93 protein-coding genes, 2 tRNA genes, 2 pseudogenes and 1 riboswitch (2 of these 98 only partly in view) are annotated in these 115,343 nt (G+C 62.6%); of the genes and pseudogenes, 67 read left to right on the top strand and 30 right to left on the bottom strand.

Annotation, left to right across the window (positions count from 1 at the left end):
• Nucleotides 1-906 carry the 5' portion of an ArsR/SmtB family transcription factor gene (locus NY023_RS25205; RefSeq protein ID WP_013974504.1) on the bottom strand. It extends 87 nt beyond the left edge of the window, so the window shows 906 of its 993 coding nt (coding positions 1-906); it begins with the start codon at nucleotides 904-906; its stop codon lies off the left edge, out of view.
• A gap of 229 nt (nucleotides 907-1,135) precedes the next feature.
• Here NY023_RS25205 and tkt point away from each other — a divergent pair, with 229 nt between their 5' ends.
• The 9 genes from tkt to NY023_RS25160 all read left to right on the top strand — a co-directional run bounded on the left by tkt (nucleotide 1,136) and on the right by NY023_RS25160 (nucleotide 10,664).
• A complete protein-coding gene (tkt, locus tag NY023_RS25200) occupies nucleotides 1,136-3,133 on the top strand; it encodes a transketolase (RefSeq protein ID WP_013974503.1) in 1,998 nt (665 codons plus the stop codon).
• A gap of 150 nt (nucleotides 3,134-3,283) precedes the next feature.
• Nucleotides 3,284-4,345 carry an erythrose-4-phosphate dehydrogenase gene (gene epd / locus NY023_RS25195; RefSeq protein WP_013974502.1) on the top strand — a complete coding sequence of 354 codons (1,062 nt, stop codon included), beginning with the start codon at nucleotides 3,284-3,286 and terminating at the stop codon, nucleotides 4,343-4,345.
• Nucleotides 4,346-4,357: 12 nt separating this feature from the next.
• On the top strand, nucleotides 4,358-5,521 hold the full coding sequence (locus NY023_RS25190) for a phosphoglycerate kinase (protein ID WP_013974501.1): 1,164 nt from the start codon (nucleotides 4,358-4,360) through the stop codon (nucleotides 5,519-5,521).
• Complete coding sequence (locus tag NY023_RS25185; protein ID WP_013974500.1) at nucleotides 5,521-5,772, top strand: hypothetical protein; 252 nt, start codon at nucleotides 5,521-5,523, stop codon at nucleotides 5,770-5,772. Before NY023_RS25190 ends, NY023_RS25185 begins: the two co-directional genes overlap by 1 nt.
• A gap of 160 nt (nucleotides 5,773-5,932) precedes the next feature.
• Nucleotides 5,933-6,262 (top strand): MliC family protein, encoded by a 330-nt coding sequence (locus NY023_RS25180; RefSeq protein ID WP_013974499.1) that lies wholly within the window; start codon nucleotides 5,933-5,935, stop codon nucleotides 6,260-6,262.
• 100 nt (nucleotides 6,263-6,362) lie between these two features.
• Nucleotides 6,363-7,427: a class II fructose-bisphosphate aldolase gene (fba, locus tag NY023_RS25175; RefSeq protein WP_015272054.1), complete on the top strand. Its 1,065-nt coding sequence runs from the start codon at nucleotides 6,363-6,365 to the stop codon at nucleotides 7,425-7,427.
• Nucleotides 7,428-7,688: 261 nt separating this feature from the next.
• Nucleotides 7,689-9,815 carry a putative bifunctional diguanylate cyclase/phosphodiesterase gene (locus NY023_RS25170; RefSeq protein WP_013974497.1) on the top strand — a complete coding sequence of 709 codons (2,127 nt, stop codon included), beginning with the start codon at nucleotides 7,689-7,691 and terminating at the stop codon, nucleotides 9,813-9,815.
• Between the two features lie 39 nt (nucleotides 9,816-9,854).
• Nucleotides 9,855-10,355: a M48 family metallopeptidase gene (locus NY023_RS25165; protein WP_003259625.1), complete on the top strand. Its 501-nt coding sequence runs from the start codon at nucleotides 9,855-9,857 to the stop codon at nucleotides 10,353-10,355.
• Between the two features lie 12 nt (nucleotides 10,356-10,367).
• Nucleotides 10,368-10,664, top strand: coding sequence for a helix-turn-helix domain-containing protein (locus tag NY023_RS25160; protein WP_013974495.1), 297 nt, complete (start codon nucleotides 10,368-10,370; stop codon nucleotides 10,662-10,664).
• Nucleotides 10,665-10,696: 32 nt separating this feature from the next.
• On the opposite strand, the gene NY023_RS25155 is transcribed toward NY023_RS25160, so the two are convergent.
• On the bottom strand, nucleotides 10,697-11,149 hold the full coding sequence (locus tag NY023_RS25155; protein ID WP_024087828.1) for a GNAT family N-acetyltransferase: 453 nt from the start codon (nucleotides 11,147-11,149) through the stop codon (nucleotides 10,697-10,699).
• A gap of 155 nt (nucleotides 11,150-11,304) precedes the next feature.
• Between NY023_RS25155 and NY023_RS25150 the strand changes: the two genes are divergently transcribed.
• Nucleotides 11,305-12,042, top strand: coding sequence for a substrate-binding periplasmic protein (locus NY023_RS25150; RefSeq protein ID WP_023661311.1), 738 nt, complete (start codon nucleotides 11,305-11,307; stop codon nucleotides 12,040-12,042).
• 130 nt (nucleotides 12,043-12,172) lie between these two features.
• Here the strand turns inward: NY023_RS25150 and yccS are convergent, their stop codons facing one another.
• The 11 genes from yccS to NY023_RS25095 form a co-directional block, all read right to left on the bottom strand.
• Complete coding sequence (gene yccS, locus NY023_RS25145) at nucleotides 12,173-14,356, bottom strand: YccS family putative transporter (RefSeq protein WP_013974492.1); 2,184 nt, start codon at nucleotides 14,354-14,356, stop codon at nucleotides 12,173-12,175.
• Nucleotides 14,357-14,484: 128 nt separating this feature from the next.
• Nucleotides 14,485-15,666: an NAD(P)/FAD-dependent oxidoreductase gene (locus NY023_RS25140; RefSeq protein WP_013974491.1), complete on the bottom strand. Its 1,182-nt coding sequence runs from the start codon at nucleotides 15,664-15,666 to the stop codon at nucleotides 14,485-14,487.
• 137 nt (nucleotides 15,667-15,803) lie between these two features.
• Nucleotides 15,804-17,141, bottom strand: coding sequence for an ATP-dependent RNA helicase DbpA (dbpA, locus tag NY023_RS25135; RefSeq protein WP_230396947.1), 1,338 nt, complete (start codon nucleotides 17,139-17,141; stop codon nucleotides 15,804-15,806).
• A gap of 112 nt (nucleotides 17,142-17,253) precedes the next feature.
• On the bottom strand, nucleotides 17,254-18,681 hold the full coding sequence (gene mdtD, locus NY023_RS25130; RefSeq protein WP_015272048.1) for a multidrug transporter subunit MdtD: 1,428 nt from the start codon (nucleotides 18,679-18,681) through the stop codon (nucleotides 17,254-17,256).
• 126 nt (nucleotides 18,682-18,807) lie between these two features.
• Nucleotides 18,808-20,127, bottom strand: coding sequence for a TldD/PmbA family protein (locus NY023_RS25125; protein WP_013974488.1), 1,320 nt, complete (start codon nucleotides 20,125-20,127; stop codon nucleotides 18,808-18,810).
• Nucleotides 20,127-21,569 (bottom strand): TldD/PmbA family protein, encoded by a 1,443-nt coding sequence (locus tag NY023_RS25120; protein WP_013974487.1) that lies wholly within the window; start codon nucleotides 21,567-21,569, stop codon nucleotides 20,127-20,129. The genes NY023_RS25125 and NY023_RS25120 overlap by 1 nt, the downstream gene beginning before the upstream one ends.
• Nucleotides 21,570-21,601: 32 nt before the next feature.
• Complete coding sequence (locus NY023_RS25115) at nucleotides 21,602-23,404, bottom strand: acyl-CoA dehydrogenase (RefSeq protein WP_038410180.1); 1,803 nt, start codon at nucleotides 23,402-23,404, stop codon at nucleotides 21,602-21,604.
• A gap of 182 nt (nucleotides 23,405-23,586) precedes the next feature.
• Nucleotides 23,587-23,829, bottom strand: a complete 243-nt coding sequence (locus NY023_RS25110; protein ID WP_023661764.1) for a hypothetical protein — start codon at nucleotides 23,827-23,829, stop codon at nucleotides 23,587-23,589.
• A 97-nt stretch (nucleotides 23,830-23,926) separates the two neighbouring features.
• Nucleotides 23,927-24,184, bottom strand: coding sequence for a hypothetical protein (locus NY023_RS25105; RefSeq protein ID WP_023661765.1), 258 nt, complete (start codon nucleotides 24,182-24,184; stop codon nucleotides 23,927-23,929).
• Nucleotides 24,185-24,396: 212 nt separating this feature from the next.
• Nucleotides 24,397-28,350, bottom strand: a complete 3,954-nt coding sequence (putA, locus tag NY023_RS25100) for a trifunctional transcriptional regulator/proline dehydrogenase/L-glutamate gamma-semialdehyde dehydrogenase (RefSeq protein WP_044047166.1) — start codon at nucleotides 28,348-28,350, stop codon at nucleotides 24,397-24,399.
• 64 nt (nucleotides 28,351-28,414) lie between these two features.
• Nucleotides 28,415-28,633, bottom strand: coding sequence for a hypothetical protein (locus tag NY023_RS25095; protein ID WP_128637173.1), 219 nt, complete (start codon nucleotides 28,631-28,633; stop codon nucleotides 28,415-28,417).
• Between the two features lie 74 nt (nucleotides 28,634-28,707).
• Here NY023_RS25095 and putP point away from each other — a divergent pair, with 74 nt between their 5' ends.
• The 9 genes from putP (at nucleotide 28,708) to NY023_RS25050 (ending at nucleotide 39,561) form a co-directional block, all read left to right on the top strand.
• Entirely contained in the window at nucleotides 28,708-30,186 is a 1,479-nt protein-coding gene (putP, locus tag NY023_RS25090) for a sodium/proline symporter PutP (protein WP_013974484.1), read from the top strand.
• Between the two features lie 185 nt (nucleotides 30,187-30,371).
• Nucleotides 30,372-31,208 (top strand): 23S rRNA (adenine(2030)-N(6))-methyltransferase RlmJ, encoded by an 837-nt coding sequence (locus tag NY023_RS25085; RefSeq protein ID WP_013974483.1) that lies wholly within the window; start codon nucleotides 30,372-30,374, stop codon nucleotides 31,206-31,208.
• A 211-nt stretch (nucleotides 31,209-31,419) separates the two neighbouring features.
• Nucleotides 31,420-33,177, top strand: coding sequence for a carbamoyltransferase (locus NY023_RS25080; RefSeq protein WP_013974482.1), 1,758 nt, complete (start codon nucleotides 31,420-31,422; stop codon nucleotides 33,175-33,177).
• On the top strand, nucleotides 33,161-34,291 hold the full coding sequence (locus NY023_RS25075) for a glycosyltransferase (protein WP_013974481.1): 1,131 nt from the start codon (nucleotides 33,161-33,163) through the stop codon (nucleotides 34,289-34,291). The genes NY023_RS25080 and NY023_RS25075 overlap by 17 nt, the downstream gene beginning before the upstream one ends.
• On the top strand, nucleotides 34,291-35,187 hold the full coding sequence (locus NY023_RS25070) for an antimicrobial resistance protein Mig-14 (RefSeq protein WP_013974480.1): 897 nt from the start codon (nucleotides 34,291-34,293) through the stop codon (nucleotides 35,185-35,187). The genes NY023_RS25075 and NY023_RS25070 overlap by 1 nt, the downstream gene beginning before the upstream one ends.
• A complete protein-coding gene (locus NY023_RS25065; RefSeq protein WP_013974479.1) occupies nucleotides 35,184-36,587 on the top strand; it encodes a PIG-L deacetylase family protein in 1,404 nt (467 codons plus the stop codon). Before NY023_RS25070 ends, NY023_RS25065 begins: the two co-directional genes overlap by 4 nt.
• Nucleotides 36,588-36,635: 48 nt before the next feature.
• A complete protein-coding gene (locus NY023_RS25060) occupies nucleotides 36,636-37,592 on the top strand; it encodes a glycosyltransferase (RefSeq protein WP_015272035.1) in 957 nt (318 codons plus the stop codon).
• 66 nt (nucleotides 37,593-37,658) lie between these two features.
• Entirely contained in the window at nucleotides 37,659-38,432 is a 774-nt protein-coding gene (locus NY023_RS25055) for a glycosyltransferase family 2 protein (RefSeq protein WP_024087823.1), read from the top strand.
• Nucleotides 38,433-38,469: 37 nt separating this feature from the next.
• Nucleotides 38,470-39,561, top strand: a complete 1,092-nt coding sequence (locus NY023_RS25050) for a glycosyltransferase (RefSeq protein ID WP_013974476.1) — start codon at nucleotides 38,470-38,472, stop codon at nucleotides 39,559-39,561.
• Nucleotides 39,562-39,564: 3 nt separating this feature from the next.
• Here the strand turns inward: NY023_RS25050 and NY023_RS25045 are convergent, their stop codons facing one another.
• Complete coding sequence (locus NY023_RS25045; protein WP_013974475.1) at nucleotides 39,565-40,170, bottom strand: hypothetical protein; 606 nt, start codon at nucleotides 40,168-40,170, stop codon at nucleotides 39,565-39,567.
• 100 nt (nucleotides 40,171-40,270) lie between these two features.
• On the opposite strand from NY023_RS25045, the gene NY023_RS25040 reads away from it, so the two are divergent.
• From NY023_RS25040 to hldE, 3 genes are all read left to right on the top strand, one after another.
• On the top strand, nucleotides 40,271-41,446 hold the full coding sequence (locus NY023_RS25040) for an O-antigen ligase family protein (protein ID WP_013974474.1): 1,176 nt from the start codon (nucleotides 40,271-40,273) through the stop codon (nucleotides 41,444-41,446).
• A gap of 15 nt (nucleotides 41,447-41,461) precedes the next feature.
• Nucleotides 41,462-43,270 (top strand): lipid A export permease/ATP-binding protein MsbA, encoded by a 1,809-nt coding sequence (msbA, locus tag NY023_RS25035; protein WP_013974473.1) that lies wholly within the window; start codon nucleotides 41,462-41,464, stop codon nucleotides 43,268-43,270.
• 130 nt (nucleotides 43,271-43,400) lie between these two features.
• A complete protein-coding gene (gene hldE / locus NY023_RS25030; protein WP_013974472.1) occupies nucleotides 43,401-44,822 on the top strand; it encodes a bifunctional D-glycero-beta-D-manno-heptose-7-phosphate kinase/D-glycero-beta-D-manno-heptose 1-phosphate adenylyltransferase HldE in 1,422 nt (473 codons plus the stop codon).
• 128 nt (nucleotides 44,823-44,950) lie between these two features.
• Here hldE and NY023_RS25025 read toward each other — a convergent pair whose 3' ends face one another.
• Genes NY023_RS25025 through NY023_RS25015 form a run of 3 tightly spaced genes read right to left on the bottom strand, consistent with a single transcriptional unit; the run spans nucleotide 44,951 to nucleotide 47,954 of the window.
• Entirely contained in the window at nucleotides 44,951-45,919 is a 969-nt protein-coding gene (locus NY023_RS25025) for a hypothetical protein (protein ID WP_013974471.1), read from the bottom strand.
• 50 nt (nucleotides 45,920-45,969) lie between these two features.
• Nucleotides 45,970-46,782, bottom strand: a complete 813-nt coding sequence (locus NY023_RS25020) for an aldo/keto reductase (RefSeq protein ID WP_013974470.1) — start codon at nucleotides 46,780-46,782, stop codon at nucleotides 45,970-45,972.
• Nucleotides 46,779-47,954: an NAD(P)/FAD-dependent oxidoreductase gene (locus tag NY023_RS25015; protein WP_013974469.1), complete on the bottom strand. Its 1,176-nt coding sequence runs from the start codon at nucleotides 47,952-47,954 to the stop codon at nucleotides 46,779-46,781. The genes NY023_RS25020 and NY023_RS25015 overlap by 4 nt, the downstream gene beginning before the upstream one ends.
• Before the next feature lie 283 nt (nucleotides 47,955-48,237).
• Between NY023_RS25015 and NY023_RS25010 the strand changes: the two genes are divergently transcribed.
• Nucleotides 48,238-49,185, top strand: coding sequence for an IS110 family transposase (locus NY023_RS25010; protein ID WP_038408539.1), 948 nt, complete (start codon nucleotides 48,238-48,240; stop codon nucleotides 49,183-49,185).
• A 108-nt stretch (nucleotides 49,186-49,293) separates the two neighbouring features.
• On the opposite strand, the gene NY023_RS25005 is transcribed toward NY023_RS25010, so the two are convergent.
• On the bottom strand, nucleotides 49,294-49,626 hold the full coding sequence (locus NY023_RS25005; protein WP_013974468.1) for a DMT family transporter: 333 nt from the start codon (nucleotides 49,624-49,626) through the stop codon (nucleotides 49,294-49,296).
• Nucleotides 49,627-49,713: 87 nt separating this feature from the next.
• Here NY023_RS25005 and NY023_RS25000 point away from each other — a divergent pair, with 87 nt between their 5' ends.
• The 7 genes from NY023_RS25000 (at nucleotide 49,714) to NY023_RS24970 (ending at nucleotide 62,451) form a co-directional block, all read left to right on the top strand.
• Nucleotides 49,714-50,604 carry a LysR family transcriptional regulator gene (locus NY023_RS25000; protein ID WP_013974467.1) on the top strand — a complete coding sequence of 297 codons (891 nt, stop codon included), beginning with the start codon at nucleotides 49,714-49,716 and terminating at the stop codon, nucleotides 50,602-50,604.
• 11 nt (nucleotides 50,605-50,615) lie between these two features.
• Nucleotides 50,616-51,887, top strand: coding sequence for a lipid IV(A) 3-deoxy-D-manno-octulosonic acid transferase (gene waaA, locus NY023_RS24995; protein WP_013974466.1), 1,272 nt, complete (start codon nucleotides 50,616-50,618; stop codon nucleotides 51,885-51,887).
• Between the two features lie 238 nt (nucleotides 51,888-52,125).
• Nucleotides 52,126-54,273: a type I secretion system permease/ATPase gene (locus NY023_RS24990; protein ID WP_049798477.1), complete on the top strand. Its 2,148-nt coding sequence runs from the start codon at nucleotides 52,126-52,128 to the stop codon at nucleotides 54,271-54,273.
• Nucleotides 54,270-55,688, top strand: a complete 1,419-nt coding sequence (locus NY023_RS24985; RefSeq protein WP_013974464.1) for an HlyD family type I secretion periplasmic adaptor subunit — start codon at nucleotides 54,270-54,272, stop codon at nucleotides 55,686-55,688. Before NY023_RS24990 ends, NY023_RS24985 begins: the two co-directional genes overlap by 4 nt.
• Before the next feature lie 2 nt (nucleotides 55,689-55,690).
• Entirely contained in the window at nucleotides 55,691-55,969 is a 279-nt protein-coding gene (locus tag NY023_RS24980; protein WP_128637306.1) for a hypothetical protein, read from the top strand.
• A 264-nt stretch (nucleotides 55,970-56,233) separates the two neighbouring features.
• The gene (locus tag NY023_RS24975) at nucleotides 56,234-57,037 is read left to right on the top strand and encodes a hypothetical protein (RefSeq protein ID WP_128637304.1); all 804 of its coding nucleotides are present in this window, start codon (nucleotides 56,234-56,236) and stop codon (nucleotides 57,035-57,037) included.
• Nucleotides 57,038-57,681: 644 nt separating this feature from the next.
• A complete protein-coding gene (locus NY023_RS24970; RefSeq protein ID WP_013974463.1) occupies nucleotides 57,682-62,451 on the top strand; it encodes a S8 family serine peptidase in 4,770 nt (1,589 codons plus the stop codon).
• 115 nt (nucleotides 62,452-62,566) lie between these two features.
• Here NY023_RS24970 and NY023_RS24965 read toward each other — a convergent pair whose 3' ends face one another.
• Nucleotides 62,567-64,003, bottom strand: a complete 1,437-nt coding sequence (locus NY023_RS24965) for a TolC family outer membrane protein (protein ID WP_003258125.1) — start codon at nucleotides 64,001-64,003, stop codon at nucleotides 62,567-62,569.
• Between the two features lie 160 nt (nucleotides 64,004-64,163).
• A riboswitch (TPP riboswitch) is annotated at nucleotides 64,164-64,270 on the top strand.
• A gap of 153 nt (nucleotides 64,271-64,423) precedes the next feature.
• On the opposite strand from NY023_RS24965, the gene thiC reads away from it, so the two are divergent.
• Together thiC and cytX are read left to right on the top strand one after the other, a co-directional pair.
• The gene (gene thiC, locus NY023_RS24960; RefSeq protein WP_015272025.1) at nucleotides 64,424-66,304 is read left to right on the top strand and encodes a phosphomethylpyrimidine synthase ThiC; all 1,881 of its coding nucleotides are present in this window, start codon (nucleotides 64,424-64,426) and stop codon (nucleotides 66,302-66,304) included.
• Nucleotides 66,305-66,469: 165 nt separating this feature from the next.
• Nucleotides 66,470-67,753 carry a putative hydroxymethylpyrimidine transporter CytX gene (gene cytX / locus NY023_RS24955; protein WP_013974460.1) on the top strand — a complete coding sequence of 428 codons (1,284 nt, stop codon included), beginning with the start codon at nucleotides 66,470-66,472 and terminating at the stop codon, nucleotides 67,751-67,753.
• Here the strand turns inward: cytX and NY023_RS24950 are convergent.
• Nucleotides 67,722-68,468 carry an RsiV family protein gene (locus NY023_RS24950; protein WP_023660486.1) on the bottom strand — a complete coding sequence of 249 codons (747 nt, stop codon included), beginning with the start codon at nucleotides 68,466-68,468 and terminating at the stop codon, nucleotides 67,722-67,724. The two genes, cytX and NY023_RS24950, sit on opposite strands and share 32 nt — an antisense overlap.
• A 185-nt stretch (nucleotides 68,469-68,653) precedes the next feature.
• On the opposite strand from NY023_RS24950, the gene NY023_RS24945 reads away from it, so the two are divergent.
• From NY023_RS24945 to NY023_RS24905, 9 genes are all read left to right on the top strand, one after another.
• A complete protein-coding gene (locus tag NY023_RS24945; protein WP_024087817.1) occupies nucleotides 68,654-69,271 on the top strand; it encodes an NUDIX domain-containing protein in 618 nt (205 codons plus the stop codon).
• Nucleotides 69,262-69,714, top strand: a complete 453-nt coding sequence (locus NY023_RS24940; protein WP_016501905.1) for a DUF1249 domain-containing protein — start codon at nucleotides 69,262-69,264, stop codon at nucleotides 69,712-69,714. The genes NY023_RS24945 and NY023_RS24940 overlap by 10 nt, the downstream gene beginning before the upstream one ends.
• 85 nt (nucleotides 69,715-69,799) lie before the next feature.
• Nucleotides 69,800-70,600, top strand: coding sequence for a 3',5'-cyclic-AMP phosphodiesterase (gene cpdA / locus NY023_RS24935; RefSeq protein ID WP_023660488.1), 801 nt, complete (start codon nucleotides 69,800-69,802; stop codon nucleotides 70,598-70,600).
• Between the two features lie 241 nt (nucleotides 70,601-70,841).
• The gene (locus NY023_RS24930; RefSeq protein ID WP_003258136.1) at nucleotides 70,842-71,450 is read left to right on the top strand and encodes a YqiA/YcfP family alpha/beta fold hydrolase; all 609 of its coding nucleotides are present in this window, start codon (nucleotides 70,842-70,844) and stop codon (nucleotides 71,448-71,450) included.
• 35 nt (nucleotides 71,451-71,485) lie between these two features.
• Nucleotides 71,486-73,390, top strand: a complete 1,905-nt coding sequence (gene parE / locus NY023_RS24925; RefSeq protein ID WP_044047165.1) for a DNA topoisomerase IV subunit B — start codon at nucleotides 71,486-71,488, stop codon at nucleotides 73,388-73,390.
• Nucleotides 73,387-74,373 carry an esterase-like activity of phytase family protein gene (locus NY023_RS24920; RefSeq protein WP_013974455.1) on the top strand — a complete coding sequence of 329 codons (987 nt, stop codon included), beginning with the start codon at nucleotides 73,387-73,389 and terminating at the stop codon, nucleotides 74,371-74,373. Before parE ends, NY023_RS24920 begins: the two co-directional genes overlap by 4 nt.
• Nucleotides 74,370-74,888 carry a TIGR02281 family clan AA aspartic protease gene (locus NY023_RS24915; protein WP_015272019.1) on the top strand — a complete coding sequence of 173 codons (519 nt, stop codon included), beginning with the start codon at nucleotides 74,370-74,372 and terminating at the stop codon, nucleotides 74,886-74,888. Before NY023_RS24920 ends, NY023_RS24915 begins: the two co-directional genes overlap by 4 nt.
• A 10-nt stretch (nucleotides 74,889-74,898) precedes the next feature.
• Complete coding sequence (gene parC, locus NY023_RS24910; RefSeq protein WP_013974453.1) at nucleotides 74,899-77,157, top strand: DNA topoisomerase IV subunit A; 2,259 nt, start codon at nucleotides 74,899-74,901, stop codon at nucleotides 77,155-77,157.
• Between the two features lie 172 nt (nucleotides 77,158-77,329).
• On the top strand, nucleotides 77,330-78,040 hold the full coding sequence (locus tag NY023_RS24905; protein ID WP_031324184.1) for a membrane integrity-associated transporter subunit PqiC: 711 nt from the start codon (nucleotides 77,330-77,332) through the stop codon (nucleotides 78,038-78,040).
• 159 nt (nucleotides 78,041-78,199) lie between these two features.
• Here NY023_RS24905 and NY023_RS24900 read toward each other — a convergent pair whose 3' ends face one another.
• The gene (locus NY023_RS24900; RefSeq protein ID WP_013974451.1) at nucleotides 78,200-79,660 is read right to left on the bottom strand and encodes an AhpA/YtjB family protein; all 1,461 of its coding nucleotides are present in this window, start codon (nucleotides 79,658-79,660) and stop codon (nucleotides 78,200-78,202) included.
• 135 nt (nucleotides 79,661-79,795) lie between these two features.
• Between NY023_RS24900 and serB the strand changes: the two genes are divergently transcribed.
• Nucleotides 79,796-81,010 carry a phosphoserine phosphatase SerB gene (gene serB, locus NY023_RS24895; RefSeq protein ID WP_013974450.1) on the top strand — a complete coding sequence of 405 codons (1,215 nt, stop codon included), beginning with the start codon at nucleotides 79,796-79,798 and terminating at the stop codon, nucleotides 81,008-81,010.
• A gap of 131 nt (nucleotides 81,011-81,141) precedes the next feature.
• Here serB and asd read toward each other — a convergent pair whose 3' ends face one another.
• From asd to NY023_RS24880, 3 genes are read right to left on the bottom strand one after another with little or no spacing between them, the layout of a single operon-like run.
• Complete coding sequence (gene asd, locus NY023_RS24890) at nucleotides 81,142-82,005, bottom strand: archaetidylserine decarboxylase (protein ID WP_013974449.1); 864 nt, start codon at nucleotides 82,003-82,005, stop codon at nucleotides 81,142-81,144.
• Nucleotides 82,006-82,014: 9 nt separating this feature from the next.
• Nucleotides 82,015-82,824 carry a rhodanese-like domain-containing protein gene (locus tag NY023_RS24885; protein ID WP_013974448.1) on the bottom strand — a complete coding sequence of 270 codons (810 nt, stop codon included), beginning with the start codon at nucleotides 82,822-82,824 and terminating at the stop codon, nucleotides 82,015-82,017.
• A 44-nt stretch (nucleotides 82,825-82,868) separates the two neighbouring features.
• Nucleotides 82,869-84,404: an HDOD domain-containing protein gene (locus tag NY023_RS24880; protein WP_024087814.1), complete on the bottom strand. Its 1,536-nt coding sequence runs from the start codon at nucleotides 84,402-84,404 to the stop codon at nucleotides 82,869-82,871.
• A 130-nt stretch (nucleotides 84,405-84,534) separates the two neighbouring features.
• On the opposite strand from NY023_RS24880, the gene motA reads away from it, so the two are divergent.
• Both motA and motB read left to right on the top strand, forming a co-directional pair.
• The gene (motA, locus tag NY023_RS24875) at nucleotides 84,535-85,386 is read left to right on the top strand and encodes a flagellar motor stator protein MotA (RefSeq protein WP_015272014.1); all 852 of its coding nucleotides are present in this window, start codon (nucleotides 84,535-84,537) and stop codon (nucleotides 85,384-85,386) included.
• A gap of 3 nt (nucleotides 85,387-85,389) precedes the next feature.
• Entirely contained in the window at nucleotides 85,390-86,403 is a 1,014-nt protein-coding gene (motB, locus tag NY023_RS24870; RefSeq protein WP_013974445.1) for a flagellar motor protein MotB, read from the top strand.
• A 189-nt stretch (nucleotides 86,404-86,592) separates the two neighbouring features.
• Here motB and rsgA read toward each other — a convergent pair whose 3' ends face one another.
• Nucleotides 86,593-87,624 carry a small ribosomal subunit biogenesis GTPase RsgA gene (gene rsgA / locus NY023_RS24865; RefSeq protein ID WP_013974444.1) on the bottom strand — a complete coding sequence of 344 codons (1,032 nt, stop codon included), beginning with the start codon at nucleotides 87,622-87,624 and terminating at the stop codon, nucleotides 86,593-86,595.
• A gap of 143 nt (nucleotides 87,625-87,767) precedes the next feature.
• Between rsgA and orn the strand changes: the two genes are divergently transcribed.
• Both orn and NY023_RS24855 read left to right on the top strand, forming a co-directional pair.
• Nucleotides 87,768-88,310, top strand: coding sequence for an oligoribonuclease (orn, locus tag NY023_RS24860; protein ID WP_013974443.1), 543 nt, complete (start codon nucleotides 87,768-87,770; stop codon nucleotides 88,308-88,310).
• A gap of 100 nt (nucleotides 88,311-88,410) precedes the next feature.
• Complete coding sequence (locus NY023_RS24855; RefSeq protein WP_013974442.1) at nucleotides 88,411-89,022, top strand: trimeric intracellular cation channel family protein; 612 nt, start codon at nucleotides 88,411-88,413, stop codon at nucleotides 89,020-89,022.
• A gap of 107 nt (nucleotides 89,023-89,129) precedes the next feature.
• Here the strand turns inward: NY023_RS24855 and queG are convergent, their stop codons facing one another.
• Nucleotides 89,130-90,194, bottom strand: a complete 1,065-nt coding sequence (gene queG / locus NY023_RS24850; protein ID WP_013974441.1) for a tRNA epoxyqueuosine(34) reductase QueG — start codon at nucleotides 90,192-90,194, stop codon at nucleotides 89,130-89,132.
• A 65-nt stretch (nucleotides 90,195-90,259) separates the two neighbouring features.
• Between queG and NY023_RS24845 the strand changes: the two genes are divergently transcribed.
• From NY023_RS24845 to NY023_RS24760, 19 genes and pseudogenes are all read left to right on the top strand, one after another.
• Nucleotides 90,260-91,120, top strand: coding sequence for an NAD(P)H-hydrate dehydratase (locus NY023_RS24845; protein WP_024087813.1), 861 nt, complete (start codon nucleotides 90,260-90,262; stop codon nucleotides 91,118-91,120).
• 2 nt (nucleotides 91,121-91,122) lie between these two features.
• Nucleotides 91,123-91,581 (top strand): tRNA (adenosine(37)-N6)-threonylcarbamoyltransferase complex ATPase subunit type 1 TsaE, encoded by a 459-nt coding sequence (gene tsaE, locus NY023_RS24840; RefSeq protein WP_206695211.1) that lies wholly within the window; start codon nucleotides 91,123-91,125, stop codon nucleotides 91,579-91,581.
• A gap of 11 nt (nucleotides 91,582-91,592) precedes the next feature.
• On the top strand, nucleotides 91,593-93,023 hold the full coding sequence (locus tag NY023_RS24835; protein ID WP_013974438.1) for an N-acetylmuramoyl-L-alanine amidase: 1,431 nt from the start codon (nucleotides 91,593-91,595) through the stop codon (nucleotides 93,021-93,023).
• The gene (gene mutL, locus NY023_RS24830) at nucleotides 93,020-94,915 is read left to right on the top strand and encodes a DNA mismatch repair endonuclease MutL (protein WP_013974437.1); all 1,896 of its coding nucleotides are present in this window, start codon (nucleotides 93,020-93,022) and stop codon (nucleotides 94,913-94,915) included. Before NY023_RS24835 ends, mutL begins: the two co-directional genes overlap by 4 nt.
• Nucleotide 94,916: 1 nt before the next feature.
• Entirely contained in the window at nucleotides 94,917-95,888 is a 972-nt protein-coding gene (gene miaA / locus NY023_RS24825) for a tRNA (adenosine(37)-N6)-dimethylallyltransferase MiaA (protein ID WP_013974436.1), read from the top strand.
• 94 nt (nucleotides 95,889-95,982) lie between these two features.
• Nucleotides 95,983-96,243, top strand: coding sequence for an RNA chaperone Hfq (hfq, locus tag NY023_RS24820; protein WP_003258160.1), 261 nt, complete (start codon nucleotides 95,983-95,985; stop codon nucleotides 96,241-96,243).
• Nucleotides 96,244-96,255: 12 nt separating this feature from the next.
• Nucleotides 96,256-97,557, top strand: a complete 1,302-nt coding sequence (hflX, locus tag NY023_RS24815) for a ribosome rescue GTPase HflX (protein ID WP_023663497.1) — start codon at nucleotides 96,256-96,258, stop codon at nucleotides 97,555-97,557.
• Nucleotides 97,558-97,653: 96 nt separating this feature from the next.
• Nucleotides 97,654-98,835: an FtsH protease activity modulator HflK gene (gene hflK, locus NY023_RS24810; RefSeq protein ID WP_024087812.1), complete on the top strand. Its 1,182-nt coding sequence runs from the start codon at nucleotides 97,654-97,656 to the stop codon at nucleotides 98,833-98,835.
• Nucleotides 98,835-99,704 (top strand): protease modulator HflC, encoded by an 870-nt coding sequence (gene hflC / locus NY023_RS24805; protein WP_013974432.1) that lies wholly within the window; start codon nucleotides 98,835-98,837, stop codon nucleotides 99,702-99,704. The genes hflK and hflC overlap by 1 nt, the downstream gene beginning before the upstream one ends.
• Nucleotides 99,705-100,005: 301 nt before the next feature.
• A complete protein-coding gene (locus NY023_RS24800) occupies nucleotides 100,006-101,193 on the top strand; it encodes an ATP phosphoribosyltransferase regulatory subunit (RefSeq protein WP_013974431.1) in 1,188 nt (395 codons plus the stop codon).
• 56 nt (nucleotides 101,194-101,249) lie between these two features.
• Nucleotides 101,250-102,542, top strand: coding sequence for an adenylosuccinate synthase (locus tag NY023_RS24795; RefSeq protein ID WP_013974430.1), 1,293 nt, complete (start codon nucleotides 101,250-101,252; stop codon nucleotides 102,540-102,542).
• Between the two features lie 632 nt (nucleotides 102,543-103,174).
• A pseudogene (locus tag NY023_RS27855) lies at nucleotides 103,175-103,867 on the top strand (methyl-accepting chemotaxis protein); the annotation flags it as partial.
• Between the two features lie 21 nt (nucleotides 103,868-103,888).
• A complete protein-coding gene (locus NY023_RS27850; RefSeq protein WP_374709148.1) occupies nucleotides 103,889-104,773 on the top strand; it encodes a methyl-accepting chemotaxis protein in 885 nt (294 codons plus the stop codon).
• Nucleotides 104,774-105,264: 491 nt separating this feature from the next.
• Nucleotides 105,265-105,753 (top strand): Hcp family type VI secretion system effector, encoded by a 489-nt coding sequence (locus NY023_RS24785; protein WP_031324578.1) that lies wholly within the window; start codon nucleotides 105,265-105,267, stop codon nucleotides 105,751-105,753.
• Between the two features lie 9 nt (nucleotides 105,754-105,762).
• Nucleotides 105,763-106,737 (top strand): hypothetical protein, encoded by a 975-nt coding sequence (locus NY023_RS24780; protein ID WP_013974427.1) that lies wholly within the window; start codon nucleotides 105,763-105,765, stop codon nucleotides 106,735-106,737.
• On the top strand, nucleotides 106,734-107,111 hold the full coding sequence (locus NY023_RS24775; protein WP_015271999.1) for a hypothetical protein: 378 nt from the start codon (nucleotides 106,734-106,736) through the stop codon (nucleotides 107,109-107,111). The genes NY023_RS24780 and NY023_RS24775 overlap by 4 nt, the downstream gene beginning before the upstream one ends.
• Before the next feature lie 97 nt (nucleotides 107,112-107,208).
• Nucleotides 107,209-107,556: pseudogene (locus tag NY023_RS24770) on the top strand (hypothetical protein); the annotation flags it as partial.
• A gap of 123 nt (nucleotides 107,557-107,679) precedes the next feature.
• On the top strand, nucleotides 107,680-108,054 hold the full coding sequence (locus tag NY023_RS24765; RefSeq protein ID WP_013974425.1) for a hypothetical protein: 375 nt from the start codon (nucleotides 107,680-107,682) through the stop codon (nucleotides 108,052-108,054).
• A 227-nt stretch (nucleotides 108,055-108,281) separates the two neighbouring features.
• On the top strand, nucleotides 108,282-108,938 hold the full coding sequence (locus NY023_RS24760; protein WP_013974424.1) for a Bax inhibitor-1 family protein: 657 nt from the start codon (nucleotides 108,282-108,284) through the stop codon (nucleotides 108,936-108,938).
• A 50-nt stretch (nucleotides 108,939-108,988) separates the two neighbouring features.
• On the opposite strand, the gene NY023_RS24755 is transcribed toward NY023_RS24760, so the two are convergent.
• The 4 genes from NY023_RS24755 to NY023_RS24740 form a co-directional block, all read right to left on the bottom strand.
• Complete coding sequence (locus NY023_RS24755) at nucleotides 108,989-110,554, bottom strand: ABC transporter permease (protein WP_013974423.1); 1,566 nt, start codon at nucleotides 110,552-110,554, stop codon at nucleotides 108,989-108,991.
• The gene (locus NY023_RS24750; protein WP_013974422.1) at nucleotides 110,554-111,567 is read right to left on the bottom strand and encodes an extracellular solute-binding protein; all 1,014 of its coding nucleotides are present in this window, start codon (nucleotides 111,565-111,567) and stop codon (nucleotides 110,554-110,556) included. Before NY023_RS24750 ends, NY023_RS24755 begins: the two co-directional genes overlap by 1 nt.
• A 275-nt stretch (nucleotides 111,568-111,842) precedes the next feature.
• A tRNA-Leu gene (locus NY023_RS24745) sits at nucleotides 111,843-111,929 on the bottom strand.
• 88 nt (nucleotides 111,930-112,017) lie between these two features.
• Nucleotides 112,018-112,104 (bottom strand) — tRNA-Leu (locus NY023_RS24740).
• A gap of 271 nt (nucleotides 112,105-112,375) precedes the next feature.
• On the opposite strand from NY023_RS24740, the gene rnr reads away from it, so the two are divergent.
• Nucleotides 112,376-114,952, top strand: coding sequence for a ribonuclease R (gene rnr, locus NY023_RS24735; RefSeq protein ID WP_013974421.1), 2,577 nt, complete (start codon nucleotides 112,376-112,378; stop codon nucleotides 114,950-114,952).
• On the top strand, nucleotides 114,949-115,343 hold the 5' portion of the coding sequence (gene rlmB, locus NY023_RS24730; protein WP_003259007.1) for a 23S rRNA (guanosine(2251)-2'-O)-methyltransferase RlmB. Its footprint extends 352 nt past the window's final position; the window shows 395 of its 747 coding nt (coding positions 1-395); its start codon is at nucleotides 114,949-114,951; its stop codon lies off the right edge, out of view. The genes rnr and rlmB overlap by 4 nt, the downstream gene beginning before the upstream one ends.

Raw genomic sequence — 115,343 nt, 5'->3', positions numbered from 1 at the left:
CCCGGGGGCCAGCCCGGCGGCGTTGGCCCAACGGGCCAGGTCGTCCTGTTCGAAGCCAAGCCACAGGTCGCCGCAGGCTTCGCGCGCCCACCCCTGGTCATGGCTGCACAGTTCGGTTACCAGCAGGCTGCCGCCTGCCTTCACCCGTTTGGCCAGCTGGCGCAAGGCCAGGGCCGGGTCGCTGAAATGGTGCAGCACCATGTTCAGCACAACGCAGTCGGCGGCCACATCCGTTGCACCCAGTGCATCGGCCAACTGCAGGTTCACATTGTCGAGCCCTTCGCGCTTGCACACCTGGCGCGCCAGTTCAAGCATGGTCGGGCTGTTGTCCAGGGCGGTGACCTGGGCGAAGCGCCGGGCCAGGTCGGGCAGGAAGCCACCGTCGCCGGGGCCGACCTCCAGGGCGCTGGCGGCCGGGTCGAAATTCAGTTTGTCGAGCAGCGCCAGCAGGCTTTCGCGGTACTGCGGCAGGCCGGCGATCAGGTCTTGCTGGGCGCGGAACTTCTCTTCCACGCGCAGGAAGAAGTCCTGGCTGGTGGCTGCGCGGCGTTGCTGCACCTGGGCGATACGCGCCTGCACGTCAGGCGGAAGAGTCAGGTCGTCCACCTCTTCGAGCAGCGCCGCGTGCAGCCGACCGCCCAGGCGCAGGCTGTCGGGCAAGGCGCGGCGGTAGAAGATGGCATTGCCCTCGCGGCGGGTCGCCACCAGCTCGGCCTGGGCCAGTACCTTCAGGTGGTGGCTCATGCCCGATTGGCCCACATCGAAGATCTGCGCCAGCTCCAGCACGCCGAACGAGTCGTTGGCCAGGGCGCGCAATACGTTCAGGCGCAACTCGTCGCCACTGGCTTTGCACAGGGCAGCCAATGCTTCGCATTGCTCGGGGATCGATTGCGCGCGGAGGTTCATGGTGCGGCAGTCTAGACAGGCATCGTTGCCCTAGCAAGGGCAATATCAAAAAGTTTTGATATTGAGTGATGAGCGGGATGGTTCGCCCGGTTTTACTCCCGAATTGAATGCCAATCGCAGGAAAATCCCCCGACTGTGACCATACGTCATTGCCCCAAGCCCCCCCAGTGGGCGAAAATGGCCGCCTTTTTTGTGACACCACCTATTCAAGCCCCCTAGGAGATCAGCGATGCCCAGCCGTCGTGAACGTGCCAACGCCATTCGTGCCCTCAGCATGGATGCCGTGCAAAAGGCCAACAGCGGCCACCCAGGTGCCCCCATGGGCATGGCGGATATCGCCGAAGTGCTTTGGCGCGACTATCTGAAGCACAACCCGAGCAACCCGAGTTTCGCCGACCGTGACCGCTTCGTGCTGTCCAACGGCCACGGTTCGATGCTGATCTACTCGCTGCTGCACCTGACCGGCTACGACGTCACCATCGATGACATCAAAGGCTTCCGCCAGCTGCACAGCCGCACCCCGGGCCACCCGGAATACGGCTACACCCCAGGCGTCGAGACCACCACCGGCCCGCTCGGCCAGGGTATCGCCAACGCCGTGGGCTTCGCCCTGGCCGAAAAGGTGCTCGCCGCCCAGTTCAACCGTGATGGCCATAACATCGTCGACCACCACACCTACGTGTTCCTCGGCGACGGCTGCATGATGGAAGGCATTTCCCATGAAGTCGCCTCGCTGGCCGGCACCCTGGGCCTGAACAAGCTGATCGCCTTCTATGACGACAACGGCATTTCCATCGACGGCGAAGTGCACGGCTGGTTCACCGACAACACCCCGGCGCGCTTCGAAGCGTATAACTGGCAGGTGATCCGCAACGTCGACGGCCATGACGCCGACGAGATCAAGACCGCCATCGAGACCGCCCGCAAGAGCGATCGCCCGACCCTGATCTGCTGCAAGACCATCATTGGTTTCGGCTCGCCAAACAAGCAGGGCAAGGAAGACTGCCACGGCGCACCGCTGGGCAACGACGAAATTGCCCTGGCTCGCAAGGAACTGAACTGGAACCACGGCCCGTTCGAAATCCCGGCCGAGATCTACGCCGAGTGGGACGCCAAGGCTGCCGGTGCCAAGGCCGAAGCCGAATGGAACCAGCGCTTCGACGCCTACGCCAAGGCCTACCCGGAGCTGGCTGCCGAGTTCAAGCGCCGAGCCGCCGGTGACCTGCCTGCCGATTTCAGCGAGAAAGCCCAGGCCTACATCAACGAAGTGGCCGCCAAGGGCGAGACCATCGCCAGCCGCAAGGCCAGCCAGAACGCCCTGAATGCCTTCGGCCCGCTGCTGCCGGAGTTCCTCGGCGGTTCGGCAGACCTGGCCGGTTCCAACCTGACCCTGTGGAAGGGTTGCAAGGGTGTCGAAGCCAACGACGCCAGCGGCAACTACGTGTTCTACGGCGTTCGCGAGTTCGGCATGACCGCCATCATGAACGGTGTTGCCCTGCACGGTGGCCTGGTGCCTTACGGCGCGACCTTCCTGATGTTCATGGAATACGCCCGCAACGCCGTGCGCATGTCGGCACTGATGAAGCAGCGCGTGATCCACGTCTATACCCACGACTCCATCGGCCTGGGCGAAGACGGTCCGACTCACCAGCCGATCGAGCAGCTGACCAGCCTGCGCAGCACGCCGAACCTGGACACCTGGCGCCCAGCCGACGCGGTGGAATCCGCCGTGTCCTGGAAAAACGCCCTGGAGCGCAAGGACGGCCCTTCGGCGCTGATCTTCTCGCGCCAGAACCTGCAGCACCAGGACCGCGACGCCCAGCAGATCGCCGACATCAGCCGCGGCGGCTACGTGCTCAAGGACTGCGCCGGCGAGCCTGAGCTGATCCTGATCGCCACCGGTTCCGAAGTGGGCCTGGCTGTTCAGGCGCACGCCAAGCTGACCGAACAAGGCCGCAAGGTGCGCGTGGTTTCCATGCCGTGCACCAGCGTGTTCGATGCCCAGGACGCTGCCTACAAGCAGTCCGTGCTGCCGCTGGAAGTAGGTGCGCGTATCGCCATCGAAGCCGCTCACGCCGACTTCTGGTACAAGTACGTCGGCCTGGAAGGTCGTATTATCGGCATGACCACCTACGGTGAGTCGGCGCCGGCCTCGGCACTGTTCGAAGAGTTCGGTTTCACCCTGGAGAACATCCTCGGTACTGCCGAAGAGCTGCTGGAAGACTGATACAAGGAAGGCGAGGGCCTCTGGCCCTCGTTCGCGGCACAAGGCCGCTCCTACAGGGTATTGCGTACGCCGTCCCCTGTAGGAGCGGCCTTGTGCCGCGAATGGGCTGCGCAGCGGCCCCGTTCAACTGCCGGAGTTCAAGAGCTACCTATGCCCCACCTGCGTCCCTACAAAGTTGCACTCAACGGTTATGGCCGTATCGGCCGCTGTGTCCTGCGCGCGCTGTTCGAGCGGGGGGCAAAGGCCGGTTTCGAGATCGTCGCGCTGAACGACCTGGCCGACCAGGCCAGCCTGGAATACCTGACACGCTTCGACTCCACCCACGGGCGTTTCCCCGGTGAGGTGAAGGTCGATGGCGACTGTCTGCATATCAATGGCGACTGCGTGAAGGTGATGCGCAGTGCCACCCCCGAAGGCATCGACTGGGCCGCCCTGGATATCGACCTGGTGCTGGAGTGCTCCGGCGCCTACCACACCCGCGCCGATGGCCAGCGCTTCCTCGACGCCGGCGCGCCTCGGGTGCTGTTCTCGCAGCCGATGGCCAGCGAGGCCGATGTCGATGCCACGGTGGTCTACGGCGTCAACCAGGCCTGCCTGACCGGCAACGAGCGCCTGGTGTCCAACGCCTCTTGCACTACCAACTGCGGCGTGCCGCTGCTGCGTGTGCTGGACCAGGCATTCGGCATCGAGTATGTGCAGATCACCACCATCCACTCGGCGATGAACGACCAGCCGGTGATCGACGCCTACCACCACGAAGACCTGCGCCGCACGCGTTCGGCCTTCCAGTCGGTGATCCCGGTATCCACTGGTCTGGCGCGTGGCATCGAGCGCCTGCTTCCGGAACTTGCCGGGCGAATCCAGGCCAAAGCGGTACGCGTACCGACCGTCAACGTCTCGTGCCTGGATATCACCCTGCAGACCGCCCGCGATACCAGTGCGGCCGAAGTCAACCGGGTGCTGCGCGAGGCGGCGCTGGAAGGCCCGCTCAAAGGCTTGCTGGCCTACACCGAGTTGCCCCACGCCAGCTGTGATTTCAACCATGACCCGCATTCGGCGATCGTCGATGCCAGCCAGACCCGTGTTTCCGGCCCCCGCCTGGTGAACCTGCTGGCCTGGTTCGACAACGAATGGGGGTTCGCCAACCGTATGCTCGACGTTGCCGAACACTATCTGCACGTCGTCCACCCAACCCGCAACAAACAGCCCTGAAGGACTGCATTCATGACCGTGTTGAAGATGACCGACCTCGACCTGCAAGGTAAGCGCGTACTGATCCGCGAAGACCTCAACGTGCCTGTGAAGGACGGTGTGGTAGCCAGCGACGCGCGTATCCTGGCAGCGCTGCCGACCATCAAGCTGGCCCTGGAGAAGGGTGCAGCGGTAATGGTCTGCTCGCACCTGGGCCGCCCGACCGAGGGTGAGTTCTCTGCCGAGAACAGCCTCAAGCCGGTCGCCGACTACCTGAGCAAGGCCCTGGGCCGCGACGTGCCGCTGGTAGCCGACTACCTGGACGGTGTCGAGGTCAAGGCTGGTGACCTGGTGCTGTTCGAGAACGTGCGTTTCAACAAGGGCGAGAAGAAGAACGCCGACGAGCTGGCGCAGAAGTACGCCGCCCTGTGCGACGTGTTCGTCATGGACGCTTTCGGTACTGCCCACCGTGCCGAAGGTTCGACCCATGGTGTTGCCAAGTTCGCCAAAGTCGCTGCTGCCGGCCCGCTGCTGGCAGCCGAACTGGATGCCCTGGGCAAGGCCCTGAAGGCCCCGGCCAAGCCGATGGCAGCCATCGTTGCCGGCTCCAAGGTCTCCACCAAGCTGGACGTGCTGAACAGCCTGAGCTCGGTGTGCGACCAGCTGATCGTTGGTGGCGGCATCGCCAACACCTTCCTGGCCGCAGCCGGCCACCCGGTAGGCAAGTCGCTGTACGAGCCTGACCTGGTCGATACCGCCAAGGCCATCGCCGCCAAGGTCAGCGTGCCTCTGCCGGTCGATGTCGTGGTTGCCAAGGAGTTCGCCGAGAGCGCCGAAGCCACCGTCAAGGCCATTGCCGACGTTGCCGCTGACGACATGATCCTGGACATCGGCCCGCAAACCGCAGCCCACTTCGCGGAGCTGCTGAAGTCGTCGAAGACCATCCTGTGGAACGGCCCGGTCGGCGTGTTCGAGTTCGACCAGTTCGGCAACGGCACCAAGGTGCTGGCCAAGGCCATCGCCGACAGCGCCGCGTTCTCTATCGCCGGTGGCGGTGACACCCTGGCTGCCATCGACAAATATGGCGTTGGCGCCGATATCTCCTACATTTCTACCGGTGGTGGCGCCTTCCTCGAGTTCGTCGAGGGCAAGGTACTGCCGGCCGTGGCGATCCTGGAAGAGCGGGCCAAGGCCTGATGACGTCGGCGCTTGGCAAAGGGAGCGGCCTGATGGTCAAGCAATTGCCTGTGATGATGCTGGCTGGCCTGCTGAGCGCATGCGCCGGCAGCCCGGCCTCGGATACCGACCCGGCGCATCCGCCCAAGGGCGGTTGCTACCAGTCCGAGTGGCAGGCCGAGACCGTGCCGGTCATCAGCAAGCGCGTGGGCCCGGAAGGCCTGGAAAAGTACGACGAAGACCACCAGCGCAAGGCGCCTGGTTGCCCTTGATCGGGTAACAGGCAACCCGAAGGCTGATTTGTGGTCTTGAGGTAGGGGCCGCTGTGCGGCCCTTCGCGGGCTTGCCCGCTCCCACAGGTACAGCGCTTGACCTGTGGGAGCGGGCAAGCCCGCGAAGGGCTGCACAGCAGCCCCAAATCGAGGAAACTGAATGAAAGCGCTTTTGGCCGTGACGGCCCTGGCGACACTGGCAGGATGCTCGCTGCTGAAGCCGGCGCAACCCGCTCCGGCAGACGACTGGACCCGCTGGGTCTGCGACACTCAGGCTGAAGTGCTGTGGCGCTTCGCCGATGCGCAGCGCGATCAGGTCGATGTGCGCCTTGGTGGCGGCGACCAGGTCTACCGGCTCAAGGCCGAGCCGGGTGCCTCGGGCGCGCTGTACAGCGATGGCATGCTGGCCTTCCATACCAAGGGCGAAGAAGGCCTGGTGTACTGGGTGGCAACCAACGATCTGATTGGGCGGGGCTGCAAGGCACCGTGACTGGCCGGGCCGCGAGGGTGGCCCACACTACTTGAACAGCAACCGCCCCTGCGGCAGGCTTGCACGAAACAAACGACGCTTGTCGGGAGAGAGATACACAATGGCACTCATTAGCATGCGCCAGATGCTGGACCACGCCGCCGAGTTCGGTTACGGCGTACCAGCTTTCAACGTCAACAACCTCGAGCAGATGCGCGCCATCATGGAAGCGGCCGACAAGACCGACTCCCCGGTGATCGTCCAGGCTTCGGCCGGTGCCCGCAAATACGCCGGTGCCCCGTTCCTGCGTCACCTGATCCTGGCGGCCATCGAAGAATTCCCGCATATCCCGGTGTGCATGCACCAGGACCACGGCACCAGCCCTGACGTCTGCCAGCGCTCGATCCAGCTGGGCTTCAGCTCGGTGATGATGGACGGCTCGCTGGGTGAAGATGGCAAGACCCCGACCGACTACGAGTACAACGTTCGCGTTACCCAGCAGACCGTTGCCATGGCGCACGCCTGCGGTGTTTCGGTAGAAGGCGAGCTGGGCTGCCTGGGTTCGCTGGAAACCGGCATGGCCGGTGAGGAAGACGGCATCGGCGCCGAAGGCGTGCTGGACCACAGCCAGATGCTGACCGACCCGGAAGAGGCTGCCGACTTCGTCAAGAAGACCCAGGTCGACGCCCTGGCCATCGCCATCGGTACCAGCCACGGTGCCTACAAGTTCACCAAGCCACCAACCGGTGACGTGCTGGCCATCGACCGCATCAAGGAAATCCACAAGCGCATCCCCAACACCCACCTGGTGATGCACGGTTCGTCCTCGGTGCCGCAAGAGTGGCTGGCGATCATCAACCAGTACGGCGGCGACATCAAGGAAACCTACGGTGTACCGGTCGAGGAAATCGTCGAAGGTATCAAGTACGGCGTGCGCAAGGTCAACATCGACACCGACCTGCGTCTGGCTTCCACTGGTGCCATGCGCCGCCTGATGGCGCAGAACCCGAGCGAGTTCGACCCGCGCAAGTTCTTCGGTGAAACCATCAAGGCCATGCGTGACGTGTGCATCGCCCGTTACGAAGCCTTCGGCACCGCTGGCAATGCCTCGAAGATCAAGCCGATCTCCCTGGAAGGCATGTACCAGCGCTACCTGAAAGGTGAGCTGGCCGCCAAGGTCAACTAATCTTCTGGTATTAATGAAAAAGCCCGCAGCGATGCGGGTTTTTTCATTTTTGGGTGTTAGAACTTTGCCTCGGTGTAGGCCTCTTTGCCGGCATGCTTGCGAAGAGGGCGGTACATATTCCCGGCAGAGCGACCGTTAGTCGGCTACCGTAGAATTGAGGCACTGATAGCGTTCTGATTGCATTGCGTGTTATCCGCTCAGGTCTAGAGTACTAGTGGATCCAACCGTATTTTGAAGTCGGTCACATAATAGAGAAGCAGCATGGATGGCGCTCAACCTCACCCTCAGCCACTGGATGGCAACTCGGTTCTTCTGGTGGTAGACGATTACCCCGAAAACCTCATCAGCATGCGGGCATTGCTGGCCCGTCAGGATTGGCAGGTGTTGACGGCAAACTCGGGGATGGAAGCCCTGGGTGCTTTGCTCGAGCACGATGTCGACCTGGTGCTGCTGGATGTACAGATGCCGGAGATGGACGGCTTCGAAGTCGCCCGACTGATGCGCGGCAGCCAGCGCACCCGGCTGACCCCGATCATTTTCCTCACCGCCAACGAACAGTCCGAAGCGGCCGTGCTCAAGGGCTACGCCAGCGGCGCCGTGGACTACATGTTCAAACCGTTCGACCCGCAAATCCTCAAGCCCAAGGTCCAGGCCCTGCTCGACCAGCAGCGCAACCGGCGCATGCTGCAGCGGCTGACCCGCGAGCTGGAAGCGGCCAGGGCGTTCAACGCATCGATCCTGGAGAACGCCGCCGAGGGCATTCTGGTGGTGGATGCCCAAGGCATCATCAGCTTTGCCAACCCGGCCATTTCCCGTTTGTTGTCAGCGCCGGTGCAGGAGTTGCAGGGCGCCCATCTGCTCGACCTGGTGCAACTGACCAGTGCCAGCCTGTGGAACGAATCGGACTTCTACCAGGCCTACCTGGGGCGGCGCATCTTCCGCGTGCATGATGCCCAGCTGCGCACCCTGGGCGGCGAGCTGGTGCCGGTGGCGTTGTCCTGTGCTCCACTGCCGTCCGAGCAACAGGCCATGGTGGTCACCGTGCTGGACATGTCGGTGGTGCGCAACCTGCACCAGCAGCTGGAGTACCAGGCCGTCACCGACCCGCTTACCGGCCTGCTCAACCGCCGCGGGTTCTACCAGGCCGCCGAAGGTGCGCTGCTGCGCAACGAGCGCTCGGACAAGGCGCAGGCGCTGATGTACATGGATCTGGACGGCTTCAAACGTATCAACGACTCGCTCGGCCACGACGCGGGCGACCGGGTGCTGCACTGGGTGGCCGAACAGCTCAAGGATTGCCTGGGCAGTGAAGCGCTGCTGGCGCGCATGGGCGGGGACGAGTTCACTGCACTGTTCGACAGCCTGCCTTACCCGGAGCAGGCCGGGCGCTATGCCGAGCGGTTGCTGGAACGCATTTCCATCAGCCACCAGGTGGAAGGGCTGGATGTGAGCCTTGGGGTGAGCATTGGCATCGCCACTTATCCGGATTGCGGGGCCAATGTCGAAGGCCTGCTGCGCGCGGCCGATGCGGCGATGTACGCAGCGAAGCAGGCCGGGCGCCAGCAATATCGCTTCTACGATCAGGAACTCAATGGCAGGGCACGTTCGCGGCTGATGCTCGAGGACAGCGTACGCATGGCCGTGGAGCAGCAAGACTTCACTCTGGTTTATCAACCGCAGGTCGGCTTCATCGATGGCCGCCTGCGTGGCTTCGAGGCCTTGTTGCGCTGGCAGCATCCCAGTGTCGGCGACGTACCGCCGGGGCTGTTCATCCCGTTGCTGGAAGAGGCGCGCTTGATCAACCGCCTGGCCAGCTGGATCTACCGCCAGGGCGCGGCACAGCGCCAGGCCTGGTGCCAGCGTTTCTCGGCGGACCTGGTGCTGGGTATCAGCCTGAGCCGCGCGCAGTTCGCCATGCCCAGCCTGGTCGACGAACTGCACCGGGTCATCCAGCTTTACCAGTTGGACCCGGCGCAGCTGGAAGTGGAAGTGGCGGAAACCTCGCTGATGTACAACATCGATGCGGCAGTGAAACAGATACACCGCTTGCGCGAGCTGGGTGTGCGGGTGGCGCTGGATGACTTTGGTGCCGGCGACTGTTCGTTGCGCATGTTGCGCGACCTGCCGATCGATACCCTCAAGCTCGACCGCCACCTGGTGGCGCGCTTGCCCGACTCGGTGGTGGATGCCGCGCTGGTGCGCAGCGTCATCGGCCTGTGCCTCGACTACAGCATCACGGTGATCGCCGAGGGGGTGGAAACCCCGGCTCAGGCAGCCTGGCTCAAAGCCAATGGCTGTGAGTACGTGCAGGGGTTCCTGGTGGCTTACCCGATGACCGCCACGGATGCCAGCAGCTTCCCGGCGATTTTCTCCTGGCCGGGGCCATGATTGGCTAGAATCGGCATTCGTTACACCGAATGCAGCGCCATGACCGTATTACGATATTTGCAAGCCTATCCGCCGCACCTGCAGCAGCAAGTGCGGCAGATGATCGACAGCGACCGCCTGGGCGAGTACCTGCAGCGCCGCTACCCCGACCGCCATGACGTGCAGAACGACAAGGCGTTGTACGGCTATGCCCAGGATTTGCGCCAGCAATACCTGCGCAGCGCGCCCAACCTGGACAAGGTGCTGTTCGACAATCGTCTCGACCTGACCCATCGGGCCCTGGGCCTGAATACGGCGATATCAAGGGTGCAGGGCGGCAAGCTCAAGGCGAAGAAGGAAATCCGCATTGCCTCGCTGTTCAAGGAGGCCGCGCCGCAGTTCTTGCGCATGATCGTGGTGCACGAACTGGCACACCTGCGCGAGCGCGACCACAACAAGGCGTTCTACCAGCTCTGCCAGCACATGGAGCCGGACTACCACCAACTGGAATTCGACCTGCGCGTCTACCTGACCTATCGGGAGCTGCCGGGCAACTGTTAAGGACCACGCAGCATGGAAGTGAGCAAGACCAAGAGCAGCTTCTACCGCCGTCTGTACGTGGCCTGGCTGATCGACAGCCAGACCGCGACCAGCGTTCCGGCCCTGATGGAAGCCACCGGCATGCCCCGGCGCACCGCCCAGGACACCATTGCGGCACTAGCCGACCTGGATATCGTCTGCGAGTTCGAACAGCAGGAAGGCGCGCGCAACCACGCCGGGCATTACCGCATTCATGACTGGGGGGCGATTGACAAACAGTGGATCATCCAGCACCTGCGGCAGGTTCGCGAAGTGCTGGGGTATCCCTGATCCACTGCGGGCTGCTTTGCAGCCCGGCGATCTCATCCCTTGCGCATCCCGATATGCGGAATGTCGTCCTCAAGATATTCCTCGCCCACCACAGCGAACCCATGCCGGGCATAGAATGCCTGCAAATGCGCCTGCGCCGACAGATAAACCGGCACCCCCGGCCAGCAATGCTCCGCTGCCTCCAACCCCTTGAGCAGCAAGGTATGCCCAAGCTTCAGCTCGCGCGCCGCAGGTGCAGTCACTACCCGCCCGATCACCACATCCCCTCCTTGGGATTGCGGGTCGAGCAGGCGCAGGTAGGCCACCAGCTTGTCATCCCGCCAGCCCATCAGGTGCAGGGTATCGCCGGTCAGGTCTTGGCCATCGACTTCCTGGTAGGCGCAGCGTTGCTCGACCACGAACACTTCCGTGCGTAACTGCAGAATGGCGTAGAGCTGGTCCTTGCTGAGGTCGGTGTGGTGCTTGCAAAGCCAGTCGATGGACATTGGTGCGAACTCCTTGAGTGGACCGTCGATCATCGCATGATGCACGTGCCACGGCCAAAATAGAGGCTAAATGACACTATTGGCCGCTGCCCTCGAAGACGCCTTTGTGTAATCTCATCGGCAGTGTGTGCCCTCCATTGCGAAAGGACGTGAGCATGCGGCCACTGTTTTGTGTGTTGGGATTGCTGGCAATGATGCTTGCAACACCCGCCCTGGGGCGCGAAAAGCTGCGTCTGGTGGCCGACAATTGGCCGCCGTTCACCGATGCCAGCATGCCGGGCGGTGGCCTGGCGACCAGCATCGTCACCACGGCGCTGGCCCGGGCCGGCTACACCAGTGGGGTCGAAGAGGCACCTTGGGCGCGGGCTCTGCTGGGGGTGAGCGAGGGGCGTTACGACGTGCTGATCAACGCCTGGTACAACGACTCGCGCGCCAGCATCGGGCAGTTTTCCGAAGCCTACCTGGTCAACCGCATTCGCCTGTTGCAACGCAAGGGCGAGGCGTTTCGCTACAAGCGCCAGTCAGATTTGTATCCCTACAGCATCGCTGTGGTGCGTGATTATGCCTATTCCCCCGAGTTCGACCGCGACACCCGCCTGCACAAGGTGGCGGTGCGCAACTTTCCCTCTGCGGTACGCATGCTGGCGGCGGGGCGGGTGGACCTGGCGGTGGAAGACGAGTACGTGGCCCGTTACAACTTGCAGCGCGAGCTGCCAGAGGTACGCGATGGGGTGATGCTGGTGGAGCCGCCGTTGGGAGAGAACACCCTGCATATCCTGGTCAGCCTGAAGCACCCGGAGCATGCGCGGATCGTCGAGCGGTTCGAGCAGGCGATTGCGGCGATGAAGGCGGATGGCAGCTATGCACGGCTCATGCGCCAGCATGGCTTTTGATCTATATCGCCTGTGCCGGCCTCTTCGCGGGTAAACCCGCTCCCACAGGTATCTCACAGGACTCGATATTTGTGATGTTCCTGTGGGAGCGGGTTTACCCGCGAAGAGGCCCGCACAGGCGATATGAAACTCAGGCCGGTGCACCTTCCTTGATCAAATGCGCTGCCAAGGTCCGCAGCGGCCCCAACTGCCGGCAGATCAACGCCAACTGCGTCTGTACCAGCCGCTGGTGCTCGTCCAGCTCTTCCGGCATCTGCTCCAGGGCATTGGCCAGCGCTTCTTCGGCATCACTGTGAATCGCCACCGGCAGCCGCGCGGCCAGGCCGTTGGCAATCTCGTCCAGGCTGCTGGCCAGGCTTTGCCCGGCACCTTCGATCAACTGTTCCTGCACCTCCGCCGGCAAGGCGGTGTCGCGGTGCGCACCCAGCCCCGACAGGTAGCTAAGCAAGGTATGCGACAGCACCAGGAAGCGGAAGCCGACGTCGGCCTCCTTCCGGAAATGCCCCGGCTCCATCAGCATGTTGGCCAAGGTGGTGGACAGCGCCGCGTCGGCGTTGTGGGCGTTGCGCCGGGCCAGGCGGTAGGCCAGGTCATCGCGCTTGCCGTGGGCATACTGCTGCATGATCTGCCGCAGGTACACGCTGGCGCAGGCCAGGGTATTGGCCAGCGCCTTGTTCAGCCGCCGCCCCTGCCAGTCGGGGAGGAACAGGAACACCGCAAGGATGGCGATCAGGCTACCGACCAGGGTATCGAACAGGCGCGGCAGGAACAGGCCATAGCCATCGCCGATCTGGTTGAAGCAGAACAGCACCATCAGGGTGATCGCGGCCGTGGCCAAGGTGTAGCGGGTGGTGCGGTTGACGAAGAACACCACCCCGGCGACCACGGCGAACAATGACTGGATGACCGGGTTGGGGAACAGGTCGAACAATGCCCAGCCCACCGTCAGGCCGACGGCGGTGCCGGCTATCCGCTGCACCAGCTTGCGCCGGGTCGCACCGTAGTTGGGCTGGCACACGAACAGCGTGGTGAGGATGATCCAGTAGCCCTGGGTGGGGTGGATCAGGTGCACCATGCCATAGCCGATCGACAACGCCAGGGGTAGGCGCAGGGCATGGCGGAACAGCAGCGAGGTCGGCGTCAATTGGGTGCGCAGGCGGGTCCACACGTCCTTCAGCGAGCGTGGAGAGCGGTCGAGCAGGCTGCTATCGCTGGTGTCGGCCAGGCTGTCCGGGTTGCTGGCGGCGCTGAGCAGGCGGTCGAGCGTCGCCAGGTTGGCCGCCAGCGCCCGCAGCGAGCGAAGCAGGCTACGCCAGGCCGGGTTGTTCTGCATACGCAGGTGTTCCAGCGAGGCGTTTAGGTCTTCGAGGGCCTCGGGATAACCGCTGGCCAGCACGAACGGCTGGCGCAGGCGGATCGAGCGGGCCAGTTCCTGGCAGGACGAGCCCTGCTTGCGCAGCAGGCGCTGGCAGCGGAACATCACGTCGCTGTGGAAAAAAGCCTCGGTCAGGGCGTTGTAGGGATAGTGCGAAGCACTGACCCGTTCATGGATGTCCTGGGCCAGGAAGTACAGCTTGAGGTAGCGGCTGACCTTGGAATTCGGCTGGCTGTTGCCCACCCGGTGCAGGATGATTTCCTTGGCCGCGTTGAGCGCCGCCACCACCTTGCCGTTCTGCTGGGCCAGCTCCAGGCGCCGGGCTTCGACGTCAAGGGTGCGGACGGGTTCGAACAGGCTGGCCTTGAGCTTGAGGTAGCTGCCCAGCTCGAAGAACAGCTTGGCCAGGCTCTGCTGCACCGGCTGGTTGGAAAACAGCGCCTGCCACAGCACCGACAGCAGCCCGTACCAGGCTGCGCCCGCCACCAGCAGCAGCGGTTCGTGCCAGAAATCGGTGACTTGGCCGCCGCGCTGGTCCACGCCGATCATGGTGTACACCGCAGTGATCAGGGTCGCTGAAGCGATGGCGCCATAGCGTTCGCCCAAGGCACCGAGCATCGTCAGGCCAAAGGCCGCCAAGGCCAGGGCAATGACGAATACCCACGGGTAGGGGAACAGCAGTTCGACTGCCAGTGCGGCGATGGCAAAACACACAAGGGTGACGGCCAGGGCGCTGAGGCGGCCCTGCCAGCTGTCATCGGTTTCGGCCAGGGCGCTGGCGATGATGCCGAGGAACAGCGGAATCAGCAGGGCCATTTCGTTCTGGTACCAGCACAGGGCCAGGCTGCCGGTGAGGGCGATGGTGACCCGGATGCTGTAGCTGAACTTGTCTTGACCCCACAGGCGACGCAGTGACTGACGGAACGAGCTCGATGACATGATGGCCTGCTAGGCAGTGATCAGAGAAATACCTTTCAGAGACGGTTACCGGGGCGCGAAGCGGCCCGGATTCCGACACTGAGCACGGGCCAGCAAGAAGCATTCCGTGCTGCTGAATGGATTCTACTCTACACGAACTGCGCCGCGGCGTTGGCGGAGGCCCAGGCCCACTGGAAATTGAAACCGCCCAAATGGCCAGTCACATCCAGCACTTCACCAATGAAATACAACCCAGGGCTTTTCAGCGATTCCATGGTCTTGGACGACACCTCTCGGGTATCCACGCCGCCCAGGGTCACTTCGGCAGTGCGATAGCCCTCGGTGCCGGCCGGTACCACCTGCCAGTTCGCCAGCTTCTCGGCGATCTGTGCCAGTTCCGCCGGTGTGTACTGCTTCATGGGCCGGGACTCGAACCACTGCTCGGCCAGCAGGTTGGCCAGCTTGCGGGTAAATACCTCGCCCAGCACGGTTTTCAGCTCGGTGTTGGCGCGTTCGGCCTGCATCTGTTGCAGCCAGGTCAGTGCATCACGGTCGGGCAGCAGGTTGATCTCGACCGTGTCGCCTGCTTCCCAGAACGAGGAAATCTGCAAAATCGCCGGGCCGCTGAGGCCGCGGTGGGTAAACAGCAGGTTCTCGCGGAAGCTGGTGCCGTTGCAGCTGGCGGTGCAATCCAGCGATGTACCGGACAACTCGGTGCACAGTGCCTTCAGTTGGGGCTCGGTGATGGTGAACGGCACCAGCCCGGCGCGGGTTGGCAGCAGGGTATGGCCGAACTGGCGGGCCACCTGGTAGCCGAAGCCGGTGGCACCCAGGGTCGGGATCGACAGGCCGCCGGTGGCGATCACCAGCGACTGGCAGGCGAACTGGCCGCCGCTGGTCTGCAGCAGGTAGCCCCCTTCGGTCTTCTCGATCTGCTCGATGCTGGTGTGCATGCGGATCTCGGCGCCGGCCTCATCGCATTCGGCCAGCAGCATGTCGAGGATGTCACTGGCCTTGTTGTCGCAAAACAGCTGGCCGAGTTTCTTCTCGTGGTAGGCCACGCCGTGCCTGCACACCAGCTCGATGAAGTCCCACTGGGTGTAGCGAGCCAGGGCCGACTTGCAGAAATGCGCATTCTGCGAGAGGAAGTTGCCCGGCTCGGTATACATGTTGGTGAAGTTGCAGCGGCCGCCGCCGGACATGAGGATTTTCTTGCCCGGTTTGTTGGCGTGGTCGAGCACCAGTACCCGGCGGCCACGGCGGGCGCTGAGCTGTGCGCACATCAGGCCGGCGGCGCCGGCGCCGAGGATGATCACGTCGGTGGAGTGCACGGTGTTACCTCTTCAGGATTGCTGGGGGCTGCTTTGCAGCCCTCTCGCGACACAAGGCCGCTCCTACAGGAGTTTGCGATCCCCTGTAGGAGCGGCCTTGTGTCGCGAAAGGGCCGCAAAGCGGCCCCAAAATTAGGTCAGACGATGCGGACTTTCAGGGAACGCCCCTTGATCTTGCCGCTGTTCAAGCGCTGCATGGCCTGCTTGGCGAGCGGCCGCTCAACGGCCACGAACGCCTGGAAATCGAAGATCGCAATCTTGCCCACCTGTTTGCCGGGGATGCCGGCGTCACCGGTCAGCGCCCCGAGGATGTCACCCGGGCGCAGCTTGTCCTTGCGCCCGGCGGCGATGCACAGGGTGCTCATCAGCGGCAGCAGCGGTTCGCCACCCTTGTGCTTCAGGCTGTCCAGCTGGTCCCAGCGCAGCGGGCTCTTCTGCAGGTCTTCGATGGCCTGGGCGCGGTGGCCTTCGGCCGGTGCCACCAGGCTGACCGCAATGCCTTTCTCGCCAGCACGGCCGGTGCGGCCGACACGGTGCACATGGATTTCCGCATCACGTGCCAGCTCGACGTTGATGACCATATCCAGGCCATCGATGTCCAGGCCGCGGGCGGCCACATCGGTAGCCACCAGCACCGAGCTGCTGCGGTTGGCGAACATGGTCAGCACCTGGTCGCGGTCGCGCTGCTCCAGGTCGCCATGCAGGGCCTGGGCAACGATGCCCTTGGCGGTCAGGTGGGCGACCACATCCTCGCACTGCTGCTTGGTGAAGCAGAACGCCACGCAGGACTGCGGGCGGTAGTGGCCGAGCACGCGGGTGACCGCCTCGAGGCGCTGTTGCGGGTCGATCTCGATGAAGCGCTGCTCGATCTGATTGTCGGCATGCAGGCTCTCGACCTTGACCTGTTGCGGGTTGCGCATGAAGTCGGCGGCCAGTTGCTTGATGCCGGCCGGGTAGGTGGCCGAGAACAGCAGGGTCTGGCGGCGCGACGGGGTCTTGCCGATGATGCTGGCGATGGCATCGAAGAAGCCCATGTCGAGCATGCGGTCGGCCTCGTCCAGCACCAGGGTGTTCAGCCCGTCGAGCACCAGGGTGCCCTTGTCCAGGTGCTGCTGGATGCGCCCTGGGGTGCCGACGATGATGTGTGCGCCGTGCTCCAGCGAAGCGATCTGCGGGCCCAGCGAAACGCCGCCGCACAGGGTCAGGATCTTGATGTTGTCCTCGGCGCGGGCCAGGCGGCGCAGCTCCTTGGCCACTTGGTCGGCGAGCTCGCGGGTAGGGCACAGCACCAGCGCCTGGCAACCGAAGTAGCGCGGGTTGATCGGGTTGAGCAGGCCGATGCCGAAGGCGGCGGTCTTGCCGCTGCCGGTCTTGGCCTGGGCGATCAGGTCCTGCCCCTTGAGGATGACCGGCAGGCTCTGGGCCTGGATCGGTGTCATCGAGGCATAGCCGAGGGCGTCCAGGTTGGCCAGCATGGCAGTGGACAGCGGCAAGGTGGCAAAGGCGGTGGATTCGGTGGTCACGAGGCGGGCCTGCGGTGCGAAGCGAAAAATGCCGCATAGTCTACCAGCCTCATGGCCATTCGCCCTACGACTCCATGTGTTGTTCCGGACGACGGGCACGCCTTCCGTCCGTCGGCGACAGCTGCAGGAATATCGCCGCCGCCAGCATGGCCATCACGCCGATGGTGACGAAGGTCAGCTGGAATGCACCCAAGGTGGTTTCCACACCGTCGGCGTTTCCGGCTGCGGTAAAGCCGCCGAGCAATGCCCCCGCACATGCCACGCCCAGGCTCAGGGCCAGCTGCGCGACCACCGACAGCAGGCTGTTGCCGCTGCTGGCGCTGGCGTCGTCGAGGTCGATCAGGGTCACCGTGTTCATCGCGGTGAACTGCATCGAGTTGACTGCCCCGAGCAGGCCCAGCTGAATCAGCAGCACGGCATAGGGCGTCTGCTCGTCGACCAGCCCGAGGCTGGCCAGCAGCAGGCCCAGCAGCAGGGTGTTGCCGGTGAGGATGATGCGGTAGCCAAAGCGTTCGATCAGTGGTCGGGCAATGGACTTGGCCAGCATCGCCGCAGCCGCCAGCGGGATCATGCTCATGCCGGCCTGGGCCGGCGAGTAGCCCAGCGCCACTTGCAGCAGCAACGGCACAAGGAACGGCAGCGCGCCGCTGCCCAGGCGGGCGAACAGGTTACCGAGAATACCGATGGCAAAGGTGCGCACGCGGAACAGGCTGGGTGAGAACAACGGTTCCGGGTCGCGCCCGGCGCGCAGCCAGTAGGCCGCCAGGCAGGCCATGCCGGCGAACAGCAGCAACATCACCCGCAGGTGCGGCAGGTGCAGTTCGCCCAGGCCTTCCATGGCGATGGTGATCAATACCATCGCTGCGCCAAACAGCAGGAACCCGGGGCCGTCGAACGTGGTGCGCTCGGCGCCGCGCAGGTCGGGGATGAACTTCCAAACGGCGTAGCAGCCGATCAGGCCGACCGGCAGGTTGAGCAGGAAGATCCAGTGCCAGCTCAGTATTTCCACCAACCAGCCGCCAACCGTAGGGCCCAGTAGCGGCCCGAGCAGGCCGGGGATGGTGATGAAGCTCATGATGCGCACCAGCTCGGTGCGCGGGTAGGCACGTAGGACTACCAAGCGCCCGACCGGCAGCATCAGCGCACCGCCCAGCCCTTGCACGACACGGGCAAAGATCAGGAAACCGAGGCTGTTGGCGGCGGCGCACAGCAGCGAGCCGAAGCTGAACAGCAGGATTGCGCTGAAGAAGATGCGCTTGGTGCCGAAGCGGTCGGCGATCCAGCCTGAGGCGGGGATCAGCAGGGCCACGGTGAGCATGTAGGCGATGATCACGCCCTGCATGCGCAGCGGGTCTTCTGCCAGCGACCGGGCCATGGCTGGCAGTGCGGTGTTGAGGATGGTGCCGTCCAGGGACTGCATGAAAAAGGCGATGGCCACCACCCAAGGGATCCAGCGGGCGGTGACGGGGTCCAGCGGGGTGCGTTCGGGCATGACTTCCTCGTTTGTCAGTGCCGGCCTCTTCGCGGGTGAACCCGCTCCCACAGGGATATCACCACATTAAGGGCCGTGGAGATCCTGTGGGGCCGGCTTTAGCCGCGAAAGGGCCGGTAAGTCCAGTCACAATGTCAGGGTCAGGCCTTTGACCAGTGCCCCCGGCAAATGACTCGACCCGGTACTGCGCTGTCCATAGGTACTGGTCGACAGGATCATCTCGCGCTCGCTTGTCAGGTCCTCCAGCTGGCTGCCGAGCAAGCTGTACAGGCTGTCATCGAAGCGCATGGTGCTCACCGGGCCCTGGATCTGCCCGTTCTCCACCCAGAAGGTGGCGAAGCGGGTCAGCCCGGTCATGCGTGCCGCCGGCAGGTCGGAATAGTTCAGGTACCACAGGTTGCTGATGTACAGCCCGGTATCGAGCCGCTCCAGAATCTGCTCGCTCGGCAGGCTACCTGCTGCCAGGCTCAGCGCACACGGTGACTCGTAACTATCGGCGCCATTGGCCAGCAGCTCGAATTCGGCCGCACTGCGCGCACTGATCAATCGCTGCCGGGCCTCGCCTTGCTGGATCAACGGCACATCCAGGCGCGGCGAGCCTTCATCGGAAAATGCAGGGCTCAGCGAACCGCTGACCTGCTCGGTGAAACTCACCAGCGGGCTCAGCCGCGCATCGCCGTTGTATAGGCGCTGCAGGGCACTGTTGCCAGTGGCCAGGGCCTGTGCGGAAAAACCGCCCCAGCACAGCATGCCGGCTATTTCGTCCATGGCCGCCGGGGCCAGGTAGGCGCGGTAGCTGCCAGGCTTCAGCGTGACGGCAGGGCGGCCAAGGAAACCCAGCTGTTCCCGCGCCTGGCGCAGGCGTGCGGTGAAGTCGTCGGCGCTCCACACTTGCCCGGCATAATTGGCCTTTACCGCCTCGCCGTTTTCGTGGAACAGGCTCCAGTCGAAGTTGAAGCTGTTGGCCTGGTGCCAGCCGAAGGCCCCGAACGAGCTGGCGAAGCCCCGGCAGATGGGGCCGGCGGCGTAGATGCCGACAAGGTCCAGGTCGCCGGCTTCACGCTCGAGCAAGGTCAGCACATCGCTCAGTTCGGGCAGCGGCTGCTCCTGCTGGCTGTGGCTGTGCCAGGCGCTTTCGTCCAGGCGCAAGTACGGATCGACCGCCAGCAATGGCAAGGTCTGGCGCAGTTGCTCCAGGGCCGTGAACAGACGCTGGCTATCCAGTTGCGTGTCACCACTCAAGGTCACCTGTTGCTCTGCCTGGCGGCCATCGCGGATCAACCGCAGTTGCGCGCCGGCCTGGTTCACGGTGCCGGCCTGGCGCACCTTGGCATGGTTGAAACGCACGAATTGCGACTGTTCGGTGCTGTAGCCGAGGGTGAACTGTTCGCCCGTCTGCAGGGCTTTGCGCACATCCCCGACCAGGGTTTCGAAAGCTTGTTTCATCAGGCGTCTCCTCCGAATACGTCGATCTGGCGGAACACGCAGGCCGGCGAGGCATGCCCCACCCGTACCACCTGGTTGGGTTCGCCCTTGCCGCAGTTGGGCGTGCCCAGCACCTGGAAGGTACTGCTGTCGCCGACCGCCGCCAGGTTGCGCCAGAACTGCGCGGAGATGCCACGGTAGTTGGGGTTCTTGACGATGCCCTTGAGCTCGCCGTTTTCGATCAGTTGGCCCCATTCACAGCCGAACTGGAACTTGTTGCGAGCATCATCAATGGACCAGGAACGGTTGGTGCGCATCAGGATGCCGTGCTCGATGCCCTTCACCAGCTGATCCAGGCTCTGGTCGCCCGGCTCGATGTTGAGGTTGGCCATGCGGTCGATCGGCGCACGGTTCCAGCCGCAGGCGCGGCTGTTGGCCACGCCGTCGAGGCCGGAGCGGAACTGCGACAGCGCACCACCCAGCGGGCGCAGCAGCAGGCCATCGCGGATCAGGAACTGCTTGTTGGCCTGGGTGCCGTCATCATCGAAACTGTAGCTGGCCAGCTCTTCGCCGATGGTTGGGTCGAAGGTCACGTTGAGCAGCGCGGAGCCGTACTGCAGGTGGCCGAAGTCATCGGCTTTGACGAAGCTGGTGCCTGCGTAGTTGCGTTCGTCGCCGAGAATGCGGTCCATCTCCAGCGGGTGGCCGATGGATTCGTGAATCTGCAGCATCATCTGGTCCGGCATCAACAGCAGGTCGCGCGGGCCGCTGGGGGTATTCGGTGCCTGCAGCAGCTGCAGCGCCTCGTCGGCCACCCGGCGGGCAGCGCCGATCAGGCCGCAGCGCTCGATGACCTCGAAGCCGCCCTGCTGGCCGAAGTTGTCGCGGCCCAGGCTGCGGCTCTGGCTGTCCTGGCCATCGCTGGCGGTCACGCCCAGGCCCGGGAACAGGAAGCGCTGGGCGTGGCGCAGCTCGGCGCCGGCCGAGTTCAGGTAGGTCTGCTCGACCAGGCTCAGGCCCAGGCCGGCCTGCCAGTCCACCAGGCGGCTGTCCTTGGGCACGCTGGCCGATTCGGCAGCGAGCAGGCCAAGGCAGTCGGCAAGGTTGGGCACGGGTTGGTCGAAGTTGGGCGAAATGTGGTCGTGGCGTGCGCTGGTCACCGGTTGCTCGCGCAGGTCCAGCAGGTTGTATCGGGCGATCTGCCGGGCCAGCGCCTCGGCCTGCTCCAGGGCGCGCTGCAGGCCGGCCTGGGACAGGTCGGCGGTGGCGGCATAGGCTTCCACGCCATTCACCCGCACGGTGAGCATGGCGCCCTCGTCCTGGCTGAAGAAGGGTGGTTCCGCGACGTTGCGGCGAACCGACAGCGCCTGGTGCGATTGTTTCACATGGCGCAGGGAAAACAGCTCGGCCTTACTGCGCAGCGCGGCAAAGCGCTGGCGCAGCAGGGCGCTGGTATCGAACATGTGGAAGCCTCCGTGTACACGGTGGCTCCCCCTTAGAACCACTCGTCCTGCATGGCGAGGCAAGTGTCGTCGCGCGCCTCGAGCAATGCCAGCTCATTATGGCAGCCAGGTACCTCCCAGGTCAGGAAATAACGCGCGGCCTGCAGCTTGCCGAGGTAGAAGTCGCGGTCGGCGGGTTTGCCCTTGAGCAGGCCGAGTTCGGCATGGATCGCCTGTTCCAGCCAGCGCCAACCGATCACGCAATGGCCGAAGGCCTTGAGGTAGAGGGCCGAGTTGGCCAGGGCTCCGGCGACTTTGCCCTGGGCCAGGTCACCCAGCAAGCCCAGGGTCACACCTTGCAGGCGGTTGACCAGTTGCTCCAGCGGCTGGCGCAGTGGGTCGAGGTTCGCATGGTGGCTGGCGCGCTCGCCGGTGGCAGCGATCGACCGGATCAACTGCTTGAGGCCGGCACCATTGTTCTGCGCCAGCTTGCGGCCCAGCAGGTCGAGCGACTGGATGCCCTCGGTGCCTTCATGGATCGGGTTCAGGCGGTTGTCGCGGTAATACTGTTCTACCGGGTACTCGCGGGTGTAGCCGTGGCCCCCGAGGATCTGGATCGCCAGTTCATTGGCCTTGAGGCAGAACGTCGAGGGCCAGGATTTGACGATCGGGGTCAGCAGGTCGAGCAGCTCCTGCGCCTGCTTGCGGGCGTTGTCGTCGCTGGCAGTCTGGGTGTCGTCGAACAGGCGCGCGGCATACAGGCCCAGGTCGAAGGCGCCCTCCACGTAGGCCTTCTGTGCCAGCAGCATGCGTTTCACATCGCTGTGCTCGATGATCGGCACTGCGGGGCTGTGCGGGTCTTTGTTGTCCGGCAACCGACCCTGCGGGCGCTGACGGGCGTATTCCAGCGAATACAGGTAGCCGGCGTAACCGAGCATCACTGCGCCCATGCCGACACCGATGCGTGCCTCGTTCATCATCTGGAACATGCAGGCCAGGCCCTGGTGCGGCTGGCCGACCAGGTAGCCGACGCACTGGCCGTTGTCGCCGAAGTTCAGCGCGGTGGAGGTAGTACCGCGCCAGCCCATCTTGTGGAACAGCCCTGCCAGCAGCACATCGTTGCGCGGGCCACGGCTGCCATCTTCGTTGACCAGGTACTTGGGTACGATGAACAGCGAGATGCCCTTCACGCCGGGCGGAGCATCCGGAAGCTTGGCCAGAACCATATGCACGATGTTTTCCGACAGCTCGTGATCACCGCCGGAGATGAAGATCTTGTTGCCCTTTAACCGGTAGCTGCCGTCACCGGCAGGTTCGGCGCGGGTGCGGATATCGGCCAGTGACGAGCCAGCGTGGGGTTCGGTCAGGGCCATGGTGCCGAAGTAGCGGCCTTCGATCATCGGCTGTAGAAACAGGCGTTTCTGTTCATCGCTGCCGAAGCTCTCGATCAGGTTGGCCGCGCCCATGGTCAGGAACGGGTAGGCCGTGGTGCCGGCGTTGGCCGCCTGGAAGTGGGCGAAGCAGGCCTGCGAGACCAGGCTCGGCAGCTGCATGCCCCCGGCTTCGAAGTCGCGGTTGGCGTTGAGGAAGCCGGCTTCGAGAAAGGCGTCGACGGCGGGTTTCACTTCGGGGATCAGTTCGGCGCGGCCATCCACGTAGCGCGGCTCGTTTTCGTCGGCCTTGCGGTTGTGCGGGGCGAAAAATTTCTCTGCGATGGTGCGGGCAGTCGATAGCGCCGCGTCAAAGGTTTCGCGGTTGTGCTCGGCGAAGCGCGGGCGCTGGGTCAGGGCCTCGGCCATGAGGACTTCGTAGAGTTCAAAGGCGAGGTTGCGAGAGCTGAGTAAAGTCTCGTCCATGTCGGCAGTCCTGGGATACGGTAATTCAGCTTGATACTGTATCGGTACTGGCGACAAGGACGATTGATCGAGGTGATGATCAATATGAGTTACCGCAAATATCGCACTATGTGCCTACCTAGGAACCGAGCGTAAAAAACATCCTGCTCTGGGTAGTGAGTTTGTTTAATTTGGTGGAGCTGTCAGGGCGTGTTATCGATTTTGATCTCAGTGAGTACGTAGGGCGAAACGGTTTCATCGGTGGTGGCGATGATTTGATAAGCGTCGTTGTATGCGGTGGTCACGAGAGCTGTGTGTAATGCCTTCATGACGGTTTTGTCCCTGACGACGCAGGATCGAACATTACCTGCGGCGTTATAAAGATTGGTGCTAACCTGATCTTGCTCGGCAAAGAGGCTTATTTTTTTAACATTGAATTCGGCCATGGCGGCATTCCTTCCTGAAATGGTTCAAGGTCTTTTAGATAAGATTTGCTCTGCGCAACGTATGGCGAGCAACTTTGAGTCTCGGCTGACTTAGAGTTCAGTTCGAAAAATCACCTATCCTGATTTTTTCCAACAGTTGTGGATGGCCACTGGTCGTGATCGTGGCAAAAACCTTCAGTGGCTTGCCGGGCTGCAGCACAGACTTTGCGGTGTGAACGGCGTCCATCACGTTTGTATCCCGAACTACACAGCTTTGCAGCGGCTCGTCAGGTGAGTAAAGGTTGGTCCAGATTTCACCTGCATATTGTTCTTTGGCGAAGATCGTGATGCCGGTAACTTCTATTTCTTTTTTCATTCTTTTCTCGCTACAAGTTATTTGAAGTGGTGCGAGGCAAATGATGTCTCTTTGAGCGAGGCGGTAAAACTAGCACTTGTGCTAGGTTGAGAAACCTTAGGTGATAGAGACGAGGTTGCACTGTGCGCGGTATATTCGTCTGCCAGGAATTTATTCTTGGAAATAAAAAAGGAGAGCCGAAGCTCTCCTTTTTTCGTTAACAACCCTCAGCCTCAGCCAATGGTCATCAAGCTGGCATTACCACCGGCAGCAGCAGTGTTCACACTCACCGCCCGTTCGATCACCAGGCGCTCCAGCGCAATCTGGTGGTCGCCGCTGGACAGCCCGTGCACACCCACGATCGCCCCGGCACGCTTGGCCACCTGCTGGCATACGCCGCGCAGTTGATCCGAGTCGCCATGGTGGATCACGGCATCGAACGCCACTTCATCCTTGTTCCAGTCCGCCACCAATTTGACCTTGGCCTGCAACTCTCGCGGCAGGCGGGCACGCAGGGCCTTGCCCGGCTCGCCGTCCGCCCATACCGCCGAGCTGCCAACGGCCAGCACTGCGGCAAACTGCGCCAGCAGGTCAGCTTCGTTGTCGGCCAGGCACAGCACGTGCTCACGCGGCAGGATGGTGTAGCTGTTGCGCTCGCCGGTCGGGCCTGGCAACAGGCGGGCGATGCCGCTCTGCGACTGGCTGGCGAACTGGCTGCACAGCGCGGCCAGGTCGGCCAGCTGGTTGCTCTCGGCCCATGCCTTCAGGCCGTGCAGCGGCTTGATCAGCTGTTCGTGCAGGGCGCGGTCAGGCTTGCCTTCGCCGTCCTGCTGCTGGAAGTGGCGGCCAATCGCGTCGGCCGGGCGGGTCGACAGCAGGCGGTACAGGTACAGCGGGCCGCCGGCTTTCGGGCCGGTGCCAGACAGGCCTTCACCACCGAACGGCTGCACACCCACCACTGCACCGACGATGTTGCGGTTGACGTACATGTTGCCGGCGTTGGCGGTTTCCACCACCTTGGCGATGGTCTCGTCGATGCGGGTGTGCACGCCGAGGGTCAGGCCGTAGCCGGAATTGTTGATCTGCTCGATCAGCTGGTCCAGGTTGCGACGGTTGTAGCGCACCACGTGCAGCACCGGACCGAAGATTTCACGCTTGAGCTCGTCAAAGCTTTCCAGCTCGATCAGGGTCGGCATCACGAAGGTGCCGCGCTTGAGCTCGGCAGCATCGGCAATGGCCACCTGGTAGACCGAGCGACCTTTCTCGCGCATGCCCTGGATGTGCTTCTCGATGCCGGCTTTGGCTTCGGCGTCGATCACCGGGCCAATGTCCACGGCCAGGCGGTCCGGGCAGCCCAGGCGACTTTCGGCCATGGCACCCTTGAGCATTTCGATCACGCGGTCGGCGGAGTCTTCCTGCAGGCACAGCACGCGCAGTGCCGAGCAACGCTGGCCGGCGCTGTCGAAGGCCGAGGACACCACATCGATCACCACCTGCTCGGTCAGTGCCGAGGAGTCGACGATCATCGCGTTCTGGCCGCCGGTTTCGGCGATCAGCGGGATCGGGCGGCCCTGGTTGTCCAGGCGGCCGGCGACGTTGCGCTGCAGCAGGCGGGCCACTTCAGTGGAACCGGTGAACATCACGCCCTTGACGCGCTCGTCACCCACCAGGCCGGCACCGACGGTTTCACCGCGGCCAGGCAGCAGCTGCAGCACGCCTTCAGGAATGCCGGCTTCCAGCAGCAGGCGCACGGCCTGGGCAGCGATCAGCGGGGTTTGCTCGGCCGGCTTGGCCAGTACGGGGTTGCCGGCGGCGAGCGCTGCAGCTACCTGGCCGGTGAAGATCGCCAGCGGGAAGTTCCACGGGCTGATGCACACCACCGGGCCCAGCGGGCGGTGGGCGTCGTTGCTGAAGTCGTTGCGTGCCTGCACCGCGTAGTAGCGCAGGAAGTCCACGGCTTCACGCACTTCGGCGATGGCGTTGGCGAAGGTCTTGCCGGCTTCGCGGATGAGCAGGCCCATCAGCGGCTGGATTTCGGCCTCCATCAGGTCGGCGGTGCGCTCCAGAATGGCGGCGCGTTCGGCCGGCGGGGTGGCCTGCCAGATCGGAGCGGCATTCAGTGCGCACTGGATGGCGTTGTCGACGTCGGCGACCGTGGCTTCCTGAACATGGCCGACCACGTCGCGGTGGTCCGCCGGGTTCAGGACCGGTGCGGCGGTGCCTTCGCTGGCAGCGCAGGCCAGCAGTGGCGTGGCTTTCCAGTCGTTGTGGGCGGTGGCCAGCATGGCGCAGGACAGCGATGCCAGGCGGTGTTCGTTGGCCATGTCGATGCCGGCCGAGTTGGCCCGCTCGCTGCCATACAGCTCACGCGGCAGCGGGATGCGTGGGTGCGGCAGGCCGATGCTGCCTTCCTGGGTGCCCATGCGCTCGATGCTGGCGACCGGGTCGGCGACCAGTTCCTGGATGGAGATCGAGTGGTCGGCGATGCGGTTGACGAACGAGGTGTTGGCGCCGTTTTCCAGCAGGCGACGCACCAGGTAGGCCAGCAGCGTTTCGTGGGTGCCGACCGGTGCATAGACGCGGCACGGACGGTTCAGCTTGCCTTCGGAAATCTTGCCGACCACCTGCTCGTACAGTGGCTCGCCCATGCCGTGCAGGCACTGGAACTCGTACTGGCCCGGGTAGTAGTTCTGACCGGCAATGTGGTAGATGGCCGACAGGGTGTGGGCGTTGTGGGTGGCGAACTGCGGGTAGATGGCTTCTGGCACGGCCAGCAGCTTGCGGGCGCAGGCGACGTAGGACACGTCGGTGTACACCTTGCGGGTGTAGACCGGGTAGCCTTCCAGGCCTTCGACCTGGGCGCGCTTGATTTCGCTGTCCCAGTAGGCGCCTTTCACCAGGCGGATCATCAGGCGGTGGCGGCTGCGCTTGGCCAGGTCGATGACATAGTCGATCACATACGGGCAGCGCTTCTGGTAGGCCTGGATAACGAAGCCGATACCGTTCCAGCCGGCCAGCGAAGGCTCGAAGCACAGGCGCTCGAGCAGGTCGAGCGACAGCTCCAGGCGGTCGGCTTCTTCGGCGTCGATGTTCAGGCCGATGTCGTACTGCTTGGCCAGCAGGGTCAGCGACAGCAGGCGCGGGTACAGCTCTTCCATCACGCGCTCGTACTGGGCGCGGCTGTAGCGCGGGTGCAGTGCCGACAGCTTGATCGAGATGCCCGGGCCTTCATAGATGCCACGGCCATGAGAGGCCTTGCCGATCGAGTGGATGGCCTGCTCGTAGGACGCCAGGTACTTCTGTGCGTCGTGCTCGGTCAGTGCGGCTTCGCCGAGCATGTCGTAGGAATAGCGGAAGCCCTTGGACTCGAAGCGGCTGGCATTGGCCAGGGCTTCGGCGATGGTTTCGCCGGTGACGAACTGCTCGCCCATCAGGCGCATGGCCATGTCGACGCCCTTGCGAATCATCGGCTCGCCGCTCTTGCCGATGATGCGGGTGAGCGAGGAGGTGAGGCCGGATTCATTGTGGGTAGATACCAGCTTGCCGGTCAGCAGCAGGCCCCAGGTGGCGGCGTTGACGAACAGCGACGGGCTGTTGCCCAGGTGCGGTTGCCAGTTGCCGGTGCTGATCTTGTCGCGGATCAGCGCATCACGGGTGCCCTTGTCGGGGATGCGCAGCAGGGCTTCGGCCAGGCACATCAGTGCCACGCCTTCCTGGGACGACAGCGAGAATTCCTGCAGCAGGCCCTGAACGATGCCGGCACGGCCGCCAGCGCTCTTCTGGTTACGCAGTTTTTCGGCGATGCCGGCGGCCATCTTGTTGGTCGCTTCGGCCAGCGGGGCGCTCAGGCGCGCCTGCTCCAGCAGCATCGGTACCACTTCCTGTTCGGGGCGGCGGTAGGCGGCGGTGATCGCCGAGCGCAATACCGACTGCGGCAGGATACTCTCGGCGAACTCAAGGAAGCACTGATGGCTGTGGTCAGGTTGGACCTCACCGGCGTCGTCGGCCAGGTTGCTGGCATGGCCGTTGAGTTCGGTCAGGGTGGCACCACCCTCGAGCTTCTCCAGGTAGTTGAAGATCGCTTGCTTGATCAACCAGTGCGGGGTGCGGTCAATCGACTGCGCAGCTGCCTTGAGTCGCTCACGGGTCGGGTCATCGAGTTTGACCCCAAGGGTGGTCGTCGCCATTTCTTATCCTCGTTATTGCCACGGTTGTGGCCTAAGCTGACGCCAAGAGTAGCTGTAGGACAATTCAGGTGCAACCAGGTGCAACCCTAATTTTTTGCGGAAAAGGTGCAACTCGTCCGACAGCCATTTCCATGTCCTGAAAAGGGTGGTTTTCGGTGTGTTTTATTCTGAAAAACGGGTTTTTTGCTCCAAAAGGGAGCAAAAAATCAGATTTTTCGGAAAATGCACGGGGAGGTGCAACTTGCAAAGGAAAAATGGTTGCACCCGCTTTGCGTTGTTGCATACGATTCGCCGCCTGGGTGCAACCGCCATTGCCGCGGTTGTGCATGACATAAAAACAAACGCCAGGGCACACGCATGGGCAATCCACTAACGATCACTTTCGTGGTCTATATCGCCGCAATGGTGCTGATCGGCTTCGCCGCCTATCGCTCCACCAATAACCTTTCCGACTACATCCTCGGCGGTCGCAGCCTGGGTAGCGTGGTCACCGCGCTTTCCGCCGGCGCTTCCGACATGAGTGGCTGGCTGCTGATGGGCCTGCCGGGCGCCATCTACTTCTCCGGGTTGTCCGAAGCCTGGATTGCCATCGGCCTGACCGTCGGCGCCTACCTGAACTGGTTGTTCGTTGCTGGCCGCCTGCGCGTGCAGACCGAGCACAACGGCGATGCACTGACCCTGCCGGACTACTTCTCCAGCCGCTTCGAAGACAACAGCGGCCTGCTGCGGATCATCTCGGCCATCGTGATCCTGGTGTTCTTCACCATCTACTGCGCCTCCGGCATCGTTGCCGGTGCCCGTCTGTTCGAGAGCACCTTCGGCATGTCGTACGAAACCGCCCTGTGGGCCGGTGCTGCTGCGACCATCGCCTACACCTTCATCGGTGGTTTCCTGGCGGTGAGCTGGACCGATACCGTGCAGGCTTCGCTGATGATCTTTGCGCTGATCCTCACTCCGGTGATCGTGCTGATCTCCACTGGCGGCTTCGATAACACCTTCGCTGCCATCGATGCGGTCAACCCGGCCCACTTCGACATGTTCAAGGGCGCCACCTTCATCGGCATCATCTCGCTGATGGGCTGGGGGCTGGGCTACTTCGGTCAGCCGCACATCCTGGCGCGTTTCATGGCTGCCGACTCGGTGAAGTCGATCGCCCAAGCCCGCCGCATCTCCATGACCTGGATGATCCTGTGCCTGGTCGGTACCTGCGCCGTAGGCTTCTTCGGCATCGCCTACTTCTCGGCACATCCTGAGCTGGCAGGCCCGGTCACCGAGAACCACGAGCGTGTATTCATCGAGCTGGCCAAGATCCTGTTCAACCCATGGGTCGCCGGTGTGCTGCTGTCGGCCATCCTGGCGGCGGTGATGAGTACCCTGAGCTGCCAGCTGCTGGTGTGCTCCAGCGCCCTGACCGAAGACTTCTACAAGGCGTTCCTGCGCAAGAACGCTTCGCAGGTCGAACTGGTGTGGGTCGGCCGCCTGATGGTGCTGGCCGTCGCCCTGATCGCCATCGCCATGGCCGCCAATCCGGAAAACCGCGTGCTGGGCCTGGTAGCTTATGCGTGGGCCGGCTTCGGTGCTGCCTTTGGTCCGGTGGTGCTGATTTCGGTACTGTGGAAAGGCATGACCCGTAACGGCGCACTGGCCGGTATCGTGGTGGGCGCACTGACCGTGATCCTGTGGAAGAACTTCGACACCCTCGGGCTGTACGAAATCATTCCGGGCTTCCTGTTCGCCAGTATCGCCATCGTCGTGGTGAGCAAGCTGGGCAGCCCGTCGCAGGCAATGGTCAAGCGCTTCGAGACTGCTGATGCGGCGTATCACGCTGACAAGTAATACCCGTTGAGTCGGCGGCGCCTGCTTCGCGGGTGAACCCGCTCCTACAGGGATTGCACAGAACTCAAATTCTGTGAGGTGCCTGTGGGAGCGGGTTTACCCGCGAAGAGGTCACCGCCGATCAGCAGCCAGGCCTGACTCCGCCTGCAAGGCAAGGTAAACTTGCCACCCCCGCAGGAGTTGCCATGAACTATCGTCACGCCTTCCACGCCGGCAACCACGCCGACGTCCTCAAACATATCGTGCTGACCCGCCTCATCGCCCTGATGTCGCGCAAGGAGCAGCCGTTCGCCTATATCGATACCCATGCAGGGCTCGGCCTTTACGACCTGCAGGGCGACCAGGCAACCCGCACCGGCGAGTACCTGGAAGGTGTCGCCCGCCTGTGGAATCGCGATGACCTGCCGGCCATGGCTGACGACTATTTGCGAATCATCAAGCGTCTGAATGCCGATGGCGAGCTGCGCTACTACCCCGGTTCGCCCGAGCTGGCTCGCCGTCTGATGCGCCAGCAGGACCGCGCCCTGCTCAACGAGAAGCATCCCGAAGACGGGCCGCTGCTCAAAGAGAACATGAAGAAAGACCCGCGCGTGTTCGTGCACCTGGGTGAAGGCTGGCATGTGCCGCGGGCCTTGCTGCCGGTGCAGGAAAAGCGCGCGATCATGTTGATCGATCCGCCGTTCGAACAGGCTGACGAGCTAAAGCGCTGCACTACCGCCATGAAAGAGGCGATCGGCCGCATGCGCCAGACTGTCGCCGCCATCTGGTACCCGATCAAGGACCAGCGCTCGCTGACCCGCTTCTACCAGGACCTGACCAGCACCGGCGCACCGAAACTGCTGCGGGTCGAGTTGTATGTGCACCACCAGGACAGCCCGCAGGGGCTCAACGGCTCCGGTCTGGCCATCGCCAACCCGCCGTGGGGGTTGGAAGAAGAGCTCAAGGAGCTGCTGCCATGGCTGGCCAAAGAGCTGGCACAAACCGCCGGCAGCTTCCGCATGGACTGGCTGATCGCCGAATAAGCATTTGCCTTGGGGTATCTGTGGGGGCGGGCGTGCCCGCGAAGCAGGCGCTGCGGTGCATGGCACCGGCTTTGCCGGTGTTCGCGGGCGCGCCCGCTCCCACAGGTTAATGCAGTGCCTATCCTGATGTTTGCGTTATAATCCCGCCCTTTAGCCGCCACCCGCCCAAGAGGCCGCTGGCGCATTTCTACCGAATGAAGAGGCTAATCCCTTGGCATTGACGATTCTTGGCCTGTCCGGCGCCCTTAGCCATGACCCTTCCGCGGCCTTGTACATTGACGGCAAACTGATTGCCGCCGCCGAAGAAGAGCGCTTCGTGCGTGACAAGCATGCGAAGAACCGCATGCCCTACGAGTCGGCGAAGTTCTGCCTGGAACAGGCTGGCATCAAGCCATCCGACGTCGACGTGGTAGCCATCCCGTTCGCCCCGATCAGCCTGTTCGGCAAGGCGCGCTGGCACTATGCCAAGCGCTACTGGTACGCCCCGGATCGCGCCCTCGACGCTATTCTGATGGGCAACCGACGCTACAAGCGCTACCGCAAGAAGATCGTCTGGTGCCTGGAACAACTGGGCTTCGACCCGAAAAAGGTCAAGATCGAGCCGGTCGAGCACCACCTGGCCCATGCCTCCAGTGCCTACCACTGCTCGGGCTTCAAGGAAAAAACCGCAATCCTCGGCATCGACGGTAAGGGCGAATACGCCACCACCTTCTTTGGCTACGGCGAAAACGGCAAGATCCACAAGATCAAGGAATTCTTCGACCCGGACTCGCTGGGCGGCCTGTACGGCGCAATCACCGAGTTCCTCGGCTTCGAGATGCTCGATGGCGAGTTCAAGGTCATGGGCATGGCGCCGTATGGTGACGCCAGCAAGTACGACTTCTCGCGTCTGGCCAGCTTCGAAAACGGCGAACTGGTGATCAACACCGAATACGCCAACGTCATTGGCCTGCGCCGCTATAAAGAGAAGGGCAAGGGCTTCTACTTCTCGCCGAAGCTGATCGAGTGGCTGGGCCCCAAGCGCGAAGGCGACATCGCCGACGAGCCGTACATCCATTACGCGGCCAGCATGCAGGCGCTGTTCGAAAAGATCGCCCTGCAGATGATCGACCACTACCTGGGCGACGTGCTGCGTGAAACCGGCAAGCTGGCCTTTGCAGGCGGTTGCGCGCTGAACGTCAAGCTCAACCAGAAGATCATTGCCCGCCCAGACCTGAAAGAGCTGTTCGTCCAGCCGGCTTCCGGTGACGCCGGTACCGCCGTGGGTGCTGCCGCCTACGTTTCCCACGCCCGTGGCGTACCGGTCGAGAAGATGGAACACGTCTACCTCGGCCCTTCGTACTCCAACGAAGATGTGATCGCTGCCTGTGCCCGTCACCCGAACGCGCCGAAGTGGCGCAAGCTCGACGACATGCCGCAGCGCATCGCCAAAATCATGGTCGACGGCAACCCGGTGGCCTGGTTCCAGGGCCGCATGGAATTCGGCCCTCGTGCCCTGGGCGGCCGTTCGATCATCGGTTGCCCGAGCGTGCCGGGCGTAGCCGACCGCATCAACGAGCAGATCAAGTTCCGCGAACGCTGGAGACCTTTCTGCCCGTCGATGCTCGACACCGTCGCCCCGCAAATGATCAAGGTCGACCACCCGGCGCCGTTCATGACCTTCACCTTCGAAGTGGCTGAAGAGTGGAAGACCCGCGTACCGGAAGTGGTCCACGAAGACGGCACTTCGCGTGCCCAGGTGCTCAAGCGCGAGTACAACCCGCGCTACTACGACATGATGAAGGCGCTGGAAGACCTGACAGGCAACGGCGTGTCGCTGAACACTTCGCTGAACCGTCGTGGTGAACCGATGATCTGCTCGCCGACCGATGCCCTGAACATGTTCTTCGGCTCAGACCTGCAGTACCTGATCATGGAAGACATCCTGGTTGTGAAGGACGGCGCGGCCCCGTATGACCAGCCGCTCTGAACCGCGCATCCTGCAGTTCTGCCATGGCTATGACGGGCCGTTCCTGGACTGCGCCCGTCAGTACGCCAGCCTGTTCCAGGGGCGTGGCTACCAAGTCACCACGGTGTTCCTCACCGGCGCCGCCGACGCGCTGGTAGCGGCAGGCTGCGCCTCGGACGAGGTGCTGTTCCTGGAGTTCAGCTCCAAGGCCGTGCGCGGCTTGAAACTCGGCGCCATCCGTGCATTCCGGCGGATCGCGGCCGAGCGCAATTTTGCCTTTTGCATTGCCCATCGCTTCAAACCGATCTACGTGGCGTTGCTGGGCACCGGCTTGCCGGTGATCGGCGTGCACCATGCTTTCGGTGACTACGAGCGCAAGGGGCGACGCATCTTCGCCAACCTGTTCAGCAAGCGTCTGAGCTTGCTGGGCGTGTCGGACGCAGTGCGTGACGACATGCGCCGCTGTCTGCCGCAGTGGCCGGCAGAACGTATCCAGACCTTGTATAACCGCATCGACATCGACGCCCTGCAAGCAGCCCTGGTTCCACGCGCCGAGGCTCGTCAGGCCTTGGGGCTGGACGCACAGGCGTGGATTGTCGGTAACGTCGGGCGCCTGCACCCGGACAAGGACCAGGCCACCCTGCTGCGTGGCTTTGCCGAAGCGCTACCGGGGCTGCCGGCTGGCGCCCGCCTGGCAATCCTGGGCAAGGGCCGCCTGGAAGCCAGGCTCAAGGCACTGGCCGCCGAGCTGGGCATTGCCGGGCAAGTGGACTTCCTTGGCCAGGTGCCGGATGCGCGCCGTTACTTCCAGGCGTTCGATGTATTCGCCCTGAGCTCCGACCATGAGCCGTTCGGCATGGTCCTGCTCGAAGCCATGGTCGCCGGTGTACCGGTACTGGCCACGGCCTGTGGTGGTGCCCGCGAAGTGGTCGAGGGTGTTGGCATGCTGTTCCCGCTGGGCGATGCGGGGCAATTGGCCCAGGGTCTGAAACACATGGCTGTGCTCGATGGGCAGCAACGCCAGGCCTGTGCCGAGCACATGCTGCAGCGCCTGCGTGAACGCTTTTCCGACCAGGCGGTGCGCGAAGCATTCTGGCAGCTTCCGCAAGTCCGCGCGTTGGTGGGGCAGGCCTGATGCTCAACCGTATCCAGGCCTTCCGCGAACGCGGTTGGCAAGTTATCGACGCCAAGGCCTATGCCGAGGCATGGGCCCGGTTTGGTGGCAGTGTCGCCACCCATCCTCTGGTGGTCGAGCAGCTGGCGGACCTGGCGCAGATCCCTGTGCGTTACCTGGGCTGGCACCAGGCCGGCGAGCTGAAAGCCGCCATTCCTACCTGGGGGCGCCACCTTGCGCTGTCCAAGGACGTGCTCAAGCGTGCCGGCAAAAAGGCCCTGTTCGATCTGGGCAACGCCGAGATCATCCTGCCGGCGGCGGCCGACGCCGCTGCACCGTTGCGCCATGCCGCGCGCTACCTGTCCGAACTGAACCAGGGCCGCTTCAGCGGCCTCAAGGCGCAGAAGGAACAGCTGGCCATGGCCCGCGCCCATGAAGACCTGTCGAAGAAGTTCCGCTACAACCAGCGCCGCGAACTGCGCCTGCTGGAAGAGGCGGGCGGTGTGGTGCGCCCGATCGGCGACTTCAGCGCGCAGGAAATCGCCAGCATGTACTGCGACCTGTTCCAGCGCCGCTGGGGCTTCCCTGCCACCGGCGCCGAGCGCATGGCCGAAGTGCTGGAACGCCTGCGCGAGTTGCTGATCGGCTCGGTGCTGCTGCTGGACGGCAAGCCGATTGCCATCCAGCTGGTTTACCGTGTCGAAGCGCCGGAATGGATCAGCGTCGAGTACATCAATGGTGGTGTCGACCCTGAAACCAAGGCCTTCAGCCCCGGCAGTGTGCTGAGCTTCCTCAATACCCAGGCCGCCTGGGAAGACGCCCGTGCACGCAACAAGCCGCTGCGGTTCTCGTTCGGCCGTGCCGACCGCGAGTACAAGGACCGCTGGTGCAACCCCGTACCGGTGTATCAGGCGTGAGTCGCAAGCAGCAGTTGCTCAAGCGCCACCGGCGCAACAAGCGCCTGGGCCTGTTGGCGGGCCTGGTCGCGCTGGTGGCCATAGGTGCGTTCAGCTGGTGGTGGTTGCCACTGCTGCTGTTGCCGCTGTTATGGGCGGCTCACGAGGCCTGGTTTGCCGACCACCTGTTCTACGCGCCAGGCGAGGACTACGCCTACGACTTCGGCGAGCAGACCCGGGAGGCTCCTGCCAGCCTGAGCGGCGGCTTGCTCAAGGCTGAGTGCGTGCTGCAGGGCAACGAAACCCTGGTCCTCGAGCTGCGGGTAAAAAGCAGCTGGCTGGGGCGCTTCCTGGACCCGCAGGTCGAGCTGGTGGCTGGCGAGCATGCCGACCGGCAAACCTTCGAGCGTGGCGTCGATGGCGTGCGCTTCCTCAACCTCACCGGCCTCGCCGCACCTCTGCAGGCTGGCGCGTTGCGCCTGCGTGGCCGGCATTGCCGGCTGGCGGGCCAGCCGCGCTTGTGGATAACCCCGGCGGTCGAGCTGCAACGGCGCCGGGTGATGGTGATCGCGCCGCATGCCGATGATGCCGAGCTGGCCGCTTACGGCCTTTACAGCCAGGCCGACGAAACCTGGGTAGTGACCCTGACCGCTGGTGAAATCGAGGCCGAGCACTATCAGCAGATGGGCTTGGCAAAGGCCGAGGCCGCGCGCCTGAAGGGCCGCCTGAGGGCCTGGGATAGTGTCGCCGTGCCACGCTGGGCCGGTGTGGCGGAATCGCGTTGCGTGCAGCTGGGCTACTTCTGTCTGCAACTGCCTGCCATGCAGGCTGCGCCAGACCAGCCGGCCGCTTCTCGCGAGGCCGACCTCGCCGACATTCGCGTATTCCGCCGATTCAACCCGTTCCCGCTGCCGGCCGATGGCGATGGCGCGCCGACCTGGCACAACCTGCTCGCCGACCTGCGGGCCTTGCTGGAAATGGCCAGGCCAGAGGTGCTGGTGATGCCGCACCCGCAGCTCGACCCGCATCCCGACCACATCTGTGCCCAGGCTGCGGTGCTGGAAGCCTTGCAAGGCCTGGCCTGGCAGCCGCAAACCCTGCTGTGCTACGCCAACCACTTGCATGACAACGACCGCTGGCCGATGGGCGACAGTGGTGATGGCGTGGCCCTGCCGCCACAGCTGGACGCTGTCCAGGCCTGGGCTCCTTGCAGCCTGGTACTGGACCTTGCGACCCAGCGCGACAAGGCCATGGCCCTGGGCATGATGCACGACCTGCAGCCGCCAGCACCGTTCAAGCGCCGCCTGCGCCGCTTGTTGCAGCGCTGGTTGGCCGGGCGGCACCCGTCGCCTTACGGCGAGAACGAATTCTTTCGCAAGGCCGTGCGCCGACATGAACTGTTCTGGCGGCGTGAGCTGTAGCCGCGCCCCATGGTTGACCGCGATGGCGCAGAGCGCCCAAGGAACCCAATGAAAGTCCTATTTCTGGTGCAGAAGGAACAGCGGGCGATTCTCGACCGCCTGTACGATGGCGTCGCGGCCAACTGCGAGTGCGACTTGCGCTGGCTGACCAGCGAAGACCAGCGCAATCTGCGCCGCTATTTCAAGCGCGAAGTGCAGGTCGAGCGCTATGACCGCATTGTCTTCTTCCTGCGTTTCAAGCAGGAAATCCGTCAGGCGGCATTCATCCGTACCGTGCCGAACCTGGTCATACTCGAGCACGATGCCTACCAGAACTACATCCCTTGCAAGTACACAGGCAAGTTCAGCGCCCATTACCGCAAGTTGCCCTGGGCGCGAGTGATCAGCTCAGGCTACATGGTCAGCGAGCGCCTGCGTCAGGAAGGTTTCGACGCCGTGTTCGTGCCCAAGGGCTACGACGAGCAATTGCTGGCCGACCAGGGGCGTGAGCGCGACATCGAACTGGCCTTCGTCGGCAGCACCAACAGCGTGGCCTACAGCGGCCGCAAGGCATTGCTGGACGAGTTGGGTCGGGTCGAGAACCTGGTGGTGACCCGTACCAAGTCGGGGGAAGATTACTGCAACACGCTCAACCGGATCCGCTTCTTCGTCAGTGCCGACGTTGGCATGGGCGAATACATGATCAAGAACTTCGAAGCCATGGCCTGCGGCTGCGTGTTGCTGGCGTATGACCAAGGCGAGGAAGAGAACCGCGCGCTGGGCCTGCAGGACATGCACAACGTAGTGTTCTATGACAGCATCCCGACCCTTCAGGAGAAGCTCCGCCGTTTGCGTGCGGACCCTGAGCTGGCCCGGCAGATTGCAGAAAATGGCCGCCACCTGGCGGTTTCCCGTTTCAGTTTCGGGGCAGTTGGACGTAGCATCGTCGACCACATGCGCCCGGCGCTCAGGCCCCATCCGCCGTTGTCTGCATGGCAGCGGCTGCGCCTGAAGCTGGGCATCTAACATTAGAACTTTCGCGCCTACGGAGCGGGCGTTGAAAGTCGATAGTCGCAATGCGGAGGGAGTCCGGTGCGCTTTTCAAATGAGAGTGACGTCACGCTCGTCGTGACCAGTTGTGGGCGGTTCGATCTGCTCAAAGACACCCTTGAGAGTTTCGATCGCTACAATACCGCGCCCATTCGCGAAGTGTTCATCACCGAAGATTCCGGTGACGATGCCGTGCATGCCGCTGTGCCTGAGCACTGGAAACCGCACTGCAAGGTGTTCGTAAACCGGCCCAAGTTGGGGCAGTTGCCGTCTATCGACCTGGCCTACAGCCATGTCAGGACGCCCTACATCTTTCACTGCGAGGACGACTGGCACTTCTATCGCCAGGGCTTCGTCGAGGACTCTCGGGCCATCCTGGAGGCCAGCCCCGACCTTTTGCAGGTGTGGCTGCGCAGCCATGCCCATGACCTGGCCATCCACAGCCCGTACATCCACCTGGGGGATCGCCGGTTGATCGCCGGTGTGCCTTGCTACCCGCTGCTGTCCGATAAGGCCGAGTGGCAGGCATTTTCGCTCAACCCCGGGTTGCGCCGTTTGAGCGATTACCAGCGTTGCGCGCCATTTGCCGCCTATGCTGGAGAGAAGGCACTTTCCCGACGCTATGCTGAGTTAAATCTGACAGCGGTCACCTTGGAGGGTGATGCAGTATTGCACACTGGATTTGGTAATCACGTGACCTTGCCCATCGAAGTGGAACGCAAGGCCAAACGTCGTAAGCGTGATCGGATAAAGTTGGCATTGACGCTGGTGGCGGGTGCCGTGATTGGCATGGGAATCACCATTTTTGTTCAATGAAGTCGCTGTCCCACCTTACGTGAGCGGGAGAGGGCCCATGAACATCGTCAATATGATGTGGGCGGGTGGATCGCCGTACATGTCCATCCACAAGGTGCATCGGCAGATTCTGTCACATGCGGGTGCCGATGCCCGGATCAGTAATTGGCTGCTGCTGGGTAGCGGACTCTGCTGTGGGCTTGGTTCGACCCGGGAGTGGCATATGCCGTCACGGGCGCTGAAAGGGCGGCACTTCTGGCGCCTGTTGCGCCCATGGTTGCGAATGCGTTTGCGCAAGGCTCTGAAAGAGGCACAGGCTGAAGTCGTGCTGATCGACGGTGTCGGTGTGGCGCGGTTAGTGTTGCCATTGATGCATCAAGTTCCGCAAGTACGTGCCAAGGTGCTGTTCCATGGCAAGACGCGTCTGAGTGCCAGCGATGTTCGCCTGCTGCGTATGTTTCCGGTCGAGCGGCTGAGTATTGCCGCCGTTTCACAGACACTTGCCACGTCACTCGAACACGATCTGGGCAGGCCGGTGCAGACCTTGCGCATGGCCCTGGACCCGCTGGCTTTCGCCGAACCGTTGTTGAGCAGGGATGCGGCCAGGCAAGCCCTGCAGCTGCCACAGGTAACAGGGGTGATGCTGGGCGCGGTCGGGCGACTGGTGGAAAGCAAAGGTTTCGAGATGCTGATCGAGGCGTTCGCCAAGGCCTGTGTGCGGCAGTCGGACCTGCAGTTGGCAATCATCGGCGAAGGCCCTCTACGTGAGGTGCTGCAAGCCCGTATCGACGCGCTGGGCCTGGCCGGGCGCGTTCACCTGAGTGGTCACCGCGATGACCTGCAGCGACTGTATCGGGCATTCGACTGGCTATTGGTGCCTTCACGTTCTGAAGGCCTTGGGCTGGTGGTGCAGGAGGCGGTCATGGCCGACGTGCCGGTGGTATGCAGCGACCTGCAGGTGTTCCGCGAGCAGTTGCAGGACACCGGTGGCTACCTGCCCGTTGCCGATGAAAATGCCTGGGCCGAGGCGATCGAGCGTTGCTCGGTTATCGGTGCCCCGGCGGTAGCAGCCCGGCAGCGCCAGGCGCTGGCCCCGGAGCAGGCCTGGCAGGCGTTCTGCAACGGCTCGCAGAGCCTTTTGCGCAGCTGACGCTCAGCGCGCGAGCAAAGCTGCCTCGAAGGCGGCAAGGGGGAAGCGGTCGCCCAGGTTCTCCCGCTCGATATAGCGCACCATATGCTGCACATTGCGCCGAATCATGCGCGCCGACAGTGGTGGGCGCAAGAAGCGCATGTCGGCCACGTCGATCAGGCCCAACTGCTGGTCGGGTGTGACCACTACATTACCCAGGTGCAACGAGCGGAAATACACGCCGCTGCGGTGCAGCTGGCGGATCAGTTCGATCAGGCGTGGCAGATAGGTATCCCAGCTGAAACCCTCATCGCGCGACATCTGCAGCAAGGTGCGCCCTGGCAGCGGGCGGTACAGCACGGCGGTACGCCCTGGCAGGTCGAGCTTGTGCTGGCTGATCACCTTCAGGGTGGGGATGCCCAGTTGTGCAAGGCGTGCGGCGTTGTCGACGAAGCGCTGCGAGTACGGGCGCAGCAGTGCAGATGAAATCAGCCGCTTCCTACGAAAAACCTTGAGGAAATTACCATCCGCGAGCAGGTAGACTTTGGCGCCATGGCTATCTGCCTCAAGCACCTGTGCGCCTTGTGTCAGCTGATCGAAGTCGACCTGGGGGAGCCGGGAGCATTGCATGAATAGAGCCTTGTCGTCGGGCGAACAGAATGACCGGCAATAATGCCGAAAATAATGTTGTAGCACCATTGGATGGTGCTTTGATTCATCGGGGGAAAGGATGTTGTATCAAAAAAGCTGGGCGCGAGCCTGGTTGGGATTTGGTCTGCTCTGGTTCCTGGCTGCGATTGCCCTGGCACCGAGCAACAAGGTCTATCAGCAAGGGCTGGTGCTGTTCCTGTGGTTGCCGACCCTGGTAATGGCGTGGTCCGCAAGGCACGTAATAATGCAGGCCTGGCGGCGTCAGCCGGCCTTGTGGGGAAGTGTGTTGCTGTTGCTGGTATGGAGTGGGCTCAGCCTGGTCTGGTCGGCCGCAGAAAACCCGGGGCGCGAGGCCAAGCGCCTGCTCTACATCCTGGTATTCCTGCTGGCGTTCCCGCTGCTGGGCCAGCTTGGCCAAGCCCGCGTTCGTCAGATGTTGCAGGCCGGCAGCGCCTTGCTGGCCGTTGCCGCGCTGATCTCGATAATCCATTTCTACGGCGTGCTGGGCATGCCATTGCTGGCCCGGCTGGAGGGCATCGGCGAGATATCGCACCCGATCCTGGGCGCCTATGTCATCGGTTCGGCCGTGCTCTTCCTGCTTTACGAGCCGCCGCGGCAACGTGGCCTGCAGTTGCTGTGGCTGGTAGCGCTGGTGTGCCTGGGGTTGTTTGTCATGCTCAGCCAGAGCCGTGGGGCAGTACTGGCCCTGGTGCTCACCGTGATCCTGGCCCCGTTGTGGTTCCGTGACCGCCACAGCCGGGTTTTTGCCGTGCTGGCGGCCATTGCCACCGGCCTGGCCTTCTATCTCGTTTACGACCTTATCGCCCAGCGCGGTTCGTCCTACCGGCCGGAAATCTTCCATGCCGTGGCCGACATGATTGCCGCACATCCCTGGACCGGCCTTGGCCTGGGCGCTGCCTACTACGTGAATGCAATGGGCATGCACTTCGACCATACCCACAACATGTTCACCCACGTCGCAGTGGAGATGGGCCTGCCCGGCATGCTGCTGTGGGTCATGGTGTGGCTGTACACCCTGGGCGAAATCGTCCGCGCACGTGGCACATTGTTCGGCAAGATCCTGCTCGGTTTCTGGGTGTACTCCACCCTGGCCATGCAGTTCGATGCCGCCAGCCTCACTGGTACACCACGTGCCGAATGGTTCATCAGCTGGCTGCCCGTGGGCCTGGCCATGTTGCTGCCATGGGGGAGTGCCGAAAATGATGCCTGTGGTAAAATTTCCGGTTCAACCTGAACAGCGAGCTTGATAATGGCCGAAACACCGCGACCGGCGGAACACACCTCCAGCCTGAAGATCTACTTCCGGCTGCTGAGCTATGTGAAACCCTATGTCGGCATTTTCCTGCTGAGCATCATCGGTTTCGTGATCTTTGCCTCGACCCAGCCGATGCTGGCCGGGATCCTGAAGTATTTCGTAGATGGGTTGAGCAACCCCGAAGCGGTGTTGTTCCCAAACGTTCCTTACCTGCGCGACCTGCAACTGCTGCAGGCGGTGCCGCTGCTGATTATCCTGATCGCCGCGTGGCAGGGCCTGGGCTCGTTCCTCGGCAACTACTTCCTGGCCAAGGTTTCTCTGTGCCTGGTGCACGACCTGCGTGTGGAACTGTTCAACAAGCTGCTGGTGCTGCCTAACCGCTACTTCGACAACCACAATTCCGGGCACCTGATCTCGCGCATCACCTTCAACGTGACCATGGTCACTGGTGCTGCGACCGATGCGATCAAGGTGGTGATCCGCGAAGGCCTGACCGTGGTGTTCCTGTTTGGTTACCTGCTGTGGATGAACTGGCACCTGACCCTCGTTATGGTCGCCATCCTGCCGGTAATCGCGGTGATGGTCAGCGTCGCCAGCAAGAAATTCCGCAAGCAGAGCAAAAAAATCCAGGTAGCCATGGGCGACGTCACCCATGTCGCCTCGGAAACCATCCAGGGCTACCGCGTGGTGCGCAGCTTCGGCGGCGAGGCCTACGAGGAGCAGCGTTTCGGCAAGGCCAGCCAGAGCAACACCGACAAGCAGTTGCACATGACCAAGACCGGCTCGCTGTACACGCCGATGCTGCAGCTGGTGATCTACACCGCCATGGCCGCGCTGATGTTCCTGGTGCTGTTCCTGCGCGGTGATTCCACTGCCGGTGATCTGGTGGCTTACATCACCGCCGCCGGCCTGTTGCCCAAGCCGATACGTCAGCTTTCGGAAGTCAGCTCGACCATCCAGAAGGGCCTGGCCGGCGCCGAAAGCATCTTCGAGCAACTGGACGAAGAGCCTGAAGTGGATACCGGTACCGTCGAGAAGGAGCGGGTGGAGGGGCGCCTGGAAGTGCGCAACCTCAGCTTCACCTACCCGGGTACCGAGCGTGAGGTGCTGAGCGATATCAGCTTCGTAGCCGAGCCAGGGCAGATGATTGCACTGGTCGGCCGCTCCGGCAGTGGCAAGTCTACGCTTGCCGCGCTGATACCACGCTTCTATCACCACGACCAGGGGCAGATCCTGCTCGATGGCGTGGAGATCGAGAACTATCGCCTGCGCAACCTGCGTCGCCACGTTTCGCAGGTGACCCAGCATGTCACCCTGTTCAACGATACCGTGGCCAACAACATCGCCTATGGCGACTTGGCCGGCGCCCCGCGCGCCGACATCGAAGCCGCTGCGGCCGATGCCTATGCCAAGGAGTTCGTCGACCGGCTGCCGAAAGGCTTCGATACCGAAGTGGGTGAGAACGGCGTACTGCTCTCCGGCGGTCAGCGCCAGCGCCTGGCGATTGCCCGGGCACTGCTGAAGAATGCGCCGCTGCTGATCCTCGACGAAGCCACTTCGGCGCTGGATACCGAGTCCGAGCGGCATATCCAGGCTGCCCTGGACCATGTGATGCAGGGCCGTACCACGCTGGTGATCGCCCACCGTCTGTCGACCATCGAGAAAGCTGACCAGATCCTGGTCATGGACCAGGGGCGCCTGGTCGAGCGCGGCACCCATGCCGAGCTGCTTGCGGCCAATGGCCATTATGCCCGCCTGCATGCCATGGGTCTGGATGAGCCGGCCAAGGCCGATATCACCTGAACCCTCGCTGATCGGGGCCATCGCGGCCCCGATTGTCACGGGAATTTTCCTGGGGTGATCTGGCCATAAAGCCGTCGTCTACCCTGTGCTAATATCCTGTCCCTGTTCATTATTTCCATATGGGTTGCCCATGAAGTTGTCCATGCCGCGTTTCGATCAAGCCCCGGTACTGGTGGTCGGCGATGTCATGCTCGACCGCTACTGGCATGGCGGTACTTCACGTATCTCGCCTGAAGCGCCAGTCCCGGTGGTCAAGGTCGATCAGATCGAGGATCGCCCCGGCGGCGCGGCCAACGTTGCCTTGAACATCGCCGCCCTGGGTGCACCGGCTTCGCTGATTGGCGTCACCGGCCAGGATGAGGCCGCCGACAGCCTGGCCAACAGCCTGCAAGCTGCAGGCGTGCGCTCGGTGTTCCAGCGCATCGCGCACCAGCCGACCATCGTCAAGCTGCGGGTAATGAGCCGTCACCAGCAGTTGCTGCGCATCGATTTCGAAGAGCCATTCGCTACCGACCCGCTGTCGCTGGGTGCGGAGGTCGACAGCCTGCTCGAGGGCGTCAAGGTGCTGGTCCTGTCCGACTACGGCAAGGGCGCACTGAAAAACCACCAGAGCCTGATCCAGGCCGCGCGGGCCAAGGGCATTCCGGTGCTGGCCGACCCCAAGGGCAAGGATTTTTCCATCTACCGTGGCGCCAGCCTGATCACTCCCAACCTCAGCGAGTTCGAGACCATCGTCGGCCGTTGCGCCGATGAGGCCGAGCTGGTAGCCAAGGGCTTGCAGCTGCTGCAGGACCTGGACCTGGGCGCCTTGCTGGTGACACGTGGCGAGCACGGCATGACCCTGCTGCGCAGCGGCCAGCCGGCCCTGCACCTACCGGCGCGGGCGCGTGAAGTGTTCGATGTGACCGGTGCCGGTGATACCGTCATCTCCACACTCGCCGCGGCCATCGCTGCCGGCGAGGACCTGCCCCACGCGGTGGCCCTGGCCAATTTGGCAGCGGGCATCGTGGTCGGCAAGCTGGGTACGGCTGCGATCAGCGCCCCCGAGCTGCGCCGGGCGATCCAGCGTGAGGAAGGCTCCGAGCGGGGCGTGCTGGGCCTGGAGCAACTGCTGCTGGCCATTGATGACGCGCGAGCGCACAAAGAGAAGATCGTCTTCACCAACGGCTGCTTCGACATCCTGCATGCCGGGCATGTCACCTACCTGGAGCAGGCGCGGGCCCAGGGCGATCGCCTGATCGTCGCGGTCAACGACGATGCCTCGGTCAGCCGCTTGAAAGGGCCGGGCCGGCCGATCAACAGCGTCGACCGGCGCATGGCCGTACTGGCCGGGCTGGGGGCGGTGGACTGGGTCATCAGCTTCCCCGAGGGTACGCCGGAGAACCTGCTGAGCCAGGTCAAGCCGGACGTGCTGGTCAAGGGTGGCGACTATGGCATCGACCAGGTGGTGGGTGCCGATATCGTCAAGGCCTATGGCGGTACCGTGAAGGTGCTGGGGCTGGTCGAGAACAGCTCGACCACGGCGATTGTCGAGAAGATTCGCAAGAACTGATGCTTTGGGGCTGCTGTGCAGCCCTTCGCGGGCGTGCCCGCTCCCACAAGTACGGCGCAGGCTTGAGGATTACACCGCTCCTGTGGGAGCGGGCATGCCCGCGAAGGGCCGCCTGGCGGCCCCAATCATCATTTATGCAGCGAAGTACGCGCCCGCTCCAGCAGCGCTAGCGCCTTGTCGCCAAACCGCTGCAGGTGCGATGCCCGCACCGGCTTGTTCTCCACCAACCCCTGCTGCTTCACCCAATCCTTCCAGCGCACCCGCTCGTCCGTGACCACCCAGCCTTCCTGCCGGGCAAAACTTTCGGCCAGGTACAGCCCGCGCGTGCTCGCCGGCACCAGTTCGTCCTTCTTCACGGTATACAGCTCAGCCAGTGGCTGGCCGTCCTTCAATGGCATCAGGTACAGGTCTGGTCGTTTGCGATTTAGCCGCGCCACCAGTTGGTCGCCCTCCAGCCGCTCATCAACGTGGAACAGGCTGAGCTTCTTGGCGTCCCGGGGTACCTGCAGGCGCATGTCGTAGATCAGTTGCAGCGAGGCGGTGGGCAAGTGCACATACGCCCGCGGCCGTTCCAGCAGCATCAGCTTGCCGCAGTGCACCGGGCGCGCGGCACCCGATTCCGGGGCCAGCACGAAGTGCGGCGTTTCGCGGTAGTGCAGGGCGGCAGCGTAGGGCACCGGCAACCAGGTGTCGTTGAAGCGCCCGCCCAGCCAGCCTTCCGGGGTTTCCAGCAAGCATTCCTCGGCCACTTCCTGCACGGCCGTGTGCAATGGCAGGTTCAGCTCCTGCGCCGGCACATAGCCGGAAATCAGTTTCAGCACCACATCGCCACGGTCTTGCCGGCGCTGACGTACCAGCACCCAGTAATCGCGGTTCTGCCAATGCAGGGTCAGCCGTACCGACACGCCAAGGTTGGCCAGTTCGATCACGAAGCGCTGCACGTCGGGTAGCTGGATAGCCTTGCGCCGTTGTTGGATCTGGGCAAAATTCAGCGGCATCCCGATGCTCTGGTAGATCAGACCTTCGGGCGTGGCCTCGACATGTAGCGGTAGTGTCTTGAAGTTGCTCGGGTTCTTGCGGATCAGCGTTCGCGCCACGAGGCTCCTCCTTGCGTCGGGTCAGTCCAGGCCCATGGGCCTGGGGCAACTCAATGCTGGCCCAGAATACGGGCGACGGTGGCCACGTTGTGGGCCAGGTGCAACGGATTGATGGTGCCGACGATAGCACTGCTCACGCCCGGGTGGGCGAACAGCAGCTCGAAACTGGCTTGTACCGGGTCAACGCCCGGGGCAAGGCAGATATGCCCACTGGCCAGTGCCTTCTTCACCAGGATGGCCTTGCCGTGTTCGGCAGCGTAGTCCAGCACCGGGCGTTCTGCCTGTTCGTTGAGGTTGTAGGTGACCATGGCGCAGTCGCCTTGCTCCAGTGCCTTCAGGCCGCCGGCGACGGTCTTGCCAGACAGGCCGAAGCCGAGGATCTTGCCCTCCTGCTTGAGCTCGGCAAGGGTCTGGTAGACCTCCTGCTGTTCCAGGATCGCCAGGTCGTTGCCGTCCGAATGCACCAGCACCAATTCGATGCGGTCGGTTTCCAGGCGCCGCAGGCTTCGCTCCACCGAGCGGCGGGTATGGGCGGCGCTGAAATCGAAGTGCGATTGGCCGTTGTCGAACTCTTCGCCAACCTTGCTGACGATCACCCATTCATCGCGCTGGCCGCGCAGTAGCGGGCCCAGGCGTTCTTCGCTGCGGCCGTAGGCTGGGGCGGTGTCGATCAGGTTGATACCCAGCTCGCGGGCCTGGGCCAGCAGCAGGCGGGCTTCGTCGTCGCCGGGGATGGTGAAACCGGTAGGGTACTTCACGCCCTGGTCGCGGCCCAGCTTGACCGTGCCCAGGCCGAGCGGCGAAACCTTGAAGCCGGTGCTGCCCAAGGGGCGATGGAAGTCGTGCAGGGTCGGCAGGCTCATGGCAGCAGTTGCTCCCAGGCCGGTACGCCCAGCGGTGGGCGTGGCAGGTCAGCCAGGTCGGCCTGCGCCTGTGGGCGGATACCGTCGCGCTCCAGGTGGCTGATGACCCGGTCGCTGAAGTCCGGTGCCAGGGCCAGCTTGGTTGGCCAGCCCACCAGCAGGCGTTGCTGGTCGGCGAGGAAGGCGTTGTCCGGGCGTACCAGGCCCGATTGCGCCGGTTCCGCTCGGTCGACCCGCAGGGTGGCCCAGCGCACTTGGCTCTGGTCGACCCATGGCAGCAGGCTGGCGATTTCTTTCTGTGCCGCGGCGATTTGCGCAGCCGGCTCGCGGGCAACGCCGTCGCCTTCGGCCAGGTCGCCACCCAGGTACCAGACCCACTGGCCATCGGCGGCCGGGTGGGTGGTCACCGTCACCCGTGGCTTCGGCCCGCCGCCCAGGCAATGGGCGTAAAGCGGTTTAAGGTTGGCACCCTTGGCCATCACCATATGCAGCGGGCGTGTCTGCATGGCTGGCTGGTTCAGGCCCAGGGCATGCAGCAGCTGCTCGGTGCCGGCGCCGGCGCTGAGCACGATACGCTGGGCGCGGATGTCGCGCTCGTCGACGCGCAGGCCAACCAGGTCTTCACCCTCGCGCAGCGGCTCGATGTGCTCACCGGCCAGCAGGCTGTCGCCTGCCAGCACGGCCAGGTTGGCCAGCAGGCTGGGCACGTCGATGACCAGCTCGGCCAGGCGATAGACCTTGCCCTTGAAGGCGCGGTCCTGCAGCGCGGGCGGAAGTTGCTCGCCCTTCACCTGGTCGACCCTGCCACGCACGGCCTTGCTGGCGAAGAAACTGGTGAGATTGCCGGCCAGGGTGCCAGGCGACCACAGGTAATGCGCGTCGGACAGCAGGCGAGTGCGGGTCAGGTCCAGCTCGCCGCTGCCGCTCAGCGCTTCGCGCCAGCGTCGCGGCATGTCGGCGATGGCTTCCGAAGCGCCGGTGAGGGCGCCATGCAGGGCGTACTTGGTGCCGCCATGGATGATGCCCTGAGACTTGATGGTCTGCTCGCCGCCAAGGCTGGCGCGTTCCACCAGTACTGTCGAGTAGCCCAGCCGGCGCAGGCGGGCATTGAGCCAGAGGCCTGCGACCCCGGCGCCGACGATCAGCACGTCAGTGGAAATGGCAGATGGCATGGCGGTACCTCGAAGACTGGGACAGCTGGCAAGTATACAGGGTATACCTGTGATGGCCCTATCGCCGGCAAGCCAGCTTGTATGGTTAGACTTGAAGGGAGGAGGAGGGACAAAGCCAGCTTCTGACTGTTAGCGCAGTACAGACCGTGGGAGATCTCGCCCCTCCTCCCTTTTCACCCAAGCGCCGATAAAGAATGCTTCCGGGCTCAGACCGACGAAAGACACAAGCCAGCGCCTCTGGGTGACCCTTCAAGTGCTTCAACACTATCGAGGAGAGTTGCTCATGGCAATGGTGGTTGCTGATTCAAAGCGGCTGATTGGCGTGGATGTGGCCAAAGCGGAACTGGTCATCTGGGACGATGAATCAGCAGAGCTCATAGCAATCCCCAATACCAAAGCAGCTATTAAGAAATGGCTCAAAGGCCTCTCGGGTGCGATGTCCGTGGCCATCGAGGCGACCAACATCTATCACGTTCTGTTTACGGATCTGGCCTTTGAGTTTGGGCATACGATCTACGTGGTAGATGGTTACGCCCTGAGCCATTACCGCAAAGGCGTCAACGTACGCGCTAAGACAGATGCAATTGATGCCCAGCTGTTGGCCCGCTATCTGAAGAACGAAGGACAGGACCTTACGCCTTGGGCGCCGCCACCGGCTATCTATCGACAACTTCTGAGCCTGTTTCGGCGACGTGCGGGACTGGTCCAGGCACGAACCAGCCTGTCTCAGGGATGGGCTAATGAACCGCTACTTAGAGCCGCCTTCAAGACACATCTGCGTGCGATGCAGCGGCTTGAGCTGCTGGTGGAGAAGATGATCAAGGGTCTGCTGGAAAAGGCCGGACTGATGCCTCAGGTAAAGCGCTGCATGAAGGTCGAGGGGATTGGTTTTCTAACGGCTGCACGCCTGACTGCGACGTTTCAGCGTGGCAACTTCAGCGGGGGTGATGCGTTTATCGCCTTTTTGGGTATGGATCTGAGGATTGCGCAGTCGGGGCAGAAAAAAGGGCAATCCAAGCTCACGAAGCGAGGAGACCCCGAAGCTCGACGCCTCCTTCACAACGCAGCCATGTCGGCATGCCGCACGGCAGTATGGAAATCGTACTACGAAGAGCGCCTGGCACGTGGTTTTAGCACGACAGCATCGCTTGTCATGCTCGCACGCAAATTGGCGCGAGTAGTATTTGCCCTACTGAAAAGCGGAGATGAGTATCGGTCAAAAGCCGCTTAAAAAACTTCCCTAAAACCATAGAATCTCCCACAGGGATGGCGTTGACCCTGCGGCTGCATCAACTCTGTGGGAGTTGGCTTGCCGGCGATGAGGCCCGTACAGGCGGCCTCAATGCCCAGCAGTCTTCGAAAACAGCTGAATCACCACCACCCCACCCACAATCATGGCCATCCCCAGCATCGCTGGCACATCCAGCTTCTGCCCATAGATCACCAGCGCTGCCACACTGATCAGCACAATCCCCAGCCCCGACCAGATGGCATAGGCGATCCCCACCGGAATGCTGCGCACCACCAAGGTCAGCATCCAGAAAGCAATGCCGTAACCAACCACCATCAGCAGCAACGGCACGGGCGTGTTCAAGCCTTTCACCGCTTTCATGGAAGCGGTGGCGATGACTTCGGCGCAGATGGCGATGGCGAGGTAGGTGTAGGCATTCATGGCGAGATCCTCCGTTAGCTGGCCGCAGATTCTAGTCCCACCCCGAATGGGGTAAAGTCATTACCTATCACTATGAGAGATAGGTCGATGGCCGAGCACTGGAACCTCGAACAGTTGCGTACTTTCCTGCGCGTTGCAGAACTGCGCTCGTTCTCTGCCGTGGCCCGCGAGCAGCGCAAGGCCCAGTCGGCAATCAGCAGCGCGATCGCCCTGCTCGAAACCGACCTGGGGGTAACCTTGTTCGAGCGCAGCAGTGGCCGGCAACCCAAGCTGACCGAGAACGGCAGCGCCCTGTTGGAAGATGCCCGCGAACTGTTGCGCCAATGCGAGCGCCTGGATGGCCGTGCGTTGGCGCTGATGCGCGGGCAGGAGGCGTTGTTGCGAGTCGCCCAGGACGAAGCCATGCCCTACCAGCCGGTCATCGACAGCCTCGACGAACTGGCCAGCCGCTACCCGTTCCTGGAGGTGCAGCTGGCCAGCGGTGCCCAGGGCGATGTGGCGCGCAAGCTGGTGGAGCGGCGCGCCGATCTTGGACTGTTCTTCCACCACGAGAGCATCCCGGCCTCGCTGGAGCGGCGCGCCTTGGGTAGCGTCGAAATGGTCACGGTATGCGCGGTCGGTCACCCGCTCGCCGGCGAAGGCCGGGTTACCCGGCAGCAACTGGCGCGCCACCGACAATTGCTGATTGCCCCGCAGCAAAGCGGCTACCCCGGCGGCGAAGCGATCAGCCCGCAGGTGTGGCGCGCCGACAGCTTCTACGCCATGGCCGAACTGCTGATGCGTGGCCTGGGATGGGCCTGGCTGCCGCGGCACGTGGTGCAGTACCCGACCTATCAGGCACACATGGTCGAACTGGACAGCGAGTGGCGGCCACCGGCCTTGGTGGTGGAGCTGGCCTGGCGCCGCGACGAGCCACTGGGGCCTGCCGCGCAGTGGCTGGCCGAGCGCTTTGCGGTGCACCTGCGCGCGATCGGGTAAACTCCGCAGCCATGAACAGAACTCTCTATACCTTGTTGTTTCACCTGGGCCTGCCGCTGGTTGCGCTGCGCCTGTACCTGCGCGCGCGCAAGGCGCCGGCCTATGGTCAACGCATTGGCGAGCGCTTTGCTTTCAGGCTGCCGGCCATGCGCAGGGGCGGCATCTGGGTGCACGCGGTATCGGTGGGCGAGAGCATTGCGGCGGCACCGATGGTGCGCGCCTTGCTCAAGGCCTACCCGGAAATGCCAATCACGCTTACCTGCATGACCCCGACCGGTTCCGAGCGCATTCGCGCCATGTTCGCCGACGAACCTCGCGTGCAGCATTGCTACCTGCCCTACGACCTGCCTTGGGCGGCAGGGCGCTTTCTCGATCATGTACAGCCGAAGTTGGGCATCATCATGGAAACCGAGCTGTGGCCCAACCACATCCACCAGTGTGCGAAGCGCGGCATTCCAGTAGCGCTGGCCAACGCACGCTTGTCTGAGCGCTCGGCCCGTGGTTATGGGCGCTTTGCCAGGCTGACCCGGCCGATGCTGGCGGAGATGAGCCTGATTGCCGTGCAGACCGAAACCGAGGCCCAGCGTTTTCGTGACCTGGGTGCGCGTCCGGAGTGCGTGCAGGTCACCGGTTCGATCAAGTTCGACCTGAAGATCGACGAGCAACTGTTGCCGCGTGCCAGGGCATTGCGTGAACAATGGGGGGCTGCACAGCGCCCGGTGTGGATCGCGGCCAGTACACATGAAGGCGAGGATGCGCTGATCCTGCAGGCGCACCGGCAGTTGCTGCAGGTGCATGGTGATGCCTTGCTGATCCTGGTGCCGCGCCACCCCGAGCGCTTCGCAGCGGTGCATGCGCTGTGCAGCGAACAGTTCACCACCGCGCGCCGCTCTGCCGGCACGCCGGTCGATGCGCAGACTCGCGTATTGCTCGGCGATACCATGGGCGAACTGCTGTTCCTCTATGCCCTGGCCGACATTGCCTTCGTCGGTGGCAGCCTGGTGGCGACCGGCGGGCACAACCCGCTGGAGCCCGCGGCGCTGGCCTTGCCGGTACTGATGGGGCCGCATGTGTTCAACTTCCTTGAAATCAGCGCGATGCTGCGCGAGGCGGGGGCGTTGCAGCAGGTGGATGATGCCGACGGGCTGGCCGAAGCGGTGCGGCGGCTGGTCGAGTTGCCGCAGGATGCACAGCGCATGGGCGAGGCGGGCAGGGCGGTAATGCGGGCCAATCAAGGGGCTTTGCAGCGGTTGCTCGATGGGCTGGGTGCCTTGATCCGTTGATTTCCGACATATCCACTCAAATGCCCATTCTAGAGTGGATATGATTAATTTTAGTCATTCTTTCCTACGACACTAGGTATAACTTCCTACATTGAATTTTTCGTCGATAGGAAATTTCCTACGAATATTGCTTTAAAGTCAGAAGTGTCCCACGCATCTGTCGGAGCCTTGTAGGACGCTTGTCCTATTGCTTCAGGCTAGTATCGCCTCATGTTCAGTTTTTATATGAGGTGGCGTGGTGCCTGATTTGACTTGTGGGTGTAATACCAGCGCTATTGAAAGTGGGCTGGTCTGTCTGATCACGCTGGCGCGTTATCATGATATAGCCGTCTCTGCCGAGCAGTTGCAGCACGACCATGCACCGGCGGGTGAGCGATTCTCGACTGGCGCAATACTCCGGGCATTTCAGCAACTAGGTCTCAAGGCCAAGCATTGCAGCATCGATCCGAATCGGCTTAAGCATGCGCCATTGCCTGCCATTGCCGTGGATACGCGTGGTGAGTATTTCATCATCGCTCGCGCGGAAGGTGAGCAGGTTCTGGTGCAAGACCCAGGTTCCCGTGCACCGCAAGCGCTGACCTCGGCAGAACTTGCCATGCGCTGGTCGGGAGAACTCATTCTGGTTCGCTCCGATGCCCAGTTGCCGCATGGGCTGTCGCGTTTCGATCTGACCTGGTTCATTCCAGCCGTGGTGAAGTACAGGCGGCTATTTGGCGAAGTGCTTGTTGTCTCCTTGGTCATTCAGATATTGGCGTTGCTGACACCTCTGTTCTTCCAAGTGGTAATGGACAAAGTACTGGTGCATCGTGGGTTGACCACACTGGATGTTATCGCCCTGGGCTTGTTGGTCGTGGTTCTATTTGAAACATTGCTGAGTGGTTTGCGTACTTATGTGGCAGCTCATACAGCGTCAAGGATTGATGTCGAACTAGGTGCAAGACTGTTCAGGCACTTGATCGATCTTCCCGCCGCCTACTTTCAGGCCAGGCGAGTCGGTGACTCGGTTGCCCGAGTACGCGAACTGGAGAACATCAGAAGTTTCCTGACCAACAACAGTATCACGCTGTTGCTAGATGTAGTGTTCACGGTGGTCTTCATCGCTGTCATGTTCCTTTATAGCGGTTGGTTGACGTTGGTGGTCGTCGGCTCATTGCCTCTATATTTTCTCGTATCCTTGGTCGTTACCCCACTGCTACGGGCGCGGATCGACCAGAGTTTCCAGCGCGGCGCCGAGAATCAAGCATTTCTGGTGGAGGCGGTGAACGGCATCGATACGCTGAAGTCGATGGCCGTGGAACCGCAGATTACCCGGCGCTGGAACAATCAGTTGGCTGCTTATGTATCGGCCAGCTTCAAGACCCAGAACCTTTCCAACCTCGCGAATGAGAGCGTAGGCCTGATCGGCAAGCTGGTCACGGTCGCCACGTTGTGGCTGGGTGCCCGCCTAGTCATCGATGGCGAACTCACGGTGGGCGAACTGATCGCCTTCAACATGCTGGCAGGGCGCGTCTCGCAACCCATTATCCGGCTGGCTCAACTCTGGACCAGCTTCCAGCAGACAGGCGTATCGATTCAACGCCTGGGCGACATTCTCAACACCCGTACCGAGGTCAACCAGGGCAAGGGTACGGTGCTGCCAGCACTAGCCGGGCAGATCGAGCTCGATCGTGTGTGTTTTCGCTACCGGCCGGACGGGGGCGAAGTCGTGCGCGATGTCAGCCTGAAGATTGCTGCCGGAGAAGTGGTTGGCATTGTAGGTCGCTCGGGGTCAGGCAAGAGTACGCTGACACGCCTGATCCAGAGGTTGTACTCACCCGAGCGGGGGCGGGTATTGCTCGACGGTGCTGACTTGGCGGTAGCCGATGTGGCTTCACTGCGTCGGCAGATCGGTGTGGTGCTACAGGAGAACGTGCTTTTTCGGCGCACCGTGCGCGAGAACATCGCCCTTGGCAACCCGGCGGCACCGCTTGAAGAGGTCATCGCCGCAGCGACGCTGGCGGGGGCCCACGAGTTCATCCTCGAATTGCCGGATGGCTATGAAACCTTGGTCGGCGAGCACGGTGCCAGCCTGTCAGGTGGCCAGCGACAGCGCATTGCCATCGCCCGGGCGCTGTTCGGCAACCCACGCATCCTGATTTTCGACGAGGCCACCAGCGCGCTGGACTATGAGTCCGAACGGATCATCCAGCAGAACATGGCGCGGATCTGCGCGCAGCGCACGGTGATCATAATTGCCCATCGGCTTTCGGCTGTACGCCACGCCGACCGCATCGTGGTCATGGAGCGCGGGCAGATCATCGAGCAAGGGCCTCATGACGAGTTGGTGGGCAAGCCACAAGGCACCTACGCCTATCTGTATCGGCTGCAGCTTGGGGCTGCCGTATGAGCACGGCCTTCAAGGAGCTTTTCGAGCGCTATCGGGAAGCGTGGCGAGGGGCCTGGCGACAGCGCCGACGCATGGATGGCCCCATCCGTGAGCCGGATGAGCTGGCCTTTTTGCCTGCGGCACTGTCCCTGCAGGAAACACCAGTACATCCCTTGCCGCGCTACCTGCAGTGGAGCCTGCTGACGTTCATCGGGCTGGCGCTTGTCTGGGCTTGCATCGGTGAGATCGACGTCGTTGCCAGTGCCGAGGGCAAGATCGTACCCAGCGGCAGGAGCAAGCTGATTCAGGCCAGCGAGGTCGCGGTGGTGCAGGCGATCCATGTCGTCGATGGCCAGGCAGTGCGCAAAGGCGATGCGTTGGTCGAGCTGGAAGGGCAGTTGACCGAGGCCGATGTAAAGCGCTTGGGTAGCGAACTGCTGGCGGCGCGGATCGATCAGGCACGAGCCAGCACACTGCTGAGTGCGCTGGACGGCGATGACGCGCCTGCTTCCCTGGCATCACTGATACCGCAGGCCACGGCCGCGCAGCAGGCAAGCGCGCAACGCTGGCTGGAAGGGCAGTACCTCGAGCTTCAAGCCACGTTGGAGCAGGCTGATGCCGAAATCGGTCAACGCGCTGCCGAAATCCGTTCTGCCCAGGGCCGGGCTGACGCGCTCCGGCAACTGCTGGTTATCACCCGCCAACTGACGGCGGATTACAAGCTTTTGTTCAGTGAATCGGCCGTGGCCAAGCACACCTACCTGGAAAAGGAACAGGCCCGCCTGGAGCAAGAGCGCGAACTGGCACTCCAGCGCTCACGCATCGACGAGTTGAACGCTGCACGGCTTGCCGCTCAGCACCGTCGTAGCGGTGCCATTGCCCAGCTGCGCAGAGCCATGCTCGATCTTCACGGTGATGCGCAGCGGCGCATTGCAACCCTTGAACAAGAATTGAACAAGGCCGAGCAGCGCCATCGCCTCAAGGTCCTGACATCACCCGTTGACGGTACCGTCCAGCAATTGGCCATCCATACCCAAGGTGGTGTGGTTACACCCGCGCAGACATTGATGGTCATTGTGCCAACGGGCCAGCCGGTGGAAGTGGAAGTGAAAGTCGAGAACAAGGATATCGGCTTTGTGTATCCGGGGCAGCCGGTGGAAGTGAAAGTCGAGACGTTCACGTTTACCAAGTACGGGGTTGTGCCTGGTGTAGTTCAGAGCATTTCACATGACGCCATTGAGGACGAGCGGCGGGGCTTGGTCTATAGCGCTCGGGTCCAATTGTGTAAGGAAACGTTGCGCATAGGGGAAAAGGATATGCCGTTGACAGCGGGAATGTCTGTGCGTGCGGAAGTAATTGTAGATAGGCGGAAAGTTATAAGTTATTTCCTGAGCCCGCTGCAGCAGCATATGAATGAAAGTCTAGTGGAGCGATAAAAATGAGTTCGGAGCGAGCGCAAAAAAAAGGCGGCTGGATAATGCTATACGAGATTGTATGGAATGCACTTAGAGTTAGTGCGGCAGTCGCTTTATGTATTCCTGCTGGTTGTGCGGGGCTGGCTTTCGGATATGTCATGCTCAGTGGAAAACCAAGGCCAATTGCACCATCTGAGGACAGGCAAAGTATTGTGAAGATCGAATGTGGGTGGGATAAGCTAGATAAATGGAATGAAATAGCTTTGCAATCCAAGAATTTCTTGAAGTCTAATGAAAAATAGGGGGTGTGACGAGGCTAAGCCATTCTGATATAGAACTTGCGAGGGTCTTGCTGAAAAATGAAGGCCTGTCGGCGATGTACCCTGCGCAGTAATTTTGGCTGCTATAGCAGGTTTTCATGCTGTTGGATTCATGGGTTCAGATACTTTCGGAGCTAGGGGCAGGATATCCGTGCTGTGCGAAAGAAATTTCGAAGTCGCTTATGATTTGTCTGAGGCGCAGTTGGCCTAGTGCCTGATATAGGTAGGCTGGCTCTAGGGGGGGTAATGGTTACGTTCAAATATTTTTTGTTTTTTTTGAAGGTGCTGCTCGGGAAGCTGAGTGCGATGGGCAGATTTTTTGGTCGTGTGTTGTGGCGCCTCAGCAAGCTATTGTTATTTCTAAGTATGGTCTGGCTGTTGGTTGCCGTTGTTACTATCTCGCCTTGGCCACCTAATAAATTCACTACCCCTAATCCAATGGTGTGTGGAAGGATTTCAGGTGTTGTTTATGAGCTTCCTAGGAAATATGTAATCTACTGGCCGGAATATGAAGGTGAGAGTTCCTGGGAGCCGGGTTTCGTAAACAACAAAAAAGGCTGTGGTGCGAATCTGGTCTCGCTCTATATGGCAATGAGTTGGCCGGAGATGCAGCCTGTCCCTTACGGTGAGGCGACATCTTTCAGTTTTGGTGGCCTGACCGTTGCCGTCGAGCCCTGGGTTCATGGGGCTACCGGGTTAAAAAAAAGACTCAAAAGTTATCTTCGGGCAACCCCGATAACAGCGGTTGAACAGGCAACTTACGAGCCAAGCATTGGAATGACATATGTAGAGGGTGTCAGTAGAGTTTTCCCTGAAGATAAGCAGGACTTTTTCTGGCTGGAAAAGAATGGGCGCATGCAATACATAGTTTATTGTGTAAGGGCATATGATGAATATAATTCCTACTGCGATTTGAAGTTTGTGCTTTCTGGTGGGGATGCTCTTGTGAGTGTTAGGTTTCTGCGGGGTAAGCTAGGTGAGTGGAGGAGTGTGGTAAATAGAGTTGAGGGATTTCTAAAGCGAAGTGTAAAACAAGGAGAAGGTAAATGATCAGGCTCGAGGTTGCAGATATTGAAGAGGCGAGTGTCGCTCTTGAGAGTAAGGGGGCGTCAGCGATGTACGACCTGTTGGCTGCTAAGGGAGATAAATATGCAGTTCTCGCAAATGGCGTTGCTCGTGGTGATTCAGTTGCAGGTGTTGCGGCAATAAACTATATGAAAATGGTGGCTGCTGATGCAGGGCGGCCAATGTCAGATAGTGATGTGGATGCGATTAGAGTCGCAATGGCGCGGGGGTACTTAAGGATACTAGCGGATAAGGTTGCTGATGGTCCTATAGTTGAGCAGGTTCGGCAAAGTGAAGTGTCAGCTTTTCACGCTGAAACCTTCACTTCTCTGGGCTACCCCGAGAAGGCTTGGACCTTGCACCCAGTATTCAAGGTAATGGCGGATGCTAGCAAAGAAGACTATTGGCGGATCGTGCTTTCTTCGTCAGGTGATCTTATAGACGAAGGGCTGCTTTCTTTACGTACTCATCGAATGATGGCAATGGCATCAGTAATTATAGATGCTGAGAATCGCTTACTTGCGAAAGAGTGGATCTCCCGAGTCGAGTCACCCTCGGCGGTCCCTGACTTGATAAACGCTACGGCCAATGCGGTTTTCAATTCCATCGAGGCCAGCCTCTCAGCTTTGATGGTCTCTGAGCCTATTCCAAATGAAACGCTCAAAATCGAAATCACCCCCGCAACCGAGTCCCGTCGCGACCTCCAAGGCCAAGACGACATCCGCAACGACGTCTCCAATGGCTACGTTGACCGTCGCTTGACCCACAGTATCGCCTTCACCGACAAAACCCTCGACAACACCGACTTCACCTCCGCCCAGTTGGGCAGCCTGGCCACCGGTGGTATCCGTCCCGGCGAGATCCAGCTCGACCCCAACGTGCGGCCGAACCAGCACCTGGCCCAGTTCTATCGGGAGGGTAGCGAACAGCCGGACTTCAGCCTGCGTAACGCAGTGGTGCTCAACGGGCTGGCGGCGATGACAACGGTGAACACCTTCGTCGACCCTCTGTTACTCGATCTGAGCGGACAAGGTGTGGGCTTGGCCGGTATCGAGGACGGCGTGCTGTTCGATGTCGATAACAGCGGTACGTTACGTCGTACAGGCTGGGCAGATCGTGTGACCGGGATGCTGGTACATGACAACGGCACCGGGCAGGTGAGCAACATCAGCCAACTGTTTTCCGAATACTACGCAGGCAAAGCCGGTAGTGATGGCAGTTCCGGCGAAACACCGTTCAAAGATGGCTTCGCCGCCCTGGCAAGCGTGGACGCCAACGCCGATGGCAGTATCAACGTTGAAGATGCTGTCTGGGCACAATTGAAGGTGTGGGTCGATGGCAACCACGACGGGCGTGCCGATGACGGAGAATTGAAGGCATTGCAGGAGCATGGCATCAGCCAAATCAAGCTCGGTCAGGTCGAACCGGTGGGGGAAGCACGTCAGGGTAACCAGGTCATCTCCCGCAGTGCATTCACCATCAATGGCGAGGACCGGGAAGTACTGGCGGTGAGGTTCCTCGCTGATACCGTCGGCAATCGGATCGAGGCTCAAGGTGGCAGTACGGTACTGACTTCATCAAGCGGGCCCACTTCCCGGCGGGCTTACATCAGCCAGAGTCCTCAAGGCAGCACTCTGGACGCCGCCGCGCTCGGCGTGGACACGCTTTACGGCGCCGCAGGCGATGATGTCTTGACCGCAGCCCCGGGCGGCAGCTGGCTGGTTGGCGGCGCTGGCAGCAATACCTATCACGGCGGGGCGGGCGATGATGTATTCGTGATCAGTGCCAGTGACGACTGGGCGAACATGCACGGCAATGGCGGGCGTGACACGGTGCTGATCGTGGGGGAGCAGGGCGTTGGGCTGAACATGGCCAAGGCCGGGTTGACCATCGCGCAAGGAGGGAGGGGTAGGGACATCATCGCCAGCGGCGGTCAACGCGGAGTTTTCATCAAGGGCGGCTCGGGCGATAGCTTGCTGATCGGTGGCGGTGGCAACGATGTGCTCGTCGGTGGCAGCGGCCGCAACGACATCATTGGTGGTACCGGCAAGTCCGTTATCTACGCAGGCCCAAATGGGGATCGCATCCAGGCCTCGGCGGGCGGCAGCATTATTTACGCTGGTGGTGGCGCGGATCGGATTACGGGTGGGGCGGCCGATGACGTGATCGAAGCCGGTCGGGGTGATGCCACGATTGATGGAGGCGCGGGAACCAACTTGGTCAGCTTGCATGGTGCACACGACGAGTACCTGATCACGCGTACCGAATCGGGTCACCAGATCACCGACACCGTGGCGGGGCGAGACGGCCGCCTGACCCTGAGCAACATCCAGAAGCTCAGCTTCGCCGATATTGCCGCTATCGATCTTCTCGGCGCGGGCGCCATGCCAATCGGCGACAGGCTGTCGCCTGAGCAACTGGCTACTTTCACCAGCACTGACGCCGCGCTGATAGTCCCTGCGACGGTGCTGCTGGCCAACGACCAGCCATTCAACAGCAGTGGGCCGTTGCGCATCGCGTCGGTCAGTGCTGGCAAGGGCGCTACAGTGCGGCTGAACGAACAGGGTGATGTGGAGGTCACGCCGTTACCTGGCCATGACGGTGATGTCAGTTTCCGCTACGACTTGGTCGATGCGGCGGGCAACGCCTCCATGAGTGTTACCGAGGTGGGCAGCGGTGCATCGGCGCCCTTGCGCGCGACGGTAACGTTGCGCCATGAGCAATCGCCTGGTGACCCGCTCTCTGGGCGGCAGTGGTATCTGGACGAGATCGATGTCGCGCCAGTATGGCGTGACTTCACGGGCAAGGGCGTGAGGATCGGGCAGTTCGAGCCTGGCGGTGAATTTGCCGTCGCGCCGGAAATCTTCGATATCGAACACCCCGATCTCAAGCCGAATATCGACCCCATCTGGCTGCAAACCCAACGTACCAATGGCGCGCTGGCTGCCCTGGCGTCCAATCACGCCACCCAAGTGGCGGGTGTCATGGTTGGAGCGCGCAATGATCAAGGGGGAATCGGCATTGCATACGATGCGAAGATCGGCGGGCACTACCTGGCCAACAAAGGCGACGACCTGACCAACTTGGGGCAAATGGTCAACTACGACATTGCCAACAACAGTTGGGGGTTCAAAAAGGACTTCGCATTGGGGAATGTTCCGGAAGGCAAGGTCGATACCGCTCTGGCGCTCGCTTTCAGTACTACACTTGCGGCCACCAATGGTCGTGGCGGGCTTGGCACCATCGTCGTCGCCTCTGGCGGCAACCAGCGCGACAAAGGTGGTAGTGCCCAGGGCTCGCTGACCAACAACAACCGCCACGCCATCGAAGTAGCGGCCATCAATGCAAAGGCAGACCTCTCGGTGCTGCAAGCTGCCACTGCACCCTTTTCCAACCCAGGTTCCAGCTTGCTGGTCGCCGCACCAGGAAGCCATGTGTTGTCCACTGGCGTCAGCCTTGAAGCGGAGCGCGGTGCATCGGTGGGCAGCGCCTATAGCACGACCCAGGGCACCAGTTTCGCTGCGCCGATTGTATCAGGCGTGGTGGCGTTGATGCTGCAGGCCAATCCGGGGCTCGGTTATCGGGACGTCCAGCAGATCCTCGCACTGTCTGCGCGCAAGGTAGATGACGCTTCCACCCAATGGGCCTACAACGCAGGGCGCAACTGGAATGGCGGTGGCATGCACACCAGTCACGACTACGGTTTTGGTATGGTCGATGCCCGTGCGGCTGTGCGTCTTGCCGAGTCATGGGGTAGCCAGGCGACCAAAGCCAATGAACGGGTGCTGACCGCTGCCAGTGAGCCGCTTGCCCACAAGGTTGCGGCGGGGCAGGTCGCGACTTTGTCCTTGACCCTGCCGGCTGATGTGCTGGTGGAGCATGTGGAGGTCGATATCCATTCGATGGTGGGCCGTCTTGGTGACATGACGCTCACGCTGGTGTCGCCTGGCGGCACGAGGAGCGTGCTGCTCGATCGCACGGGCAAGGCACCGGGCTCCGGTGATGACGATCTGGGCGATTCGCGCTCAGGAGCGTTCAAATATGGGTTCATGTCGACCCATCATCGCGCAGAGCGCTCAGCAGGGGAGTGGAAACTCGAGGTGCGCAATGCCGATGCTGGTTTGCCGTTGACACTCGATCGCTGGACGTTGCGCCTCGTTGGCAGCCCCGGCACCATCGATGATACTTATTACTTCACCGATGACTATGCGAACCTGGTGGCAGAAAACGCCGGGCGAGCGGTGCTTGACGACGCAATCAGGGGCACCGCTGGCGGGCGTAATACGTTGAATGCGGCTGCGGTAAGTCGCAGTATTTCGGTGGATTTGGCCAGCGGCAGTGCCAATATCGCCGGAGCGGCGCTGACCATAGCCTCTGGTTCGGTGCAGAACCTCATCAGTGGCGACGGCGACGATACCTTGATTGCTGGGCCCGCCGGGGCATTACTGGATGGTGGCCGTGGATACAACCTGCTTAAGGGCGGAGAGGGTACTGACCGCTATGTTATCCACAGGCGTGCAGCCGGAAACGATGTACTCGAGCAATTCGAAACTTCGCGTGAAGTGATCGATCTGGTCGGTTTTGGTGGTTTAGGGTTTGCTGACCTGCAGATGCGACAGGACGGCAATGCGGCTGTGCTAGACCTTGGCGATGGGCAGAAGCTGACGCTTGCGGGCAAACCGATCGCCGAACTGCAGCCAGCGAACTTCCGCTTCCTTGACGCATTCACTGCTGCGCCAGGTTACTTCGAGGGCAGCCCTGAAGTGCAGGCGCCCCCGCCTGTCAACGCGAATGTTCTGCTTACCGGTGGTGCAGATGGCGTGTCGCTTACAAGCGACGAATCGGGGCAGTTGGTGGCTTCTCTGGCAGGCACGATCTATGCCCCGCCAACGGTTGCGCCCAGCGTGTTCCTGGTGACAAAACAAGAAGGCGTGGGCGATTACAGGAACACCTTGCGGGGGTTCCGGCACGGTATCGACAAGATTGACCTCAGCCAGGTAGGCATCAGTCGCTTCGAGGATCTGCAGGTCAGCAAAGTCGAGCGCTTCATGCTCAATGACTTTGCGCAGATTCATGGTGTGGCCGTTGATACCCAGGCAGTGCCGGGGCAGGAAGGTATCGTGAATATACTGTACCTGGATGCGCTCGAAGTTGCGCAAGTGACAGCGGAGGACTTCATCTTTGCGCAGCCGGCAATAGTCACCTCTGAAATGGTTGCCATGCCTGAGGCCTCGGCCCTTTCAGCGGGGGCATCTCTGTTTGCTGTCGAGCACTCGCTGCCGAGCCTGGGAAATCTTGTTGATGCAATGGCTGCGTTTGCCCCTGAGCCGGCTGGCTCTGCGCTGATCGGGGATATGTCGGTTCAACGCATCGACTCGACGATCGCCGTAGCGGCCTAGTCGCTGTCCTGTAGCGGCTGGAGTGATATTTGATGGCCCTATCGCCGGCACGCCAACTCCCCCAGGTTACCCCGCGGTGGGAGCGGGCTTGCCAGCGACTGGTCCAACACCTATCTCAAGGCCTGCGCTCGAAGTTCTTCGCCGCTGCAGCCGCCAGGTCCGGCGGCAGGAAGTCCTTGTCCGGGTTGTAGTCCGGTTTGAGGTACCGCTTGAGGTCCTGCAGGTCCTGCGGGCTCAAGGTGCCGGCTGCCTGTTTCAGGCTCAGGTTGTCGAGGATGTAGTCATAGCGGCTGTTGTTGTAGTCGCGCACCGAGGTGTACAGCTGACGCTGGGCGTCAAGCACGTCGACGATATTGCGGGTACCCACCTGGTAGCCGATCTCGGTGGCTTCCAGCGCGCTCTGGTTGGAGATGATCGACTGCTTGCGCGCCTGCACCTGTTCCACGTCGGTATTCACTGCGCGGTGCAGGTTGCGGGTGTTTTCCACCACCTGGCGGCGCAGGCTTTCACGCTGCTGCTCGGTCTGGCTCAGGCGCTGGTAGGCCTCGCGCACCTGCGAACTGGTCAGGCCGCCGCTGTAGATCGGGATGTTCAACTGCAGGCCGATGCTGGTCTGCTCGACGTCGCCGCTATAGCGCGTAACGGGGGCCGGTGCGGGGTTGGTGAAACCGAAGTTGTCGTTGTCACCCTTCTGATACTTGGCAACTGCGTCCAGGGTCGGCGCGTGGCCGGCCTTGCGCTGGCGCAGGGTTTCCTCGGCAGCGACGACCGCGTGGTTGGTGGCCAGCAGGTTGAGGTTCTGGCGCCCGGCGGTTTCGACCCAGGCCTTGGCGTCGTTGGGCGTAGGCACCTGCACTGGCAAGGTATGGACCACGCCTTGAATCGACGTGTATTCCCGGTTGGTCAGGGTCACCAGGGCCTCGAAGGCATCCTGTACCTGGCGCTCGGCAATGATTCGGTTGGCCCGCGCCGTGTCGTAGCTGGCCTGGGATTGCAGCACGTCGGTCTTGTCGGAGAGGCCGACGTCGAATCGTTCGTTGGACTGGTCCAGCTGGCGCTTGAAGGCCGCTTCCTCGGCCTTGGTCGCGGCCAGGTTATCCTGGGCACGGAGCACGGCGAAGTAATTCTGCGCGGTTTGCAGGATCAGGTTCTGCTCGGTCGCCGACAGCTCCAGCGCCGCCTGTTCGTTGACCGCTTCGGCTGCCTGCAACTGGAACCAGCGATCAGCGCGGAATATAGGTTGCGCCAGGGTTGCGCTCCAGGTGTTGCCGCTGCGGTTGCTGGTGGCCGATGGTTCGTCCAGCTTGGTGCGGGTGTTCAGCATTTCGGCACCGGCCGACAGGTTAGGCAGCAACCCGGCGCGAGCCTGCGGTACCACTTCGCGGCGGGCGCCGTAATCGGCGCGGGCCGCAGCCAGGTCAGCGTTGTTGTCGACCGCCTCCTGATAGACGCTGACCAGGTCGGTTTTCACTGTAGTGGGCACGTCCGCTGCCCAGACCACTCCGTTGGACGCACAAGACACGGCTATTGCCAGTGAGAGTTTGCGCAGCATAGAGGCAATCCTTGTACGAAATTTAATTACTGAACTGTTGAGTATCGAGCGACGGGCCAGTGTAGTGCCATGCGCACCCGGCAACAATCGCTCGGGGTGCCTTTCATCATCCGCGCATTTACCTGCTTGGCTTTGCCGACCACTCCAGTCTAGACTGCGCATGTTCTTGTCGGGGTGCCTTGAAGCAAAGGCTGAGATCGCAAAGTTGCGGATCCCGTTGAACCTGATCAGGTTAGCGCCTGCGTAGGGAACAAGATTGCTCGCCTTCCCGGGGAGCCTCTTGTGCCAGGTCCGGGAATGTCGCAGCTGCATGCAGCTTCAGGCACCCCAAATCCGGCACTGCACCCATCAAGGGTGCGTCCGCGCCTTTCAGGTTCACCCCGACATTCCACTGCTAGGAAGCCGTCTGGAGAGCCTGTGATGACCAAACAAGAAAAAGCGATCAACCTCAGCGAATCGGCACAAGTCGATCAGCAGTCCGTGCAACCGTTTCCGCGTTCGCGCAAGGTGTATGTCGAAGGCTCGCGCCCGGACATCCGCGTGCCCATGCGTGAAATCAGCCTGGACGACACCCCGACCGATTTCGGTGGCGAGTCCAATGCCCCGGTGCTGGTCTACGATACTTCCGGCCCGTACACCGACCCTAACGTTGTCATCGACGTGCGCAAGGGCTTGGCCGACGTGCGTTCGGCGTGGATCGAGGCACGCGGTGACACCGAGCGCCTGGCCGGCCTGAGCTCCGACTTCGGCCAGCAGCGCCTGAACGATGCCGAACTGGCCAAGCTGCGTTTCGCCCACGTGCGCAACCCGCGTCGGGCCAAGGCTGGTGCCAACGTCTCGCAGATGCACTATGCCCGCCAAGGCATCATCACTGCCGAGATGGAGTACGTGGCCATCCGCGAAAACATGAAGCTGCAAGAGGCACGTGCCGCTGGTCTGCTTGACGAGCAGCACGCCGGCCACAGCTTCGGGGCCAACATCCCGAAAGAAATCACTCCTGAGTTCGTCCGCCAGGAAATCGCCCGTGGCCGCGCGATCATCCCAGCCAACATCAACCACCCGGAAGTGGAACCGATGATCATCGGCCGCAACTTCCTGGTGAAGATCAACGGCAACATCGGCAATAGCGCCCTGGGTTCCTCGATCGAGGAAGAAGTGGCCAAGCTGACCTGGGGCATCCGCTGGGGTTCGGACACGGTCATGGACCTGTCCACCGGCAAGCACATTCACGAAACCCGTGAGTGGATCATCCGCAACTCGCCGGTGCCGATTGGTACCGTGCCGATCTACCAGGCCCTGGAAAAAGTCAACGGCGTGGCCGAGGACCTGACCTGGGAGCTGTTCCGTGACACCCTGATCGAGCAGGCCGAGCAGGGCGTGGACTACTTCACCATCCATGCCGGCGTACTGCTGCGTTATGTGCCGCTGACTGCCAAGCGTGTCACCGGTATCGTCAGCCGTGGTGGCTCGATCATGGCCAAGTGGTGCCTGGCACACCACAAGGAAAACTTCCTGTACACCCACTTCGAAGAAATCTGCGAAATCATGAAGGCCTACGACGTCAGCTTCTCGCTGGGCGACGGCCTGCGCCCCGGCTCGATTGCCGACGCCAACGATGCCGCGCAGTTCGGTGAACTGGAGACCCTTGGCGAGCTGACCAAGATCGCCTGGAAGCACGACGTGCAGTGCATGATCGAAGGCCCCGGCCACGTGCCGATGCAACTGATCAAGGAGAACATGGACAAGCAGCTGGAATGCTGCGACGAGGCGCCGTTCTACACCCTCGGCCCGCTGACCACCGATATCGCTCCTGGCTACGATCACATCACCTCGGGCATTGGTGCGGCTATGATCGGCTGGTTCGGTTGCGCAATGCTCTGCTACGTCACGCCCAAGGAACACCTGGGCCTACCAAACAAGGATGACGTGAAGACCGGCATCATCACCTACAAGATCGCCGCTCATGCCGCCGACCTTGCCAAGGGCCACCCGGGTGCGCAGATTCGTGACAACGCCTTGTCCAAGGCACGCTTCGAGTTCCGTTGGGAAGACCAGTTCAACCTCGGCCTGGACCCAGACACTGCCCGTGCCTACCACGACGAGACCCTGCCTAAGGAATCGGCCAAGGTCGCGCACTTCTGCTCGATGTGCGGGCCGAAGTTCTGCTCGATGAAGATCACCCAGGAAGTGCGTGAATACGCCGCCAAGATCGAAACCGTGGATGTGACGGTCGAGCAAGGCATGCGTGAGCAGGCCGAGCGGTTCCGCCAGGAAGGCAGCCAGCTGTATCACAAAGTCTAAGACCGCTGGGGCCGCTTTGCGGCCCTTTCGCGACGCAAGGCCGCTCCCACAGGGACCGCGCAAGGCTTGAGGCCAGCGCGGTTTTTGTGGGAGCGGCCTTGTGTCGCGATACGAGGACGCAGTCCTCGCCAGGAACACCAACAACATTGCCGGCGAGCGCCAACCATGACATCACCCAGCCAATTTTCCCCCGACCACCCGGTCCCCACCGCCCAGCGCATCTTCGGCGCCCGCGACCTGTTCTCGCTATGGTTCTCCCTCGGCATCGGCCTGATGGTGCTGCAGGTCGGCGCCATGCTGGCCCCTGGCCTGGGCCTTGCCGGCGCGGTGCTGGCTATCGCCCTGGGCACCGGTGTGGGTGTGCTGCTGCTGGGGGCTGCCGGTGTCATCGGCAGCGATACCGGCCTGTCGGCCATGGGCACGCTGAAACTGAGCCTGGGTGGCCATGGCGCTCGCTTGCCGGCGCTGCTCAACCTGCTGCAACTGGTGGGCTGGGGCGCGTTCGAGATCATCGTGATGCGCGATGCCGCCAGCCTGCTGGGTGCGCGGGCGTTCGGCGAAGCCAGCGCCTGGAACAGCCCTGTGCTCTGGACACTATGCTTCGGCGCCCTGGCCACCTTGCTCGCAGTCGGTGGGCCGCTGGCGTTCGTGCGCAAGGTGCTACGCACTTGGGGTATCTGGCTGCTGCTGGGCGCTTGCCTTTGGTTGACCTGGAACCTGTTCGCCAAGGCCGACCTGGCGGCACTGTGGAACCGCGCCGGCGACGGATCGATGTCGCTGGCCGTGGGCTTCGACATCGCCATCGCCATGCCGCTGTCCTGGTTGCCGCTGATCGCGGATTACTCGCGCTTTGCCCGTAACGGCAAACATGTATTCGGCGGTACGGTGGTGGGCTACTTCATCGGCAACACCTGGCTGATGAGCCTGGGCGTGGGCTACACCTTGGCCTTCGCCGGCAGTGGCGAAGCCAACGCCCTGCTGCTGGCCCTCGCGGGCGCCGGCATGGGCATTCCACTGCTGCTGATTCTGCTGGACGAGTCGGAAAAGGCTTTTGCCGACATTCACTCGGCAGCCGTTTCCACCGGCGTGCTGGTGCGCCTGAAGGTCGAGCACCTGGCGCTGGCCATTGGCGTGCTGTGCATACTGATCGCCTTGCTGGCGCCACTGGCACAGTACGAGAACTTCCTGCTGCTGATCGGCTCGGTGTTTGCACCGCTGTTCGGTGTGGTATTGATGGACCATTACGTGATCCGTCGCCGCCGCTTGCCAGCACAGGTGCATGGCTTGCACTGGCAGGCACTGCTGGCCTGGGCGGTGGGCGTTGCCACGTACCATCTGATCGCCGCGCAAGCGCCGAACCTGGGCGCGACCCTGCCGGCATTGCTGCTGGCAGGGCTACTGCACGGGCTGCTGAGCTTCAGCCGCGGCCGGGAAACAGCTCGGGCTTGAGCACGCCATTCAGGCGTGGGTACGGGATCTTCAACTCCACGTGGCCCATGGAGTAGGGCGCGATGGAATAGACCTCGTACTTGACCACCACCGCGCCGTACGTCAGGGCGACGTGCGGCGACTGCTTGAACGGCCAGGTCTTGATGAACTCGGCATCCTTGTCCATGCCTACGCTGATCAGCCAGGCGTGGTGCGATTCCTCGACGGTTTTCCAGAAGGTGTCTTCCTGGCCGGGCACCAGCATGTCCTGCAGGGTCAGCACCTTGTCCAGCTTGCGCGAATAGTTGATGAAACCACGCCCGGGCATGCCATGAGCGCCGCCGCTGTCCAGGTAGCTGGACAATTCGATGATCACCAGTCCGTCATGCTGCTCGCGTACCTTGGCCTGCAGGTAGCTGCTGTTGCGCTTGTCGGCACTGGCCAGGTACTGCTGCTCGTAGGCTTGCAGGGTGGTCGGTGCGTTGCCGCGCTGGTTGTCTTCGGTCAGTTGCAGCAGGCGTTTCTCGACGATGCCATCGAGCTTGGGCAAGGCCGGGAAGTGGATCATGTCGATGTTCACCAGCGGGCAGTCGCTTTCGCTGCAGCCGGGTTTGACATGCTCCCAGGCATCACGCTTGACCTCGAGCGGCGCCCGGTAGTTAGGCGTGAACAGGCTTTGGCAGGCACCCAGGGCCAGGGCCAGCACAGCCACGGAAGTCAGTTTGACAAGTGTCATGAGGATCCTTGCAGAACAGGGAAAAGTCGGCCTTTGACCGTCTGCGCGGCCTTCAGTTCGCCACTAAGCTAACAGAGAGAAGGCGCGCTGTCCCGAGTGCGCGAACGGTTGCCGGAAAGGGGTGAAACCGGCAGGCGTGCAGAGTAGGATGGCGCGATGCGGTATTCGAGGTAATGAGGATTTCCATGTCAGACGCGTTGAACTCAGTGCCCAAGGGCTTCGAAATCATTGAGCGGGCCAACTGCTTCCAGGGCTTTTACAAGCTCGACAAGCTACGCCTGCGCCACGAGTTGTTTGCCGGGGGCATGGGCCGCGAGATCAGCCGTGAACTGTTCGTGCGCCATGATGCGGTGTGCGTGCTGCCGTACGACCCGTTGCGCGATGAAGTGGTGCTGATCGAGCAGTTCCGCGTTGGTGCACTGGGCAAGGTCGACAACCCCTGGCTGATCGAGATGGTGGCCGGGCTGATCGACAAGGACGAGCAACCCGAGGAAGTCGCCCACCGCGAAGCCGAAGAAGAAGCCGGCCTGGCCTTTAGCGCCCTGTGGCCGATGACCCGTTACTTCCCGTCGCCCGGTGGCAGTGACGAGTACGTTCACCTGTTCCTCGGCCGTTGCAGCAGTGAAGGGGCGGGCGGCCTGCATGGCCTGGAAGAAGAGGGCGAGGACATTCGCGTGCGCGTGTGGTCGTTCGAGGATGCCATGCAGGCGGTGCGCGACGGGCGCATCTGCAACGCGGCGACCATCATCGGCCTGCAATGGCTGGCGCTGAACCGTGATGAAGTACGAGGTATGTGGAAGTGAACCTGCTGCGCGAGCGTTATCGGGTCGACCTGGTCGGGCTGCAGGCAGCCTGCGAGGCCAACTACGCCCGGCTGATGCGCCTGTTGCCCGACATGCGCACCACCCAGAGCTCGCGCCGCATCGGCATGACCCAGGGCGACCAGATGCTCGGCGTGCTGGTGCTCGACGTGGTGCTGGCCTGCCCGTACACCACCACCCTGCACGTGCGCCAGGAGCACAGCCTGCCGTGGTTGCCGGTACCGCACCTGGAAGTGCAGGTGTACCACGATGCGCGCATGGCCGAAGTGGTCAGTGCCGAACACACCCGGCGCCTGCGCAGCATCTACCCGTATCCGAACGAGGCCATGCACCAGCCGGACGAAAAGGCCCAGCTCAACCTGTTTCTCGGTGAATGGCTGAGCCATTGCCTGGCCTGTGGCCACGAGCTGGCAAGCGTTCGCTGAATTGTGACGTGGTTTGGGTACGGGTGTTTGCTCGCACCCGTTGTACAGCCATAATTCGCGCTGAATCCGTTCGAGGAGACGGCCGTTGCCGCAGCCAGACCAATCGCGCCCCGTGCATGTGGTGCAACTGACCGATGCCCACCTGTTCGCCGACCCGGCCGGCAGCATGCTGGGCCTCAAGACCCGTGACAGCCTGCGCCATGTAGTGGCCCAGATGCGGCGGGAGCAACCGCTTGTCGACCTGCTGCTGTGCACTGGCGACCTGTCCCAGGACGCCAGCGTGGCGTCCTATGAAGCGTTCCGTGAGCTGACCGCACCGTTTGCCGCGCCCACCCGCTGGTTGCCTGGCAACCATGACGAGGCCCGAGTCATGGCGCAAGTGGCACCGGAGTTGGTACAGGCGGTGACCGATATCGGTGCGTGGCGCATCGTCATGCTCAACACGGCCGTACCCGGGGCGACGCATGGGCTGCTGGAGGATGACCAGCTGGCAGTGCTGGAAACGGCCTTGCGAGAGGCGGGTGAACGGCATTGCCTGGTGTGCTTCCACCATCAGCCGGTGGATATCGGCTGTGCCTGGATTGCGCCGATCGGCTTGCGCAATGCCCAGGCGCTGTTCGATATCGTCGAGGGGTACCCACAGGTACGGGCGCTGCTGTGGGGGCATGTGCACCAGGAATGGGATGAAGTGCGCGACGGTCGTCGCCTGCTGGCCACTCCGTCGACCTGCATCCAGTTCGCGGCGCGCAGCGAGGATTTCAAGGTGAGCGAGGAGCAGCCTGGATACCGCTGGCTGCTCCTCCACGCCGACGGGCGGTTGGAGACCGGGGTGGAGCGGGCGCTGGACTTCGAAGTGAAGCTCGACTTCGATAGCCCTGGTTATTGAGGGTTTTGGGGCCGCTGCGCAGCCCTATCGCGACACAAGGCCGCTCCCACAGGGGTACGCGATCTCCTGTGGGAGCGGCCTTGTGTCGCGATAGGGGCGCAAAGCGCCCCCGGCACTCTCAAAGCTGTTGAAGAATTTGTTGCTAAAACCCCTGTGCGGCGCCAAAACCCGGCGAACGCGCTACACTGCGCGTCCCTGCGCCCATATCACCGGGCGCGAAGCCACAGATTCCGGGGGCAGCATGTCGGGTTCCATCCTCTATATCCATGGCTTCAACAGCTCGCCACTTTCGACCAAGGCGCGCCAACTCGAGGCCGTGATGCAGCAACTGGGCCTGTCGGCCCAACTGCGGGTGCCCGCCTTGCACCACCACCCACGGCAGGCCATCGCCCAGCTCGAAGCGGCCATCGCCGAACTGGGCGCACCATTGTTGGTAGGTAGTTCGCTCGGCGGCTACTATGCCACCTATCTGGCCGAGCGCCACGGCCTCAAGGCCTTGCTGGTGAACCCGGCGGTAACACCGCACAAGCATTTCGACGGCTACCTGGGCACCCAGCACAATCACTACACCGGTGAAGCGTGGGAGCTGACCCACGATCATGTGCAGGCCCTGGCCGAGCTTGAGGTACCAGCCCCGGTGGATGCCAGCCGCTATCAAGTGTGGCTGCAGACCGCCGATGAAACCCTGGACTATCGCCATGCCGAGCGCTATTACCGTGCTTGTGCCCTGCGCATCCAGGCCGGTGGCGACCACAGCTTCCAGGGCTTCGCCGAGCGCCTGCCGGCGCTGCTGGCCTTCGCCGGCATTGCCCGTGGGCAGTACGCAGCGCTCGATTTTTCTGTATTTTGACTTTTTTGCATTCACCAGACTGACGACGAGACCCTATGGCCACTCCCAGCGCTAGCGCCTATAACGCAGACGCCATCGAAGTCCTCTCGGGCCTTGACCCGGTCCGCAAGCGGCCGGGCATGTACACCGATACCAGCCGCCCCAACCACCTGGCCCAGGAAGTCATCGACAACAGTGTCGACGAAGCCCTGGCCGGTCATGCCCGTTCGGTACAGGTCATACTCCATGCCGACCACTCGCTGGAAGTCAGCGACGATGGCCGCGGCATGCCGGTGGACATCCACCCGGAAGAGGGCGTGTCCGGGGTCGAGCTGATCCTCACCAAGCTGCACGCCGGCGGCAAGTTCTCCAACAAGAACTATCAGTTCTCCGGTGGCCTTCACGGCGTGGGCATCTCTGTGGTCAACGCCCTGTCGACCCAGGTGCGCGTGCGCGTAAAACGTGACGGCAACGAATACCAGATGACTTTCGCCGATGGCTTCAAGGCCAGCGAGCTGGAAGTGGTCGGCTCGGTCGGCAAGCGTAACACCGGTACCAGCGTGTACTTCAGCCCCGACCCCAAGTACTTCGATTCGCCGAAATTCTCCATCAGCCGCCTCAAGCATGTGCTCAAGGCCAAGGCCGTGCTGTGCCCGGGCCTGCTGGTCAGCTTCGAGGACAAGGCCAGCGGCGAGAAAGTCGAATGGCACTATGAGGATGGCCTGCGTTCCTACCTGGTCGATTCCGTCAATGAGTTCCAGCGCCTGCCCGACGAGCCGTTCTGCGGCAGCCTGGCCGGTAACAAGGAAGCGGTGGACTGGGCCTTGCTGTGGCTGCCAAAAGGCGGCGACAGCATCCAGGAAAGCTACGTCAACCTGATCCCTACCGCCCAGGGCGGTACCCATGTCAACGGCCTGCGCCAGGGCCTGCTGGATGCCATGCGTGAATTCTGCGAGTTCCGCAACCTGCTGCCGCGCGGTGTGAAGCTGGCGCCGGAAGACGTCTGGGAGCGCATCACCTTCGTGCTGTCGATGAAGATGCAGGACCCGCAGTTCTCCGGGCAGACCAAAGAGCGCCTGTCGTCGCGCGAGGCGGCTGCCTTCGTTTCCGGCGTGGTCAAGGACGCGTTCAGCCTGTGGCTCAACGCCCACCCCGAGCTGGGCATGCAACTGGCGGAGCTGGCCATCAGCAACGCCGGGCGCCGCCTGAAGGCCAGCAAGAAGGTCGAGCGCAAACGCATAACCCAGGGCCCGGCACTTCCCGGCAAACTGGCCGATTGCGCCGGCCAGGACCCGATGCGCGCCGAACTGTTCCTGGTCGAGGGTGACTCGGCCGGTGGCTCGGCCAAGCAGGCTCGCGACAAGGAATTCCAGGCGATCCTGCCGCTGCGTGGCAAGATCCTCAACACTTGGGAAGTGGACGGTGGCGAAGTCCTGGCCAGCCAGGAAGTGCACAACATCGCCGTGGCCATTGGCGTCGACCCGGGGGCCACCGACCTTGCGCAGCTGCGCTACGGCAAGATCTGCATCCTCGCCGACGCCGACTCCGACGGCCTGCACATCGCCACGTTGCTGTGCGCACTGTTTGTCCAGCACTTCCGCGCCCTGGTCGAGGCCGGGCATGTGTACGTGGCCATGCCGCCGCTGTACCGCATCGACCTGGGCAAGGAAATCTACTACGCACTCGACGAGGCCGAGCGTGACGGTATCCTCGATCGCCTGGTGGCCGAGAAGAAGCGCGGCAAGCCACAGGTCACCCGCTTCAAGGGCTTGGGCGAGATGAACCCGCCACAGCTGCGCGAGACCACCATGGACCCGAATACCCGGCGCCTGGTGCAACTGACCCTGGACGACGTGCAGGCCACCTGCGAGCTGATGGACAAGCTGCTGGCCAAGAAGCGCGCGGGCGACCGCAAGAGCTGGCTGGAAACCAAGGGCAACCTGGCCGAGGTCATGGTTTGATTCGGCGGCTTCTGGCTGCCTGCCTGGCGCTGGTTGCCCTGCCGAGCCTGGCGGGCAACTGGCCAGAGTTGAAGCTGAGCGCCGAGCACCCGATCGAAGGCATGCGCGGTGGCAACCTGTCTGGCCTGGTGGAATGCCGGGGCGGGCTGTGGGGCGTATCCGACCGCGACGACGACCGCATCTACCGCTTCGACCAGCAAAACCCGACCTGGCGCGCGCAGCCGCTCACTTTCACCCCGCCAGCGGTGCCGGAAAGTGGCCTGCCGTGGGGCCTTAAGTCGCGCAACTGGGCGGCGTCGTATATTCGTGGTGGCGAGCTGGATTTCGAAGGTATCAGCTGTGACCAGGCGGGCAACCTGTACCTGGTCAGCGAAGCTCATGCCGCTGTGCTGCAACTGCCGCTGGAAGGCGAGGCGGACTGGTTGAAGATCGACCCGGCCATGGTTCGTCAGGCCCGGGCCAGCGGCATGCTGCTGAACTTCAACGCCTTGTTCGAAGGTCTGGCGATCAACCCGGCAGGTGACCGCCTGTGGCTGGCCGCCGAGCGCGAGCGCCGTGGCCTGGTGGCTATCGAGCGCCAGCAGTCGGTGTGGACCTGCGGCCGCAGCTGCGTGTTGCTGAGCGAGGCCGGGGTCGAAATGCAACCGGCACAGATGCCCAATGCCCAGGCACTGTCGCGCGACTTCGCCGACCTGGCCTGGTTCGAAGGCAAGCTGTTCACTCTCGAACGCAATGCCTACCGCGTCTGTCGTCGGGATACCGACAGCGGCATGGTCGAGCGCTGCTGGTCGTTCGCTGCCGATGCCTTGGTCGAGTCGCGTCGCTACCAGCAGCCGTTCGGTCTGGCCGAGGCCCTGGTGATCGATGCCAAGGGCGCCTGGATAGGCGTGGACAACAACAACGGCGCCCGCGCCGATGGCGAAGCACGCCCGATCGTCTGGCGCTTCGATGCGCCGGAAGGCGGATGGAGCGCCAAGCCATGAGCCAGGCACCGGGCAAGCGGGCTGGCAAGGTATTGATGATCGTCGCCTGGGCGGCGGCGCTGTTCCTTGCCACGCGTTTTTTCGGCCAATGGGAAGACAGCCAGCGCAACCCCAATGCCCAGGTGCAGTCGACGCATGGCGAAGGCTTTATCGAGGTGCGCCTGCTGGGCAACGGCCAGGGCCACTTCGTGATGGATGGCGCAATCAACGGCCAGGTGGTGCATTTCATGCTCGACACAGGTGCTACCGACGTGGCCATCCCCGAGGCGCTGGGCCGCGAGCTGGGCCTGGAGCGTGGCAGCCCGGTGCAGCTCAGTACCGCCAACGGCCGTACCGAAGGCTACCGCACGCGCCTGACCAGCCTGCAGCTGGGGGATATCCGCCTGCAGGACGTGCGCGCCATCGTGGTGCCGGGCCTGGACGGGCAGACCGTATTGCTGGGCATGAGTGCCCTGAAACAACTTGAATTTACCCAGCGCGGCGGCACCATGCTGCTGCGCCAGAACCTGAAATGACGAGGCCCGCATGAGCGACTCACTGGAACTCAGCCTGGATGGCGTAGAACGCCGCTCGCTGGCTGACTTCACCGAACAGGCCTACCTCAACTACTCCATGTACGTGATCATGGACCGCGCCTTGCCGCACATCGGTGATGGCCTGAAGCCGGTGCAGCGACGCATCGTCTACGCCATGAGCGAGTTGGGGCTCGATGCCGATGCCAAGCACAAGAAGTCGGCGCGTACCGTCGGTGACGTGCTCGGCAAGTTCCACCCCCACGGCGACTCGGCCTGCTACGAGGCCATGGTGCTGATGGCCCAGCCGTTCAGCTACCGCTATACCCTGGTCGACGGCCAGGGCAACTGGGGTGCGCCAGACGATCCGAAGTCGTTCGCCGCCATGCGTTATACCGAAGCGCGTCTTTCGCGCTACGCCGAAGTGCTGCTCAGCGAAGTCGGCCAGGGCACCGTTGACTGGGTGCCAAACTTCGACGGCACCCTGCAGGAGCCGGCCGTGCTGCCTGCGCGCCTGCCCAACATCCTGCTCAACGGCACCACTGGTATCGCCGTTGGCATGGCCACTGACGTACCGCCGCACAACCTGCGTGAAGTGGCCACGGCCTGTGTGCGCCTGCTCGACGAGCCCAAGGCCACCATCGAGCAGCTGTGCGAGCACATCCAGGGGCCGGACTACCCGACCGAGGCCGAGATCGTCACGCCGCGGTCAGAAATCCTCAAGATGTACGAAAGCGGCCGCGGCTCCATCCGTATGCGCGCCGTCTACCGCGTCGAGGATGGCGACATTGTCGTCACCGCGCTGCCGCACCAGGTCTCCGGGGCCAAGGTGCTGGAGCAGATCGCTGCGCAGATGCAGGCCAAGAAGCTGCCCATGGTCGCCGACCTGCGTGACGAGTCGGACCACGAGAACCCGTGCCGCATCGTCATCATCCCGCGCTCCAACCGTGTGGATGCCGATGAGCTGATGCAGCACCTGTTTGCCACGACCGACCTGGAGAGCAGCTACCGGGTCAACGTCAATATCATCGGCCTGGACGGCCGGCCACAGCTGAAGAACCTGCGAGCGCTGCTGCTGGAATGGCTGGAGTTCCGTACCGCTACCGTCCGTCGTCGCCTGCAGCACCGCCTGGACAAGGTGGAGAAGCGCCTGCACCTGTTGGAAGGCTTGCTGACCGCGTTCCTCAACCTGGATGAAGTTATCCACATCATCCGTACCGAAGACCAGCCCAAGCAGGCCCTGATCGCCCGTTTCGACCTGACCGAAATCCAGGCCGACTACATTCTCGAGACCCGCCTGCGGCAGCTGGCACGCCTGGAAGAGATGAAGATCCGCGGCGAGCAGGATGAATTGCTGAAGGAGCAGGCCAAGCTGCTCGCCCTGCTGGGCAGCGATGCCAAGCTGCGCAAGCTGGTACGCAGCGAGCTGATCAAGGATGCTGAAACCTATGGCGACGACCGCCGCTCGCCGATCGTCGAGCGTGCCGAGGCCAAGGCGCTGTCGGAAAACGAGCTGATGCCGACCGAGCCGGTCACCGTGGTGCTCTCGGAGAAGGGCTGGGTGCGCTGCGCCAAGGGTCACGACATTGATGCCACCGGCCTGTCGTACAAGGCCGGCGATGGCTTCAAGGCCGCTGCTGCCGGGCGCTCAAACCAGTTTGCCGTGCTCATCGATTCTACTGGCCGCAGTTACTCGCTAGCCGCCCACAGCCTGCCGTCGGCGCGTGGTCAGGGCGAACCACTGACCGGCCGCCTGACGCCACCACCGGGGGCCACCTTCGAGTGTGTGCTGTTGCCGGACGACGATGCACTGTACGTGGTGGCTTCGGACGCTGGCTATGGCTTCGTGGTCAAGGGTGAAGACCTGCAGGCCAAGAACAAGGCCGGCAAGGGCTTGCTCAGCCTGCCCAACGGTGCCAAGGTCATGACCCCGCGCCCGGTGGCCAACCGCGAGCAGGACTGGCTGGCGGCGGTTACCACCGAAGGCCGTCTGCTGGTATTCAAGGTCAGCGACCTGCCTCAGTTGGGCAAAGGCAAGGGCAACAAGATTATCGGGGTGCCGGGCGACCGGGTGGCGAGCCGTGAAGAATTTGTTACCGATCTGGCCGTGATAGCAGATGGCGCGACGCTTGTATTGCAAGCCGGCAAGCGTACCCTATCTCTGAAAGCGGACGACCTGGAGCATTACAAGGGCGAGCGCGGACGGCGCGGCAGCAAGCTGCCACGCGGGTTCCAGCGGGTCGATGGGTTGCAGGTGGAAGTGCCGGCGTAAGCGGTTGAAATGTCTGGAGCGGCAATTTCAGCGTCGTTCCGGGCAGAAATGCTGGAGTCGGACGGTTATTTCGCGGATGATATGGCCCTTGCGGTGCCGGCGTGGCCGTGTGCCCGTTTGAATTTATGTGTATCACTGCGGTTGGCCTTTTGGCGACCGCCTGGATGGGATGATGAAATTTCTGCGCCTTCCATTTGCGCTGTTGATGACTGGCCTGCTGGGCCTTGGCGGGTGCACCATGCATCAGCCGGTTGCCCTGTACCAGCTCGACAGTGGTGATCCTGGCCAGCCTTCGCAGAGTGCGGGCATGGCCGTGGTGCTCGGTCCGGTATCGGTTGCCGATTACCTGCAACGTGAGACGTTCCTGCAGCGTCAGGCCGATGGCAGCCTGAGTTCGGCGACCGACGGTCGTTGGGCCGGCAGCCTTTCGTCGGATATCGACCAGCTGCTGGTGCGCCAGCTCGCCTGGCGCCTGGACAGCCAGCGGGTGGTGCTGGCCCCGGCGGCTGCCGGGTTCAACCCGGATGTACAAGTGCTGCTGTCGATCACTCGCCTGGACTCGGGCAAGGACCAGCCGGCCGTCCTGGATGCCCAGTGGCGCCTGTTGGACCGCCGTGGCCATGTGCGTGACAACCGCATCGTTCACCTCGAACAGCCACACGCGGGCAGCGAGGCGTCGCAGGTGCAGGCCCAGGGCCAGTTGCTTCAGAAACTGGCCGAACAGCTGAGCACAGCGGTCAAGCCTTTGGCTAACCAGCCGGCGATTGCCGAAGAGTCGCCTAAAAAATCGGCTGCTCCGGTGCAGGTGAAGAAGACGCCTGAGAAATCCAAGATCCCGATGGCTGCGCCGATTCGAACCGATATGGAAGTCTACCGGTTCTGATCCAACTGCCAGATACGAAAAAGCCCGCATCATTGCGGGCTTTTTCGTATCTGCAGTTTTTGTACTGTATGTGCTGGTCTCTTCGCGGGTGAACCCGCTCCCACAGGTTGGTGCAGGCCCTGTGGGAGCGGGTTTACCCGCGAAGAAGCCAGCCCGGTATCAGGCCCGGCGTTCGTGCATCCGCGCCAACTGCCGCTCCAGCATCGACGGGTAGGGCTCCATCAGGCGCTCCACGCAGCAGGCGCCCTCAGGGCTGGCAATCGGGCGAATGCGGGCGCGCTGGCGAATCAGCGTGTCATCGCTGATCTGCCGTTCTACCAGCAACAAGTTGCGACTGTGCTGCGACAGTGCCAGAGCGTCCTGGGCCTTTTCGGCCATCAGCAGGTCTACCAGCTCCAGCCCTTGCAGGTCGTTACCCAGGGCAAGGCCCAGCTGCAGCTGCAGGGTAATGCCGCTGTCCGCTACCTCGATCTGCAGGGCATGGCCCAAGGCGCGCAACAGCTCGCCGCAGCAGATGGCATTGGTCAGGTAGTCCTCGCCGCAATCGCGGCTGTGGAACAGCACCAGGGTGCTGCCGTCGTTGAGCGTGTGAGTTTCACCGTCGTAGAGTGAGGCGGCATGTTCCAGGCAATCGCGGTAGCGCTCGGTCAGTTCGGTCAGGCGCGTGCGCGGCAGGCGACGCAGCTGCTCCTGCGAGCCCAGTTGCACGGCAAGCACGGCGCTGTACTGCGGCTCGTCGGATTCGACCACGGCGGCCTTGGGCGCGCTTTCGTCGTCCAGCAGGCCGGCGAAGGCTTCATCGTCATCCTCGTCCGCCTGGGCGGCAAGCTTGGCGCGCGGTGCGACCTTGGCTGCCGGGGCAGAGTCGTGCAGGTCGTCGAACTGCTCGTCGTCTTCTTCTTCTTCGGGCTCCGGCTCAGGTGGCGGCGGCGGGGCCAAGCGCGCGTGCAGCTGGCGGGCGATGTCGCCGATCTCGTCCTGGCGGTCGGTGGCCGGGGTATAGGGTTGCGGGTCGCGCAGCCACACCCGCAGCTGCAGCAGCGGCAGGGTGATGAAGCGGCCCTGGCGCAGGCTCAGGGTCAGCGCCAACACCAGCAGGATGGCGGCAAGGATGCCCATGCTCTGCAGACTGATCAGCATCGGCTGCTGGAACTGGCTCATGTCCAGGCTGATGCGCAGTTGCCCGGCGGTCACGTCCTGGAAGGTGATCTTGGTCTGGTACAGGCCTTCGGCCTCGCCCAGCAGGCTGTTGCGCGGGCGCTGGCCGGCTTCCGCGAGGATGCGGTTGTCCACGCTGTAGATCGCCGCATGGGCCACCAGTGGGTTTTTCACCAGGTTGCCGAGCAGAACGTTGAGGCTGAGGATGTCGTTGGCCACCAGCAACTCGGTCGCCGAGGTGGCGGTCTGGGTGGTCAGGCTCTGGCCCAGAGCATCGGCCTGCTCGTGCATGGCCTGCTTGAACTGCAGGCCCATCACGCAGGCGTAGATCACCAACGCCAGCGCCACCAGGAAAATGTTGGTGCAGGCGATGCGTAGTGCCAGCGGCACGCGACGTTGACTCAGGGCGCGATAGATCATCAGGAAGAAGTTGTCTGCTTTGACGGGCGTGGGCCGGTTCACTGAGCTCGGCTCTTAATGGCATGAAAGTGTGGGGCAGTATAGCGAGCCGGGTTTTGTCGGCAAAGTATCGTTGGCGCCCGACGGTCACGGAAAATCGGTAGAATGCGCATTTTTCATCGAAGTCGGAGCCAGGTTGTGCGCGAAATCGTCCTGATCAACATCACCGGTGAGGACCGTCCCGGTCTCACTGCGGCTATCACCGGCGTCCTGCTGCAGGGCGGTGTGAGCATCCTCGACATTGGCCTGGCAGTCATGCACGGTACCTTGTCGTTCGGCATCCTGGTCGATATCCCGGACAACGAAGTGGCCACCTCCCTGCTGCAGAGCGTGCAGGCCAAGGCCCACGAGCTGAACCTGCAGGCCCGCTACACGCCGATTTCCGAGGCGGACTACCAGCACTGGGCCGATGGCCAGGGCGAGGCGCGCCACATCGTCACCTTGCTCAGCCGCAAGATCACTCCAGAGCAACTGCAGCGGGTGAGTGCGGTGATCAGCCGGTACGGCCTGACCATCGAGCGCATCGAGCGCCTGTCGGCCCGTGTGGCGCTGGATGCCGAGACCGACAAGGGCAAGGCGGCCATCGAGATCTCTGTGCGCGGCGTGCCGAGCGATGCCGAGGCTCTGCGTGCCGACTTCTTCGCCCTGGCCGAAGAGCTGAGCATCGACATTGCCTTCCAGAAGGACGACCTGTTCCGCCGCAACCGTCGCCTGGCGGTCTTCGACATGGATTCGACGCTGATCGAAGCCGAGGTCATTGACGAACTGGCAAAGGCCGCTGGCGTGGGTGAGCAGGTTGCCGCCATCACCGAGCGCGCCATGCGCGGCGAGCTGGACTTCCGCGCCAGCTTCAAGGAGCGCATGGCGCTGCTCAAGGGCCTGGATGTGGGCGTGTTGGATGAGATCGGGGCGTCGCTGCGTCTGACCGAAGGTGCCGAGAACCTGTTTGCCGAGCTCAAGCGCCTGGGTTACAAGACCGCGATCCTGTCCGGTGGCTTCACTTACTTTGCTCGCCAGGTGCAGGCGCGTCTGGGCATCGACTATGTGTTCGCCAACGAGCTGGAAGTGATCGATGGCAAGGTGACCGGCGTGGCTGTGGAGCCGATCGTTGATGCCCAGCGCAAGGCCGAGCTGCTGCAGAAGCTGGCCAGCGAAGAAGGCTTGCAGCTGGAGCAGACCATTGCCGTGGGTGACGGTGCCAACGACCTACCGATGCTGTCGCTGGCCGGCCTGGGTGTGGCGTTCCGCGCCAAGCCGCTGGTGCGCCAGTCGGCCAAGCAGGCGATTTCTACCCTGGGATTGGATGGAGTGTTGTATCTGCTGGGCCTGCGCGACCGCGACGCGCGCGGCTGACTCGACAATCCGGGGCTGCTTCGCAGCCCATCGCGACACAAGGCCGCTCCTACAGGGAATCGCATATCTCCTGTAGGAGCGGACTTGTGTCGCGAAAGGGCCGCAAAGCGGCCCCAGGTTCCATCAGGCAATCAAGCCTGCACAGGCGCCGCCAACTGCTGCCCCATGCGCACCGCTGAACCCGCACCCAGGTTCTCCGCCCACTTCACCTGCTCCGGTCCGAACAGCACGATGGCAGTCGACCCCAGCTTGAAGCGGCCTAGTTCGGCACCTTTCTCCAGGTGGATCGGCGCGCGGCTGGCTTCGTCGTAGCGGAAGGTCTTCAGTTCACGCTTGGGTGGCGTCACCAGCCCGGCCCACACGGTTTCGATCGAAGCGACGATCATCGCGCCCACCAGCACCACGGCCATCGGCCCGCGCTCGGTATCGAACAGGCAGACCACGCGCTCGTTGCGGGCGAACAGCTCGGGGACGTTCTCTGCGGTGGTCTGGTTGACCGAGAACAGGCGGCCCGGCACGTAGACCATTTCACGCAGGGTACCGGCCAGCGGCATGTGCACGCGGTGGTAGTCCTTGGGCGACAGGTAGATGGTGGCGAACTCGCCGCCCATGAACGGCGCGGCCATGGCCGGGTCACCGCCAAGCAGCTCCTGCGCGCTGAAACCGTGGCCCTTGGCCTGGAAGATGCGGCCGTGCTCGATCGGGCCAAGCTGGCTGACGGCACCGTCGGCCGGGCAAAGGATGGCGCCCGGGGTCTCGTCCAGCGGGCGGGCACCCGGCTTCAGGGCACGGGTGAAGAATGCATTGAAGTGCTCGTATGCGCTCAGGTCCTCGACCAGCGCTTCGCTCATGTTGACCTGGTAACGCTTGGCGAACCAGGCGGTGAAGGCGTTCTTGAACCAGCGCACGCGGCACTCGGCTATGCAGCCGGCCAGCCGCGACAGCAAGTGGTGCGGCAGCAGGTACTGGCTGATGATGAACAAACGGGATTTCATGCAGGTTCCTTAGACTTCTACAGGCGTGTCCGGGTGGTTGCCCCATTCGCTCCACGAGCCGGCGTAGGCCTTGACGCGCGGGTATCCAAGGGCCTTGGCCACCAGGTAGGTGAAACCGGAGCGGCGGTGGGTCTGGCAGTGGGTGATCACTTCCTTGTCGGGGGTGATGCCCAGGTTCTTCAGGACTTCGGCGATGTCCTGGCGAATGCGCAGGTGGTCGTTGAGGTCCATGCCGGCGGTCCACTCGAAGTTGATCGCGCCGGGGATGTGGCCGCCCTTGGCTGCCAGTACTTTCTCGCCGCTGAATTCCTGCGGGCCACGGGCGTCCCAGATGACCAGGTCGTCGGCGCCCAGGCGGCTTTGCAGGTACTCGCGGGTGGCGGTTGGCGAAGTGTCGATGCGCAGGTGCACCGGCGCATTGCCGCTGGCGGGCACTTCTGTGGAGAGCTTGTCGGCGGGCCAGGCCTGGATGCCGCCATTGAGATAGTGGTAACGCTTATGGCCGATCACGTCGAGCAACCAGATGAAGCGCCCGGCCCAGCCGCCGCCCTCATCGTCATACACCACATACACGGCATCGTCACGGTGGCCGAGTTCGCTGAACAGTTTTTCCAGTTCGCCCAGGGCCGGCAGCAGGCCGGGCGCGGGGGGCTGGCCGAGCTGGGTACGCTTGCCTTCGACAAAGCGTGCGCCGGGGATATGCCCGCTGACATAGCGGTTGGCGCTGCTCAGGTCGATCAGGATCAGCTGTGGCGAATCCAGGCGCGGCAGCAGGTCCGCGGCTTCGATCACCAGGGGCAGGCCGGAAAAGTCAGTCATCCACGGTCTCCAGTGTGGAAAGAGGGGCGATTGTAGCGCAAGGCTCAGGCCTTGCGGTTGGCAAACACCGACAGCGCCCGTTCGGTGCACTGTGCGGTCTTGCCGAAGGCTTGCACGCTGATATCGGCCAGCGGCCGGCAGCCCTGGTCTGCCACCATCAGCATCAGCACCTGGTCCGTCACCGCCAGCGAGCGTAGCAGCACGTGCTCGCTGCGGAACAAGGCACGCAGCGGGGCCGGCAGCAGGGCCGAGAACTGGCTGTGGTTTTCCGGGGTGATACGCAATTGCCCGGCCTTGGCCAGCAGCTTTTGCAGCAGTTTGTTCTGCGCCACCGGCAGTACCAGCGCCCCGGCTTCCTTGGGCAGGCCGGCCATCTGCTGCACGCGCAGCTGGTCGTTGGCCTTGTCCAGGCTCAGCAGCAGTATCCGCTGCATGCCAGAGGCCAGAAGGGCCTCGATAACCTGCGTGGCCAGGTGCACGCTGTTGGTGAACGGGCTGGGCTGGGCCAGAAGGTCTTGGCACAGCTTGCGCCAGCGCGCCAGTTCGTCGCTTGTGGGAGGTGGCGGAGCCAGCATGTCTGGGTGCGGACGGCGCTGGTGCCAGGGCCAGATCAGCGCTTCGGCCGGGTGGAACAAGGCATGCTGGGCATGGCGGCGGGCGCTGGCCGCAGCCTGCTGGTGCACCTGCTGCTGCACGTCGTCCAGCGAGGTCTGCAGGTACAGTGCGGTCAGCAGCTGCCAGCGCAACAGGTGCGGGTTGTCCCAGCCCACTTGTGCCGCCAGGGCCAGGTTGTTTGCCAGCAGCACGGTGTTGGCCGGCTGGTTGAACCAGCGGCGCAGGCCAGGCTCGGCGTCCAGGCGGTGTTGCTGGCTGAGCAGGTCCGGGTCGCGGGCGATACTGAGCACCTGGGCCAGTTGTTCGCGCTCTTCCAGCAGCAGGCGGTAACCCTGGGTCACCCATTGTGGCAGGCGCCAGTACTCCGCCATGGTCTGGCACAGCTCCATGATGCGCACGCCAAACAGTTCTTCCTCGACATGGGCGGCGTCTTCGCCCTTGTGGATAACCCGCAGCTCCCAGGTATCGAGCAGCTTGGGGTAGGCCAGCGCCAGCGGCCAGAGTGGCGACAGGAACAACAGGCTGCCCCAGTGGATTTCCTGCCACAGCCGTGCCAGGCGGCTTGCGAACAGGCCGCTGGCCTGCTGCGAGGCGTGCTGGCTGATCAGCTGGAACTGGCACAGTACCGGCGGAATCTCTTCGACGGGCACTGCTGGCAGGCGCTTGAGCAGCTGTTCGCTGCGCTCCAGGCCCAGGCGGTTGAGGGCGACTTCCAGGCTTTCGGCGGGCTCTGCCAGGCTGGCATTGGTGGGGTGATTGGCTTCGCGCATCACCGACAGCACCAGCGCCGGGCTATCTTGCATCAGTTCGGCGATATCGCGCAGTGAGCGGCGGTTATCGTGGATGGCGGCCATGACCCGGTCGTAGCTGTGCTTCGGCACGGGGATGCGAACACTCTCGAGCAGCTTTACCCAGGCCTCTAGCGTACGTGGAGCCTGAGCGGGCACCTTGGTTTCAATTGGCATTTTGACATCAGTCCGAACTGGCTTTTCGCATTGAGTGGCTATAGTCTGGCGCAGTTCTGCCGATAAGTAGAAGAAGAGTTTTAAAGCTCCCGTCTCTTCCCCTGACCACGACAGCAAGTGCTTTGAACCTATGGCTAAAATTATCGGCATCATCGTCGTATTCGCGAGCGTGCTCGGCGGATACGTGCTTTCCCACGGCAAGATCGCGGCACTGATCCAGCCGTTCGAAGTACTGATCATCGGCGGTGCGGCCTTTGGTGCATTCCTGCAGGCCAACCCTGGCCACATGACCATGCACGTCATCAAGAAGTCGATGAAGATGTTCGGCTCGCGCTTCACTCACGCCTTCTACCTGGAAGTGCTGGGCCTGGTGTACGAAATTCTCAACAAGAGCCGGCGCGAAGGCATGATGGCCATCGAGGCCGATATCGAAGATGCCGCCGCCAGCCCGATCTTCGCCAAGTACCCGACGGTGCTGGCCGATGAGCGCATGACCGCGTTCGTCTGCGACTATCTGCGCATCATGTCCACCGGCAACATGGCCCCGCACGAGCTCGAGGGCCTGTTCGACATGGAACTGCTGAGCATGAAGGAAGAACTGGAGCACCCGTCCCATGCGGTGACCGGCATCGCCGACGGCATGCCCGGCTTCGGTATCGTTGCGGCGGTACTGGGTATCGTGGTGACCATGGCCTCGCTCGGCGATGGTGACCAGGCCTCCATCGGCCTCCATGTGGGTGCGGCGCTGGTGGGTACCTTCTTCGGTATTCTGGCGGCCTACGGCTTCTTCGGCCCGTTGGCCAAGTGCCTGGAGCACGATGCCAAGGAAGAGCTGAACCTCTACGAATCGATCAAGGCTTCGCTGGTTGCCTCGGCCTCGGGCATGCCGCCTTCGCTGGCGGTCGAGTTCGGGCGCAAGGTGCTGTACCCCAAGCACCGCCCAAGCTTCGCCGAACTGGAACAAGCGGTTCGCGGTCGCTGAGTCATGGAGAACAATCAGCCCATCATCGTCAAGCGCGTCAAGCGCTTTGGCGGCGGCCACCACGGCGGCGCCTGGAAAATCGCCTTCGCCGACTTCGCCACGGCGATGATGGCGTTCTTCCTGGTGCTGTGGCTGTTGTCCACGGCCACCCCGGAACAGAAGATCGCCATTGCCGGCTACTTCAAGGACCCGATCGGCTTCTCGGAAAGCGGAACGCCCTACGTCATCGACCTGGGCGGCTCGCCTCAGCTGGCGCCGGAAAAGACCATCAACCCCGAAGCCAAGTCGGAGCCGACGCCTGATACCAGCATTCAGCTGGACAAGGACCAGGTGGAGACCATGGCCGAGCAGGTCGAGCGTGAGCGTCTGGAGTTGCTGCTGCAGGAACTGCAGAACAAGGTGGAAGAGAACCCGCAACTGCAGAAGTTCAAGGACCAGATCCTGTTCGAGATCACCCAGGACGGCCTGCGCATCCAGATCATGGACGCCGAGAACCGGCCGATGTTCGACATTGGCAGCGCGCGCCTGCAGCCGTACTTCGAGGACATCCTGCTGGCGATGGCAGACACCATCAAGGCGGTGCCGAACAAGATCAGCATCAGTGGCCACACCGACGCCAAGCCCTATGCCGGCAGTGGCGAGTTCGGCAACTGGGAATTGTCGGCCAACCGCGCCAACGCCGCGCGCCGTGCACTGGTGGCCGGCGGCTACCCGGATGGCCAGGTGGCGCGGGTGGTGGGTTATGCCTCGTCGTCGCTGTTCGACCGCAAGGACCCGTTCAACCCGGTCAACCGCCGCATCGACATCATCGTGCTGACCAAAAAAGCCCAGCGCAATATCGAAGGCGAGCAGGGCGCGCCGGAAGCACCGGCTGCCGAGCCCGCGCCGCCGGCCGCTGCGGCACCGGCGGCGCCAGGGGAGGCCGGGCAGGCCCCCATGCAGCCGCGTGAATTGCGCCAGAAGCTGAACATCTTCGAAGAGGGGACGCTGAAGATGGATGAGGCCAAGGACCAGTAAACCCTTTTTCGTCTTGCGTGGTCCCTTGTGGGGGCGGCCTTGTGTCGCGAAAGGGCCGCAACGCGGCCCCGGCAATATTTGCATTAATGCTGATATCTGGGGCCGCTGCGCGCCCCATTCGCGACACAAGGCCGCTCCCACAGGATCGCGCCGCGGCTGAAGCCGGCGCAGAACCCGTGGAGCAAGCGGTCAGTAAGCGTCTTCCGGCAAACTGGCAATGATCGAGCGGTAGCTGTTCATCCGTTGCTGCTTGATACGCCCCTCGTCCAGCGCCTTGAGCAGCGCGCAGCCCGGTTCGCGATCATGCTTGCAGTCGCGGAAGCGGCAGGTGCCGAACAGGTCGCGGAACTCGATGAAACCATCCTCCACATCACTGCGGCTGACGTGACCCAGGCCGAACTCGCGGATGCCCGGTGAGTCGATCAGGTCGCCACCATTGGGGAAGTGGTACAGCCGCGCGGTGGTGGTGGTGTGGGTACCCTGGCCAGACCATTCCGACAGGTCGCCGACACGGGTGCCGGCCTCCGGCAGCAGGCTGTTGACCAGCGACGACTTGCCCACCCCCGACTGGCCGACGAACACGCTGATGTGGCCGTCGAGCATCTGCTGCAGGCGTTGCATGCCGTCACCGTGATGTGCCGAGACCTCGAGCAGCGGGTAGCCGAGCTCGCGGTAAACCTCCAGCAGCGCATGCAGGCCCGGGCCGTTCTCTTCGTTGATCAGGTCGGCCTTGTTCAGCAGCAGCAGCGGGCGAATGCCAGCGTGCTCCGCGGCCACCAGGTAACGGTCGATCAGGTTGGGGTGCGGTTCGGGCGCGGGGGCAAAGACGATCACGATCAGGTCGACGTTGGCCGCCACCGGCTTCAGCTGGCCGTGGTTGTTAGGCCGGCACAGCTCGGTGCTGCGCGGCATCTGCGCGACGATCACGCCAATTCCCTGGTTGCCCGCCCGCCATACCACGCGGTCGCCGGTAACCAGCGCCGGCAGGTTGGCGCGCAAGTGGCAACGGAACACCTGGCCCGCGGCTTCGCCGTCCTGGGCTTCCACTTCTACCTGCACACCGAAGTGCGCAATCACCAGGCCCAACTGCTCTGGCCCAAGGTCGCCACCCTCCAGTTCCTGCAGCACGTGCTGTTCGCGTTTGGCCGCACGCGCGGCGCGCTCGTTCTGGATTTTTTCGATGCGCCAGTTCTGGCGGCGATTGAGCTGGCGTTTGGCCATGAAGGTTCCGTGCGTGGGGGCAGGTTGAAAACGGCAGGCAGTTTAGCACGCCAGGCGCCGGACCATTTGGCTTACCTTCGCACCGTGAATGGGCGTGCCTTGGCCACTACGCTACTATGACGGCCTATACGAGGAGCCCCCGCATGCAAAACCCACAGAACCTGATCTGGATCGACCTGGAAATGACCGGCCTGGATCCGGACAGCGACGTCATCATCGAGATGGCCACCATCGTCACCGACAGCGAACTGAACACCCTGGCCGAAGGGCCGGTGATCGCCATCCACCACAGTGACGAAGTGCTGGCGCGCATGGACGAGTGGAACACCCGCACCCATGGCGCTTCGGGCCTGACCCAGCGCGTTCGCGAGAGCAAGGTCGACATGGCCGAAGCCGAGGCGCAGACCATTGCCTTCCTCGAGCAGTGGGTACCGAAAGGCAAGTCGCCGATCTGCGGCAACAGCATCTGCCAGGACCGCCGCTTCCTCTACCGGCACATGCGCAACCTGGAAAACTACTTCCACTACCGCAACCTGGATGTCTCGACCCTGAAGGAGCTGGCTGCACGCTGGGCACCTGATGTGCGTGATAGCTTCAAGAAGGGCAACACCCACCTGGCGCTGGACGACATCCGCGAATCGATCGCCGAACTGCGCCACTATCGCGAGCACTTCATCAAGGTGTGAGCCGAAAAGGCGCAGATATTGTATCTGCGCCCTCTTTTGGTGCCATGGGCAACTGGTTAGACTGCGCGCCTTTCTCGCACGCCCGCACGGACCCCGCACCATGTTGTTGATGCTCTACCTCATCGCCATCACCGCCGAAGCCATGACCGGCGCATTGTCTGCAGGCCGCCGCGGCATGGACTGGTTCGGCGTGGTGCTGATTGCCTGCGTCACTGCCCTGGGTGGCGGCTCGGTGCGTGACGTGCTTCTCGGGCATTACCCGCTGACCTGGGTGAAGCATCCTGAATATCTGGTGCTGACCAGCTGTGCGGCGCTGCTGACCATTTTCATCGCGCCGATGATGCGCCGCCTGCGCTCGCTGTTCCTGGTGCTCGATGCCCTGGGGCTGGTGGCCTTTACCCTGATCGGCTGCATGACCGCGCTGGAGATGGGGCAGGGCATGCTGGTGGCGTCGATCAGCGGGGTGATCACCGGGGTATTCGGCGGGATCTTGCGGGATATCTTCTGCAACGATATTCCCTTGGTGTTCCGCCGCGAGCTGTACGCCAGCGTGTCGTTTGCCGCGGCGTGGTTCTACCTGGGGTGCGTGTATTTCAAGGTGCCGGCGGAGCAGGCGATGCTGCTGACCTTGTTTGGCGGGTTCCTGGTGCGGCTGCTGGCGATTCGGTTCCATTGGGAAATGCCCAAGTTCCACTACAACGACCAGCAGTAGCTTTGACATGCGCCCCCTGTGGGAGCGGGTTCACCCGCGAACACGGGCGCAGCCCGTGCCATCCACCGCGGTGGCTTCTTCGCGGGTAAACCCGCTCCCACAGGGGGCTACGAAATGCCGTGCTGCGCCAGCGCCCACTCCACATGCTCCCTCACCAGCTCCGAGGCATCCTCGCGCCGCGCCTTCAGCGCTTCGATCACCGGGATTGTCGATGGCGCATTGCCAAGCCCCACCGCCAGGTTGCGCAACCAGCGCTCATACCCGGCCCGGCGCAATGGCCCGCCTTCGGTCTTGCGCAGGAAGGTCCTTTCATCCCACAGGAACATCTCCGCCAACTCGGCATTCTCCAGCCCGTGCCGTGGCTGGAAATCCTGCTCTTGGCTGTGCCTGGCAAAGCGGTTCCACGGGCAGACGATCTGGCAGTCATCGCAACCGAACACCCGGTTGCCCATCTTCGAACGCAACTCGACGGGGATCGGCCCCCGCAGTTCGATGGTCAGGTAGGAGATGCAGCGCCGAGCATCCAGTACGTACGGCCCGACGAAGGCCTGGGTCGGGCAGATGTCCAGGCAGGCCTGGCAGCGCCCGCAATGTTCGCTGGTGGTGGCTTCGTCCACCGGCAGCGGCAGGTCGACGAACAGCTCGGCGAGGAAGAAATAACTGCCCGCCTTGCGGTTGAGCAGCAGGGTGTTCTTGCCGATCCAGCCCAGCCCGGCCTGCTCGGCCAGGGCCTTTTCCAGCACCGGAGCGCTGTCGACGAAGGCGCGGTAGCCGAACGGGCCGATGGCTTCCTGAATGCGATCGGCCAGGAACTGCACGCGCTTGCGCACCAGTTTGTGGTAATCCCGGCCCAGGGCGTAGCGCGATACGTAGGCTTTTTCGGGCTGTGCCAGGCGCTGCGCCATCTGTGTGTCGCCCGGCAGGTAATCCATGCGCAGCGATACCACGCGTACCGTGCCAGGGATCAGTTGCTCTGGGTGTGCACGCTTGCTGCCGTGGGCATCCAGGTAATCCATCTCGCCCTGGTAGCCGGCGTCGAGCCAGCGCTGCAGGTGGTGTTCGTGTTCGCCAAGGTCTACCCCGGCGATGCCAACATGGGCAAAACCGAGTTCTTGGCCCCAAATCTTGATGGATTGGGCCAGTTGGGCGAGGTCAGGCGTACAGACGGACATGGATGGGCAAGGCAATACGGGCTCAGGTGCGTATAATTCTGCCAGACATTGGAGCCTTTGACCCCATGCCGCAGACCAAACACCCCAGCCATACCCCTCAATTGCTCAGCAGCGTGACTGTCTCGCATCTGCCGGCACGTCATGCGCATGCCCACAAAGGCGACTTCGGCCATGTACTGGTGGTCGGTGGCGACCTTGGTACCGGCGGCGCTGTGCTGCTCAGTGCCGAAGCCGCCCTGCGCTGTGGCGCGGGGCTGGTCAGTGTGGCGACCCGGCCCGAACACGTGACTGCCAGCCTGGCGCGCTTGCCGGAGGTCATGTGCCTGGGCGCCAGTTCGGCCAACCAGCTGATGGGCGTGCTGGAGCGCGCTTCGGTGCTGGTGGTCGGTCCAGGCCTGGGTCAGGCGGCCTGGGGTCGCAGCCTGCTGTCGGCGGTGGCCAATGCCGAACGCCCACAGGTGTGGGACGCCGATGCCCTGAACTTGCTGGCGCGCACCCCGCTGGCCCTGCCCAGTGGCAGCATCCTTACCCCGCACCCAGGGGAGGCAGCGCGGCTGCTGGGCATTTCCACCGAGGCTGTACAGGCGGATCGCCCGGGCGCTGCACGCAAGTTGGCGCGGCGTTACAACAGCGTCTGCGTGCTCAAGGGGGCTGGCACTCTGGTAGCCGACCCGGCCGGGCAACTGCTGTTGTGCGAACGTGGCCACCCGGCCATGGCCGGTGCCGGCCTGGGCGATGTGCTGACCGGCGTGCTGGCGGCGCTGTTGGCCCAAGGCCTGGATGCCTGGCACGCCGCGGGGCTGGGGGTATGGCTGCACGCCTGTGCCGGCGAGCGTCTGGGCGTAAAAGGTAGAGGCCTGGCTGCCAGCGATCTGGCGCCGGTCATTCGTGAGTTGTTGGAGGAGCATTCTGCGTGTCTGGCTTAAACCTGTTTCTGGCCGATGAAGCGGCCACGGTCAAATTCGGCGCACAACTGGCCGAGGTGACCGGCGGTCACGGCGTGATTTTTCTGGAAGGTGACCTGGGCGCGGGCAAAACCACGCTGTCGCGTGGCCTAATTCGTGGCCTGGGCCATACTGGTGCAGTGAAAAGTCCGACCTTCACCGTAGTCGAGCCTTACGAGATCGGTGAGGTGCGGGCGTTCCATTTCGACCTGTATCGCCTGGTCGATCCGGAAGAGCTGGAGTTCATGGGCATTCGTGACTATTTCGAGGGCGACCCGCTGTGCCTGTTCGAGTGGCCACAAAAGGGTGCGGGCGTTTTGCCAAAGCCCGACCTGACCATTACCATAAGCCCCCAAGCGGGCGGACGCTCGCTGAACCTTTCGCCGCAGGGGGCTCGCGGCGAGGCCTGGTGCGTGGCACTGGCCGAACACTATAAACAGTAAGTGGGGTAGGTATGCGCATACGCGCACTGGTCGCCATCGTTGGGCTGCTGCTGACAACGGTGACCGTTGACGCTCTGGCCGTCACTCAAGTCAAGAGCATGCGCCTGTGGCGCGCGCCGGACAACACGCGGCTGGTCTTCGACCTGTCTGGCCCCGTGCAGCATAGCGTCTTCACCCTGAGCGCACCTGATCGCCTGGTTATCGACATCAATGGCGCGACCTTGGCCGCGCCACTGAACGTGGCTACCTCCAATACGCCGATCAGCAGCGTGCGTTCGGCCCAGCGCACACCGACCGATCTGCGTGTGGTGGTCGACCTGAAAAAGTCGGTCACCCCAAAAAGCTTCACCCTGGCGCCCAATGCCCAGTACGGCAACCGCCTGGTGGTCGACCTGTACGACCAGGAGGCTGACGCCATCGCGGCCAGCGCGCCGACTCCGGCCCCGACTCCGGCACCAACGCCTGCAACCACGCCAGCAGTACCGGTGACCCCGGCTCAGCCTGCCATCAAGCTGCCGCCGGTTCCCAACGGCAAGCGTGACATCGTGGTTGCCATCGACGCCGGTCACGGCGGCGAAGACCCGGGGGCATCCGGCTCGCGTGGCCAGCATGAAAAAGACATCGTGCTGCAGATCGCCAAGGAACTGCAGCGCCAGATCAACAGCGAAAAAGGCTTCCGGGCCGAGCTGACCCGTACCGGCGACTACTTCATCCCACTGCGCAAGCGCACGGAAATCGCCCGCAAGAAGGGCGCCGACCTGTTCATCTCGATCCACGCCGACGCCGCGCCGTCCCGCGCCGCCTTTGGCGCCTCGGTGTTCGCCCTGTCCGACCGCGGCGCTACCTCCGAGACTGCGCGCTGGCTGGCCGACACGGAAAACCGTTCCGACCTGATCGGTGGTGCCGGTAACGTCAGCCTCGACGACAAGGACCGTATGCTGGCCGGCGTGCTGCTCGACTTGTCGATGACCGCCACGCTCAGCTCCAGCCTCAATGTCGGGCAGAAGGTGCTGGGCAACATGGGCCGCATTACCTCCCTGCACAAGCAGCGGGTGGAACAGGCCGGTTTCATGGTGCTGAAGTCGCCGGATATCCCGTCGATCCTCGTTGAAACCGGGTTCATCTCGAACAACAACGAAGCCGCCAAGCTGGCCACCGCCAGCCATCAGCAGGCCCTGGCCCGTTCGATCCATACCGGTGTGCGCCAGTATTTCCAGCAGAACCCGCCGCCGGGCACCTACATCGCCTGGCTGCGCGACACCGGCAAGATCGCCGCTGGCCCGCGTGAGCACACGGTGCGCCCAGGAGAGACCCTGGCGATGCTTGCCGTTCGCTACCAGGTCAGCGTCACCAGCCTGCGCAGCACCAACAGCCTCAAGACCGATGAGCTGAAGGTCGGCCAGCGCCTCGATATCCCTGCTACCACGTTGGCCTCGCAATGAGTGGCGGTTCGCGCATCCAGCTGCTCAGCCCGCGGCTGGCCAACCAGATTGCCGCCGGCGAGGTTGTCGAGCGGCCGGCCTCTGTCGCCAAAGAGTTGCTGGAGAACAGCCTGGACTCCGGCGCCCGGCGTATCGACGTGGAAGTTGAGCAGGGCGGCGTCAAGCTGCTGCGAGTGCGAGACGATGGCAGCGGCATCTCCGCCGACGACCTGCCGCTGGCCCTGGCCCGTCACGCCACCAGCAAGATCCGTGAGTTGGAGGACCTGGAAGGGGTCTTGAGCCTGGGCTTTCGTGGTGAGGCCCTGGCCTCGATCAGCTCGGTGGCGCGCCTGACCCTGACCTCGCGTACCGCCAGCGCTACCGAGGCCTGGCAGGTGGAAACCGAAGGCCGGGACATGACACCGCGGGTGCAGCCGGCGGCGCATCCGGTGGGTACTTCGGTGGAAGTGCGCGACCTGTTCTTCAATACCCCGGCCCGGCGCAAGTTCCTCAAGGCCGAGAAAACCGAATTCGATCACCTGCAGGAAGTGATACGGCGCCTGGCGCTGGCGCGCTTCGATGTCGGCTTCCACCTGCGCCACAACGGCAAGAGCATCCTCAGCCTGCATGAGGCCCACGATGAAACCGCCCGTGCGCGGCGGGTGGGCGCCATCTGCGGCCCGGGCTTCATGGAGCAGGCGCTGCCGATCGACGTGGAACGCAACGGCCTGCGCCTTTGGGGCTGGGTCGGCCTGCCGACGTTCTCGCGCAGCCAGGCAGACCTGCAGTATTTCTTCGTCAACGGCCGTGCGGTGCGCGACAAGCTGGTCGCCCACGCCGTGCGCCAGGCCTACCGCGACGTGCTGTTCAATGGTCGGCACCCGACTTTTGTGCTGTTCCTGGAGTTGGAGCCCAACGGCGTCGACGTCAACGTGCACCCGACCAAGCACGAAGTGCGTTTCCGCGAGGGGCGCTCGGTTCACGACTTCTTGTATGGCACCCTGCATCGCGCCCTGGCCGATGTGCGCCCTGAAGACCAGTTGGCGGCGCCAGCTGCCGTACCCGAAGTGGTCCGAGCCACGGGCCAGCAGGCCGGTGAGTTCGGCCCCCAGGGCGAAATGCGCCTGGCCTCGCCGGTGCTCGAGCAGCCGCGTGGCCCGCAGCAGTCATTCTCCAGCGGTGGTAGTGGTGCGGGTTACCAGTATCAGTACACGCCGCGCCCCTCGCAGCCGCTGCCGGCCGCCGAGGCACAGGCGGTGTATCGCGAGTTCTACAAACCGCTGGATGACGGCGCGGTGCCGACGACGCTGCCTGAAAGCCAGGGCGATATTCCACCGCTGGGCTACGCGTTGGCGCAGCTCAAGGGTATCTACATCCTGGCCGAGAATGCCATTGGCCTGGTGCTGGTAGACATGCACGCCGCTCACGAGCGCATCATGTACGAGCGCCTCAAGGTGGCCATGGCCAGCGAAGGCCTCAGCGGCCAGCCGCTGCTGGTGCCCGAGACCCTGGCCCTGAGCCAGCGTGAAGCAGACTGCGCCGAAGAGCACGCGCAGTGGTTCCAACGGCTGGGTTTCGAACTGCAGCGTCTGGGCCCCGAGACCTTGGCTATCCGCCAGATCCCGGCTTTGCTCAAGCAGGCTGAGGCCAACCGCCTGGTGCAGGATGTACTCGCCGACCTGATGGAATACGGCACCAGCGACCGTATCCAGGCGCACCTCAACGAGCTGCTCGGTACCATGGCCTGTCACGGTGCCGTGCGCGCCAACCGGCGCCTGGCGATCCCCGAGATGAACGCCCTGCTGCGTGACATGGAAAACACCGAGCGCAGCGGCCAGTGCAACCATGGTCGCCCCACCTGGACCCAGATGGGCCTGGACGACCTGGACAAACTCTTCCTGCGCGGTCGATGAAATGAGCGGCAAGCCCCCTGCAATATTCCTGATGGGCCCGACGGCGGCCGGCAAGACCGACCTGGCCATCGAGCTGACCAAAGTACTGCCGTGCGAGCTGATCAGCGTCGATTCGGCGCTGGTCTACCGCGGCATGGACATCGGTTCGGCCAAGCCCTCCAAAGAAATCCTCGCCGCCCACCCGCACCGGCTGATCGACATTCGCGACCCGGCCGAAAGCTATTCGGCTGCGCAGTTCCGTGCCGATGCCCTGGAAGCCATGGCCGAGATCACCGCACGCGGCAAGATCCCGTTGCTGGTGGGCGGCACCATGCTCTATTACAAGGCGTTGATCGATGGCCTGGCCGATATGCCGGCGGCCGATGCCGCGGTGCGTGCCGAGCTGGAAGCCCAGGCCGAAGCGCTGGGGCTGGCCGAGTTGCACCGCCAGTTGGCCGAGGTTGACCCTGAGTCGGCGGCGCGTATCCACCCCAACGACCCGCAGCGATTGATCAGGGCGTTGGAGGTTTACCGGGTGAGTGGCGAGAGCATGACGGCACATCGACAGCGTCAATTCGCGGAAAGTCGCGGCGCAGACGCAGGCGCTGGCGGACATTTGCCCTATACTGTCGCGAGTTTGGCGATTGCTCCTACAGATCGTCACATTTTGCATCAGCGAATTGCGTTACGATTTTCACAGATGCTGGAACAGGGCTTCGTCGACGAGGTCCGATCGCTGCGAGCCAGAAGTGACTTGCACGCCGGGCTGCCGTCTATACGGGCAGTGGGGTATCGGCAGGTCTGGGATTACCTGGACGGCAAGCTGACTGAGAATGAGATGCGTGAACGCGGTATCATTGCCACCAGGCAGCTGGCCAAGCGGCAGTTCACCTGGTTGCGTGGCTGGCCTGAAGTACACTGGCTTGACAGCCTGGCCTGCGACAATCTGTCCCGCACCTTGAAATACCTTGGGGCCATCTCCATATTGAGCTGAGTCCCTGCTGATTGCCGTCTATTCTTGCGAAGGGGCGGCCTAATTTATCGATTTTCTTGATTTTCTATTATTTATCCTTACAGGAGTGCGGCATATGTCAAAAGGGCATTCGCTACAAGACCCTTACTTGAACACCTTGAGAAAAGAAAAGGTCCCGGTATCCATCTATCTGGTCAACGGCATCAAACTGCAGGGTTCGATCGAGTCCTTCGACCAGTTCGTGGTACTGCTGAAGAACACCGTCAGCCAGATGGTCTACAAGCACGCCATCTCGACCGTGGTTCCTGCCCGTCCGGTTCGTCTGCCAAGCCCGTCCGATTCCGAACATGGCGACAGCGAGCCAGGCAACGCCTGATAGGAGCCTGCATTGTTCTTTGAGCGCCACGGTGGTGGTGAGCGGGCGTTGCTCGTTCACTTGGAAGGTCAGAACCCTGAGGCGCGCGAAGACCCGCAGGAGTTTCAGGAACTGGCATTGTCGGCCGGTGCCGACATCGTCTCGCTGGTCACGGTGGCAAGGCATCAGCCTTCCGCCAAATACCTGATTGGCAGTGGCAAGGTCGAAGAGTTGCACGACCTGGTCCATGCCGAACAGGTAGACCTGGTGATTTTCAATCACACCCTCACGCCCAGTCAGGAGCGCAACCTCGAGCGTGTGTTCGAGTGTCGTGTGCTCGACCGTACCGGGCTGATCCTCGATATCTTCGCCCAACGGGCGCGCACCCATGAAGGCAAGCTGCAGGTCGAACTGGCCCAGCTCGAGCACATGAGCACGCGGCTGGTGCGCGGCTGGACCCACCTTGAGCGACAGAAGGGTGGTATCGGCCTGCGCGGCCCGGGTGAAACCCAGCTGGAAACCGACCGCCGCCTGTTGCGGGTGCGCATTCGCCAGATCAAGTCACGCCTGGAGAAGGTGCGCAGCCAGCGCGAGCAGGCACGCCGCGGGCGCAAGCGTGCGGACATTCCGTCGGTATCGCTGGTGGGTTATACCAACGCCGGCAAGTCCACGCTGTTCAACGCCCTGACAGAATCCGAGGTGTATGCCGCGGACCAGCTGTTCGCCACCCTCGACCCGACCCTGCGCCGGCTCGAACTGACCGACCTGGGGCCGATCGTGCTGGCCGACACCGTGGGCTTCATTCGCCACCTGCCGCACAAGCTGGTCGAGGCATTTCGGGCTACGCTCGAAGAGTCGAGCAACTCCGACTTGTTGCTGCATGTGATCGACGCCCATGAGCCGGAGCGCATGGAGCAGATCGAGCAGGTGCTGGCGGTGTTGGGCGAGATTGGCGCCGAAGGGTTGCCGATCCTCGAGGTGTATAACAAACTCGACTTGCTCGAAGATGTCGAGCCGCAGATCCAGCGCAATGCCGATGGCAAGCCGGAACGGGTCTGGGTATCGGCACGCGATGGGCGTGGCCTGGAGTTGGTCGGCCAGGCGATTGCCGAGTTGCTGGGGGATGATCTGTTTGTCGGTACCCTGTGTCTGGAGCAGCGTTTTGCCCGCTTGCGCGCGCAATTCTTTGCCTTGGGTGCCGTGCAGAGTGAAGAGCATGATGAAGAAGGGCGCAGCCTGCTGAGCGTGCGACTGCCCATGGTCGAACTGAATCGCCTGGTCAGCCGCGAAGGCATGGAGCCGCAAGTGTTTGTCGAGCAACACACTTTGCAATAAATGCTCGTCGAGGTCGCCGGGCAGCAGTGACAGGCATTCTGTAGCATTGGACGGCGCGCCGTGGGCGCGTCTTTGCTTTATCAGATGGAGAGCGCTATGGCTTGGAACGAGCCGGGTGGCAACTCGAACAATCAGGATCCCTGGGGCGGTCGCCGGAATGGCGGTGGCGGCGGTGGTGACAAGAAAGGTCCACCGGACCTGGACGAGGCCTTCCGCAAATTGCAGGACAGCCTGAACGGCATGTTCGGCAGTGGCAAGAAACGTGGCGGCGGTGGCCGCAATGTCGGCAAGGGCGGTGGCCTGGGCCTGCTGGGCATCGGCCTGGCGGTGCTGGCTGCTATCTGGCTGTACAGCGCCGTGTACGTGGTGGACGAGCAGGAGCAGGCCGTGGTGCTGCGCTTCGGCAAGTACTATGAGACGGTCGGCCCCGGCCTGAACATCTACTTCCCGCCGATCGATCGCAAGTACATGGAGAACGTCACGCGCGAGCGTGCCTATACCAAGCAGGGCCAGATGCTGACCGAAGACGAGAACATCGTCGAGGTACCGCTGACCGTCCAGTACAAGATCAGCAACCTGCAGGACTTCGTGCTCAACGTCGACCAGCCTGAGGTCAGCCTGCAGCACGCGACCGAGAGTGCCCTGCGCCATGTGGTGGGCTCCACCTCGATGGACCAGGTGCTGACCGAAGGTCGTGAGCAGATGGCCGTGGATATCCGCGAGCGCCTGCAGCGTTTCCTCGACACCTACCGTACCGGTATCACTGTCACCCAGGTCAACGTACAGAGCGCGGCTGCCCCGCGTGAAGTGCAGGAAGCCTTCGACGACGTGATCCGAGCCCGTGAAGACGAGCAGCGTGCCCGCAACCAGGCCGAGTCCTACGCCAATGGCGTGGTACCGGAAGCCCGTGGTCAGGCCCAGCGCATCATCGAGGACGCCAACGGTTACCGCGACGAAGTCATTGCCCGCGCCAAGGGTGAGGCCGACCGCTTCACCAAGCTGGTCGCCGAGTACCGCAAGGCACCTGACGTGACCCGTCAGCGCCTGTACCTGGAGACCATGCAAGAGGTCTACAGCAATTCGAGCAAGGTTATGGTGGCAACCAAGGACGGGCAGAACAACCTGCTCTACCTGCCGCTGGACAAGATGGTCGAAGGCAGCCGCAACCCGTCCGCGCCGACCACCAGCGTGTCGCCATCGGTCAACGATGCGGCCGCCCGTGCGGCGCAGGACCTGCAACAGCAACAGCAGCCGCTGCGCACTAGGGAGAGCCGCTGATGAGCAACAGATCGCTGATCGCCCTGATCGCCGCCGTGGTCCTGGCCATCGTGGCCTGGAACAGCTTCTACATCGTGTCCCAGACCGAGCGTGCGGTATTGCTGCGCTTCGGTAAGGTAGTCCAGGCGGATGTACAGCCGGGCATGCACGTGAAGATTCCGTACGTGAACCAGGTGCGCAAGTTCGACGCCCGCCTGATGACCCTCGACGCCCCGACCCAGCGGTTCCTGACTCTGGAGAAGAAAGCGGTGATGGTCGACGCCTACGCCAAGTGGCGCGTCAAGGACGCCGAACGTTTCTACACCGCCACATCCGGCATGAAACAGATCGCCGACGAGCGTCTGTCGCGTCGTCTGGAAAGCGGCCTGCGTGACCAGTTCGGTAAACGTACCCTGCATGAAGTGGTTTCCGGTGAACGTGACGCGCTGATGGCTGACATCACTGCTTCGCTGAACCGCATGGCCGCCAAGGAGCTGGGTATCGAGGTGGTCGACGTGCGCGTCAAGGCCATCGACCTGCCGAAGGAAGTTAACCGCAGCGTGTTCGACCGCATGAGCACCGAGCGTGAACGTGAAGCCCGTGAGCACCGCGCCAAGGGTAACGAGCTGGCTGAAGGTATCCGTGCCGATGCCGATCGTCAGCGCCGCGTACTGCTGGCTGAGGCCTATCGCGAAGCAGAGGAAACCCGCGGTGACGGCGACGCCCAGGCGGCCGCCATCTACGCCAAGGCCTACACCCAGGACGCTGATTTCTATGCGTTCTACCGTAGTCTGCAGGCGTACCGCGAGAGCTTCTCGAGCAAGAGCGACGTGCTGGTCCTGGATCCGAAGAACGAGTTCTTCCGCTTCCTGGACAAGAGCAGGCCGTGATGCTCAGGCCCTGATTTTCATGCGGCGGCGCCCCGCCTGGCAGCTAAAACGCCAGGCGGGGTGCATCCTGAATGAAAAGGGGTGTATGATGAGGCAGCCGGGAAATTTCCCGGCTTTTTTGCGTCTGCAAGGTTGATTGGCAAACCGCCAGTTGGCGGATTGGTCAGGTCGCAAGGCAATTCGAGGGTGTCGGGTACGGTGGCTGCGCTGGGATCAGTGCTGCCCGCTGCTGTGCGCGATACCGGCTTTACTGACGGCTCGCCTGCTGGCAAGCCGCCCGGACCAGAGGGGAAATGGCGTAATGGCAACGGTAGACCGCTGGCTGCTGCCAGATGGCATCGAGGAAGTACTGCCACCTGAGGCCGCGCGCATCGAGATCGCGCGCCGCCAGGTGTTGGACCTGTTCCAGAGTTGGGGCTACGAGCTGGTCGTCACCCCGCATATCGAGTACCTGGAGTCGCTGCTCACCGGCGCCGGCCAGGACCTGGATCAGCGCACCTTCAAGGTAGTAGACCCGCAGTCCGGTCGCCTGATGGGCTTCCGCGCCGACTTCACCCCGCAGGTGGCGCGCATTGACGCCCACACGCTGCGCCGTGAAGGCCCGAGCCGCCTGTGCTATGCCGGCAGCGTGCTGCACGCCCAGCCGCGCGCCCTGTCCACCTCGCGCAGCCCGATCCAGCTGGGTGCCGAGCTGTACGGCGACGCCAGCCCCACCAGCGATGTCGAAGTCATCAGCCTGATGCTCGCCACGCTGCAGCTGACCGATGTGCCGGATGTGCACATGGACCTGGGCCACGTCGGTATCTACCGCGGCCTGGCCCGTGCTGCCGGCCTGTCCGGCGCGGTCGAGCAGCAGCTGTTCGACGCCCTGCAGCGCAAGGCCGTGGATGAGGTTCAGGTGCTGACCGCCGACCTGCCGAAGGACCTGGGCAACATGCTGCGCGCGCTGGTGGAACTGTGCGGTGGTCGCGAAGTGCTGGCCGAAGCCCGTGTGCGCCTGGGCCGAGCCCCGGCCAGCGTGCTGGCGGCGCTGGACGACCTGCTGGCGATCGCCGATCGCCTGGCGTCGCGCTTCCCGGACCTGCCGCTGTACTTCGACCTCGGCGAGCTGCGCGGTTACCACTATCACACAGGCGTGGTGTTCGCCGTGTTCGTGCCGGGCGAAGGCCAATCGATCGCCCAGGGCGGGCGCTATGACGACATCGGCGCCGATTTCGGCCGGGCCCGCCCGGCCACCGGTTTCTCCACGGATTTGAAGACCCTGGTCACACTGGGGCGAGCGGAGGTCGTATTGCCAACTGGCGGCATCTGGATGCCGGACAGTGGCGACGCGGCCCTCTGGCAGCAAGTCTGCCAGTTGCGCAACGAGGGCCAGCGTGTGGTCCAGGCCCTGCCTGGCCAGCCGTTGAGTGCTGCTCTCGAGGCGGATTGTGATCGGCAATTGATTCAGCAAGACGGGCGCTGGCAGGTTCTGCCGCTGGCCCAGTGAGTTTCTGCGCCGGCAGTAGGCCGGCAACCAAGTTTGCGTGAATGAGGACCAATGTAATGGGTAAGAATGTCGTCGTCCTGGGCACCCAGTGGGGTGATGAGGGCAAAGGCAAGATCGTCGATCTGCTGACCGAACATGCTGCCGCCGTAGTGCGCTACCAGGGTGGCCACAACGCGGGTCACACCCTGGTGATCAACGGTGAAAAGACCGTTCTGCACCTGATTCCGTCCGGTATCCTGCGTGAAGGCGTACAGTGCCTGATCGGCAACGGCGTGGTCGTTGCCCCGGATGCCCTGATGCGTGAAATCACCAAGCTGGAAGAGAAGGGCGTACCGGTGCGTGAGCGTCTGCGCATCAGCCCGGCTGCACCGCTGATCCTGTCGTACCACGTTGCCCTGGACCAGGCCCGCGAAAAAGCCCGCGGCGAAGCCAAGATCGGTACCACCGGCCGTGGTATCGGCCCAGCCTACGAAGACAAGGTCGCACGCCGCGGCCTGCGCGTGGGCGACCTGTTCCACCGCGAGCGTTTCGCCGCCAAGCTGGGTGAGCTGCTGGACTACCACAACTTCCAGCTGGTGAACTACTACAAAGAGCCGGCCATCGACTTCCAGCAGACCCTGGACGAATGCATGGCCTACGCCGAACAGCTCAAGCCGATGATGCTCGACGTCACCGCCGAGCTGCACAACCTGCGTCGCGCTGGCAAGGACATCATGTTCGAAGGTGCCCAGGGCTCGCTGCTGGACATCGACCACGGTACCTACCCGTACGTCACCAGCTCCAACACCACCGCTGGCGGTATCTCCACTGGTTCTGGCGTTGGCCCGATGTACCTGGACTACATCCTGGGTATCACCAAGGCCTACACCACTCGCGTAGGTTCCGGTCCGTTCCCGACCGAACTGTTCGACGAGACTGGCGCTACCCTGGCCAAGCGTGGCCATGAGTTCGGCTCCACCACCGGCCGTGCGCGCCGTTGCGGCTGGTTCGATGCCGTGATCCTGCGTCGTGCCATCGACGTCAACAGCATCTCGGGCATCTGCCTGACCAAGCTGGACGTACTGGATGGCCTGGAAACCATCAACATCTGCGTTGGCTACAAGAACGAGAACGGTGCCGTCATCGACGCGCCTTCCGATGCCGACAGCTACATCGGCCTGGAGCCGGTGTACGAAGAGATGCCAGGCTGGAGCGAGTCGACCCTGGGCGTGAAAACCCTGGAAGAACTGCCAGCCAACGCTCGCGCCTACATCAAGCGCATCGAAGAGCTGATCGGCGCGCCGATCGACATCATCTCCACCGGCCCGGACCGCAACGAGACCATCGTTCTGCGTCATCCGTTCGCCTGATCTGCCTTCCAGGCTGATCTGACGCCGTGGCCCTGAAAGGGGCTGCGGCGTTTTCATTTGTGGGGTCTGCCTGTCCCGGCCCTTTCGCGGGTAAACCCGCTCCCACAGGTCCTGCACAGTCCTCAGGACCTGCGCGGTCCATGTGGGAGCGGGTTCACCCGCGAAGAGGCCCGTGCGGGCAACCTCATTGCTAGACCTTGGCACATTTCCCTGCTGCCGCCGGCACAACCCTTGCTGTAAGAAGTTTCTGAAGATGCCATCAAAATAGTGGCGCCAGAAAACACGAGGGTTACACCGTGTCTGCCATCCTCTCACTGTTACGAAGCCGCCTTTTGCGGCCTGTGTTTGTTGCCCTTGGTATCGCTCTTTTGGTGCAGGTGCTGGTCGCCGTTGCGCTTACCCGAAGCACGGTCACCGCCCTGGAAGCCGACCTGGGTGAACGCCTGGGCAATGACAGCCGCCAGCTCGCCAGTGAGCTGGAGCAAGCCGGGCAAGATGTGCGCTCAGGCCTCGACGGCCTCTCCAGCAGCACCCGCCAGCGCCTGAGTGCAGGTTTGTCGGCACGCCTGCAAAGCGAGCAGCAGCAGCTGCGCAGCACGCTGGAGAGGAACCTCAAGGACTCCGCCAACGATATGGCCGAGCTGCTGGCGTCGGTCGCACCGCGGGCGATATGGGACAACGACGTGCCGGTGCTCTCCGACTTCGCGCGCCGCGCCCAGCGCAACCCCAACGTGCTGTTTGTGGTTTACGACGACGCTCAGGGCCAGCACCTTACCCGCTACCTGAACCGGCAGAACCCGATCAACCAGGCGTTGATGGAAAAAGGTCAGGGCGAGCGTGCGCTGGACAAGGTGATCGACGCGGCACGGCGGGACCCGGCGGTGTACTTTGTCGAGGCCTCGATCAGCCCCAATGGTGCGGAAATCGGCAAGGTGGTGATGGGTGTTTCCACGGCTGGCATCGACCAGGAGCTCAAGGCGCTCGACCAGCGCTTCGCCGCCCTTATCACCAGTGGTGAGCAACTGGTCGGTGACAGCCTTGTCGGTGCTGCGGCCGAGAGTGGCAACACCCTGCGCGAGCGTTTGGAAAAGGCCCAGGGCAGCGCCGCCGCGATGCAGGCCAATACAGCGCAGACGGTTCGCGATGCTGCTGCAGAGCTGCGTTGGCGCATCGGCCTGGGGCTGGTGCTGGTCGGCCTAGGGGTGCTGCTGGTGGTAGCCGTGGTGCTTGGCCGGCGGGTGTTGAGCAAGCTGCGCCTGCTGATCGCTGCACTCGACGACCTCGCTGCCGGTGAAGGCGACCTGACCAAGCGCGTGCTGCTCGACAGCCGCGATGAAATCGGCGACATGGCCTCGGCGGTGAACCGCTTTGTCGACAAGCTGCAGCCCATCGTGCGCGAGGCCGGCGAGGTGGCGCAGCGTACCGGCGTTGAGATTGGCGCAATGGCCCAGCGCAATGCCGGCGCCGATGCTGCCGCTGCGCTGCAACGCGATGAAGTGGCGGCCAGCCTGCGCGACCTGTCAAGCATGGCCGACGAGGCCCAGGCTGAAAGCCACGCGATGCAGGCAGCCCTGCAGCAGGTGGTGGATATCCGCCAGGCAACTGACGAGAACAGCCGCACATCAACCCAGCTAGCCGGTTTGATCGAGAACCTGGCCGGGCAGGTGGAGGCCGGCTCCCAGGTGATCGAGCGCCTGGCCAAGCAGAGCGAGCAGATCGAAGTGGTGCTGACGGTTATCCACGGCATCGCCGAACAGACCAACCTGCTGGCCTTGAACGCGGCCATCGAAGCCGCCCGTGCTGGCGAAACCGGGCGCGGGTTTGCCGTGGTGGCCGATGAGGTGCGGGCGCTGGCGAGCAAGACGCAAAGTTCCACGGGAGATATCCAGGCGCATATCGCCGCGCTGCAAAAGGGCGCCAAGGAAGCTGTGGCAACTATCAGCCAGGCCGGGCTCAAGGCTAGCGAAGGGTTGCTGGTGCTGCGTGACAACGAGCGTCGCCAGCAGTCGGTGCAGGCGGCGGTGGAGCAGGTGCATGCAGCCATCGGCCTGGCCACCCGCGCGGCCGAGCAGCAGGCGAATGGGGCGCAAGCTGTGCGTGGGCGGGTGGAGACTATCCATGCTCAGGCTGAGCGCTCGGCTGAAGTGGTGATGCAGACCACGGCCAGTAGCAAGGTGCTGGATGATCTGGCGGCTCAGTTGCGCGCCAGCCTGGGCCAGTTCAGAGCTTGATCATGTAGATGCGCTTTTGTGTAGGTGCCTTTTGAGAAAGCTTCTGGGCTGGGAGGTGTTGGCCGCAGTATTTTCAGCGCCTATGAGATCGAGCGCCGCGCGGGCGGCGCTCGATTTGCGCACCACCTCAGAACCCACGACAAGCACCTGGTAGCCCTCACCCCAAAATCTAAAAGTCTACGCTCAGATCACTGTGGGAGCGGGCTCACCCGCGAACACGGGCGAAGCCCGTGCCAGCCCCGCGGTTTCTACTTCGCGGCCAAGCCTGCTTCCACACCGATCAAGCTGACTTCATCGGTAAATTTGTAGGCAATTTCCCAAATTAACCTTGTTTGTCCGCATTCTATTGTCGCGCCAGGCATGGGGAGCTAGTGTCAATCGCACCTGAAGGCACGCAATGCAATCCGCCATTCGCCTTCGGGAACAACCTCAAGGCGGCGATGTCCGAACACCGTCGTTATCAGCCCAATTTTTACCAAGGAGAGGTAAGCATGGCTTTCGATGCTTATATTCAAATCGCGGAAATCACTGGCGAAGCACTGGACGAGCAGTACGCCAACTGGATCGAAATCATCGGCTACAAGTTCGGTGCCAACCAGAGCACTTCTGCCACCGCAAGCTCTGCAGGTGGCGCATCTTCCGGGCGTACCACGCTCACCAACTTCACCTTCACCAAGTACCTGGACAGCGCCAGCTGCAAGCTGCTCGAAGCCAGCTGTGCCGGCCAGCACCTGAAGGAAGTGAAGCTGGTGGTGTGCCGGGCCGGTACCGAAAAGCTCAAGTACTACGAAGTCGTTCTCGAAGAAGTGATCATCGCCGACTACGCCCAAAGCGCCAATGCTGGCGTGCCGGTGGAAGTAGTGCAGCTCAACTATGGCCGCATCAAGACCACCTACACGCGGCAGAAGCGCCTCGACGGCAGTGCCGGCGGCAATGTGACCGGCGGCTGGGATCGCATCAGCAACAAGAAATATGCGTGAGGTGCGACTATGTCCGAGGCACGTAGCTTCATCAATCCCCAGGCACAATCCTATGAGTCGTTGAAGGCCGGCACGCCGATGTCGGCCAATCAGCGGGCCAAGTTTGATGTGTTGAATGCGCATATCGTCAATAGCGTGGTTGTCGGAGGGGAGCTGGTGATTGTTGGAGATCCCAGTACACCATCGTGTACGAGCCATGAAGCATATTTGATGGCAGAGGCGGCGGGGATACACCATCAGCTTGAGATCAATGGCGCTGGGGTGGATGACTTCTTTCTGGATAACTATGAGATGTTGAAAGGCTTGCTCTCTCATACCTCCATGGGGGCAGGCGTTGTGAGCGATGGTTGGAGCAGATACCTCGATGCGATCAAGAGGACGTTGGAAGAAATCGAGATATTACATCGGGAGTATTTGAAAAACGGCACGCTAAAAGCGCGTGACGAATTTTATGCCAAGAGAATGGCATTGTTTATGAAGTTGGAAGGGCAGTTGAACAACATGGCTGCGTATGGTTCGGGCCTGCAAAATAAGGGATCGGTGAAAAGAGCGCTCGAGATATCTACCAAGAGCTACCTACATACAGGTGAGATTGCTGGATATGCCGAAAAGATTGCTGGCGTCTCGAAAGCGGCAAGTCTGATAAAGAAGGGCACTTATATCGGCTTGGGGCTCGACGTGGCTTCAACAGGGCTGAGTATCCATCATGCATGTACCTTTGGACGCTCTGAAGATTGCAGAAAGGCCAAGTATGTGGAAGGAGTCTCTCTGGTCGGCAGTACGGGGGGCTCGATCGCGGGCGGGTCGATTGGTGGATTTCTAGGGGGAACTGGATGCGTACTTTTCCTCGGAGTGACGACAGGCGGTCCGGGGGCCCTCGCGTGTACTGTCATTGGAGGCGCCGTGGGTGGTGCTGCAGGCGGTTCGGTCGTAGGTGATATCGGTGAGATGTTTGGTGAGTTGTTATATGAGGTGACGCAATGATTGGCTTCGACGCCAGGTGGTTAGGTCTTCCTTTAATGATGGCTATGTTCATGGTCATATTTATATGGGTTTATATTTCAGTTCGCTATGTGAGTTACATAGAGTCGTTGCTTTCTAATAGTTCAATGGTTTCTGGTAATAAAAAGATTTTTGGTCAGGCGGGTTTGCTGGGTAAAGTGATGCGTACCGGCTCCGCATCCGTAATGTTGTCGATGAGGGCGATTTGCATTCGTAAAGGCCTTTTGGATCTTCAGGATGTAAAGAAATTTCCTGGTGGTTTGCGCCGTATGCTTGTGGGCTTGTGGTTTGTTCATGTCGCTATTTTTTTGTCGCTCATAGGTCTTTGGAGTTGGTTGAAATTGGAAGGCTATTAATTTGGGGTGTGGGTAGGCGAGTTTGCGCCGATCGCCGGCAGCACGGTGCCGGCGGCGGTGGAGCAAGTGCAATCTTCAGGCGCAATCGTATGAGTCGCTGAAGGCCGGCACGCCGATATCGTCCAATCAGCGGGCCAAGTTTGATGTGTTGAATGCGCATATTGCCAATAGCGTCGTTTTCCCTGGCGAACTCGTGATCGTGGGTGAACCAAGCACCCCCTCCTCCTGCACTAGTCATGAAGCTTTTCTCATGGGTAAGGCGGCTGGGATACACCTTGATATCGAGTTGAACGGAGGGGGAATCGATGGATTCTTCCTAGAGAACTATGATCTGTTGCAGAGCTTGTTGACCCGTGCGTCTATAGGTGCAGGTGCAGCCAGTGATGCCTGGAACAAGCATCTTGAGGCTATCAAGAAAACGCTAGAGGAGATTGATCAACTGCATCACAGCAGGTGCAGGGGCTGTCGCTTGCGTGGTGCTCGGCGGGGTGGCTGGAGGTAGTGTAGGTGGGGCGTTAGGAGAAATGGGTGGCGAGTTTCTTGGAGAAGTTTTATATGAGGTGCTGTAATGACCAATGTGCAGGTCGCGGTGCTCGGAGTGTGTTTGTTTGCATCACCATTTTTAATGTTTGGAACGTGGATTGTAATTGCATACCGCTTCCTTGATAAGGTCGAGGCAAGCTTCTCAAATAGTCCCATGGTTGTGGGAAACAAAGCAATGTATGCCCGTGCTGGTATGCTTGGGCAGATTATGCGTTTGGGGTCAGTTTCCGCGATGCTATCAATGAAGGGTTTTTGCATTCGCAAAGGTATGTTGGACAGTGAAGATGTCCGCAATGCCCCTCAAAGCCTTAAAAAACTACTGGTTTGGTTATGGCATGCTCACGTGCTGCTTTTTGTCTTGCTGGCTATGTTCTGTGTTTGGATAAGGTTTCTGAGATGACGGGTGTATATTAATGAAATCGGGTTGGTCACCAGTCTGGACCCGTTCTCCGCCTTATTCAAATACATCCGTATAGTCAGCAAATACACCGCTAACCCGATGCCACGATCAACAACGCCGCATAAGGCTCCGCCGCCGCGAAACAGCAGTTGCTTAGCGGGGTGGCGTTGAGCGCACGTTATCGCGGGCAGTATTTACAAGCATAGACGCCAGGGGGCATAACAGACATGCTGGAGAACGAAACCTTCAATCGACTCGGAACCAATCATAAAATATCGGCGTGCATCTACAATCTGATCCTCGGCGCAGTACTGCTGTGGGGCTTCTTCGTCAACTGGTATCTGGTAATCACGGTGCCGCCCGATATTGTTCGGTCCATCCCCATGATGCTGTTCCTGGTTGGCTACTTGATCACCGCGCTAGCGGGTGTCGCGATCATCTTCAAATCTGAAAAGCCGTTGTACAGTTTCCTCGGCTACAACCTGATCGTGATTCCGGTCGGGTTGCTGCTTGTCATCGTCCTCCCAAAGTACTCACATGAAAACATCGTGAATGCCTTGCAGGCGACCGTCTTGCTAACCGTTACCATGATGTTGCTGGGGTCTGTATTCCCCCGCTTCTTCAAGCGCATCAAGGCGTCATTATGCATAGCTTTGATAGCTGTGATCTTCGTTGAATTGGCGCAGGTTTGGTTATTCGGTATCCATCTCGGGGTAATGGATTGGATCACTGCACTGATCTTCTGTGGCTATATCGGGGTTGATTGGGGGCGTGCGAACCAGATTGAGCGTACCGTGGATAATGCAATAGACAGCGCTGCATCGCTGTATCTAGACATTATCAATCTGTTTCTGCGGGTCTTGCGGATCATGTCCAAGAAGTGAGTTGCCCAGGTGGCTTAATGCCCAGGCCGCATGGCGGCCTGGGCAAGCTTTCAAGCCTTGTTCAAATACATCCGCGTAGTCAGCAGATAAACCGGCAACCCCGAAACCACAATCAACAATGCCGCATAAGGCGCCGCCGCCGCGAACTCGACGTTGGCCGTATGCGCCCATACCTCGGTGGCCAGGGTGGTCATGCCGGTCGGGCTGAGCAGCAAGGTAGCTGTCAGTTCCTTCATGGCATCCAGGAACACCAGGGCAAAAGCTGCCGCCATGGCCGGGAAGATGATCGGCAGGGTCACCCGGCAGAACGCGGCAAAGCTGCTTGCGCCCAAGGTCCGTGCCGCTTCCTCCAGGGTAGGTGAAGCCTTGTTCAGTGCGGTGCGCACCGGCGACTGCGCCAGCGGCAGGAACAGCAGCGCATAGGCCAGCAGCAACAGTGCCGTGGTCTGGTACAGCGCCGGCACGTAATGCAGGGCGAAGAACACCAGGGTCAGGGCAATCACCAGGCCGGGCAGGGCGTGCAACAGGTATGGCAGGCGCTCGGCCCAAATTGCCAGGCGGCCCTTGTAGCGCACCACCAGGAAGCTGATTGGCAGGGCCAGTAGCACGCAGAAGCCGGCGCCGCCCAGCGACACCGACAACGAGGTGAACAGCGCCTTGGAAATGGCTGCCACTGGGAATGCCGCCGATGAACCCACGCTCAACCAGTAGCCGAGCATGGCCAGCGGAATTCCGCTGCCCAACACCGCCAGGCCCACGCAGAACAGTTGCGCCAGCACTGCCCAGCCACGCAGCCGCACCGGTTGTGCTCGCCGCGCCACACCCTGGCCGATGCGCACGTGACGGGCCTTGCCACGTACCCGCAGTTCAAGCCACAGCATCACCAGGCACATCGCCAACAGTACGGCGGACAGCATGGCCGCGTTGGCATTGCTGAACTCCAGTTCGAACTGCTGGTAAATCGCCGTGGTGAAGGTTTGCAAGCCGAGGATCGACAAGGCGCCGAACTCCACCAGCATGTGCAGGGCGATCAGCAGCGCGCCGCCCAGCATCGATGGCCACAGCAGCGGCAGGGTGACCTTGATGAATACGCCCCAGCGGCTGCAGCCCAGCGTACGTGCCGATTCCTCCAGCGAGGTATCGAGGTTGCGCAGGGTCGCGGCCACCGGCAGGAACACCAGTGGGTACTTGGACAGGGCCATGACCATGATCGCCCCGCCCAGCCCTTCGAAGTCCGAGCTCAGCGACACCCAGGTGAAGCTGCTGACGAACGACGGCACGGCGAACGGCAGGCACAGCACCACGCCCCACAACCGGCGGCCGGCCAGGTTGCTGCGCTCCAGCAGCCAGGCCAGGGCCAGGCCGACCACCATGCAGGTCAGCGTCACCCCGACCATCAGCATCAGGGTGTTGCGCATCAGCCCCCAGACAAACGGCCGCCACAGCAGATGCAAGGCTTCGCGCCAGCCGGCCTCCCAGGCTTTCATGGCAACGTACAGCAAAGGCAGCAAGCTCATCGCTACCAGGAACAGCACAGGCAGCACCACCCAGACAGAGGGGCGCTTGCGGCGCGGTACGAAGCGAACCGGCACCGGTTCGGACAGGGCGGCAGTCATCAGAGCAGGCCGACCTCGCGCTCAAGCTCGATCGCTTCCTCGGCATTGCCCAGGTCGGCTGGTGAGATCTTCGGTGGGCGCAGGTCTTCGAACGGCTTCAGGCCGCGGTCGGAGACCATGCCTTTGTGCAGCGGGTACTCGGCGGTGGTCTGGGTGATCACGCGCTGGCCTTCTTCGCTGGCCATCCAGTTGAGCAGGGCCTGGGCTTCTTTCGGGTGCTTGCTGGCCTTGACCACGGCGGCGCCGGAAATGGTGACCAGGTTGCCGGCATCGCCATCGGCCAGGTAGTAGAGCTTGGTGTCCAGCTTGCCGCGCTCGCGCTCCAGCGCATACCAGTAGTAGTTGTTCACCAGTACCGCAGCCACTTCGCCTTTTTCCACGGCTTTGAGGGCGACCATGTTGTTGGTGTAGGTCTTGCCGAATGCCTTCAGGCCGGTCAGCCATTCTTCGGTGGCTTCTCGCCCGTGCATCTTCAGGATAGCCACGGCCTGTTCCTGGAAGGCGCCGCTGGTGGGTACATAGCCGACACGGCCTTCCCACTCGGGGTTGGCAAAGTCCATCACTGTGGTCGGCAGGTCTTTCTCGTCGACCTTCTTCGGGTTGAAGACGACGATGCGCGTACGGGCGGTAATGCCCATCCAGGTGCCGTTGGCGCCAACGTACTCCTTGGGCATCATGTTCGCGGTGGCGTCATCGATCTTCGCCAGCAGGCCCAGTTCGCCCAGGTTGTTCAGGGGAGGGGACTCTTCGGTGTAGATGATGTCGGCCGGCGAGCGTTCGCCTTCCTCGATGATCTGGCTGGCCAGCTGGTTGCTGCTGCCCTTGCGGATATCGATGTGGATGCCGGTCTTGGCCTCGTAGGCCTTGGCGATGGCCTCGCCGATTTCCTTGTGCTGACCGTTGTACATGGTCAGGGTGACCGGTGCGTCTGCCATGGCGGCCGGAGCGCCGATGGCCAGGCTCAGCACGGCGGCGGCCAAGGTACGCATCAGCGGTTGCGGGCGGATCGTCATGCGGGTACTTCCTCGCTTACGGCTACATATTTGGAAACAATGGTAAACGAAATCGTTTCTCAAGTGGCCGGGTGACGAGAAATTCATGGTCAGACCATGGTGCAAGAGTCTGAAGGTGTCAGGTATTTCACTAGCCGGAAGGCCTGTGATGATTCTGTGGGAGCGGGCGCGCCCGCGAAGAGGCCGGCACAGGTTTGTACCTATGACCGAAAAGAGGAGGGATACAAAAATCGCAGGCAAGAAAAAACCCACTAGCAAGCTAGTGGGTTTTTGTATGGTGCCCAGGAGAAGACTCGAACTTCCACGACCGTTAAGTCACTGATACCTGAAACCAGCGCGTCTACCAATTCCGCCACCTGGGCAAAGCTTTACATCATCTGGAGAAGGCGACTATCGTTCGCTTTCACACAGTAGTAACAGATCCTTGGTCATCTGTTACTTGAAAATATTTGGTGCCCAGGAGAAGACTCGAACTTCCACGGCCGTTAAGCCACTGATACCTGAAACCAGCGCGTCTACCAATTCCGCCACCTGGGCACACATTCGAGATTACTTGATGCTTTACAGCGCCGCTCATCTCTACTACAACTTCGGGGTTGTCCGTCGTTGTGGTGCGCACTATACGGACGGTCCGGGGGGCTGTAAACCCCCCAAGCAAAAAAAATTTCAAAAAATTCAACTTGTTGATTCCGCAGGCCTATTCGTCCTCGCCAGACACGCCGGTGGGGCTGTCCAAGGCTGACATTTCCGGTTTCAATACGCCTATGCCAGAATTCCTATCTATATACCCCAAGGTGAACCCCTTCTGATGGCCGATTGGCAATCCCTCGATCCCGAGGCCGCTCGCGAAGCGGAAAAATACGACAACCCTATTCCCAGCCGTGAGCTGATCCTGCAGCGCCTCGCCGACCGTGGCGAACCGGCCGCACGCGAGGAGCTGGCGGCCGAGTTCGGTCTGTACGACGAAGATCAGATCGAAGCCCTGCGCCGCCGCCTGCGTGCAATGGAGCGCGATGGCCAGCTTATCTATACCCGGCGCGGCACTTATGCCCCGGTAGACAAGCTGGACCTGATCTGCGGCCGCGTCTCCGGTCACCGCGACGGCTTCGGCTTCCTTATTCCGGACGACGGCAGCGAAGATCTGTTCCTCAGCCCGTCGCAAATGCGCCTGGTGTTCGACGGTGACCGCGGCCTGGCCCGCGTCTCTGGCGTCGACCGCCGTGGCCGCCGTGAAGGCGTGCTGGTCGAAATCATCTCCCGCGCCCACGAAAGCGTGGTCGGCCGTTACTTCGAAGAAGGCGGTATCGGCTACGTGACCCCGGACAACCCGAAGATCCAGCAGGAAGTGCTGGTCACTGCCGGGCGCAACGGCGGTGCCAAGATCGGCCAGTTCGTCGAGATCAAGATCACCCACTGGCCGACCCCGCGCTTCCAGCCGCAAGGCGATGTGGTCGAGGTCATCGGCAACTACATGGCGCCGGGCATGGAAATCGACGTTGCCCTGCGCAGCTACGATATCCCGCACGTCTGGCCCAAAGACGTGATCAAGGAAGCGCGCAAGTTCCGCTCCGAAGTCGAAGAGAAGGACAAGGAGAAGCGCGTCGACCTGCGCCACCTGCCGTTCGTCACCATCGACGGCGAGGACGCCCGCGACTTCGACGATGCCGTCTATTGCGAGCCGCTGGGCAAGCTGCGCCTGTTCTCCGGTGGCTGGCGCCTGTATGTGGCCATTGCCGACGTGTCCAGCTATGTGCGCCTGGGTTCGGCCCTGGACGTCGAGGCCCAGCAGCGCGGCAACTCGGTGTACTTCCCCGAGCGCGTGGTACCGATGCTCCCCGAAGAGCTGTCCAACGGCCTGTGCTCGCTGAACCCGCATGTCGATCGCCTGGCGATGGTCTGCGAAATGACCATGAACAAAGCCGGCCAGATGGTCGACTACCAGTTCTACGAAGGCGTCATCCACTCCCACGCCCGCCTCACCTACAACAAGGTCAGCAGCATGCTCGAGCACTCCCGCACCCGTGAGGGCAAGGCGCTGCGCGAGGAGTACAAGGCAGTCGTGCCGGACCTGAAGAACCTGTACAACCTGTACAAGGTGCTGGTGGAGGCCCGTCACACCCGTGGCGCGATCGACTTCGAGACCCAGGAAACCCGCATCATCTTCGGTGACGAGCGCAAGATCGCGGAAATCCGCCCGACCGTGCGCAACGACGCCCACAAGCTGATCGAAGAATGCATGCTGGCGGCCAACGTGGCCACCGCCGAATTCCTGCAGAAGCATGGCGTGCCGGCCCTGTACCGCGTGCACGACGGCCCGCCGCCGGAGCGTCTGGAAAAGCTGCGCGCCTTCCTGGGCGAACTGGGCCTGACCCTGCACAAGGGCAAGGACCCGTCGCCGAAGGATTACCAGGCACTGCTGGCGAGCATCGCCGGGCGCCCGGACTTCCACCTGATCCAGACCGTGATGCTGCGTTCGTTGAGCCAGGCGGTGTACAGCACCGACAACAACGGCCACTTCGGCCTGAACTACGAGGCGTACACCCACTTCACCTCGCCGATCCGTCGCTACCCTGACCTGCTGGTGCACCGCGCCATCCGCAGCATCATCCGTTCCAGGGTCGAAACCCCGCACGTCAAGCGTGCCGGCGCCATGAGCATCCCCAAGGCGCGCATCTACCCGTACGACGAGAACACCCTCGAGCAGCTCGGCGAGCAGTGCTCGATGACCGAACGCCGGGCCGATGAAGCCACCCGTGACGTGGTCAACTGGCTCAAGTGCGAGTTCATGAAGGACCGCGTGGGCGAGACCTTCCCGGGTGTGATCACCGCGGTGACTGGTTTCGGCCTGTTCGTCGAGCTGACCGATATCTATGTGGAAGGCCTGGTGCACGTCAGTGCGCTGCCGGGCGACTACTACCACTTCGACCCGGTGCACCACCGCCTGTCTGGCGAGCGTACCGGTCGCAGCTTCCGCCTGGGCGACACGATCGAGGTCAAGGTCATGCGCGTCGACCTGGACGAACGCAAGATCGACTTCGAAGTGTCGGAAAAGACCCTCGCCGCCCCGATCGGCCGCAAGCAGCGTGGTGCCGCACCGGCTGCCGGCCAGGCCGAGCAGGCCCCGGTCGAGGCCAAGGCCACGCCGAAGCCGCGCAGCCGCAAGAGCGAGACCGCCGAGGCGTACTTCCCGAAAGACGCTGTGCAGCGTAACGCCGAAGTGCGCAAGAGCCGCGAAATGAAGAAGGCGCTGATGAGCGAGGCGCGCAGTGGCGGCCATGCCAGCAGCAAGTCGGAAAAGGGTGGCAAGGCCTCCGGCAAGCCGACCAAGCACCGTAAAGGCCCGTCGAAGTCCGGCGCGCCACGCAAGAGCAAGAGCAAGTCATGAGTCAGCTGGAAAAGATCTACGGCGTGCACGCCGTGCAGGCATTGCTGCAGCACCACCCGAAGCGGGTCAAGCAGATCTGGCTGTCGGAAGGGCGCAGCGAGCCGCGCCTGCAGGCGCTGCTGGCGTTGGCCGCGGAAAATCGCGTGGCGGTCGGCCAGGCCGAACGTCGTGAGATGGACGCCTGGGTAGAAGGCGTGCACCAGGGTGTGGTCGCCGAGGTGAGCCCGAGCCAGGTCTGGGGCGAATTGATGCTCGAGGAATTGCTCGAACGCACCGAAACACCACCGCTGATCCTTGTGCTGGACGGTGTGACCGACCCGCACAACCTTGGCGCCTGCCTGCGTACCGCCGATGCCGCCGGCGCCACGGCAGTGGTGGTGCCCAAGGACAA

Source organism: Pseudomonas sp. NBB, assembly GCF_032701105.1.
Classification (GTDB): Bacteria; Pseudomonadota; Gammaproteobacteria; order Pseudomonadales; family Pseudomonadaceae; genus Aquipseudomonas; species Aquipseudomonas asiatica.
The sequence above is the reverse complement of the archived record's forward strand: the minus strand, read 5'-3'. Positions and strand labels throughout refer to the sequence as shown.

Coding starts and splice junctions, on each gene's coding strand:
- miaA (WP_013974436.1), top strand. CDS start 94,917: ATGAGCGGCAAGCCCCCTGCAATATTCCTGATGGGCCCGACGGCGGCC.
- yccS (WP_013974492.1), bottom strand. CDS start 14,356: ATGTCATCGAGCTCGTTCCGTCAGTCACTGCGTCGCCTGTGGGGTCAA.
- NY023_RS24980 (WP_128637306.1), top strand. CDS start 55,691: ATGAGTTCGGAGCGAGCGCAAAAAAAAGGCGGCTGGATAATGCTATAC.
- NY023_RS25040 (WP_013974474.1), top strand. CDS start 40,271: ATGTTGTATCAAAAAAGCTGGGCGCGAGCCTGGTTGGGATTTGGTCTG.
- NY023_RS24755 (WP_013974423.1), bottom strand. CDS start 110,554: ATGACTGCCGCCCTGTCCGAACCGGTGCCGGTTCGCTTCGTACCGCGC.
- fba (WP_015272054.1), top strand. CDS start 6,363: ATGGCACTCATTAGCATGCGCCAGATGCTGGACCACGCCGCCGAGTTC.
- NY023_RS25005 (WP_013974468.1), bottom strand. CDS start 49,626: ATGAATGCCTACACCTACCTCGCCATCGCCATCTGCGCCGAAGTCATC.
- NY023_RS25165 (WP_003259625.1), top strand. CDS start 9,855: ATGACCGTATTACGATATTTGCAAGCCTATCCGCCGCACCTGCAGCAG.
- NY023_RS25170 (WP_013974497.1), top strand. CDS start 7,689: ATGGATGGCGCTCAACCTCACCCTCAGCCACTGGATGGCAACTCGGTT.
- hfq (WP_003258160.1), top strand. CDS start 95,983: ATGTCAAAAGGGCATTCGCTACAAGACCCTTACTTGAACACCTTGAGA.
- thiC (WP_015272025.1), top strand. CDS start 64,424: ATGACCAAACAAGAAAAAGCGATCAACCTCAGCGAATCGGCACAAGTC.
- cytX (WP_013974460.1), top strand. CDS start 66,470: ATGACATCACCCAGCCAATTTTCCCCCGACCACCCGGTCCCCACCGCC.
- NY023_RS25105 (WP_023661765.1), bottom strand. CDS start 24,184: ATGAAAAAAGAAATAGAAGTTACCGGCATCACGATCTTCGCCAAAGAA.
- NY023_RS24760 (WP_013974424.1), top strand. CDS start 108,282: ATGCTGGAGAACGAAACCTTCAATCGACTCGGAACCAATCATAAAATA.
- motA (WP_015272014.1), top strand. CDS start 84,535: ATGGCTAAAATTATCGGCATCATCGTCGTATTCGCGAGCGTGCTCGGC.
- putA (WP_044047166.1), bottom strand. CDS start 28,350: ATGGCGACGACCACCCTTGGGGTCAAACTCGATGACCCGACCCGTGAG.
- queG (WP_013974441.1), bottom strand. CDS start 90,194: ATGTCCGTCTGTACGCCTGACCTCGCCCAACTGGCCCAATCCATCAAG.
- NY023_RS25015 (WP_013974469.1), bottom strand. CDS start 47,954: ATGCCATCTGCCATTTCCACTGACGTGCTGATCGTCGGCGCCGGGGTC.
- NY023_RS25190 (WP_013974501.1), top strand. CDS start 4,358: ATGACCGTGTTGAAGATGACCGACCTCGACCTGCAAGGTAAGCGCGTA.
- NY023_RS25115 (WP_038410180.1), bottom strand. CDS start 23,404: ATGGACGAGACTTTACTCAGCTCTCGCAACCTCGCCTTTGAACTCTAC.
- NY023_RS25160 (WP_013974495.1), top strand. CDS start 10,368: ATGGAAGTGAGCAAGACCAAGAGCAGCTTCTACCGCCGTCTGTACGTG.
- mutL (WP_013974437.1), top strand. CDS start 93,020: ATGAGTGGCGGTTCGCGCATCCAGCTGCTCAGCCCGCGGCTGGCCAAC.
- waaA (WP_013974466.1), top strand. CDS start 50,616: ATGAACAGAACTCTCTATACCTTGTTGTTTCACCTGGGCCTGCCGCTG.
- NY023_RS24775 (WP_015271999.1), top strand. CDS start 106,734: ATGATTGGCTTCGACGCCAGGTGGTTAGGTCTTCCTTTAATGATGGCT.
- NY023_RS24945 (WP_024087817.1), top strand. CDS start 68,654: ATGTCAGACGCGTTGAACTCAGTGCCCAAGGGCTTCGAAATCATTGAG.
- NY023_RS25050 (WP_013974476.1), top strand. CDS start 38,470: ATGAACATCGTCAATATGATGTGGGCGGGTGGATCGCCGTACATGTCC.
- msbA (WP_013974473.1), top strand. CDS start 41,462: ATGGCCGAAACACCGCGACCGGCGGAACACACCTCCAGCCTGAAGATC.
- tkt (WP_013974503.1), top strand. CDS start 1,136: ATGCCCAGCCGTCGTGAACGTGCCAACGCCATTCGTGCCCTCAGCATG.
- NY023_RS25150 (WP_023661311.1), top strand. CDS start 11,305: ATGCGGCCACTGTTTTGTGTGTTGGGATTGCTGGCAATGATGCTTGCA.
- NY023_RS25125 (WP_013974488.1), bottom strand. CDS start 20,127: ATGAAACAAGCTTTCGAAACCCTGGTCGGGGATGTGCGCAAAGCCCTG.
- NY023_RS24855 (WP_013974442.1), top strand. CDS start 88,411: ATGTTGTTGATGCTCTACCTCATCGCCATCACCGCCGAAGCCATGACC.
- NY023_RS25020 (WP_013974470.1), bottom strand. CDS start 46,782: ATGAGCCTGCCGACCCTGCACGACTTCCATCGCCCCTTGGGCAGCACC.
- NY023_RS24975 (WP_128637304.1), top strand. CDS start 56,234: ATGGTTACGTTCAAATATTTTTTGTTTTTTTTGAAGGTGCTGCTCGGG.
- NY023_RS25060 (WP_015272035.1), top strand. CDS start 36,636: ATGAAAGTCCTATTTCTGGTGCAGAAGGAACAGCGGGCGATTCTCGAC.
- NY023_RS25085 (WP_013974483.1), top strand. CDS start 30,372: ATGAACTATCGTCACGCCTTCCACGCCGGCAACCACGCCGACGTCCTC.
- NY023_RS25000 (WP_013974467.1), top strand. CDS start 49,714: ATGGCCGAGCACTGGAACCTCGAACAGTTGCGTACTTTCCTGCGCGTT.
- NY023_RS27850 (WP_374709148.1), top strand. CDS start 103,889: ATGGCCTCGGCGGTGAACCGCTTTGTCGACAAGCTGCAGCCCATCGTG.
- NY023_RS25045 (WP_013974475.1), bottom strand. CDS start 40,170: ATGCAATGCTCCCGGCTCCCCCAGGTCGACTTCGATCAGCTGACACAA.
- NY023_RS24845 (WP_024087813.1), top strand. CDS start 90,260: ATGCCGCAGACCAAACACCCCAGCCATACCCCTCAATTGCTCAGCAGC.
- NY023_RS24930 (WP_003258136.1), top strand. CDS start 70,842: ATGTCGGGTTCCATCCTCTATATCCATGGCTTCAACAGCTCGCCACTT.
- NY023_RS25010 (WP_038408539.1), top strand. CDS start 48,238: ATGGCAATGGTGGTTGCTGATTCAAAGCGGCTGATTGGCGTGGATGTG.
- NY023_RS25155 (WP_024087828.1), bottom strand. CDS start 11,149: ATGTCCATCGACTGGCTTTGCAAGCACCACACCGACCTCAGCAAGGAC.
- NY023_RS25180 (WP_013974499.1), top strand. CDS start 5,933: ATGAAAGCGCTTTTGGCCGTGACGGCCCTGGCGACACTGGCAGGATGC.
- NY023_RS24885 (WP_013974448.1), bottom strand. CDS start 82,824: ATGACTGACTTTTCCGGCCTGCCCCTGGTGATCGAAGCCGCGGACCTG.
- NY023_RS25110 (WP_023661764.1), bottom strand. CDS start 23,829: ATGGCCGAATTCAATGTTAAAAAAATAAGCCTCTTTGCCGAGCAAGAT.
- rnr (WP_013974421.1), top strand. CDS start 112,376: ATGGCCGATTGGCAATCCCTCGATCCCGAGGCCGCTCGCGAAGCGGAA.
- NY023_RS25075 (WP_013974481.1), top strand. CDS start 33,161: ATGACCAGCCGCTCTGAACCGCGCATCCTGCAGTTCTGCCATGGCTAT.
- NY023_RS24905 (WP_031324184.1), top strand. CDS start 77,330: ATGAAATTTCTGCGCCTTCCATTTGCGCTGTTGATGACTGGCCTGCTG.
- hflK (WP_024087812.1), top strand. CDS start 97,654: ATGGCTTGGAACGAGCCGGGTGGCAACTCGAACAATCAGGATCCCTGG.
- hflC (WP_013974432.1), top strand. CDS start 98,835: ATGAGCAACAGATCGCTGATCGCCCTGATCGCCGCCGTGGTCCTGGCC.
- NY023_RS24795 (WP_013974430.1), top strand. CDS start 101,250: ATGGGTAAGAATGTCGTCGTCCTGGGCACCCAGTGGGGTGATGAGGGC.
- NY023_RS24835 (WP_013974438.1), top strand. CDS start 91,593: ATGCGCATACGCGCACTGGTCGCCATCGTTGGGCTGCTGCTGACAACG.
- NY023_RS25070 (WP_013974480.1), top strand. CDS start 34,291: ATGCTCAACCGTATCCAGGCCTTCCGCGAACGCGGTTGGCAAGTTATC.
- rsgA (WP_013974444.1), bottom strand. CDS start 87,624: ATGGCCAAACGCCAGCTCAATCGCCGCCAGAACTGGCGCATCGAAAAA.
- motB (WP_013974445.1), top strand. CDS start 85,390: ATGGAGAACAATCAGCCCATCATCGTCAAGCGCGTCAAGCGCTTTGGC.
- NY023_RS24965 (WP_003258125.1), bottom strand. CDS start 64,003: ATGCTGCGCAAACTCTCACTGGCAATAGCCGTGTCTTGTGCGTCCAAC.
- mdtD (WP_015272048.1), bottom strand. CDS start 18,681: ATGCCCGAACGCACCCCGCTGGACCCCGTCACCGCCCGCTGGATCCCT.
- NY023_RS25095 (WP_128637173.1), bottom strand. CDS start 28,633: ATGCAACAACGCAAAGCGGGTGCAACCATTTTTCCTTTGCAAGTTGCA.
- NY023_RS24985 (WP_013974464.1), top strand. CDS start 54,270: ATGAGCACGGCCTTCAAGGAGCTTTTCGAGCGCTATCGGGAAGCGTGG.
- orn (WP_013974443.1), top strand. CDS start 87,768: ATGCAAAACCCACAGAACCTGATCTGGATCGACCTGGAAATGACCGGC.
- asd (WP_013974449.1), bottom strand. CDS start 82,005: ATGAAATCCCGTTTGTTCATCATCAGCCAGTACCTGCTGCCGCACCAC.
- hldE (WP_013974472.1), top strand. CDS start 43,401: ATGAAGTTGTCCATGCCGCGTTTCGATCAAGCCCCGGTACTGGTGGTC.
- NY023_RS24785 (WP_031324578.1), top strand. CDS start 105,265: ATGGCTTTCGATGCTTATATTCAAATCGCGGAAATCACTGGCGAAGCA.
- NY023_RS25185 (WP_013974500.1), top strand. CDS start 5,521: ATGACGTCGGCGCTTGGCAAAGGGAGCGGCCTGATGGTCAAGCAATTG.
- putP (WP_013974484.1), top strand. CDS start 28,708: ATGGGCAATCCACTAACGATCACTTTCGTGGTCTATATCGCCGCAATG.
- NY023_RS24800 (WP_013974431.1), top strand. CDS start 100,006: ATGGCAACGGTAGACCGCTGGCTGCTGCCAGATGGCATCGAGGAAGTA.
- NY023_RS24880 (WP_024087814.1), bottom strand. CDS start 84,404: ATGCCAATTGAAACCAAGGTGCCCGCTCAGGCTCCACGTACGCTAGAG.
- NY023_RS24950 (WP_023660486.1), bottom strand. CDS start 68,468: ATGACACTTGTCAAACTGACTTCCGTGGCTGTGCTGGCCCTGGCCCTG.
- parC (WP_013974453.1), top strand. CDS start 74,899: ATGAGCGACTCACTGGAACTCAGCCTGGATGGCGTAGAACGCCGCTCG.
- NY023_RS24765 (WP_013974425.1), top strand. CDS start 107,680: ATGACCAATGTGCAGGTCGCGGTGCTCGGAGTGTGTTTGTTTGCATCA.
- NY023_RS25120 (WP_013974487.1), bottom strand. CDS start 21,569: ATGTTCGATACCAGCGCCCTGCTGCGCCAGCGCTTTGCCGCGCTGCGC.
- dbpA (WP_230396947.1), bottom strand. CDS start 17,141: ATGCTGGCCAACCTGGACGCCCTCGGCTATGCCTCGATGACACCGATC.
- NY023_RS24970 (WP_013974463.1), top strand. CDS start 57,682: ATGGTCTCTGAGCCTATTCCAAATGAAACGCTCAAAATCGAAATCACC.
- parE (WP_044047165.1), top strand. CDS start 71,486: ATGGCCACTCCCAGCGCTAGCGCCTATAACGCAGACGCCATCGAAGTC.
- NY023_RS24750 (WP_013974422.1), bottom strand. CDS start 111,567: ATGACGATCCGCCCGCAACCGCTGATGCGTACCTTGGCCGCCGCCGTG.
- epd (WP_013974502.1), top strand. CDS start 3,284: ATGCCCCACCTGCGTCCCTACAAAGTTGCACTCAACGGTTATGGCCGT.
- NY023_RS24915 (WP_015272019.1), top strand. CDS start 74,370: ATGAGCCAGGCACCGGGCAAGCGGGCTGGCAAGGTATTGATGATCGTC.
- NY023_RS24780 (WP_013974427.1), top strand. CDS start 105,763: ATGTCCGAGGCACGTAGCTTCATCAATCCCCAGGCACAATCCTATGAG.